The organism is Rhizobium sp. ZX09 (assembly GCF_017357485.1).
GTDB classification, from domain to species: Bacteria; Pseudomonadota; Alphaproteobacteria; order Rhizobiales; family Rhizobiaceae; genus Agrobacterium; species Agrobacterium pusense.
In genome coordinates this window covers 115,343-227,614 of the sequence record NZ_CP031365.1, presented here as the reverse complement: position 1 = coordinate 227,614, position 112,272 = coordinate 115,343, and the positions used below count along the sequence as shown (strand labels likewise).

General features: G+C 58.6%; 108 protein-coding genes and 18 pseudogenes (2 of these 126 only partly in view). 68 read left to right on the top strand and 58 right to left on the bottom strand.

From position 1 onward, the window contains the following. Both BTN45_RS25675 and BTN45_RS25670 read right to left on the bottom strand, forming a co-directional pair. A protein-coding gene (locus tag BTN45_RS25675; RefSeq protein ID WP_207591772.1) for a response regulator crosses the window boundary here: on the bottom strand, window positions 1-1,045 show its 5' portion. The gene continues 2,390 nt to the left of window position 1, outside the view; 1,045 of the gene's 3,435 nt are visible here — the first part of the coding sequence; it begins with the start codon at window positions 1,043-1,045; the stop codon falls past the left edge of the window. A gap of 339 nt (window positions 1,046-1,384) precedes the next feature. Then, window positions 1,385-2,127, bottom strand: a pseudogene (locus BTN45_RS25670) (IS5 family transposase). A gap of 304 nt (window positions 2,128-2,431) precedes the next feature. On the opposite strand from BTN45_RS25670, the pseudogene BTN45_RS26505 reads away from it, so the two are divergent. Then, a pseudogene (locus BTN45_RS26505) lies at window positions 2,432-2,534 on the top strand (IS6 family transposase); the annotation flags it as partial. Between the two features lie 20 nt (window positions 2,535-2,554). Here BTN45_RS26505 and BTN45_RS25665 read toward each other — a convergent pair. Both BTN45_RS25665 and BTN45_RS25660 read right to left on the bottom strand, forming a co-directional pair. Beyond that, window positions 2,555-3,892: an ATP-binding protein gene (locus tag BTN45_RS25665; RefSeq protein WP_052821407.1), complete on the bottom strand. Its 1,338-nt coding sequence runs from the start codon at window positions 3,890-3,892 to the stop codon at window positions 2,555-2,557. Next, on the bottom strand, window positions 3,889-4,620 hold the full coding sequence (locus tag BTN45_RS25660; RefSeq protein WP_197283370.1) for a response regulator transcription factor: 732 nt from the start codon (window positions 4,618-4,620) through the stop codon (window positions 3,889-3,891). The genes BTN45_RS25665 and BTN45_RS25660 overlap by 4 nt, the downstream gene beginning before the upstream one ends. Before the next feature lie 203 nt (window positions 4,621-4,823). Here BTN45_RS25660 and BTN45_RS26720 point away from each other — a divergent pair, with 203 nt between their 5' ends. From BTN45_RS26720 to BTN45_RS25640, 5 genes and pseudogenes are all read left to right on the top strand, one after another. Continuing rightward, complete coding sequence (locus BTN45_RS26720; protein ID WP_348649837.1) at window positions 4,824-5,129, top strand: hypothetical protein; 306 nt, start codon at window positions 4,824-4,826, stop codon at window positions 5,127-5,129. A 33-nt stretch (window positions 5,130-5,162) separates the two neighbouring features. Further along, on the top strand, window positions 5,163-5,474 hold the full coding sequence (locus tag BTN45_RS26715) for a hypothetical protein (protein WP_348649836.1): 312 nt from the start codon (window positions 5,163-5,165) through the stop codon (window positions 5,472-5,474). Window positions 5,475-5,600: 126 nt separating this feature from the next. After that, complete coding sequence (locus tag BTN45_RS25650) at window positions 5,601-5,897, top strand: hypothetical protein (protein ID WP_052821408.1); 297 nt, start codon at window positions 5,601-5,603, stop codon at window positions 5,895-5,897. Window positions 5,898-5,919: 22 nt separating this feature from the next. Then, the gene (locus BTN45_RS25645) at window positions 5,920-7,143 is read left to right on the top strand and encodes an efflux RND transporter periplasmic adaptor subunit (RefSeq protein WP_082186165.1); all 1,224 of its coding nucleotides are present in this window, start codon (window positions 5,920-5,922) and stop codon (window positions 7,141-7,143) included. Window positions 7,144-7,146: 3 nt separating this feature from the next. Next, window positions 7,147-8,984, top strand: a pseudogene (locus BTN45_RS25640) (MacB family efflux pump subunit). Between the two features lie 311 nt (window positions 8,985-9,295). On the opposite strand, the pseudogene BTN45_RS25635 reads toward BTN45_RS25640, so the two are convergent. The 3 pseudogenes from BTN45_RS25635 to BTN45_RS25625 form a co-directional block, all read right to left on the bottom strand. Next, window positions 9,296-9,986, bottom strand: a pseudogene (locus BTN45_RS25635) (IS6 family transposase). 746 nt (window positions 9,987-10,732) lie between these two features. Beyond that, a pseudogene (locus tag BTN45_RS25630) lies at window positions 10,733-11,796 on the bottom strand (transposase). A gap of 75 nt (window positions 11,797-11,871) precedes the next feature. Further along, window positions 11,872-13,218, bottom strand: a pseudogene (locus tag BTN45_RS25625) (IS3 family transposase). A gap of 93 nt (window positions 13,219-13,311) precedes the next feature. On the opposite strand from BTN45_RS25625, the gene BTN45_RS25620 reads away from it, so the two are divergent. Beyond that, window positions 13,312-13,524, top strand: a complete 213-nt coding sequence (locus BTN45_RS25620; RefSeq protein WP_052821400.1) for a hypothetical protein — start codon at window positions 13,312-13,314, stop codon at window positions 13,522-13,524. Between the two features lie 6 nt (window positions 13,525-13,530). Here the strand turns inward: BTN45_RS25620 and BTN45_RS25615 are convergent, their stop codons facing one another. Next, window positions 13,531-16,767: a PAS domain S-box protein gene (locus BTN45_RS25615; protein ID WP_082179115.1), complete on the bottom strand. Its 3,237-nt coding sequence runs from the start codon at window positions 16,765-16,767 to the stop codon at window positions 13,531-13,533. Window positions 16,768-17,019: 252 nt separating this feature from the next. On the opposite strand from BTN45_RS25615, the gene BTN45_RS25610 reads away from it, so the two are divergent. After that, a complete protein-coding gene (locus tag BTN45_RS25610; RefSeq protein ID WP_137067665.1) occupies window positions 17,020-17,310 on the top strand; it encodes a DUF3892 domain-containing protein in 291 nt (96 codons plus the stop codon). A 358-nt stretch (window positions 17,311-17,668) separates the two neighbouring features. Here BTN45_RS25610 and BTN45_RS25600 read toward each other — a convergent pair whose 3' ends face one another. The 3 genes and pseudogenes from BTN45_RS25600 to BTN45_RS25590 form a co-directional block, all read right to left on the bottom strand. After that, window positions 17,669-18,706 (bottom strand): HWE histidine kinase domain-containing protein, encoded by a 1,038-nt coding sequence (locus tag BTN45_RS25600; RefSeq protein WP_052821398.1) that lies wholly within the window; start codon window positions 18,704-18,706, stop codon window positions 17,669-17,671. Between the two features lie 92 nt (window positions 18,707-18,798). Next, window positions 18,799-19,806 carry a PAS domain S-box protein gene (locus tag BTN45_RS25595; protein ID WP_052821397.1) on the bottom strand — a complete coding sequence of 336 codons (1,008 nt, stop codon included), beginning with the start codon at window positions 19,804-19,806 and terminating at the stop codon, window positions 18,799-18,801. 299 nt (window positions 19,807-20,105) lie between these two features. Then, window positions 20,106-20,500: pseudogene (locus BTN45_RS25590) on the bottom strand (DUF1236 domain-containing protein). Window positions 20,501-20,602: 102 nt separating this feature from the next. Between BTN45_RS25590 and BTN45_RS26500 the strand changes: the two are divergent. After that, complete coding sequence (locus tag BTN45_RS26500) at window positions 20,603-21,004, top strand: hypothetical protein (protein WP_225246563.1); 402 nt, start codon at window positions 20,603-20,605, stop codon at window positions 21,002-21,004. On the opposite strand, the pseudogene BTN45_RS25580 reads toward BTN45_RS26500, so the two are convergent. The 5 genes and pseudogenes from BTN45_RS25580 to BTN45_RS25560 form a co-directional block, all read right to left on the bottom strand. Next, a pseudogene (locus tag BTN45_RS25580) lies at window positions 21,001-21,758 on the bottom strand (IS5 family transposase). The gene BTN45_RS26500 and the pseudogene BTN45_RS25580 sit on opposite strands and share 4 nt — an antisense overlap. A 226-nt stretch (window positions 21,759-21,984) precedes the next feature. Beyond that, complete coding sequence (locus tag BTN45_RS25575) at window positions 21,985-22,584, bottom strand: general stress protein (RefSeq protein ID WP_052821353.1); 600 nt, start codon at window positions 22,582-22,584, stop codon at window positions 21,985-21,987. Window positions 22,585-22,600: 16 nt separating this feature from the next. Continuing rightward, the gene (locus BTN45_RS25570; RefSeq protein ID WP_052821354.1) at window positions 22,601-22,918 is read right to left on the bottom strand and encodes a hypothetical protein; all 318 of its coding nucleotides are present in this window, start codon (window positions 22,916-22,918) and stop codon (window positions 22,601-22,603) included. 600 nt (window positions 22,919-23,518) lie between these two features. After that, entirely contained in the window at window positions 23,519-23,779 is a 261-nt protein-coding gene (locus BTN45_RS25565) for an AbrB/MazE/SpoVT family DNA-binding domain-containing protein (RefSeq protein ID WP_052821356.1), read from the bottom strand. A 139-nt stretch (window positions 23,780-23,918) separates the two neighbouring features. Beyond that, window positions 23,919-24,413: pseudogene (locus tag BTN45_RS25560) on the bottom strand (Crp/Fnr family transcriptional regulator); the annotation flags it as partial. Between the two features lie 25 nt (window positions 24,414-24,438). Here BTN45_RS25560 and BTN45_RS25555 point away from each other — a divergent pair. From BTN45_RS25555 to BTN45_RS25535, 5 genes and pseudogenes are all read left to right on the top strand, one after another. Next, window positions 24,439-24,609, top strand: a complete 171-nt coding sequence (locus BTN45_RS25555) for a hypothetical protein (protein WP_225246562.1) — start codon at window positions 24,439-24,441, stop codon at window positions 24,607-24,609. A 5-nt stretch (window positions 24,610-24,614) separates the two neighbouring features. Then, window positions 24,615-25,424: an ABC transporter permease gene (locus BTN45_RS25550; RefSeq protein ID WP_003504683.1), complete on the top strand. Its 810-nt coding sequence runs from the start codon at window positions 24,615-24,617 to the stop codon at window positions 25,422-25,424. Continuing rightward, the gene (locus tag BTN45_RS25545) at window positions 25,421-26,173 is read left to right on the top strand and encodes an ATP-binding cassette domain-containing protein (RefSeq protein ID WP_207591771.1); all 753 of its coding nucleotides are present in this window, start codon (window positions 25,421-25,423) and stop codon (window positions 26,171-26,173) included. The genes BTN45_RS25550 and BTN45_RS25545 overlap by 4 nt, the downstream gene beginning before the upstream one ends. Continuing rightward, window positions 26,170-26,423: pseudogene (locus BTN45_RS25540) on the top strand (hypothetical protein); the annotation flags it as partial. The gene BTN45_RS25545 and the pseudogene BTN45_RS25540, both read left to right, overlap by 4 nt. Next, window positions 26,418-26,606, top strand: a pseudogene (locus tag BTN45_RS25535) (NapC/NirT family cytochrome c); the annotation flags it as partial. The pseudogenes BTN45_RS25540 and BTN45_RS25535, both read left to right, overlap by 6 nt. A 221-nt stretch (window positions 26,607-26,827) precedes the next feature. Here BTN45_RS25535 and xth read toward each other — a convergent pair. After that, window positions 26,828-27,604: an exodeoxyribonuclease III gene (gene xth / locus BTN45_RS25530; RefSeq protein WP_052821359.1), complete on the bottom strand. Its 777-nt coding sequence runs from the start codon at window positions 27,602-27,604 to the stop codon at window positions 26,828-26,830. Between the two features lie 6 nt (window positions 27,605-27,610). After that, window positions 27,611-27,787, bottom strand: a complete 177-nt coding sequence (locus BTN45_RS25525; protein WP_052821360.1) for a hypothetical protein — start codon at window positions 27,785-27,787, stop codon at window positions 27,611-27,613. Window positions 27,788-27,987: 200 nt separating this feature from the next. Here BTN45_RS25525 and BTN45_RS25520 point away from each other — a divergent pair, with 200 nt between their 5' ends. The 6 genes and pseudogenes from BTN45_RS25520 to BTN45_RS25495 all read left to right on the top strand — a co-directional run bounded on the left by BTN45_RS25520 (window position 27,988) and on the right by BTN45_RS25495 (window position 31,994). Then, complete coding sequence (locus tag BTN45_RS25520; RefSeq protein ID WP_052821364.1) at window positions 27,988-28,887, top strand: Ku protein; 900 nt, start codon at window positions 27,988-27,990, stop codon at window positions 28,885-28,887. 12 nt (window positions 28,888-28,899) lie between these two features. Beyond that, a complete protein-coding gene (locus BTN45_RS25515; RefSeq protein ID WP_052821361.1) occupies window positions 28,900-29,712 on the top strand; it encodes a Ku protein in 813 nt (270 codons plus the stop codon). Next, window positions 29,709-30,727 (top strand): annotated as a pseudogene (gene ligD / locus BTN45_RS25510) (non-homologous end-joining DNA ligase). Before BTN45_RS25515 ends, ligD (BTN45_RS25510) begins: the two are co-directional and overlap by 4 nt. Window positions 30,728-30,896: 169 nt before the next feature. Continuing rightward, the gene (locus tag BTN45_RS25505; RefSeq protein ID WP_072495314.1) at window positions 30,897-31,373 is read left to right on the top strand and encodes an Hsp20 family protein; all 477 of its coding nucleotides are present in this window, start codon (window positions 30,897-30,899) and stop codon (window positions 31,371-31,373) included. Window positions 31,374-31,442: 69 nt separating this feature from the next. Further along, window positions 31,443-31,742: a DUF982 domain-containing protein gene (locus BTN45_RS25500; RefSeq protein WP_082186168.1), complete on the top strand. Its 300-nt coding sequence runs from the start codon at window positions 31,443-31,445 to the stop codon at window positions 31,740-31,742. 14 nt (window positions 31,743-31,756) lie between these two features. After that, window positions 31,757-31,994: pseudogene (locus tag BTN45_RS25495) on the top strand (hypothetical protein). Window positions 31,995-32,006: 12 nt separating this feature from the next. Here the strand turns inward: BTN45_RS25495 and ligD (BTN45_RS25490) are convergent. After that, window positions 32,007-34,658, bottom strand: a complete 2,652-nt coding sequence (gene ligD / locus BTN45_RS25490; RefSeq protein ID WP_207591766.1) for a DNA ligase D — start codon at window positions 34,656-34,658, stop codon at window positions 32,007-32,009. A gap of 279 nt (window positions 34,659-34,937) precedes the next feature. After that, entirely contained in the window at window positions 34,938-35,174 is a 237-nt protein-coding gene (locus BTN45_RS25485; protein ID WP_035208414.1) for a hypothetical protein, read from the bottom strand. Window positions 35,175-35,458: 284 nt separating this feature from the next. Here BTN45_RS25485 and BTN45_RS25480 point away from each other — a divergent pair, with 284 nt between their 5' ends. Further along, window positions 35,459-35,773 (top strand): histidine kinase, encoded by a 315-nt coding sequence (locus BTN45_RS25480; protein ID WP_052821212.1) that lies wholly within the window; start codon window positions 35,459-35,461, stop codon window positions 35,771-35,773. Between the two features lie 14 nt (window positions 35,774-35,787). After that, window positions 35,788-36,033: a hypothetical protein gene (locus BTN45_RS25475; RefSeq protein ID WP_052821208.1), complete on the top strand. Its 246-nt coding sequence runs from the start codon at window positions 35,788-35,790 to the stop codon at window positions 36,031-36,033. A gap of 447 nt (window positions 36,034-36,480) precedes the next feature. Here the strand turns inward: BTN45_RS25475 and BTN45_RS25470 are convergent, their stop codons facing one another. The 3 genes from BTN45_RS25470 to BTN45_RS25460 all read right to left on the bottom strand — a co-directional run bounded on the left by BTN45_RS25470 (window position 36,481) and on the right by BTN45_RS25460 (window position 38,411). Then, window positions 36,481-36,894 (bottom strand): hypothetical protein, encoded by a 414-nt coding sequence (locus BTN45_RS25470; protein ID WP_052821207.1) that lies wholly within the window; start codon window positions 36,892-36,894, stop codon window positions 36,481-36,483. A 78-nt stretch (window positions 36,895-36,972) separates the two neighbouring features. Continuing rightward, window positions 36,973-37,746: an SOS response-associated peptidase gene (locus tag BTN45_RS25465; RefSeq protein ID WP_052821206.1), complete on the bottom strand. Its 774-nt coding sequence runs from the start codon at window positions 37,744-37,746 to the stop codon at window positions 36,973-36,975. A 305-nt stretch (window positions 37,747-38,051) separates the two neighbouring features. Beyond that, window positions 38,052-38,411 (bottom strand): hypothetical protein, encoded by a 360-nt coding sequence (locus BTN45_RS25460; RefSeq protein ID WP_052821205.1) that lies wholly within the window; start codon window positions 38,409-38,411, stop codon window positions 38,052-38,054. 417 nt (window positions 38,412-38,828) lie between these two features. Between BTN45_RS25460 and BTN45_RS25455 the strand changes: the two genes are divergently transcribed. The 3 genes from BTN45_RS25455 to BTN45_RS25445 are packed head-to-tail and all read left to right on the top strand — an operon-like array spanning window position 38,829 to window position 44,279. After that, on the top strand, window positions 38,829-39,593 hold the full coding sequence (locus BTN45_RS25455) for an ImuA family protein (protein WP_052821204.1): 765 nt from the start codon (window positions 38,829-38,831) through the stop codon (window positions 39,591-39,593). Next, on the top strand, window positions 39,514-41,025 hold the full coding sequence (locus BTN45_RS25450) for a DNA polymerase Y family protein (RefSeq protein ID WP_052821203.1): 1,512 nt from the start codon (window positions 39,514-39,516) through the stop codon (window positions 41,023-41,025). Before BTN45_RS25455 ends, BTN45_RS25450 begins: the two co-directional genes overlap by 80 nt. Continuing rightward, complete coding sequence (locus BTN45_RS25445) at window positions 41,022-44,279, top strand: error-prone DNA polymerase (RefSeq protein ID WP_052821202.1); 3,258 nt, start codon at window positions 41,022-41,024, stop codon at window positions 44,277-44,279. The genes BTN45_RS25450 and BTN45_RS25445 overlap by 4 nt, the downstream gene beginning before the upstream one ends. Window positions 44,280-44,331: 52 nt before the next feature. On the opposite strand, the gene BTN45_RS25440 is transcribed toward BTN45_RS25445, so the two are convergent. Continuing rightward, complete coding sequence (locus BTN45_RS25440; RefSeq protein WP_082186170.1) at window positions 44,332-45,171, bottom strand: DUF3800 domain-containing protein; 840 nt, start codon at window positions 45,169-45,171, stop codon at window positions 44,332-44,334. A gap of 496 nt (window positions 45,172-45,667) precedes the next feature. Between BTN45_RS25440 and BTN45_RS25435 the strand changes: the two genes are divergently transcribed. From BTN45_RS25435 to BTN45_RS25420, 4 genes are all read left to right on the top strand, one after another. After that, complete coding sequence (locus BTN45_RS25435; RefSeq protein ID WP_052821201.1) at window positions 45,668-45,835, top strand: hypothetical protein; 168 nt, start codon at window positions 45,668-45,670, stop codon at window positions 45,833-45,835. A 153-nt stretch (window positions 45,836-45,988) separates the two neighbouring features. Further along, the gene (locus tag BTN45_RS25430; RefSeq protein WP_052821200.1) at window positions 45,989-47,227 is read left to right on the top strand and encodes a tyrosine-type recombinase/integrase; all 1,239 of its coding nucleotides are present in this window, start codon (window positions 45,989-45,991) and stop codon (window positions 47,225-47,227) included. Then, window positions 47,224-48,186, top strand: a complete 963-nt coding sequence (locus BTN45_RS25425) for a tyrosine-type recombinase/integrase (RefSeq protein ID WP_082179067.1) — start codon at window positions 47,224-47,226, stop codon at window positions 48,184-48,186. The genes BTN45_RS25430 and BTN45_RS25425 overlap by 4 nt, the downstream gene beginning before the upstream one ends. Then, window positions 48,179-49,183 (top strand): site-specific integrase, encoded by a 1,005-nt coding sequence (locus BTN45_RS25420; RefSeq protein ID WP_052821198.1) that lies wholly within the window; start codon window positions 48,179-48,181, stop codon window positions 49,181-49,183. The genes BTN45_RS25425 and BTN45_RS25420 overlap by 8 nt, the downstream gene beginning before the upstream one ends. 48 nt (window positions 49,184-49,231) lie before the next feature. On the opposite strand, the gene BTN45_RS25415 is transcribed toward BTN45_RS25420, so the two are convergent. Further along, window positions 49,232-49,747: a DUF6428 family protein gene (locus BTN45_RS25415; protein WP_052821197.1), complete on the bottom strand. Its 516-nt coding sequence runs from the start codon at window positions 49,745-49,747 to the stop codon at window positions 49,232-49,234. 42 nt (window positions 49,748-49,789) lie between these two features. Between BTN45_RS25415 and BTN45_RS25410 the strand changes: the two genes are divergently transcribed. Continuing rightward, on the top strand, window positions 49,790-50,149 hold the full coding sequence (locus tag BTN45_RS25410; RefSeq protein ID WP_052821196.1) for a metalloregulator ArsR/SmtB family transcription factor: 360 nt from the start codon (window positions 49,790-49,792) through the stop codon (window positions 50,147-50,149). Beyond that, window positions 50,133-51,353, top strand: a complete 1,221-nt coding sequence (gene arsK, locus BTN45_RS25405) for an arsenite efflux MFS transporter ArsK (protein WP_052821195.1) — start codon at window positions 50,133-50,135, stop codon at window positions 51,351-51,353. The genes BTN45_RS25410 and arsK overlap by 17 nt, the downstream gene beginning before the upstream one ends. Here the strand turns inward: arsK and arsH are convergent. The 8 genes from arsH to BTN45_RS25365 form a co-directional block, all read right to left on the bottom strand. Then, entirely contained in the window at window positions 51,350-52,078 is a 729-nt protein-coding gene (gene arsH, locus BTN45_RS25400) for an arsenical resistance protein ArsH (RefSeq protein WP_052821210.1), read from the bottom strand. The two genes, arsK and arsH, sit on opposite strands and share 4 nt — an antisense overlap. Then, on the bottom strand, window positions 52,053-52,478 hold the full coding sequence (gene arsC / locus BTN45_RS25395) for an arsenate reductase (glutaredoxin) (protein WP_052821194.1): 426 nt from the start codon (window positions 52,476-52,478) through the stop codon (window positions 52,053-52,055). The genes arsH and arsC overlap by 26 nt, the downstream gene beginning before the upstream one ends. Before the next feature lie 2 nt (window positions 52,479-52,480). Then, the gene (arsB, locus tag BTN45_RS25390; RefSeq protein WP_052821193.1) at window positions 52,481-53,539 is read right to left on the bottom strand and encodes an ACR3 family arsenite efflux transporter; all 1,059 of its coding nucleotides are present in this window, start codon (window positions 53,537-53,539) and stop codon (window positions 52,481-52,483) included. Continuing rightward, on the bottom strand, window positions 53,539-54,066 hold the full coding sequence (locus tag BTN45_RS25385) for an arsenate reductase ArsC (protein ID WP_052821192.1): 528 nt from the start codon (window positions 54,064-54,066) through the stop codon (window positions 53,539-53,541). Before BTN45_RS25385 ends, arsB begins: the two co-directional genes overlap by 1 nt. A gap of 15 nt (window positions 54,067-54,081) precedes the next feature. Beyond that, the gene (arsN2, locus tag BTN45_RS25380; protein ID WP_052821191.1) at window positions 54,082-54,525 is read right to left on the bottom strand and encodes an arsenic resistance N-acetyltransferase ArsN2; all 444 of its coding nucleotides are present in this window, start codon (window positions 54,523-54,525) and stop codon (window positions 54,082-54,084) included. After that, window positions 54,519-54,872: a metalloregulator ArsR/SmtB family transcription factor gene (locus BTN45_RS25375; RefSeq protein ID WP_052821190.1), complete on the bottom strand. Its 354-nt coding sequence runs from the start codon at window positions 54,870-54,872 to the stop codon at window positions 54,519-54,521. The genes arsN2 and BTN45_RS25375 overlap by 7 nt, the downstream gene beginning before the upstream one ends. Before the next feature lie 120 nt (window positions 54,873-54,992). Further along, window positions 54,993-55,160: a hypothetical protein gene (locus BTN45_RS25370; RefSeq protein ID WP_207591764.1), complete on the bottom strand. Its 168-nt coding sequence runs from the start codon at window positions 55,158-55,160 to the stop codon at window positions 54,993-54,995. A gap of 780 nt (window positions 55,161-55,940) precedes the next feature. Further along, window positions 55,941-56,719 (bottom strand): IS5 family transposase gene (locus BTN45_RS25365; RefSeq protein ID WP_246666603.1). Its coding sequence is split into 2 segments (ribosomal slippage): window positions 55,941-56,390 and window positions 56,393-56,719, totalling 777 coding nucleotides; the frame shifts between segments, so codons are not numbered across the junction. Window positions 56,720-56,928: 209 nt separating this feature from the next. Here BTN45_RS25365 and BTN45_RS25360 point away from each other — a divergent pair. Next, complete coding sequence (locus BTN45_RS25360; RefSeq protein ID WP_207591762.1) at window positions 56,929-58,914, top strand: heme lyase CcmF/NrfE family subunit; 1,986 nt, start codon at window positions 56,929-56,931, stop codon at window positions 58,912-58,914. Window positions 58,915-58,999: 85 nt separating this feature from the next. Here BTN45_RS25360 and BTN45_RS25355 read toward each other — a convergent pair whose 3' ends face one another. From BTN45_RS25355 to BTN45_RS25340, 4 genes are all read right to left on the bottom strand, one after another. Further along, complete coding sequence (locus tag BTN45_RS25355) at window positions 59,000-59,983, bottom strand: arsenic resistance protein (protein ID WP_207591760.1); 984 nt, start codon at window positions 59,981-59,983, stop codon at window positions 59,000-59,002. Between the two features lie 350 nt (window positions 59,984-60,333). Further along, window positions 60,334-60,930, bottom strand: a complete 597-nt coding sequence (locus tag BTN45_RS25350) for a DedA family protein (protein ID WP_207591758.1) — start codon at window positions 60,928-60,930, stop codon at window positions 60,334-60,336. A gap of 304 nt (window positions 60,931-61,234) precedes the next feature. Beyond that, a complete protein-coding gene (locus BTN45_RS25345) occupies window positions 61,235-61,936 on the bottom strand; it encodes a L,D-transpeptidase (RefSeq protein WP_207591757.1) in 702 nt (233 codons plus the stop codon). Between the two features lie 31 nt (window positions 61,937-61,967). Next, window positions 61,968-62,585 (bottom strand): SCO family protein, encoded by a 618-nt coding sequence (locus tag BTN45_RS25340; RefSeq protein WP_207591756.1) that lies wholly within the window; start codon window positions 62,583-62,585, stop codon window positions 61,968-61,970. Between the two features lie 79 nt (window positions 62,586-62,664). Here BTN45_RS25340 and BTN45_RS25335 point away from each other — a divergent pair, with 79 nt between their 5' ends. Genes BTN45_RS25335 through BTN45_RS25325 form a run of 3 tightly spaced genes read left to right on the top strand, consistent with a single transcriptional unit; the run spans window position 62,665 to window position 64,831 of the window. Next, on the top strand, window positions 62,665-63,225 hold the full coding sequence (locus BTN45_RS25335) for a disulfide bond formation protein B (RefSeq protein ID WP_244712779.1): 561 nt from the start codon (window positions 62,665-62,667) through the stop codon (window positions 63,223-63,225). Continuing rightward, window positions 63,222-63,884: a thioredoxin domain-containing protein gene (locus BTN45_RS25330; RefSeq protein ID WP_207591755.1), complete on the top strand. Its 663-nt coding sequence runs from the start codon at window positions 63,222-63,224 to the stop codon at window positions 63,882-63,884. Before BTN45_RS25335 ends, BTN45_RS25330 begins: the two co-directional genes overlap by 4 nt. Before the next feature lie 23 nt (window positions 63,885-63,907). After that, window positions 63,908-64,831: a cation diffusion facilitator family transporter gene (locus BTN45_RS25325; protein WP_207591754.1), complete on the top strand. Its 924-nt coding sequence runs from the start codon at window positions 63,908-63,910 to the stop codon at window positions 64,829-64,831. Window positions 64,832-64,833: 2 nt separating this feature from the next. On the opposite strand, the gene BTN45_RS25320 is transcribed toward BTN45_RS25325, so the two are convergent. From BTN45_RS25320 to BTN45_RS25305, 4 genes are all read right to left on the bottom strand, one after another. Further along, on the bottom strand, window positions 64,834-65,892 hold the full coding sequence (locus BTN45_RS25320; RefSeq protein WP_207591753.1) for an NAD(P)/FAD-dependent oxidoreductase: 1,059 nt from the start codon (window positions 65,890-65,892) through the stop codon (window positions 64,834-64,836). 26 nt (window positions 65,893-65,918) lie between these two features. Next, on the bottom strand, window positions 65,919-66,089 hold the full coding sequence (locus tag BTN45_RS25315; protein WP_157951666.1) for a hypothetical protein: 171 nt from the start codon (window positions 66,087-66,089) through the stop codon (window positions 65,919-65,921). A 3-nt stretch (window positions 66,090-66,092) separates the two neighbouring features. Beyond that, complete coding sequence (locus BTN45_RS25310; protein WP_169594716.1) at window positions 66,093-67,175, bottom strand: murein L,D-transpeptidase family protein; 1,083 nt, start codon at window positions 67,173-67,175, stop codon at window positions 66,093-66,095. A 214-nt stretch (window positions 67,176-67,389) separates the two neighbouring features. Further along, entirely contained in the window at window positions 67,390-67,923 is a 534-nt protein-coding gene (locus tag BTN45_RS25305) for a hypothetical protein (RefSeq protein ID WP_207591751.1), read from the bottom strand. Window positions 67,924-68,563: 640 nt separating this feature from the next. On the opposite strand from BTN45_RS25305, the gene BTN45_RS25300 reads away from it, so the two are divergent. The 3 genes from BTN45_RS25300 to lspA all read left to right on the top strand — a co-directional run bounded on the left by BTN45_RS25300 (window position 68,564) and on the right by lspA (window position 70,270). Further along, a complete protein-coding gene (locus BTN45_RS25300; RefSeq protein ID WP_037094252.1) occupies window positions 68,564-68,812 on the top strand; it encodes a hypothetical protein in 249 nt (82 codons plus the stop codon). A 163-nt stretch (window positions 68,813-68,975) separates the two neighbouring features. Next, complete coding sequence (locus BTN45_RS25295; RefSeq protein WP_207591910.1) at window positions 68,976-69,491, top strand: transglutaminase-like cysteine peptidase; 516 nt, start codon at window positions 68,976-68,978, stop codon at window positions 69,489-69,491. A 269-nt stretch (window positions 69,492-69,760) separates the two neighbouring features. Continuing rightward, window positions 69,761-70,270 (top strand): signal peptidase II, encoded by a 510-nt coding sequence (lspA, locus tag BTN45_RS25290; RefSeq protein ID WP_246751772.1) that lies wholly within the window; start codon window positions 69,761-69,763, stop codon window positions 70,268-70,270. A gap of 50 nt (window positions 70,271-70,320) precedes the next feature. Here lspA and BTN45_RS25285 read toward each other — a convergent pair whose 3' ends face one another. Then, window positions 70,321-70,830, bottom strand: a complete 510-nt coding sequence (locus tag BTN45_RS25285) for a hypothetical protein (RefSeq protein WP_035228721.1) — start codon at window positions 70,828-70,830, stop codon at window positions 70,321-70,323. Between the two features lie 123 nt (window positions 70,831-70,953). Here BTN45_RS25285 and BTN45_RS25280 point away from each other — a divergent pair, with 123 nt between their 5' ends. After that, complete coding sequence (locus BTN45_RS25280) at window positions 70,954-71,370, top strand: helix-turn-helix domain-containing protein (RefSeq protein WP_035228718.1); 417 nt, start codon at window positions 70,954-70,956, stop codon at window positions 71,368-71,370. Between the two features lie 229 nt (window positions 71,371-71,599). Here BTN45_RS25280 and BTN45_RS25275 read toward each other — a convergent pair. Beyond that, window positions 71,600-72,469: pseudogene (locus tag BTN45_RS25275) on the bottom strand (Nramp family divalent metal transporter); the annotation flags it as partial. Window positions 72,470-72,543: 74 nt separating this feature from the next. Further along, a protein-coding gene (locus tag BTN45_RS25270) for an IS3 family transposase (protein WP_111794956.1) occupies window positions 72,544-73,895 on the bottom strand; the annotation gives its coding sequence in 2 pieces (ribosomal slippage) (window positions 72,544-73,559 and window positions 73,559-73,895; 1,353 coding nt in all). A gap of 79 nt (window positions 73,896-73,974) precedes the next feature. Between BTN45_RS25270 and BTN45_RS25265 the strand changes: the two genes are divergently transcribed. Next, window positions 73,975-75,306, top strand: coding sequence for an ATP-binding protein (locus tag BTN45_RS25265; RefSeq protein WP_207591909.1), 1,332 nt, complete (start codon window positions 73,975-73,977; stop codon window positions 75,304-75,306). A gap of 362 nt (window positions 75,307-75,668) precedes the next feature. Further along, the gene (locus tag BTN45_RS25260; RefSeq protein WP_112828944.1) at window positions 75,669-76,139 is read left to right on the top strand and encodes a DUF305 domain-containing protein; all 471 of its coding nucleotides are present in this window, start codon (window positions 75,669-75,671) and stop codon (window positions 76,137-76,139) included. A gap of 90 nt (window positions 76,140-76,229) precedes the next feature. Here the strand turns inward: BTN45_RS25260 and BTN45_RS25255 are convergent, their stop codons facing one another. After that, on the bottom strand, window positions 76,230-76,943 hold the full coding sequence (locus BTN45_RS25255; protein ID WP_207591908.1) for an IS6 family transposase: 714 nt from the start codon (window positions 76,941-76,943) through the stop codon (window positions 76,230-76,232). Window positions 76,944-76,995: 52 nt separating this feature from the next. On the opposite strand from BTN45_RS25255, the pseudogene BTN45_RS25250 reads away from it, so the two are divergent. Beyond that, window positions 76,996-77,544 (top strand): annotated as a pseudogene (locus BTN45_RS25250) (phage Gp37/Gp68 family protein); the annotation flags it as partial. A gap of 22 nt (window positions 77,545-77,566) precedes the next feature. After that, window positions 77,567-78,157, top strand: a pseudogene (tcmP, locus tag BTN45_RS25245) (three-Cys-motif partner protein TcmP); the annotation flags it as partial. Window positions 78,158-78,310: 153 nt separating this feature from the next. On the opposite strand, the gene BTN45_RS25240 reads toward tcmP, so the two are convergent. After that, window positions 78,311-78,586, bottom strand: coding sequence for a metal-sensitive transcriptional regulator (locus BTN45_RS25240; RefSeq protein ID WP_097136800.1), 276 nt, complete (start codon window positions 78,584-78,586; stop codon window positions 78,311-78,313). Window positions 78,587-78,840: 254 nt separating this feature from the next. Here BTN45_RS25240 and BTN45_RS25235 point away from each other — a divergent pair, with 254 nt between their 5' ends. Together BTN45_RS25235 and BTN45_RS25230 are read left to right on the top strand one after the other, a co-directional pair. Next, the gene (locus BTN45_RS25235) at window positions 78,841-79,500 is read left to right on the top strand and encodes an isoprenylcysteine carboxylmethyltransferase family protein (RefSeq protein ID WP_207591907.1); all 660 of its coding nucleotides are present in this window, start codon (window positions 78,841-78,843) and stop codon (window positions 79,498-79,500) included. A 77-nt stretch (window positions 79,501-79,577) separates the two neighbouring features. After that, window positions 79,578-80,618 carry a type II glyceraldehyde-3-phosphate dehydrogenase gene (locus tag BTN45_RS25230; protein ID WP_080843337.1) on the top strand — a complete coding sequence of 347 codons (1,041 nt, stop codon included), beginning with the start codon at window positions 79,578-79,580 and terminating at the stop codon, window positions 80,616-80,618. Between the two features lie 31 nt (window positions 80,619-80,649). Here the strand turns inward: BTN45_RS25230 and cueR are convergent, their stop codons facing one another. Both cueR and BTN45_RS25220 read right to left on the bottom strand, forming a co-directional pair. Further along, window positions 80,650-81,099, bottom strand: a complete 450-nt coding sequence (cueR, locus tag BTN45_RS25225; protein WP_080843336.1) for a Cu(I)-responsive transcriptional regulator — start codon at window positions 81,097-81,099, stop codon at window positions 80,650-80,652. A 54-nt stretch (window positions 81,100-81,153) separates the two neighbouring features. Beyond that, on the bottom strand, window positions 81,154-83,658 hold the full coding sequence (locus tag BTN45_RS25220; RefSeq protein ID WP_142174936.1) for a heavy metal translocating P-type ATPase: 2,505 nt from the start codon (window positions 83,656-83,658) through the stop codon (window positions 81,154-81,156). 161 nt (window positions 83,659-83,819) lie between these two features. On the opposite strand from BTN45_RS25220, the gene BTN45_RS25215 reads away from it, so the two are divergent. Next, a complete protein-coding gene (locus BTN45_RS25215; RefSeq protein WP_080843334.1) occupies window positions 83,820-84,014 on the top strand; it encodes a heavy-metal-associated domain-containing protein in 195 nt (64 codons plus the stop codon). Window positions 84,015-84,027: 13 nt separating this feature from the next. Next, entirely contained in the window at window positions 84,028-84,435 is a 408-nt protein-coding gene (locus BTN45_RS25210; protein ID WP_112828959.1) for a DUF305 domain-containing protein, read from the top strand. Between the two features lie 70 nt (window positions 84,436-84,505). On the opposite strand, the gene BTN45_RS25205 is transcribed toward BTN45_RS25210, so the two are convergent. Together BTN45_RS25205 and BTN45_RS25200 are read right to left on the bottom strand one after the other, a co-directional pair. After that, the gene (locus BTN45_RS25205) at window positions 84,506-85,438 is read right to left on the bottom strand and encodes a LysR family transcriptional regulator (RefSeq protein WP_207591906.1); all 933 of its coding nucleotides are present in this window, start codon (window positions 85,436-85,438) and stop codon (window positions 84,506-84,508) included. A 243-nt stretch (window positions 85,439-85,681) separates the two neighbouring features. After that, the gene (locus tag BTN45_RS25200; protein ID WP_080843331.1) at window positions 85,682-85,936 is read right to left on the bottom strand and encodes a DUF2933 domain-containing protein; all 255 of its coding nucleotides are present in this window, start codon (window positions 85,934-85,936) and stop codon (window positions 85,682-85,684) included. A 961-nt stretch (window positions 85,937-86,897) separates the two neighbouring features. Here BTN45_RS25200 and BTN45_RS25195 point away from each other — a divergent pair. Then, a complete protein-coding gene (locus BTN45_RS25195) occupies window positions 86,898-87,227 on the top strand; it encodes a hypothetical protein (protein WP_142174938.1) in 330 nt (109 codons plus the stop codon). Between the two features lie 184 nt (window positions 87,228-87,411). Then, the gene (locus BTN45_RS25190; RefSeq protein WP_225246838.1) at window positions 87,412-88,344 is read left to right on the top strand and encodes a Crp/Fnr family transcriptional regulator; all 933 of its coding nucleotides are present in this window, start codon (window positions 87,412-87,414) and stop codon (window positions 88,342-88,344) included. 195 nt (window positions 88,345-88,539) lie between these two features. On the opposite strand, the gene BTN45_RS25185 is transcribed toward BTN45_RS25190, so the two are convergent. Together BTN45_RS25185 and BTN45_RS25180 are read right to left on the bottom strand one after the other, a co-directional pair. Then, window positions 88,540-89,574: a 2Fe-2S iron-sulfur cluster-binding protein gene (locus BTN45_RS25185; RefSeq protein ID WP_207591904.1), complete on the bottom strand. Its 1,035-nt coding sequence runs from the start codon at window positions 89,572-89,574 to the stop codon at window positions 88,540-88,542. 11 nt (window positions 89,575-89,585) lie between these two features. Beyond that, window positions 89,586-89,852, bottom strand: a complete 267-nt coding sequence (locus tag BTN45_RS25180) for a glutaredoxin family protein (protein WP_080843328.1) — start codon at window positions 89,850-89,852, stop codon at window positions 89,586-89,588. Between the two features lie 143 nt (window positions 89,853-89,995). On the opposite strand from BTN45_RS25180, the gene BTN45_RS25175 reads away from it, so the two are divergent. The 13 genes from BTN45_RS25175 to BTN45_RS25115 all read left to right on the top strand — a co-directional run bounded on the left by BTN45_RS25175 (window position 89,996) and on the right by BTN45_RS25115 (window position 105,051). Continuing rightward, window positions 89,996-90,205, top strand: a complete 210-nt coding sequence (locus tag BTN45_RS25175; protein WP_080843327.1) for a heavy-metal-associated domain-containing protein — start codon at window positions 89,996-89,998, stop codon at window positions 90,203-90,205. A 388-nt stretch (window positions 90,206-90,593) separates the two neighbouring features. Then, window positions 90,594-92,546, top strand: a complete 1,953-nt coding sequence (locus tag BTN45_RS25170) for a heavy metal translocating P-type ATPase (RefSeq protein ID WP_246751773.1) — start codon at window positions 90,594-90,596, stop codon at window positions 92,544-92,546. A gap of 5 nt (window positions 92,547-92,551) precedes the next feature. Next, complete coding sequence (locus BTN45_RS25165) at window positions 92,552-93,574, top strand: ribose-phosphate pyrophosphokinase (RefSeq protein WP_115672701.1); 1,023 nt, start codon at window positions 92,552-92,554, stop codon at window positions 93,572-93,574. Window positions 93,575-93,625: 51 nt separating this feature from the next. Next, window positions 93,626-95,995, top strand: coding sequence for a xylulose 5-phosphate 3-epimerase (locus tag BTN45_RS25160; protein WP_207591902.1), 2,370 nt, complete (start codon window positions 93,626-93,628; stop codon window positions 95,993-95,995). Window positions 95,996-96,002: 7 nt separating this feature from the next. Continuing rightward, window positions 96,003-97,361, top strand: a complete 1,359-nt coding sequence (locus BTN45_RS25155; RefSeq protein WP_112828973.1) for an MBL fold metallo-hydrolase — start codon at window positions 96,003-96,005, stop codon at window positions 97,359-97,361. Further along, entirely contained in the window at window positions 97,358-98,890 is a 1,533-nt protein-coding gene (locus tag BTN45_RS25150) for a thymidine phosphorylase family protein (protein ID WP_207591900.1), read from the top strand. Before BTN45_RS25155 ends, BTN45_RS25150 begins: the two co-directional genes overlap by 4 nt. After that, window positions 98,887-99,411: a cytochrome b/b6 domain-containing protein gene (locus tag BTN45_RS25145; protein WP_052114352.1), complete on the top strand. Its 525-nt coding sequence runs from the start codon at window positions 98,887-98,889 to the stop codon at window positions 99,409-99,411. The genes BTN45_RS25150 and BTN45_RS25145 overlap by 4 nt, the downstream gene beginning before the upstream one ends. Window positions 99,412-100,381: 970 nt before the next feature. Continuing rightward, window positions 100,382-101,521: a cytochrome D1 domain-containing protein gene (locus tag BTN45_RS25140; RefSeq protein WP_225246839.1), complete on the top strand. Its 1,140-nt coding sequence runs from the start codon at window positions 100,382-100,384 to the stop codon at window positions 101,519-101,521. Window positions 101,522-101,591: 70 nt separating this feature from the next. Further along, entirely contained in the window at window positions 101,592-101,993 is a 402-nt protein-coding gene (locus BTN45_RS25135; RefSeq protein WP_115672697.1) for a hypothetical protein, read from the top strand. A gap of 75 nt (window positions 101,994-102,068) precedes the next feature. Further along, complete coding sequence (locus BTN45_RS25130) at window positions 102,069-103,553, top strand: multicopper oxidase domain-containing protein (protein ID WP_037094843.1); 1,485 nt, start codon at window positions 102,069-102,071, stop codon at window positions 103,551-103,553. Continuing rightward, window positions 103,550-103,984 (top strand): cytochrome c, encoded by a 435-nt coding sequence (locus BTN45_RS25125; protein WP_077546207.1) that lies wholly within the window; start codon window positions 103,550-103,552, stop codon window positions 103,982-103,984. Before BTN45_RS25130 ends, BTN45_RS25125 begins: the two co-directional genes overlap by 4 nt. Before the next feature lie 141 nt (window positions 103,985-104,125). Then, on the top strand, window positions 104,126-104,557 hold the full coding sequence (locus BTN45_RS25120) for a cytochrome c (RefSeq protein ID WP_052821446.1): 432 nt from the start codon (window positions 104,126-104,128) through the stop codon (window positions 104,555-104,557). A gap of 125 nt (window positions 104,558-104,682) precedes the next feature. Continuing rightward, window positions 104,683-105,051: a hypothetical protein gene (locus tag BTN45_RS25115; protein ID WP_052821447.1), complete on the top strand. Its 369-nt coding sequence runs from the start codon at window positions 104,683-104,685 to the stop codon at window positions 105,049-105,051. Between the two features lie 38 nt (window positions 105,052-105,089). Here the strand turns inward: BTN45_RS25115 and BTN45_RS25110 are convergent, their stop codons facing one another. Together BTN45_RS25110 and BTN45_RS25105 are read right to left on the bottom strand one after the other, a co-directional pair. Then, window positions 105,090-105,341, bottom strand: a complete 252-nt coding sequence (locus BTN45_RS25110; protein WP_072492835.1) for a copper-binding protein — start codon at window positions 105,339-105,341, stop codon at window positions 105,090-105,092. A gap of 18 nt (window positions 105,342-105,359) precedes the next feature. Further along, window positions 105,360-105,503: pseudogene (locus tag BTN45_RS25105) on the bottom strand (sulfocyanin-like copper-binding protein); the annotation flags it as partial. Window positions 105,504-105,555: 52 nt separating this feature from the next. Here BTN45_RS25105 and BTN45_RS25100 point away from each other — a divergent pair. The 5 genes and pseudogenes from BTN45_RS25100 to BTN45_RS25085 all read left to right on the top strand — a co-directional run bounded on the left by BTN45_RS25100 (window position 105,556) and on the right by BTN45_RS25085 (window position 109,171). Beyond that, window positions 105,556-106,269 carry an IS6 family transposase gene (locus BTN45_RS25100; RefSeq protein WP_172873129.1) on the top strand — a complete coding sequence of 238 codons (714 nt, stop codon included), beginning with the start codon at window positions 105,556-105,558 and terminating at the stop codon, window positions 106,267-106,269. Window positions 106,270-106,293: 24 nt separating this feature from the next. Then, window positions 106,294-106,419: pseudogene (locus tag BTN45_RS26710) on the top strand (hypothetical protein); the annotation flags it as partial. 135 nt (window positions 106,420-106,554) lie between these two features. Further along, window positions 106,555-107,256: a type I DNA topoisomerase gene (locus BTN45_RS25095; RefSeq protein WP_225246791.1), complete on the top strand. Its 702-nt coding sequence runs from the start codon at window positions 106,555-106,557 to the stop codon at window positions 107,254-107,256. Window positions 107,257-107,412: 156 nt separating this feature from the next. Next, window positions 107,413-108,258: a type IV toxin-antitoxin system AbiEi family antitoxin domain-containing protein gene (locus BTN45_RS25090; RefSeq protein ID WP_052821373.1), complete on the top strand. Its 846-nt coding sequence runs from the start codon at window positions 107,413-107,415 to the stop codon at window positions 108,256-108,258. Beyond that, on the top strand, window positions 108,248-109,171 hold the full coding sequence (locus BTN45_RS25085) for a nucleotidyl transferase AbiEii/AbiGii toxin family protein (RefSeq protein ID WP_142174066.1): 924 nt from the start codon (window positions 108,248-108,250) through the stop codon (window positions 109,169-109,171). Before BTN45_RS25090 ends, BTN45_RS25085 begins: the two co-directional genes overlap by 11 nt. Before the next feature lie 146 nt (window positions 109,172-109,317). Here the strand turns inward: BTN45_RS25085 and BTN45_RS25080 are convergent, their stop codons facing one another. From BTN45_RS25080 to BTN45_RS25065, 4 genes are all read right to left on the bottom strand, one after another. Then, entirely contained in the window at window positions 109,318-110,001 is a 684-nt protein-coding gene (locus BTN45_RS25080) for a hypothetical protein (protein WP_207591899.1), read from the bottom strand. Further along, the gene (locus BTN45_RS25075) at window positions 109,980-110,951 is read right to left on the bottom strand and encodes a RimK-like protein (protein WP_052821370.1); all 972 of its coding nucleotides are present in this window, start codon (window positions 110,949-110,951) and stop codon (window positions 109,980-109,982) included. Before BTN45_RS25075 ends, BTN45_RS25080 begins: the two co-directional genes overlap by 22 nt. Then, entirely contained in the window at window positions 110,948-111,136 is a 189-nt protein-coding gene (locus BTN45_RS25070) for a hypothetical protein (RefSeq protein ID WP_052821369.1), read from the bottom strand. Before BTN45_RS25070 ends, BTN45_RS25075 begins: the two co-directional genes overlap by 4 nt. A gap of 242 nt (window positions 111,137-111,378) precedes the next feature. Then, the gene (locus BTN45_RS25065) at window positions 111,379-111,657 is read right to left on the bottom strand and encodes a hypothetical protein (protein WP_052821368.1); all 279 of its coding nucleotides are present in this window, start codon (window positions 111,655-111,657) and stop codon (window positions 111,379-111,381) included. A 183-nt stretch (window positions 111,658-111,840) separates the two neighbouring features. On the opposite strand from BTN45_RS25065, the gene BTN45_RS25060 reads away from it, so the two are divergent. After that, window positions 111,841-112,272 carry the start of an ABC-three component system protein gene (locus BTN45_RS25060; protein WP_207591898.1) on the top strand. The gene runs 1,938 nt beyond the window's last position, so 432 of the gene's 2,370 nt are visible here — the first part of the coding sequence; the start codon lies at window positions 111,841-111,843; its stop codon lies beyond the right edge, outside the window.

Genomic DNA, 112,272 nt, shown 5'->3' with positions numbered 1-112,272 from the left:
TCACAGTGTTCACGTTGTGGTCGATCGCCGCCGGGGCAAGAACCAGGTGCCGCGGCTTATCCCGGCCAAGCGCCGAGCCGAACTCCAGATAGTTTTCCGGCACGTCGTTGACGATGACGGGTTTGCCCTCGACCGCCACCTGTCCGAGCAGACCTTCACGGGGCCTGACCAAATCCGGAAGCTTTGCATCGGCGGGGACGCCGTAGGTCGATGAACGCTTGTAGGCATCTGACCCACCCACGAAGATTGCCCCGGCGACGGCCCCGACGTGGTTTGCTAGGTAAGTCAGAATGCTGCCGCCAAGTTGCTCGGTGCGCTGGTCGCCCATCATCGCGGATGCCAGTCCAAGATTACCCGCCTGCAGCCATTCTTCGCGGCGACGGGCGAGGGTAGAACGGCGGATCAAAACGCCGATGGCGATGGTCAGGAGAATGCCGAGGATGCCGGCAAGTACGCCGCTCAAAAGCGCAGTACCATAGGCATTGTTCATTTCCTCGAGGCGCTTTGCCCGCAATACCGCTTCTTCTCGGCTCATCGCCGAGAGCTGTCCGCGCACGGCATCCATAGCCACCTTGCCGCGATCGGAGTTGACGACTGCCAGTGCCGCGTCCAAACCTTGGCTGCGACGAAGATCGATCGTCTGCTTCAACTCCGCCAGCTTGGCATCGACATGCTGCTTGAGTATGGGCAGGCGCCGGACCTGGGCCGGATTATCGCTGGTGAGCTCGCCAATTTCCTGGATCTTGGCCGGGATCGTATCAAGGGCCGTGTTGTACGGATCGAGGTACCGTTCGTTGTTCGTGAGTAGGAAGCCGCGCTGGCCGGTTTCCGCGTCCTGCGTGCTCGACAGCAACTCGTCCAATGTGATGATCACCTCGTGCGAATGGACGATCGCCTCTGTATTCTCCCGCAGCGTCTTCAGGTTGATGTAGGCAAACGCGCCGCTGATCAGGAAGAAAACAATCGCGCCGGCGAGGCTGAGGGCGACGACGGGGTCGAGACCGAGACCACGGCGGGTCAGGTCTTGAGAAGCGGTCTGTGGCATGTGTCTGTTCCTGAACAAGGCGAGGCAAGGTCGTGGCGGAGTATATGGGCGAGCTACTTCTAGCTAGTGCAACAGCCGCCGTCATCAATATTCTGCTATTATTCCTCCGACGGGCTGTTGCCGACAGGCCCATAACAGGCGAACCATCACTTGCTTGTGTGCGGTCGGCTGAAGCCTGCGGACGACCCATGCGCGCCGGCGTTCCTGCCGAAGGCAAATGGCCTCGCGGAAAGAAGATCCGGAAATGGGTATCCAACGCAATGATGCAGAACTTGACCGGTACAAAACGCGTTTCGCACGTTGCGGGAAATCTTGCATGAGCGTCACTCATACAAAAGCCTAGGTCCTGTTGACAAAGTATGGCAGCCATATCTTTGCGGCTGCCAGGGCGAGGAATGCCGAGAAGGATTTTCGTGTCTTGTCGTATCGGGTCGCGACGCGCCGGAACTGCTTGAGACGGTTGAACATCCGCTCGATGCGGTTTCGATCTTTGTAAACCCGAAAGTCGCAGGCAGGCGGGTTCTTTCGGTTGGTTTTTGGCGGAATGACCGGCCTGATACCGTGGATCAGGAGTTCTTCACGCAGGAAGTCACCGTCGTAGCCTTTGTCGGCGAGGAACAACCTCGGCTTGCCGACCGGTATCGCCAGCAAGTCAGGAACGGCGTTGTAGTCCGAAGCCTCGCCGCCTGTCAGGACGAAGCCAAGAGGGCGGCCCTGACCGTCTGCTCGGGCGTGGATTTTCGTCGTAAAGCCGCCGCGTGATCGACCAAAAGCCTCCTGATAAGTCCCCCTTTTGCGCCCGCCGCCTGCGAATGGCCGCGAACAGTGGTGCTGTCGATCATGTGCTGCCAGTCATCCGTCAGCCCCAGTTCGACGAGGGTCTCAAGCAGGGCGTCCCAAACGCCTTGTTCGGCCCAACGGCGGAAGCGCACATAGACCGAATTCCACTTTCCGTATCGCTCATGCATGTCGCGCCACGGGCATCCGACCCGAAGGACATGCAGCATACCGTTCAGATATTGCCGATTATCCTTCCTGCCGCGTTCGGTGGGCAACAACCCCTCGATGATCCGCCATTCCATATCTGTCAGGTCGCCGCGAGCCAAAACTGCCTCCTAAAAAGCAGTCTTGAATCACGCTTCTGCTGATTTGGGAATCCACTTTGTCAACAGGACCTAACATTGCGCTGTCATTTCCTTTGATATCTAACCTTCGAATGAAGAAGGTAACGGCAACAGAACTGGCATCAGACGTTGGGAACATCGCGCGGACGATCACCTATCTCGCTCTCCCGGGAATGCGACCGACGGATCTCGTAGGCGCGGTCGGAAAGAAACATCCTGCCGTGGCATAGTAAAGTTAACGACCGAGAAGCAAAGGTGTGACGCCAACCTCTTCCACATCCCGCGCCACGACATCCCCTCCAACCATCATCGAAAACTGCGCACAGCGGCGATGAACCCTATGGGCGAAGATCGCTCGGGCATGAACGGTTTTATGCGGCTGGCGTCACACCTTTGCTTCTCGGTCGTTAACTTTACGATGCCGGTATCCACTATCTGATGAAGGTTGAGTCGACGATGCTCCCTGAAATCTGATAAGTCTTACAGTCTGGATCAAACCCGCCGGAAGGTCATTGACAAGTTCGATACTGCCGCCGAAGCGCTCGATGATTTCCTTGGCGATGGCAAGACCGAGCCCCACGCCCGGGGTTGACTTGCGCCGCGCGAGGTCGACCCGGAAGAAGGGTTCGAAAACCCGCCCGATCAGTTCCTGAGGAATGCCAGGGCCCTCGTCCCTGATCGTCACGACGATTTCGCTGTCGTCTCCGGTCAGATCGATATGCGCCTTCTTGCCATGGGTGACAGCGTTCAGGATGAGGTTGCGCAAGGCTCTCTTGAGTGCCAGCGGAGCCGCCTTGATAGTCATGGCGTCTTCCGGCTCGATGAAGTCGAGAGCACCCGCATGACCAAGATCGGAAACATCGCTGACGATCTCGCTGAGAAGCGTACCGATGTCGATCGTCTTGGCGCTGTCCTGGCTGACCTCTTCCCGCACCAGAACAATGGCGCTGTCCGCGATGGCGTCCAGCTCCTCAAGGTCCGCCAGCCATTTGGCCCGTTCCTCGTCGTTTTCGATGAATTCAGCCCTCAGGCGCATACGGGTCATCGGTGTTCGGAGATCGTGGCCGGCGGCGGCGACGAGGCGCATGCGGCTTTCCATAGCCGCTTTCAGACGGCAGGCGAGTTCGTTCAGCGCCCGCGCCGTGGCGCGGATTTCGCCCGGTCCGGTTTCCGGCAGGTGCGGCAGCGAACCGTCAGGCCCGATGTTGGCGGCGGCGTTTTCCAGCATGTCGAGCGGGCGGGTGATCTTGCTGGCCGCAAAGATCGAAACCGCGGCGCTACCAAGAATGATCAGCCCGATCCACATGCCGAAAATCTTCCAGCCGCCCGGCGGCGGACCCATATGCGGGATTTCCGCGACCAGCCAGCCGCCTTTTTCCAGCGCGATGGCCGCCATGGGCGCAGGATTTCCCGGCGAGCGGATGACCATCGCGGTGCGCGGCTCTCCGACGCGCACGAGCGCCTTTTCCAGAAATTCCGAGAGCATCCCGTCGAAATCACCTTTCGGCGGTTTTTGTTTGATGTCAAAATAACCCGGCTGCTGGAGCGTGGGGTCGCGCTCGACCATCGTCACGGCGAAGGAAAGGCTACGGGCCACCGGCTCGATGGTGGCATCAGGCGGTGGCGGCTGCAATGTCCGGTCGGCGACAATAGTCGCAAGCGCGATCACAGCAATGATGGAGACGATCATCAGCGCCGTGATGCGGCTTCTAAGAGAACTCATCGCTGCACCGGCAGGGTTCTGACCGGAACAGTCATCTGGTAACCGCCATTGCGCACGGTCTTGAAGATCGGCGTTTGAGTATCGGCGTCAAGTTTCTTGCGCAAGCGGCTCATCAGCACGTCGATTGAGCGGTCGAACGGTCCCCGGTCCCTGCCCTGCGTGAGGTCGAGAAGCTGATCGCGGGAAAGGAGCCGTCCCGGCCTGTCCAGAAATACTTTCAGCAGATCAAATTCCGCTCCCGTCAAATCAATATTTTCGCCGCTGGCGCGGACCACGGAGCGCTGCTCAGGATCGGCAGTGAAATCCGCAAAACCATAGGCGGCGGATGAGGGGTGGGGGGCTTCCTGCGGCGTCGCGCGGCGCAGCACTGCCTTGATGCGCGCCGTCAGTTCGCGTGGATTGAAGGGTTTGCCGAGATAGTCGTAGGCACCGATTTCCAGCCCGACGATGCGGTCGACATCCTCCTTCAGCGCAGTCAGGAGAATGACTGGCGTGCGCGGCCGGCGGCCCTGCAGATCGCGGCAGATATCGAGACCGGAACCATCTGGTAGCATGACGTCGAGCACGATCAGATCGGGGCCGGAACTGGCGATCCGCTCCTCGAACTCACGCCTGTCGGCGGCCATCGACACGCGGAACCCCTGCGAGCCGAGATATTTCGCGAGCAATGTGCGTATTTCCGGATCGTCATCGACGATCAATATATGTGTCACCGAAACCGTCGCCATATCGTCCAACCTTTTGATGCCACTATACATAAGCGACGCGAAGAAACGGCGGATTTTTGCAACGAAAGCTTGCTGCGGCCGCTCTGGCAACATTCGGTTAAAAATAGGCCGCGCGTGGAACAAGACCCGCAACATTGGGACCAAAGCCGGAAACGCTTAGCTCCTATCGTCTTCTCAGGTTGGAAAACGAAAAGGAAGGTAAGATGAGAAACGCTCTAATCGCCACCGCCGTGGTCGTGACAACTGTTCTTGGCGCTTCGGCCACCTCCCGAGCTGCGGAGCAGGGTGAACCATTGCCGCAGGCATCGGAACAGGCCGTGCCGCCGCTGGCCAGTCCTGACTTCGGCTCGAATAGTGCTCCGGAGCAAAGGCTGCCGCATGGCCGCAAGATGGCCGGGCCTGAGATGCTACGCCCGGATATGATGGGGCCGGATATATTGGGGTTGGCGACGAAACTTTCGGCAGCGGAAATCTATCTCGGCGTCACACCTGAACAGCTTGGTCCGTAGCGCGCCTATGCCACTGCGCTGATCGATCTTGTTTTGCCCACTTCAGAACTCAAGCCATTGCCGCCGAAGGGACCGGGTGCGACGCGGCTAGAGCCGCGTCTTGCCGGTGAGGAACTGGCCGGCATCGCAATGAAAAAGGCAGAACAGGCTAAAGCACTTCAGGACGCATCGGCTACGCTGAAACCGAAACTTTCTCCGCAGCAGGTGCAGAAGCTTGCTGAACTCGAACGCGCATTGATGCCGCCTCTGCCTCCCGTCCCGCATGATGGCCGTGCACGAGACGGTCGTATCGAGCCTCCGCATGGCGACAGGATGCCGCCGCTGCCTCAGGCAGAGCGGGGCTGACGCCACTCTTCAAAGTTTCCTCCTTTAATAGCCCCCCAGCAAAGGAGGAAATCAGCCGGAAACGGCTGAAGCCGGGGGATCGCTCGCCTGCGATCCCCCGCGTGATTTTCAAGCGAGAAGATGATGATGAGATATTTCTACCTGATGCTGGCGACGGTTTTTGGTTTGAGCTTCGTCTGGTCGGTCGCTGCGGCCAGTGACAGGCCGGTGCGAGATCCGGCGGCGAAATTCCGGCAGGACGAACAGTGGCACCAACCCGTCTGCGCCAAGGAACGGCGCGAAAATGCACACGGCAAGCGTCGTCACCACACCTGCCGCAAGGCATCCGCCAGAAAGTCTGTTGCCGCCTATGAATGGATCGAAGCAGACAACGGCTTCATCCTAGTGAAACACGACATGAGGTCGGTTTCTTCTTTTGAGTAGACCGGCCGGACAGGACAGGACGATGAAAATGGCTCGCAAAGCAGGTGTGGCGCTGACGGTTGTCGCGCTCGCCCTAGGTGGCTACTGGCTGTCCTCCCAATATACGCGGGCCGCAACGCCCGGTTATATCACCTCATCTGTGAAGCGCGGTGATATCGAGCAGACTGTTCTGGCGACTGGAACGCTCAAACCCGTTCGTCTGGTGGCCGTCGGCGCGCAGGCCTCCGGTCGCATCACCGCCGTCAAGGTCGCACTTGGAGATACGGTCAAGGCGGGCGATCTCATTGCCGAGATCGATTCCGTTACCCAGAATAACAGCCTTCGCACGGCGCTGGCAGCGCTTGCCAACGTGAAGGCGCAGCGGGTGGAAAAGCAGGCGACACTTGTTCTTAACCGCCAGAGCCTTGTCCGCCAACAGGAAATGGTGTCGAAAAATGCCGCCTCCCGTGCGGATTTCGAAAGCGCCACTGCAGCGCTCGCAGTCACCCAGGCGCAGATCGAAGCGATTGACGCCCAGATCGAGGAGGCACAGGTCGCTGTCGAAACGGCAAAGGCCAATCTCGGCTATACGAGGATCACCGCGCCCATCGAAGGCACTGTTCTGTCTATCGTCAGCCAGGAAGGGCAGACCGTCAACGCCACCCAATCCGCGCCTACCATCGTCATTCTCGGCCAGCTCGACCGGATGACGGTGCGCACGGAGATTTCCGAGGCGGATGTAACGCGGGTCAAGCCGGACCTGCCGGTCTATTTCACCGTGCTGGGTGAGCCGCAGCAGCGTTACGACGCGACGCTTGCTTCGATAGAGCCGGCACCGGAATCGGTGCGCAGCGATTCCAGCTTCAGTTCCTCGACCTCTTCATCCTCCAGCTCGTCCTCCTCCAGCACGTCGGCCTCCGAGGCGATCTATTATAATGGCGTGTTCGAAGTGCCGAACCCGGAAGGCAAGCTGCGCACCTATATGACGGCGGAGGTCCATATCGTTCTTGGCGAAGCGAAGGACGTGCTGACCGTCCCCTCGGCGGCCCTTGGCAGCATGGAAAGCGACGGCAGCTATGCCGTGCGTGTGACCGACGCCGATGGCACGGTTTCCGACCGCAAGGTCGAAATCGGTTTGAACAACAAGGTCACGGCGGAAGTTCGTTCCGGCCTTGCCGAGAATGAGCGCGTTGTGACAGGCGAGCGTTCCACCGCCACCACCGCAAACGCCATGCCGGGGCCGGGCGGCCCGCCGATGGGGCTCTGAACCATGGCTGAACCTTTGATTTCGCTTAATCCGTGCGGCGGGATTATCCCTCCGGCGAAGGCACGATCAGCGTGCTGAAGAACATCGACCTCACTATCGAGGCCGGTGAGATGGTGGCGATCGTCGGCGCGTCCGGGTCGGGCAAGTCGACGCTGATGAATATTCTCGGCTGCCTCGACCGCCCGACATCGGGTAGCTACAGCATCAGGGGCCGGGAAACGGGCAATCTCGATTCCGACGCGCTTTCGGCGCTCAGGCGTGAAAATCTCGGGTTCATCTTCCAGCGCTACCATCTGCTCGCCGAACTGACGGCGCTCGGCAATGTCGAAATTCCGGCTATCTATGCCGGCAAGACGCAGGGCGACCGTAGGCACAATGCCGCAAGGCTGCTTGGCCGCCTCGGCATGGCGGAACGCCTCGATCACCGTCCCGGCCAGCTTTCCGGCGGCCAGCAGCAGCGCGTTTCCATTGCCCGCGCCCTGATGAACGACGCCGAGATCATTCTTGCCGACGAGCCGACCGGCGCGCTCGACAGCACCAGCGGCGACGAGGTGCTGCGCATCCTCGGCGAGCTGCATGCCGAAGGCCGCACCGTCATCATCGTTACCCATGACATGTCGATTGCCAGACGCGCCGGGCGGATCATCGAAATCAGCGACGGCACGATCATTTCCGACCGCAGGACGGATGCAACGCCCGTACCGCAGGACGATGCCAAACCCGTTGCCGTTTCCGGCGGGTCTTCCGGTCTCGCGGGTCTCGTTTCGTCCCTGCGCGAAGCCTTGCGCATGGCGCTTCTGTCGATGCGGGCGCACAAGCTGCGCACCTTTCTCACCATGCTCGGCATCATCATCGGCATCGCCTCGGTCATCAGCGTCGTGGCGCTCGGGCAGGGGTCGCAGCAGCGGGTGCTGCAGAACATATCGAGCCTCGGCACCAACACGCTGGAAATCTTCGCGGGCAAGGATTTCGGCGACATAAGGTCGGGCAAGATCACCACGCTCGTCGTTTCCGATACCGAAGCGCTTGCCAAGCAATCCTATGTCGCGGCGGTGACGCCGACGGTCTCGACCTCCAGCACGGTGCGTTTCGGCGCGAAGGAGGCGAATGCGCTGGTGAACGGCGTCAGCGAGCGCTATTTCGTCGCCAAGGGCACCAAGCTGTCGCAGGGCCGCTTTTTCGATGGCGGAAGCGTCGCGCAGAAGGCGCAGGAAGTGGTGATCGACGAAAATACCCGCAAATCGCTGTTTGCGGATTTCGATGGCAGTCCTGTCGGCCAGGTCATTCTCATCGGCAAGGTGCCGGCCCGCATCGTCGGCGTCACGCAGGCGCAGCAGGGCGGTTTCGGCTCAAGCCAGAACCTGTCGCTTTACCTGCCCTATACCGCCGTCCAGTCACGCTTTCTCGGCAGCCTGTCGCTGCGCAGCATCACGGTGCAGGTGGCCGACGATGTCGATGCCTCAATCGCCGAGCAGGCTGTGACGACGTTTCTGACCCAGCGGCACGGCACACGGGATTTCTACATTCTCAACACCGACGACATTCGCCAGACCATCACCAGCACCACGCAGACGCTGACCCTCCTGATAGCCGCTATCGCTGTGATTTCGCTGCTGGTCGGCGGCATCGGGGTGATGAACATCATGCTGGTATCTGTGTCTGAACGCGTATCGGAAATCGGCGTGCGCATGGCAGTCGGCGCACGGCGCAGTGATATATTGCGCCAGTTCCTGATCGAGGCAGTGCTCGTCTGCTCGACGCTGATCGGCGTTGTCTTCGGTTATCTGCCGGCGCGCAACGCGTCGAAGCTCGATCCCGTCGCGGCGCTCTCGAGTGTATGAAGAATAAAATCATTGGGATCACGTTCAAAGCACTGAAAGGAGTGTAAAAGCCTTGTTCGAGGCACGCCGCAAGTTCGAACATCCAATCCCCGCTCTCGACATGGTCGCGCCACAACCGAACAACTGGCCGCTCTCAAAAGCTCACCGACGAGGGGAACACACCCCCACGGCGAAAAAAAATAGAAGACCGCCCTCTCTAGAAAGTCTCACATCGTGCTGGCCAGATCGGTGGCAATGCTACGGTGATGGAAATGGGCATCGTAAAGTTAACTTCAGCGAAGCAAACGCGTGACGCCCGCCACGTGCACTGCTCATGCGCGAGCGATCTTCGCCCATAGTTTCATTGCCGCTGTGCGCAGTTTTCGATGATGGTTGGAGGGGATGTCGTAGCGCGGGATGTGGAAGAGGGGCAATCGGATCATGGATCGAGACGAAGCGTTGCAATGCCGCTTTGACTTGAAGCGCTTCATGATCCGCTCTCGCCGTCGGACTGGTTGGTGGGAGTTCTCCGCCCGATTGTTCAGCCCTTTATGGGAGCAGTGCTCGACGCCGGCCTGTTTTGCTGCGCTGTAGGAGCGAAGCTTGTCGGTGATCACTACGCATGGCGATCGTCCCAGACCTTTCAAAAGCATGCGCATCAGGCGGTTGGCCGATTTGGCGTTGGCGCGGCTTTGCACCAAAACCTCCAGGACAAAACCGTCCTGATCCACGGCGCGCCATAGCCAATGCTTCTTGCCCCCGATCGAGATAACGACCTCATCGAGGTGCCACTTGTCACCCAGCCGGCCGGATGACCGAGGACGGATCTCGTTGGCAAAGGTCCTGCCAAATTTCTCCGCCCATACCCGCACGGTCTGATGCGAGACAATGATGCCACGGGGCCGGCAGCATGTCTTCAACCATCCGCAGGCTCAGAGGGAAGCGGAACTAGAGCCACACCGCGAGGGCAATGATTTCAGCGGGAAAGCGGTGGCGACGGTAGAGCGGATCACGGGTGGTCATGCCCCTTCATCGCCTATCAAACTCCAAGTTCCGTTAACCTTACGATGCCAGTTCTGTCTCATGGGCGCAGATGTCAAACATACTATGAACGTTTGGCTGGTGTGCACCGTCATACGGCTCTCCACATATCCCTGTTTATTTATTTTGATTCAAGTAAGCACTGAGCGTGGCATTGGTCAGTCAACTTTTTGTTACGTTCGTCGTTGTAAGGGCGCGAACGTGAGCGAAGCTGGATTGTCCCGGTAGCTCACTGGTTCTTCACCAAGGCCTAGTTGTAAGTGTATGTCTGCACGAGCCCCAGTGTGTTTTTTGAGAGTAGCCTGAGCCAGATAGCCAGCAGCGGCGGGACATTTGCTTTACCTCGGCTCATTGCCTCCACGACTGACAGATCGCATTGGAGGACTTCTGCCAAGTCTGGAAGTGACCACTGGAGATTGCGCAGGCAACGGCGAAACTCTTCGGGCGCCATGGTCTTGCCACTTTCCTTCGCTTCAAGCAAAGGAACCCACCATTCTCGGCGGGTTCCCTCACGATGCACTACCATACGTTGGAGCGCGGTCTTCTGGTCCCGCGCACGCTCATAGTGTGGCACTGCGGTTAATGATGGGTTAACGGACAAAAAGAAATCCGCCGGAGCAGGTCTCATGCAAAGACACCATCAGACAAGGCCGCTTGAACCACCAGGCCAAAGCGACGTCACGACACGAAAGTGTTGAATCTGTCCGACTTTTGAGAACGTATGGTGATCACGCTGCGAGGATGGATGTTTCGCGCCGTAGCGGCCTGAGATCGAGGCTTTCCGTCGAGGTCCAGATGTAATCGCCAGTGAGACTGATGTGTTGCCACCCGAGCGGGGTGATGTGTTTGACTAGGTCGGGCGGCGTGGCGATACCCTCCCGGTTGAGTTGGGCGAAGGCCGGTTCGAGATAGAGAGTGTTCCAGTAGACGATGGCATTGATCAGCAGGTTCAGCCCGGACGCCCGGTAGAATTGACTCTCGAAGGTCCTGTCTCGCAGTTCTCCGAGACGGTTGAAGAATAGCGCACGGGCCAAGGTGTTCTGGGATTCGCTCTTGTTGAGGCCGGCCGTCGCGTTCCTGCGCATTTCGGGGCTCTGCCACCACTGGGGCAGACAGATGGACCGATTGATGCGACCGAGAGCGCGTAGCGCCAACGTCAGTCCGTTCTGGCGTGGGAATGCGGACAGCTTTGCCAACAGGGTCGAAAGCCGAACCTGCCCAGACCGGATCGTCGTGACCAGCCGCAGGATGTCGTTCCAGTTTGCCTTGTTCCGCTCGACGTCGATGGGGTCGCCAACGAGCGATGCAAGGTTTTCGGGAGGTGTGTCGCCCGGAAGAGATAGAGCTTGCGATCCTTGAAACCGCGCAGCCTGGGCACAATCTGGAAACCAACGAGATGGCAAAGGGCGAAGCTCATATCGCTTACCCCGCCGGTATAGACATAGTGGGTTTCGATGGGGAGATCGCTGCCATGATAGAGCAAGCCGTCGAGGACATAGATGGCTTCGCTCGCATTGGCATTCATGGCGATGATGTAGAAAGCGCCGTACTGGTCAGAGGTGAACCGGTAGAACTTGGCGCCGGGGTTGGGACTATAGCGGGCGTTGAGGTCGCCGATCGCCTCGGCGTGTCCGCCCGCCGGAAAATATTGGCCATCGGAGGATGACGTTGTTCCATCGCCCCACAAGCTTGCCAGAGGCAATTGCCTCTTGGCGTTGACGAGAATGGCGTGCGCGGCCGTGTCCCCTTCCTCGCGAATATGCCAATCGTGCGCCCAGGCGAGTTGGCGCATCTGTCCGTCGTCGAATGATTTGAGACTTTTTGGGCTTTGGAAGAATGGAGTTTCCGGCTCGGGTAGCTGGTTAATTTAAGCCGCTTTGGCCTGGTGGTTCAAGCGGCGCTGTCTGATGGTTTCTCGTTTGATCCTTTCACGTTCGAGCAGGATTGTTTGGCCGCGCCCGAAGTAGACGTCGGCCGGAGTGAGATTGTCGAGGCTCTCGTGGTATCGGCGATGATTGTAATGCTCGACGAAAGCCGCGATCTGGGCTTCGAGGTCCTCCTGGAAGAAGTAGTTTTCCAGCAGGATGCGGTTCTTCAACGTCTGGTGCCAGCGCTCGATCTTGCCCTGCGTCTGCGGATGTCCGGAAGCGCCGTGGACCTGGCCGATCTTGTATTTGTCCAGCCATTCGCCGAGATCTGAGGCGACGTAACACGGGCCATTGTCCGATAGCAGGCGCGGCCGGTGTTCGACCTTGACCTTGCAGCCTGAGGCGGCCAGCGCCAGGTCGAGCGTGTCGGTGACATCGTCCACCTTCATGCTGGTGCACAGCTTCCAGGCGATGATGTAGCGGGAATAATCGTCGAGGATGGTCGAAAGATAGAACCATCCCCAACCGATGACCTTCAGGTAGGTGAAGTCGGTTTGCCACATCTCGTTCGGGCGCGTGGTCTTGTCCTTGAACTCGTCATTGGCCTTGATGACGATATAGGCTGGCGAGGTGATAAGGTCGTGGGCCTTGAGCAGGCGGTAGACCGAAGCCTCTGAGACGAAATAGCTTTCCATGTCGGTGAACTTCACCGCCAGCTCGCGTGGCGACAGACCGGCATGATCGAGCGCGAGTGTGATGATGCGATCCCTGATATCGTCGGGGATACGGTTCCACACCCGTGACGGCGCGGATGTCCGGTCTTCCAGCCCCTCGACACCGTGGGTCTGGAAGCGATCATACCAGCGATAGAAGGTTGGTCTTGGAATGCCGAGCTTGTCGAGCGTCTGCCTGGCTGGCAGATGAGACCCCTCGATAAGCCGGATGATCTCGAGCTTTTCGGTGGCGGGATATCTCATTCTTCGTCGCCCCCATCCGCGATCATGCTTTTTTAAGCAGGCGGTTTTCCAGGGTGAGGTCGGCCAGCGCCTCTTTCAGGTCGCGGCTTTCACGGCGTAGCGCCTTGACCTCATCGCTGGTGGCCGAGCGGGCAGTGTCTCCGGCAAGCCGCTTCTTGCCCGCTTCGAGGAATTCCTTCGACCAGCTATAATACAGGCTCTCGGCGATCCCTTCACGGCGGCAGATCGCGGCAATGCTGTCTTCGCCGCGCAGCCCCGCCAGCACGATGCGGATTTCTCCTCCGACGAATGGTGCTTGCGCGTGGCGCGACGGATATCCTTGATTGTCTTTTCGGCCGCCGATGTCTGCGGCCCGGTTTTCTGTCTCATCTTCGCTTCCTTTGATAGAGCTACGATGAGCCGAAAATCCTCTCTTCTCAATTAAACCAGTTCTGTCTCATAGGCGTTGATGGCGGACAACGCATGCCCGCATTGACCGTTCGAGAGCCGGTTCTGCCGGAAGACCTCAGCCTTATCCAGCACGTCTTCGACGACGCCTGCGACAGCCACCGAATTCTTAAATCGAGCGAAGACGCCGCAGCCCTGGCGCTGATCCTGGTGCGTCAGCTTCAAAAAGGCCACCGCGACAAGGCGACCTTGAGGCTGGTGATCGACAACATGGTCGAAGCGCGCTGAGGCCGTTCAGCTTGTATCGCCTGCCACCTCAGCAACTATAGCCTTCAGTTGCTCCGGATCGAATGGCTTCGACAGCAATCGTGCACCTTCCGGTATATTGTCTGGAAGGCCACTCTGGCCGCTTGCGACGACGATACCAAGCTCCGGATTGATCAACCTCGCGGCATTCGCAAGCTCAGCGCCGCTCATTCCGGGTAGGCCAAGGTCCGTGACAAGCACATCGAAGCGCTGTCGCGTGATCAGATCAAGAGCATCCTCACCGCTGCCAGCCTCCTCGATCTCATAGCCGGCCGATAACAGCATATCGACCATGTCCAGGCGGATGAGCGCGTCGTCCTCAACGACCAGAACCCTGATTGTCTCTGGCGTGACGTCTGGCGCCGGCTTCGTCGGCAGCATAGTCTGTGGCGAAGCGGCATCAGATCGCGACTGATTTCCGAGAACCTGACGAATTTTGCGTGCCATCGCCTCGCGCGTATATGGCTTCGATAGAAGCTCGACGCCGGCGTCCAGCCGGCCATGATGGACGATGGAATTCTCCGTATAGCCGGAGGTAAACAGCACCGCGAGACGCGGCAGGCGCTGCTTTGCCTTTCTCGCAAGCTCTGGGCTTGTCAGCGATCCGGGCATAACGACGTCGGTGAAGAGGAGATCGATCGCGATACCGCTTTCGACGATCGCCAGAGCGCTTTGGGCGTCCGAGGCTTTCAGAACGCGATAACCGAGGTCGGTCAACAGATCGATGGCGGTATCGCGAACATGATCGTCATCTTCGACCACGAGCACGGTTTCCGTGCCCCCGGCCACCGGTCCAAAATCCTGTCGGACTTCGGCATCCTCGGTTGCCAGGGCTCGTGGCAGGTAGAGCTTGACGGTCGTTCCCTGCCTGACTTCACTATAGATCTTCACGTGACCGTTCGACTGCTTGACGAAGCCGTAGACCATGGACAGACCGAGACCGCTGCCTTTTCCTTCTTCCTTGGTCGAGAAGAATGGCTCAAACACCTGTTCGAGGACGTCAGGCGCGATCCCTGCCCCCGTGTCCGTCACCGCCAGCATGACATACTGCCCCGCCTCGACCTCCAGGTGATTGCGCGCATAGGCTTCGTCGAGGAAGGCGTTGCCGACTTCTACGGTCAGCTTACCGGCGCCGGCCATCGCGTCACGGGCGTTGATCGCAAGATTGAGGACGGCGTTTTCGAGCTGGCTCGGATCGATGGAAGTATTCCACAAACCGCCGGAGACGATCGTTTCGACTTCAATCGCCTCGCCGATCGACCGGCGCAAAAGATCGTCCATTCCGGTAAGAAGCTTGCCGAGATGCACCACCTTCGGCTCAAGCGGCTGGCGGCGGCCAAACGCCAGCAGCTGGCTTGCGAGCTTAGCGCCGCGGCCGACACCCGCGAGCGCATTGGTGATCCTGCGCTCCGCCTTCTCGTTTCCTACGACATCTTTTGCCAGGAGATTGATGTTGCCGGAAACGACCTGCAGCAGGTTGTTGAAGTCGTGGGCGACACCGCCGGTCAGCTTGCCGATCGTCTCCATCTTCTGGGACTGTTGCAAAGCCTTCTGCATTTCGAAGAGCTGTGCGGTTCGCTCCTCGACGCGCGCCTCGAGATAGGCGGCGCTGTCGGCGAGAGCCACCTCCGCCTGTTTCTGATCGTCGATATCGGTATTGGTGCCGATCCAGTGCAGAACGCCGCCGTTTTGCGCCAGAACGGGAACGGCGCGAGCGATATGCCAGCGATAGGTGCCATCATTCCGGCGCAGCCGAAACTCGGTCTGATAGGTCTGGGCTGACGTTCTCGCAGCATTCCATGCTTCGGATGCAGCTTCGATATCGTCCGGATGGACCATCCCGGCCCAGCCGCTCCCACCGAGTTCCTCACTCGTCATCCCGCTATAGGCAAGGACCTGGTCGTTGAACCAGTCCAGCAACCCGTCGGCGCCAGCTGTCCAGACATGGTTGGGCATGGATTGCGACAACGTCCGGAACCGCTCCTCGCTCTGGCGCATGCGCTCTTCCGCTGCCTTGCGGATGGTGATGTCGAGAAAGAGGACGGCGAAACGGTCAGGGCCCACCTTTCGAGCATGCGCTTCATACCAGCGGTTCCCCAAGGCCGGGATATGAACCTCGAACTGCCGAGCTGTTCCTGTTTCGACGACTTCACCATAGGTGGCGATCAGGTCGCTCTGGATGCCGGGGATTGCCTGAGTAACCGGTTTCCCGACGGTTTCTGCAGCGACGAGGCCTGTCTGCCGTTCAAATGCCGGGTTGATATCGATGAACACGAAATCGATTATCTTGCCGGCATCGTCACGCATGATATCGGCGGTGAAGAAGCCCTCGTGCATCTGCTCGAACAGGCCGCGCCAGCGTTCTTCGCTCTGTTGAAGCGTGACCTCGGCTTGCTTGCGCGCGGTGATGTCGAAGGCGATGCCGACGAAGCGGCGCTTGCCGGTCCGCTCGCTCGATACCACCTGTCCGCGCCGTGTAATCCAGCGAACCTCTCCGGTAACCTGGTCGATCCGTCGATATTCGGCGTAGTCCAGCGGATTGCTGTTAGCGAGCCTCGAGGGGCCTGATATTGCCCGGTCGTCGGGATGAAGCAGGCTTACCAGCAAGGTGTCGGTCACCGTCGTATCGGCATCAAGCCCCCAGATTCTTCGATATTCGTCGGAAACATCTAGCTCGCCCGTTTCCGGATACCACTCCAAGGTGCCGACACCACCGGCCTGCTGGGCAATCGCCAGGCGCTGCTCGGTGCGGACGCGATGGGTTGTGTCCTTCAGGATCGCCAGCACGCCAAGGGGCACGCCGTCATGATCCCGGACCGGGCTGAAGTCGAGGTTCAGCCAGACATCCTGAAGCTCGCCATTGCGCTCGATGACAGCATGCCGGTCGCCAAACGACAGGGTGCGGCCGTCGAGCACGATCCTGACAACCCGGGAATTGAACGTCGCAAGCTCAGGCCATGCCTCGGAAATCGGACGACCCAGGAAATCCGGATGGCGTTGACCGGCGAAGGCGGCGTAGGCGTCATTGTAAAGCATGACGCCGTCGGTTCCCCAAAGTATCGCCATCGGCACGCCGGCGCTCATCACCAGACTGAGCGTCTGCTCCAGGACCGGTGGCCACGCGATCCGTGGCCCAAGGGGCGTGAAGCTCCAATCCAGATTGTCGATATGGGTCGCAAACCCACCGGATCGGTGGTGTTTTCGTTTTGAATTTTGTTCGTTCATGGTGCTCGGCAAACAGTTTCTGTCCCGAGCTCATATCAGACTGCGGCAAAAATGTGAATCACTCTCCACTGCCTGTCCGCGTGGCTGTAGAATACGCCGGGACAACCCCCTGTTGCCAAGCCATGCCCGCCAGAGCTTGAAGTCGAACAACGGAGGGGTCCTCCACTCGGACCGCTTGTCCCTGCACTTTTCCATCCGCCACCTACATTAGTATTAGCTGTTCAAACAACATACTTGTTCGAGGAGAAGCAGGTGGCTTATCGGGTCCGGGTTCAAACGGTCATGAGACGTGCGACCGACGACGTCTGCAGTCAGATCACTCACCTCGGCGGCGCCGGCGCGACGCATTGGAAATTGCCCGTGGAAGAGGTTATCCGGCAGATAGAGGCGGGAGAACGCGAGTTTTACGTCCAGCGGCCGATCGGCGACGAAGTCGATCTGTTTGTTGCAGTCGGCCCGGGGAAGAAAAAATACCTGATGACCCTCGCTGACTTCGACCAGCCCAAGACTCTTTTGAACCTGCCATCTTGCTTCGACAGTTAAGAACTCCGGGAACAATTTTCCGTGATTAGACTTCTTTACTTGAGACCTGCGTGATGCGAGACAGTTGGGAAACGCCTGTCAAAGTCATGTTCAACGGAGATACACGCGATAGCGCGAGCACCATGGATGCCGCCGACTGTGTCTTCAGTTGCTGCCCCGAAGAATCCGGGCCAGTCTATGACACCGCCATGCGATGCTTTGCCGAAGTCTTCGATGAACGGCAGTCACCGACTAAAGCAAGAGATGCGTTTGTCGAACTGATCGAAAGCAGTCCATCCATCGAGATCGTCGCAACACGGTGACAGCTATGATCAACGATTTGGTGCAAGCCCGCTGTTTCAGTCAACATGCTTGCACGTCAGGCGCTTGTTGCCGCGCCATCCGTCTCACCATGCTGCAGCTTTGAGAGTGGCGCCTGAAACCTCATCATCACCCCAGACGGCTGGTAGTCTAGGGAAACATCGCCGTAAGCCTTCAGGCTGGATACGACCAGCCGCGATCCGAACCCGGTCCGCGTTGGCTGCTCGACTTCAGGGCCGCCGGACTCCTCCCACCTGAACGTGAACTGCTGCGCACCGTCTTCATCGGCAACCGACCAGGTGACGGAAACCTGACCCTCAGCCCCGGACAGAGCACCATACTTCGTGGCATTGGTGCCGAGTTCATGCAGAACGAGAGACAGTGAGAGAGCGGCCTGCGGCCCGAGCAGCACCGGCGATCCCTCGAACCGCAACCTCGGGCTACCTTCCAGACCCAGGCTGACAGCGGAAGCTTCGACGACTGCGGCGACCGTGGTGCTCGTCCAGTTCTCATGCAGCAGGATGTCATGTGCCCTGGAATAGGCTGCGATACGCGATTGCAGGGCCGCACCGCCCTCCTCGATCGAGCCGGCGTTTCGAAGAGACTGCATGATGATCGACTGGACGACAGCAAGAGAGTTCTTCAGCCGATGATTGAGCTCATGCATCAGCAGCTTTTGCCGCTCGACGGCCTGCCGCTCCTCCGTGCGATCACGAAGGATTTTGAGAAAGCCTTCCGCCGATCCGTTTTCCGAGCGCAGAACCATCATCTCGCCAGAGGCCCAGAATTGCGTGCCGTCCTTGCGCAGGTGCCAACGCTCGTCGGCGCCGCGGCCCTGCTCAAGGGAAGACTTCATCTCAGCTTGCGGGATACCGGCCCGCCGATCCTCAGTGGTGAAGAAAATCGCCGCCGGCTTGCCGAGCATTTCTTCCTCGCTCCACCCCAGGATGCGGGATGCACCTTCGTTCCAGATCGTCACAAGTCCGTCGAGATCCATCGAGACGATGGCATAATCGATAGCGCTGTGCAGTACGGCCTCGAGGAAGCGTTCGCGCGCCGATGCCCTCTTGCCGTTTCGCTCGATTGGTTGATCCATCACTTTGCCCTAAGCCCCGTCCTTGCGTCCACCGCTCTATCACAGGTTAATACAGGTAAAATCAAGGCGTCAACGCCTTCTCAAGCAACAGCTTAACAAGACCATTCCGAGAACGGATCGCGCAAGCCAACCTGGATGCGTGACAGAGGTGCCGTCAGCCTCCAGACGACCCTGCCGTCTGCGAGGCTCCAGGCTGCGTGTCCCGAAAGAGCGGACGGCACCAGCCGACAAAGAACCAGCCTGCCAAACCCTTCGTCTTGCGCCAAGAGGTCAGCGTATTGCAGCGCTGGTTCGGACCAACTCAGCTCGAATTCGACCGGGTTACCGTCCTCAGCCGATGATAGCTTCCAGCTCACCGATATACCCTCGCTCTCTGTCAAACCGAAGTGCATCGCGTTCATGATCAATTCGTGGAGCGCCATGCCGATATTGAGGACGGCATTGGCATCAAGGGCGATCTCCGGTCCAAGTGCCTGGACAGGATAGACGTCTTTAAAGGGTTTGAGCTGATGCGCGATGAGGTCGGCGAGGCTGACGCCGGCCCAATCGACCTGGGAGAGGAGATCATGCGAGTGGGAGAGCGCCATGATGCGTTCGCGGATCCGCTTCTCGAAATCCTCGATCGATCCGGACCGTCCCGCCGTTTGGCGTATCACCGCAAGTATCACGGCATACTGGTTTTTGACGCGGTGATTGATCTCGCGCATCAGCAGGCGAAGCCGGCGCTCGCTCTCTCGCGTCTGCGTGACGTCGCGGGCGATGCTCGACGCCCCCATGAGCTGCCCGTCCCGGCTTTTGATCGGTGAAATCGTGATAGAAATCGGAACCAGTCGCCCGTTACGATGGCGCCGCGTGGTCTCGAACGTCTCGGGTCGCTCGCCGACTTTCAGGCGGCGAAGGATCTCTGCCTCCTCATCCCGCTTGTCGTCCGGGACGATCAAGTAGATCGATTGTTCAACAGCTTCCGCCTCGCAGTAGCCGAACATTCGCTCGGCGGCCTTATTCCAGCTGACGATCGTGCCGGAGAGATCCTTGCTGATGATCGTGTCGAACGACGACTCGACAATGACCCCAAGGCGTTCTTCGGTATGTTTTTCCATGTCCGATGAGTTTCACTGTTGAGGCTGCTGCCGGGACATTTAGGTGCCGGTCTCAGAGATCAAGTCATCGGCGAAGACAATTTTTTATCGCATTGAGGCAAGTCGGCGTGCCACAAGCGCAAAGCGCCTTCATCGACAAGACAATTCAACTCCTGATTCCTGGCGTCCCGCTTATGGGACAGGCATAAGGCTTGGGAGCCTGTACCCCGGCCATAAACGGCCGCGGGCTCATTGCAACAAAAAGCCGGAATGCTGCGTGGCAGCTTCCGGCTCGTTTGAAACGGGTGATTGGCCCGGGACTATCGGACGACCTGCACCACGGTATGGGTGCGAGGGTCAATGATCACACGCTGGTCATTAACCACCGCGTATGCTCGTTGCTCGGAACAGGCGTCAACACGACCGTTTCGGGAACGGGCTTACCCACGACGATCTCCTGGCTCACGGTCACCGGAGCCGGGGCGGGTTGCTCCTGAACATAGGTTACCACTTCCTGTGGCGGTGGATCGATTGCGGTCCCAACAATGGCGCCAGCTACGCCGCCGACTGCTGCCCCGACGGGACCACCAACAATGGCGCCTGTCACGGCGCCGCCAGCGGCACCTTTAACCGTTCCATCCTGGGCAAGCGCACCAGCGCTGCTTCCGAGTAGGACTGCGATTACCGCAGTAGAGGCGAGAATTGTTCGACGCATTGGTTTTCTCCTGTTCGGTTACCAACGACAAAAGAAGCCTTTTCGAGACTTTTGGTTCCCAACGTCACGTCACGAAATACAACAATTTGAAACAGTTACGGCGTGCAGGTCATCGAACAAGCTGGCAAAACGATCATTCTCAATTCCGGATTCAAGCTATCCTTTGAGCCGCTCACACAGCTCACAGAGGAGTGGAGAACGGTCGCTACATTAGGAGAAGAGCATGACGAACGCCTGCGAATCGTCCTACCGATCGATCAAAACATGCGTGGAGTAAACATGATTGATCCGCTCTCGGTTGAACCATTGTCCGTCTATTGGGCACGGAGAAAGACGCAAGATGCGGAAGGCGACGAATGCGAGGTCGTCCAGATCAGCACCGTGTTCGGGCACGCACGCGACTATTGGAGCGTCGCAGTGCTTGGTTCGGATCAGCATTATTCCCTGCACGACTTTGAGTTCGTAGCTCCCATCCGTGCTCCAGACGTGGACGCCGAGAACTAGGTCCTGTTGACAAAGTATGGCAGCCATATCTTTGCGGCTGCCCGGGCGAGGAATGCCGAGAAGGATTTTCGTGTCTTGTCGTATCGGGTCGCGACGCGCCGGAACTGCTTGAGACGGTTGAACATCCGCTCGATGCGGTTTCGATCTTTGTAAACCCGAAAGTCGCAGGCAGGCGGGTTCTTTCGGTTGGTTTTTGGCGGAATGACCGGCCTGATACTGTGGATCAGGAGTTCTTCACGCAGGAAGTCACCGTCGTAGCCTTTGTCGGCGAGGAACAACCTCGGCTTGCCGACCGGTATCGCCAGCAAGTCAGGAACGGCGTTGTAGTCCGAAGCCTCGCCGCCTGTCAGGACGAAGCCAAGAGGGCGGCCCTGACCGTCTGCTCGGGCGTGGATTTTCGTCGTAAAGCCGCCGCGTGATCGACCAAAAGCCTCCTGATAAGTCCCCCTTTTGCGCCCGCCGCCTGCGAATGGCCGCGAACAGTGGTGCTGTCGATCATGTGCTGCCAGTCATCCGTCAGCCCCAGTTCGACGAGGGTCTCAAGCAGGGCGTCCCAAACGCCTTGTTCGGCCCAACGGCGGAAGCGCACATAGACCGAATTCCACTTTCCGTATCGCTCATGCATGTCGCGCCACGGGCATCCGACCCGAAGGACATGCAGCATACCGTTCAGATATTGCCGATTATCGTGCGACGGTCGGGACTTCCTGCCGCGTTCGGTGGGCAACAACCCCTCGATGATCCGCCATTCCATATCTGTCAGGTCGCCGCGAGCCAAAACTGCCTCCTAAAAAGCAGTCTTGAATCACGCTTCTGCTGATTTGGGAATCCACTTTGTCAACAGGACCTAGTTAGAGCGGGTGGAATGAAATCTCTGTCGCAGACCGTTAAATTAATCGCGGCTTACAAACGAGATCTTTATCAAAGGCGGTATCGGGCGTCACTGAAGGGGCGCCACCGTGGCGCCCCTCCTGAAACTCTCACATACCATTGCGGCGATAGCGAAGCCGTTCCTGCTCGATCTGGTCGGCCTCGTAGGGCGAGAGCGTTTCGTCGAAATGCGTCCATCCTTGCTTTTCGTAGGCGGCGCGACGTTCTGTCGGATCGACCCAATTCGAGCGTTTGAGAATGGCTTCAGCCTCCGGCGCCAAGGCGTCATCCACCTTTGCGGTGACGAGGGTGCCACCCCTTCGGACGCCTTCGGCGTAGAAGTGGGCATCTCGTTCCGGGACGCCGGAGCTCGTCAGTGCGCCAATAATCCCGCCAGCGGCCCCTCCTGCAACCGCACCGGCTGCCGCGCCGGCCGCAGTCGCAGCAAGCCAGCCGGCTGCGACGACCGGACCGACGCCCGGAATGGCCATCAAGCCAAGGCCGGTGAGCAGGCCGCCCGCGCCGCCGACGACCGCACCGATCCCCGCACCAGTTCCGGCCCCTTCTGCGGCATTCGACTCTTCGTGTCGCCGATCGCTGTTATTGGAAACGATACTGATATCGCTGGATGGTACGCCCAGAGCTTCGAGTTCACTGACAGCGGAACTTGCGTCTGCGTAATCGTCAAAAAGTCCGGTAACAGTTCTCATAACATCCTCCTAGGGGTTACTTGGCAACAACATTGCCCTGATAATCGAGGGCGATCGAAACAGTTTTGCCGTCCTTCATGCCGGTGGCATTCCAAACGCCCCTGTCGTCTTTCTTGAGATCCTTCAACCCCGTATAACCCGCTTTTTCGATCCGATCCTTTGCCTGGTCCTCAGTAAAACTGTTGGCGCCCTCCACCGGGGCCGTCGGGTTTTTCATGTCGGGGGTCGCAATTGCCGGCGTGTTTCTGTCGCTGTTGGCCGCGGGCGCACCTTGAGCATGTGCTGCAAGGGCCGAGACACAAATGAAGGCGGCTGTGAGAATAGTGTTTTTCATAGTTTTCTCCCTAGCTCGGATCTGCGTAGATTGATCCGCCTGATTAACCCTCTGATGTTGTTTTGGTTCCAGCATCGGTCGACACGCGCCTTCTCGGCATCCCGTTACAAGATCCGATCGGTGCGGCAATGGACAACGGTGAGGATGTTTCCTCTCGTGCTGGGGGGCGTCCATCGTCGGCCGTCAGGCTTGCACGTCGCCTGGGTTCAAGGGCGACACGGAGTTCAGAAGTTTCCTTCAGTCGAGTTTAACGGATGGGGAGGGGATTTCGAAAGACCTGCAGCGCGCATGGCTGCGCAACCGGTGCGGCCCGAAGACAACAGCCTGCTCGCGTCGGTCCTGGACAGCGAGATCACGGTTCTTTAACAGGCCGCCATGCAATATCCGACGCGGATATGCCTGCGTTTTCCGCAAGCCTGCACGACAGCCGTCGGATTTTTGTCTTCGGATGCGGACATTTTGCGGCGCTCTCATCCCTTCCTGCGCTTCGCCTCAATCGTTCCGGTCACGAAGCGATCGATCTCGCGAGCGGGATGCACCTGCTTATCCCATCGGCGGCCAATCAATGAATGACCGCATTCGTGTCGAGAAGATGCGAGATCACGTAAACACCGAATAAATCTCCAGCCGGTCCTGTGGATCTGGCTCGTCGCGCCCGCCTCCCATAAAATCGTCGCTTACGCCGCGCGCAATCGCTGCTTTCAGGGACGGCCATGCCTCGCCACGCTCAACGTGCGGCCGCAGAACAAGCGCATCGCCCACTTGCGTTATGTCCACGCGATCGACGTCGAAACGCAATTCTTTCGGCAGGCGAATCGATTGGGAGTTACCGGACTGAAATACGCGGGCGACATGGGGCATGGTTCGCTCCCCTCAGTGTTTACCGCATTTATAAACATCATATGTCCCGCCACTTCAACTAGCAGCCTGCTTATAATCGACAGACAGTAAGAAATGCGCAAGAGCAGGCTGTCGCAATGAGCGAGGCCAAGGCTCCGCCCTAGACTTGACTGGTATCGCCGTCCGCTAGTTGAGCGAGGCCCGGCAGATCGCATACGAGAAGCTTCTGCCGGCCGCCCTGTACGAGGCCCTTGCTCTCCCAACTGGACAGGATGCGAGAAACGGTGTGGAGCGTGGTACCGGTCATTTCCACTATATCCTGCCGCGAGATCGGGAAGTCGATTCGAATACCGTCCACCTCCTTGCGCCCTGCCTGTTGCGAAAGGCGCAGTACGGCGTGCGCCACCCGACGCTCTACCTCCTGCGTCGACATTTCGCGGATGCGCGTATGGGCTTCCTCAAGACGTTGGCCAATGGTCTGCATGGCGGAGACGGCAAGGTGCGGGTTCTGCTCGACGAAGTGCGGCCAGAGGTCCGTCTGCCAGGAAAGGATCACGCTTTCGGCGGCCGTGGTCGCGGTACCGGGATAATCGGACCGCTGCAGCGCCCGGGCGAAACCGAAGAGATCACCGGGATGCACCACACGCACGATGACGGCGGCCGCTGCGGCCGCCGATGCCTTGGGTTTCCCGCCGGAAATCATCGCTGCCTCCTTCCCGACTAGCCATCTATGTGCGCTGAAGGCGAGTGCTGCGCGTACCGATCTTGAGGCGTTTTACGATGAACTCGCCAAGGCCGACCCCGCGATCATCGGCGGTCGGCGGCCGGATGACGGTTTTTATCTGGTGTAGCAGGCATGAACCGCATTCTCGAAAGTCTTGGCTGGATGGGCCGCTATCTCTGGGCGGGCTGGGCGGGGCTTTCGGGTATTTTCTGCTTTCTCGCCGCCTGGCAGGCCGGGCATGAAATTTATGGCTCCTTCATCCTGCCTTCGCCGGGTGAGACCTTCACGGCTATCGGAGTGCTTGCGGCGAGGCCGGATTTCTTCGCGATCCTGTCGCAGAGCGCCGTCAGGGCCCTGACTGGTTTCACCATTGCGGCGGGCATCGGCACCGTCGCCGGCGTGATGGCGGGTTACTCCTTCGCGGCCATGCGGCTGATGAAGCCTGTTGTCACCGTCCTGCTCGGCGTTCCGCCCATAGGCTGGATCGTGCTGGCGCTGATCTGGTTCGGTTCCTCCGGCGGCACTGCCGTCATGACCGTTGTCATCGCATCGGCTCCCGTTTCCTTTGCCGGTGCATTGGAAGGTGTCGCCAAGCGGGATCGTCAGCTGGAGGTGATGGCGCAGGCCTTCGGTGCTCCATGGTTTTACCGGTTGCGCACCGTCACCATGCCGCATGTGCTTTCCTATCTCTTTCCCGCCTGGACCACGACGGCCGGCAGTGCGTGGAAAGTCACTGTCATGGCCGAGCTTCTGTCGAATTCCGGCGGCATTGGCGGCGAACTGGCCACCGCACGCGCGCTGTTCGATATCGCGCAGGTCAGCGCCTGGCTCACCATCACCGTCGCGCTGGCGCTGCTCACCGATTACGGCCTGCTGCATCTGCTGCGCGAAGCGCTGGAACGCTGGCGCGCCGCCGGGCTGCCATGGGGTGTCAAACGATGAGCGATCATTCCAACCTGCGTTTTGAACATGTCGGCCACGCCTTTTTAGGTCGCAGCCTGTTCGAGAATTTCGACCTGAGCATAGCGCTGGGGGAAACCGTGGCGCTGCTTGGCCCTTCCGGCAGCGGCAAGACGACGATCCTGCAGATCGCGGCTGGCATCATCGATCCCGTTCGCGGCCGCGTGCATCGTCGATATCCCCGGCAGGGTCTGGTCTTTCAGGAACCGCGGCTGCTGCCATGGATGACGCTGATCGACAATATAGCCTACGGCCTTGCGGCCACCGGCATGCCGAAACGGGAACGCCGTGAAAGGGCTGGGTGTTTTGCGCTCGAAGTTGGGCTGGAAGAAGCGGATTTCGGCAAATATCCGGTCGAGCTTTCCGGCGGCATGCGCCAGCGCGCCGGTGTGGCGCGGGCGCTGGCGGTGGAGCCGGACATGCTGTTTCTGGACGAACCTTTCAGCGCCGTCGATGTCGGCCTGCGACGCCATTTGCAGGAGCTTCTGGTGGGTACCGCCCGCAGGCGCGGTTTCTCCACCCTTCTTGTCACCCATGATCTTCATGAAGCGCTGATGGTGGCCGACAGGCTGATCGTGCTTTCAGGCATGGACGGCCGCGTCATTGCCGCGCATAAGCCCGCCGGTTCGCCGGGCCGGCGCATGGCGCGGGCGGTTTTCGACGAAGCGGAACGCCTGTCTGAGAGTCCGGCCTTCGCCGAACTGTTTTCAGCAAAGGAGCGGGTGCGATGAGGCAGCCCCCCATCCTTTCGGAAGCCCTGCGGCTGTTTTTCCCGCTGGCCGCCCTGCATGGCGCGGGCTGGCCCTTCCTGTGGGTCGTCATCGGTGGTTATGCCCTGCCTTTTGCCGATGCGGTGCCTAGGCGCGGCGCACGATGAAACACTTGGCATTCCTTATCTGGTTTCTTTTGTTTACGGCGGCTGAAGCGGGTGTGCGTTATGCCTGGTGGAGCGGCGATCCTGAATTTGCATCCAAATATCTGTTGACGGGCAAGGCCACCTGCATCGATTGCCATAAAGGCATTGCTCATGAACTGCCGAACATGGAAGGCATCGATCCAGGTTGGAAAATGCCGCCGGCCCTCGACGGTCACCCAGGACAGACGGCATCTGCGATCGATGATTTGCGACGGGCGATGAGTGATGTGCACCGGAACGTTTTCTAGGAACCCCCCTCGTTCCAAAGACGAGCCTTCGATCGCCGCGGCGTCTGTGCGGGCGTCGAAGCCTATGGGTCCGTTCGGTCCAAAGGCGTCGACATATGCTCGATTATGGACAAAGACCTTTCCAGCCCGTCCGCCATAACAGCGCTCATGCGAAAGCGTCGGTCCGCCCTTCGCCGCCAGCAGGGAGGCGCGCGAAGCATCCTTATCCGCTCTATGGGTCTCTATCGGTCGTCCAGTACAATCCAGGCGGGGGCGTGATCACTGGTGTGCTCCCACGCACGCGCAAACTTGTCGACCCCGCACGCCTGCAATCGTTCCTGCACGGATGGGGTCAGCAGGAAATGATCAATGCGCAGACCCGCATCCCGCGCAAACGCGTTCCGAAAATACTTCCAGAACGTATAGATCCGCTCATCCGGATGCAGCAGTCTAATGGCATCCGTCCAGCCCATTGAAATTAGGTGGGCATAGGCTGCGCGAACCTCCGGCCGAAACAGGGCATCGTCTCGCCAGCGCTCCGGTTTATAGACATCGAGGTCGGTCGGCATGACATTGAAGTCTCCAACAAGGGCGCATGGCACGTCCAGCTCAATCAGTTGACCTGCGTAGAAACGCAGCCGCTCAAACCAGCGCAGCTTGTAGTCAAATTTCGGCCCGGGTGCCGGGTTGCCGTTTGGCAAGTAAAGGCAGCCGATGATCATGCCATCGATGGCAGCCTCGATATACCGGCTGTGGCTGTCGTCAGGGTCTCCGGGAAGCCCCCGGCGCGTCTCGAGAGGTTCGTGACCCCGGGCAAGGATTGCAACGCCATTCCATGATTTCTGCCCATGCCAGATGGCGCCGTAGCCTGCGCGCTCGATTTGGCGAAGCGGAAACTTCTCGTCCGGCGCCTTCAACTCCTGCAGGCAGACGACATCGGGTTTTGCCCGATCGAGCCAGCGGAGCAGGATCTCGAGCCGACCGTTAATGCCGTTGACGTTATACGTGGCGAGCTTCACCGGGGTTCAGTGTTTGCGATCACCCCGGTCACCCCGGCCCGGTTTCGCATCATGCTTCGCATCGTGGCGCGCGTCGGCAGAGAGCGATCGCGAGACGTCGACGCTTTCCTTGAACTTGCCGTCCTTATCGCGGCGCACATAACGCTTGTCGGTTCCGGTATCGATCAGTTCACGCTTGCTCATGACAGGCCTCCTCTTCGCGTTTCGTGAAGAGGAAACGTTCGTCGCCTCAAAAAGATGCACCGGAATCAAGCGTCTAGCGCAGACTCGCAACGCCAGTTCTGATCGTGGCCCTAAGTCCTTGAAAAATGATTCGTTTTGACTCGGAACAAATGCATGCTGAATCGCTTGAATCGCATTGGTTGTGGCAGGAGTTTTGCGTCATGGTTGCCCCGCGAGCGAACTGGAAGGGCTTTATCAAATTTGGAGAAGTCGCGTGTCCTGTGGCTCTCTATACTGCGGCATCATCATCTGAACGGATTGCTTTCAACACCCTCAATCGCCGAACCGGCAACCGGGTGAAACGCGAATTTATCGACAGCGAGACCGGCGATCCGGTGGAACGGGACGCCCAGGTCAAGGGCTATGAGATCGAGAACGGCCAGTATATCGTTCTCGAGCCGGACGAGGTGGCTGCCGCCGTGCCTCACAGCGACAAGACGCTGAAGATCGACGCCTTCATCCCCTGCAGCGAGATCGACAGCGTCTATTTCGACAAGCCCTATTATCTGGCGCCCGACAGGATGGGGACGGACGCTTTCGTACTTTTGCGCGATGGCATGAAAAGAGCCAAAGTTGCTGCGATCGCCCGCACCGTGCTCTTCCGACGCTTGCGTACGGTGCTGATCAGGCCACACGGGAAGGGCCTGATCGCCACGACGCTCAACTTTGACTATGAAGTCCGCTCGTCGGCGGAAGCCTTCGAGGAGTTGCCGGACCTCAAGATCGAAGGCGAGATGCTTGAGTTTGCCGAGCACATTATCGGCACAAAGAAGGGGACCTTCGATGCCAGCACGTTCGACGACCGATATGAAGCCGCCGTTGCCGAGCTGGTGAAGGCCAAGATCGAGGGCAGGGCCCTGCCGAAGAAGAAGGCCGCAGCCGTCCCCAGGCAAAACGACCTTTTGCAGGCGCTGCGTGAGAGTGCTGGCATGGGCACCAAATCCGGCCAGAAACGCGCCGTTTCTAACGCCAACAAGAGTGCCGGCCGTCAGAAGGCTTCGAAACCGGGTGCTGCTGCCAAATCAAATGCGGTCTCGTCACAGACGCGCCGCGCCGGCTGACGGAGGAAAATCGTGGCTGTCCGTCCCTATTGGAAAGGTTATCTGAAACTCTCGCTCGTCACCTGTCCCGTGCAGATGATGCCGGCAACGTCCGAAAGTGAGAAGGTCCGCTTCCACACCCTCAACCGCGATACCAAAAACCGGGTCGTCAGCCACTACGTCGATAGTGTTACCGGAAAAGAGGTGAGGGAGGAGGATGAGGTCAAGGGCTATGAGCGTGGCGAGAACGAATACGTCATCCTCGAAGACGAAGAACTGGAAAACGTTGCGCTCGACAGCACAAAGACCATCGACATCTCGACGTTTACCCCCCGTGACACCATTGAGTGGATATGGCTCGACACGCCCTATTATCTTTCACCCAACGATGCCGTCGGCCAGGAAGCATTCTCGGTCATCAGGGATGCGATGGAAGCGCAGAACATGGTGGGGATTTCACGTCTCGTAATTACCCGCCGCGAGCGCGCCGTCATGCTTGAGCCACGCGGCAAGGGTATCGTTCTGTGGACGCTGCGCTATGGGGATGAAGTCCGTGACGAGGATACTTACTTTGGCGGGATCGAAGAAGACGAAACGGGCGATAGTGAGATGATGCGTCTCGTGCAGCAACTGATCAAAAAGCAAACGCAGCACTGGGACCCCAAGATGGTCATCGATCCGGTTCAGGATCGGTTGCTTGACATCATTGCCGCCAAGAAGAAAGCGCTGAAGAAGTCTGCAAAACCGAGGACATCCACACCGGCGAAGTCGGCACCCAGCAATGTCATCAATATCATGGACGCGCTGAAGAAGTCGGTTGCAGCCGAGAATCGGGCGGGCAAATGAAACGTCCCGCCAAGCCGCTCCTGCAGAATGACAGTCTGACGGCAAAATCGCAGCCGCGCCGCAGGCGCGATCCGGCTCAGCCCAATCTGCCGTTCGACCCGATGCCAGATCGCGTCGAGCCATGTCTGGCGCTCCTGAAGACGGCCCCGAGTGGGTCTATGAAATGAAATGGGACGGCTATCGGCTCGCGGTCCACATCGAGCCGAAGGGTGTGCGGATCATTACCCGGGGCGGCCACGACTGGACGCACCGGTTTCCCACTATCGCCGCAGCGGCCAGGGACCTTGGAGTTGCAACAGCCATCCTTGACGGCGAAGCGGTGGTGCTGAACGGCGAGGGCCGCTCAGATTTCGGCGCTCTGCAACGCTCGCTCGGTGGGCGAGGCGGCAAACGGGCGTCGACAGAAGCCGTGCTCTTCGCCTTCGACCTTATGTATTTCGATGGTCACGATCTCACTCGTACCGAGCTGTCGGTCCGCCGGCACTTGCTGGGGGACCTGCTTGAAGACGCGACCGGCGCACTCCAGCTGTCCGAAGAAATAGACGCGGACGGCGCTGAATTATTGGCGAGCGCGTGTTCCCTCGGCATGGAAGGCATCATCGCAAAACATCGTGACAGCACTTATCGCTCGGGCCGGACCGGCGACTGGCTGAAGATCAAGTGTGTTCAAAGCGAGAGCTTCATGATTGTCGGCTACGAGCAGTCGGCGGCGGCGCGCGGCGGGATTGGCAGTTTGCTGCTGGCGGCGAGACGTGGCCATGACTGGGTCTATGTTGGCGCCGTTGGAACCGGGTTTAAGGAGAAAGATGCGGCGTATCTGAAGAAGACCCTGGATAGGCTGAAGACGAAGACACCGGTCGTTCCGCTCAAGGGCAGGAATTACGTCTTCGCGCAGCCGACGCTCATCGCCGAAATCGAGTTCCGTGGCTGGACCGACGATGGCAACCTGCGTCATGCGTCCTATAAAGGACTGCGCGAGGTACAGGACAATGCCGCGGTCCATGAACTCGACTGAGTTGGTCCTGGCGGGCGCCTGGACGTCAATTTTTTCTGACGGCACCCTTGAATCGTAAATTTCCGAAAACCAAATCGATTGCCGCCAGCTGCTGAGACAGGGCTGGACTTGCTGGAAGCGCCGCGTTTCGGCGCTTCTGTACCCATGTTGCTTCAAGGAGGATATGGCTATGGCAACATCTTATGACTACGCACCCCTGTTCCGCTCGACCGTCGGCTTCGACCGGATCTTCAATCTTCTTGAAAATGCCCAGCGCGCCCGCTCGATCAGCGACTGGCCGCCCTATGACATCGTCAAGACCGGCGATGACAGCTACCGGATTTCGGTCGCGGTCGCAGGGTTTGCCGAGGACGAGCTAGACATCACCTTTCAGTCCAACCTTCTCACCGTTACCGGCAAGAAGCAGGACGCTTCCGCCGATGAATACCTTCATCGCGGTATAGCCGGCCGGCCTTTTGAACACCGTTTCGAACTTGCCGACCATGTCAGGGTGAATGGCGCCGATCTCCGCAACGGTCTTCTGTCGATCGATCTCGTTCGTGAGATTCCTGAGGCCTTGAAACCGCGCAAGATCGATATCCAGACCAGCCCGGCCCTTCAGCATAAGGTTGCCTCGGCGCAGATCGAAGCGCAAAAGGCGGCCTGATCGAATTTTAAAAAAACGGGCGCCGTTGCAGCGGCGCCCGTCAACATCGGGGGTAGGAAGGAGAGCGCGATGAAACCCGATGTGTTCAACGAGCCCGTCACCATCCTTATCGGCCTTGGTTTCCCGACCGAGGTTCGCAGCGTCATCGACGCTTACCGGCATCTGGCGGAATGGCCGGCATCAATGCGCGATACGGCGCATTCAATGGCGCTGAAGGCCTGCAGGGCGGCATTGCGCGGTGAGATCGAAGCGGACACCGCCCGGGGTCTGTTTGCAGCCTTTGCCGCCAAACACGATCTGCTGGCCCCGGACGTTGATGTCATCTCCGCGTCCCGTCACTCGCACGACAAGGATCCGCACGTTCGCTGAGGAAGCCTCCATGCATGAGAATCCGCAGCTTGCCGCTCAAGGGTATGGAAATTGCGCGGCCGATCGATGTGGTGGACGCAACCTCGCTCAAGGTCGACGAAAAACGGACGATATTGGCCGCTTGGGCTTCGGACCTCTACACGACCGACTCAAGGCCGGCGTACCGCCAGATGCCTGGAACACCGGGCCCTGTCCTCAATCGATGAGGTTCAGGCTGCGCTGAGCGACCTTGACCTGAGCTACGGGTCTTGATCCAGGCCGCTCTCAGGCGGCCTGTTTCATCGATTTCGTCAGCCGCTTGATGGCCTGCTCCAGCGAACGCTGCCCGTCGCAGTAATCCTCCCAGGCGGTTGTCTTCGACAAAAGCGCCGGTACGGTGCGAATGGTGAAGCGTTTCGGATCGAGATCCGCTTTTACCTGCTTCCAGGTCAGTGGCATCGAAACTGGTGCGCCTGGCCGGGCGCGCGGTGACAGCGGCGCGACAGCAGTCGCCATTCGGTCATTGCGCAGGTAGTCGAGGAAGATCCGACCGTTGCGCTGGTTCTTCGCCATCTTGATCAGGTAAAGGTCAGGGTTGTCACGTGCCATCTGCAGGCAGACATCGTGTGCGAAGCCTTTCGCCTCCGGCCAGCTCAGCTTCTTTCCCTTCGGTACCGCAAGCGGGGTGACGACGTGAAGGCCCTTGCCGCCGGTGGTCTTGCAGAAGCTGACGAGGCCAAGTTCCTCCAGCCGGTCGCGCATTTCCCGGGCGGCTTCGACCACGGTGGAGAAGGGTAAGTCCGGACCTGGATCGAGGTCGAAGACAAGACGACCGGGCACCTCCGGTTCGTTGGGCTCGCAATTCCAGGGATGCAGTTCGACGCCGCCGATCTGGGCGATGGCGGCAAGGCCCTCAACGCGATCAATCTGCAGATAGGGTTTCTTGTCGCCGAACACCTTGACCAGTTCGAGCAGGTTCGACGTTCCCGGCATCGCGTGTCTCTGGAAGAACTGCTCACCACCGATGCCGTCAGGCGTCCGGATGATGGAGCATGGCCGTCCCTTGATATGGTCGATCAGCCATGGACCAACGGCCTCATGATAGTGCGCGAGATCCTCCTTGGTGACCGGCTCACCGTCATTTGCATCGGGCCAGAGCGGCTTGTCAGGGCTGGAGATCATCACGCCCATAACTTCTGCCTTGGTGTTCTTGCCGCGTGCCGGTCGCGACGGCTTTGGCCGGGCCGGCGTTGGCGTTTCAGTTTTCCCTGGCGATGCCGGCGTTTCGGCCTCGACCTCCTTCGCCGGCTTGTCTTCGCGCAAACCCTTGAAGGCTGCCTGACGGACCAGTCCGTCCGCGGTCCAGCCGGCGAACTGGATCTCGGCCACCAGTTCGGGCTTGACCCAGACGATGTTGGGTTCTTTTTTCGGAGCGCCTATCCCGGTAAAGGGCGATTTTGAGGTTTCCAGTTCCCGGAGCTTCGGCAGGATTGTATCCACCGTTTTGGCACCATAGGCGGTCCCGACCCGCCCGACATAGACGAAGTGATTGTCCCTGAAGACGCCGACAAGAAGTGAACGAAACTTGCCGTTGGTTTTGGCGTAAGCGCCAATGACAACCTCATGTCCGGCGCGGCATTTGGATTTCGCCCAGGTATCGGTACGCCCCGACTGATAGGGGGCATCCGCCTGCTTCGAGACAATGCCCTCCAGCGAGAGCTTGCACGCCGATTTCAATACTGCATCGCCGCCGGTCTCAAAGTGTTCGACGAACCGCAGGCGCGGATCTTCCCCCGCCTTACTCAGCAGCGCTTCGAGCCTTTTCTTGCGTTCCGTAAGCGGTAGTTGCCTCAGATCCTCACTCCCCTCGAACAGCAGGTCGAAAGCAAAATAGACGAGCGCATCCGTTTTACCTTCTGACAGCGCCGCCTGAAGTGCGGCGAAGTCCGGGGCACCGTTTTCATCGAGTGCACAGATCTCACCGTCGATGATGGCATCAGGCAAGCTTGCGGCCGATGTCGCAATCGCCGGATACTTGGCCGTCCAGTCCAGCCCCTTGCGCGTCTTCAGCGTTACTTCGCCGTTTTCAATGCGCGCCTGAATACGGTATCCGTCGAATTTGATCTCGTGGATCCAGCCATCGGCCGACGGTGGGCGTTCGAGCGTTTCGCAAAGCTGCGGAGGTATGAAGTCGGGCATCGCGGACTTCGCTGCTTTCCGCGATGCCGGGCGCTTTTTCTTTGTATCCGCCGCACGTTTGTCTGCCGCCAGTCCATGATTGCTGTCCCAGACGGCGTCGGCCTGCACATCGCCGCTCTGCACCATGAACGGTTTTGGTTTGTTTCCTTTACCGGCAGCGATGGCGGCCATGGTTCTGCCCGAGGCAACCGACGTGTTGTTTTCGTCAAGGATGGCGGCGCCGTTTTCATCGACCGAGAAGTCGTCGCGATGCTTGATCAGCAGCCAGTTCGTCCGTTTGCCCCCGTCACGGTCGTTGCGCATCCGCACCAGTACGAAGCTGCCACGCAGCCGCTCCCCTTCAAGGGTAAACTTGAAGTCGCCCTTGGCGAGAGCCTGCTCGGGCGTCCTGTTACCTTCCGGCTCCCAGTAGCCGCGGTCCCAGAGCATGACCGTGCCGCCGCCATACTGGCCTTTGGGAATCGTGCCTTCGAAGTCACCATAGTCCAACGGGTGGTCTTCCACCTCCACGGCCAGGCGCTTGTCCTGGGGATCGAGAGACGGTCCCTTGGTCACAGCCCAGGACTTGAAGACGCCGTCGAGTTCGAGGCGCAGGTCATAATGGAGCCGCGTGGCGTCATGTTTCTGGATGACAAAGCGCCTGCGGTTTGAAGCTTTCAGCTTCGTTTTTCCGCTTGGCTCCTGCGTCTTCTGAAAATCGCGTTTCTGCCTGTAGGTCGAAAGCTTGTCGTTGGCCATGGGTATCCCCGAAAAAATCCACCTCCCGCTTCGAAGGAATACGGGATGAGGCACGGGCCGGACAGGTGGACGCGTAATCGCCTTTTCGTTGTGCGGGATGAGAAACGGGTTCGCATTCATCACCCCGTTGCGTCCGGTGCACACAGCCCGCGAACTCAACGGTGAAAAGGCAACGGGTTATGCTTTGGTTCCATACAGAGGCCACCAAGGCGGAATGGCAGTTCAAGCGGACGACCAAGTCGAAGTGGGTGTTGTCTCGTCATCGCCAGGCAGGAAGGTTCATTCAAACCGGACGACAGATTTCAGGGGGATTTTTGCGACGAGCACGCCGTCGCCCCTGACAACCTCAAACTCTGCACCATCCACGATTTCATCCTTGAGGATTTTTTCCGCCAGCATTTCCCTTGCAGCCTGCGCGGCCTCGATGTACGCGCGCTCGTCACTTGCCAGCATGGTTCCCTCAGTGTCTTCGGAAAGGCCGTCAGCGTCCCGAACGTGGAAGTAATACCGCTGCATGTCTTAGCTACCTGTTTTGTCTCGCAGATTTTTCAACCGCCTTCAAAGAACATGGTTCCATCGGACCCTTTGAAAAGGTATCGTCTCAGCGGGAACCCTCATCGCTATGCGCGGTTTGGCATGAATGCCATGACAGCAGTCGCGAATTGCCGAGCTGCAAGCCGTGGATAACACGAGAACCGACCGCGTCTTCCGCTCGCAGGTGGTTCATTGCGCAAACAGAGGATATCTCTATGTTGCGAGCGTTTCGTGGGAAAAAGCTGATCATCGTAGAGCAGCGCCTCATGCTGACATTTGCGTGCCGTCAGCGGCTGCGGGCAGCAGGGGCCACCGTTCTGGGATCGGTTCGATCGACACGACGCCTGCTCGATGCGTTACTGGAGTGGGATGTTGACGCCGCAATCGTTGACGTGGAGATCGACGATCAGACGTTGCTGAATGTTTCGATTGCACTGGAGAGCGCCAATGTGCCATTCGTTTTCGCGAACCGGGCCAAATCGAACGACCGCGGTTACTCTGTGAGTGGCGATAGCGCGGAGCTTCGGGAAATAGCCGATGCACTTTTCGGTCCGCCCGGAACGTCAACCACTCTTCACTGACCGTCGCTCGACGGTTGATCGTTCCCGGAACGACGCTCAACGCCTGCGCCAGGACGAGCACTGAATTCCTGGAGAGCGACACGCCGCAAAGTCGCGAGAAGCTCTACATCAATCCTGGAGTCGTGATCGGCGGCTGGAAAATCCCGGATGATCTCGCCAATCGTTTTTTCAACAAGCCGGCTCTGCACTCGCTCGTCAGCGGTAAAGCGCGCGGCCCAGCGGAAAAGGAGGCGTCGAAGCGGACATTCGTGAAAATTTGATGGTTTGGGCACGCAGCCGTCCTCCACACGATATAGGCGGGAGCACGTAGTAACCCTCAGCTGCCACCGCCTATGAATTCGGTTGGTGGCGATGGAAGGAGTGTAACACGTCTGGTGGATGAGTCGAGCGATTAGAGTTCAAGGGTAGAGAGTTGTAGCCCGGCAGCAGGCTGTCGCAGCCGGTCTGAATGGTTTTTGAAGGCATAATTTGCGTGCGATGTGAGCAAAAAGAAACCCTCCAGTGCGGAGGGTTCCAAGCTGTGCAACCGTGACCGGCTGCAAGAGCAGTGGACGGGGGAAAGACCATCCGCCTGCCTAACCGTCGCCGTGATAGTCTGTTCCGAAAAATTCGATCCTCAATTGAGGTTATTGCGGCGCTCGCAGCCAGCATGCTTGCAACAGTGCTTCTCGCATGAATGGCCTCGCCAGCCTTACTGCTCTCAACGCTCACTGATGTGCACCTCCGATTATATCGACTGGTCCTCTCGATGTTTCCATCAGCGGCCAGCGGACCTTCCTCTTCCATTCGGTCAAGGCATCGGCAGGTGAGGTGCAGAAAACCCACTCAATGAAAGCATCGGATATGTTAGGATGGTCGTAGAGGAGGGCGGCGATGCCTTTCCGCTCGCTAAACAATATCTCGATCTTCGCTCCCGTCGGGATGTCGTCATCATCAGCCCAGAGTTCCATGGCAACGTATCCGGAATAGGCAGTCAGGTCGGATTCCCGATCGACTTCGGCGACCAGCCGCTGGTCGAGATTATCGTGAATGGATTGCCGCATGCCGAAGAATTGACCATCCTCCAGAAATCTCTTTGGATAGACACCATGATTCTCGAGAATGTAAGGGTGGATATGCATCTTCCTTCTCCTCTCTCCGAACAGTTCAGCGGGTTTAGTCTCCTCATCAATTGGCATCCATCTGGCGATGGCCGCCAGTTATAAAAGGCTGCCTTGCTCCACCGGTTCGCCAGATTTCGAAATGATCGATGATCCATAAGGTTCACGCGACAGGATGATCAGCGCGTCGTTTGGTAGTGGGCGGGCGAGGTGCCTTGCCTCATCCCAAGGCGCCCGCATCCAGACGTCGGTTTCTTCCTTCGTCAGCAGTAGAACAGGCATTGCCTTCTCGTGGATCGGCTTCACGAGATCATTCGGATCGGTCGTCAGGAAACCGTATAGGTCGTCGGTTGTGAGCCCGTCCTTGACTTTGCGAACGCTCTTCCATTGCGGCACGTGGATGCCCGCAAAGAACATCAGCGATTTTGCCTCATCACGTGCAAACCAGGCATTTGGCACATTGCCACCCTCCTGTTTGCTCATCGGGTCCGGTTCGGCAAAGCTTGTGACCGGGACGAGACACCTGTGCTCGACGCCGAACCATCGCGTCCAGTGAGGCAGGTTGAGCTTACGCACATTGGTCACGCCACGATCCGGTTCCATGCGGATGAGCTCATCCATATCGACGGCCTTGCCCTTGGCCCTCAGTTTATCCGCCCTTGCTTCGGCGGCTTTCTTTTGGACGAAGATAGGCGAGGGCAGGCCCCATCGTGCATGAACCAGCTGCTTCTTGCCGTCCGCCGTGTTTCGGATGATCGGCCCCATCTGGTCGGGGTTCATCTGATAGGCCGGCATGAGGTTGATCAGGCTTTCGGCGTCCTGGGCCCACTTTGAGACCCAGTCCCTGTCTTCCATCCGATAAAGGTTGCACATGGCAGCAATTCCTCCGTTGCGACCGAATGCAGTTTTTCCGGTGACTTCCGCCTGCGTATCTAGTCGAGCTTATAAACGTCGGCATTGTCCTACCGTTCCCGCAGGCCGTTGTAGGAAGCGTGGCGGAGTTTATCGTCGCCCGTCCTGCCCTGAACTCGATCTCGGCGATCAGGCAAACGCCTATCCTCTGGTCTCCATCGGCTGCGGATGCGATTGCCCGCTGCGGCTAGCGCCGTGGAGGAACGCCGCATGTCAAGGCGCAGGCGCTATTCCGCAGCCCGTTTAGGTCGCTTGATGCCACCGCATTAGCCGGTCAGTCCCGACATTCTCAACAGAGCTATTCCGATTGCAGCGGAAATCACGGTCAGTGATATACATGCAAACAACCGGTAAACTCTCTCCTTTGACGTCAAGAGGAGATAGACCGAAGCGATTCCCAGAAAGCAAATCGTCGCGAGGGCGCCATAAGCTCGATACTCGCCCGAATAAAGCCATGTCCCCAAAGCCACAAAACCACAAATAACAAAAACAAGTTCGAGCTTTTGCAACGTAACACCCCAAGAAGATCTGAGCGGGATTTTAGGGAATTGATCTCGCAGGTCAACTTTGCCATCGGGCTGCATGCGGCGGGGCTTGATGCATCCGCCTACACGTCCGATGTTCATATGGCCTCAAGCTTAAAAGCTCCCGTATAGGTCGAACGCTGCGGACAGCCATTGATGCAATCAACCGCAGCGACGCGGCATTAAATAGAGCTGGGCTTCGGTATTACGATCGAGCTTTGTCTCGGTGGCTTCGTCATGCAGGCGAGTTCAGCACGAAACCTTAAGAAGATTGTGACGCCGCTCATCTATCCCCGCTATCGCGATCTGGAGCCCGACAAGAGTGGAGTGCGGCAAAAATTCTTGTTATCCCTACAGCCTTGAATCCTTTTCGAATCTTCGGTTTTGCTAATGTTGTGATAATGTTGCTCAACTTTCTGGTGCTTGACTCTTTTATAGCGTCGGAACAAACAATGAACAAATAGCCTGTACGGCATAATGTCGATCCTTTGAACACCACCTTGAAGGGAGCCGTGAACGATGACCGCTGCGCGCCCGAAGGGGTTGTCGGATGTGATCTGTGATTTGCGTGGCCGCATCGCCTCGATGGAGGGCACAGCAGCGAAACGGGCCGGAACGCTCTCTTTCGGTGTGCCCGAGATTGATGCGGTCTTGCCTGGCGGGGGTCTTGCCTATGGAGCCCTGCATGAGTTCGCAGGCGGAGGATCCGGTACGGTCGATGGTGCAGCAGCCGCGCTTTTTGTCGCCGGCATTGCCGCCCGGACCAAAGGCCCCGTCATCTGGTGTCTGACGAGACCGGATCTGTTCTTTCCGGCGCTTGCCCAGGTCGGCCTCCATCCCGACCGCGTCATCTTCGTCGAGTCCGACAAGGAGGAAGACGTGCTGGCCAACATGGAGGAGGGCTTGTCCTTCGGTGGGCTCGGCGCTGTCGTCGGCGAGCTCGTTCGCCTGCCGATGGTCAGCTCCCGCCGCCTGCAACTGGCCGCGGAGCGAACCGGGACCATGGCGCTCGGCGTTCGGCGATGGCGGCGGCAGACGGAGGCGAATGATTTTGGCCAGCCGACGGCGTCAACAACCAGATGGCGGGTCAGTGTGATGCCATCGGAAGAGCTGCCGGTACCGGGGGTGGGCAGGCCTCAATGGTTTCTTGAATTGATGCGCGTGAAAGCGGGTGAGTGTGCTGAGTTTCTCGTGAGGGCGTGTGATGACAAGGGTCGTCTCGATCTATCTTCCGGATCTGCCGACGGATCGTATTCGGCGGGCGGATCCCTCCATTTCGCCTGAACAGCCAATTGCCGTGATCGCAAGAAGCGGGTCGAAGCGATGGGTTTCGGCTGCCGACCTGGCTGCCAGGGCGGCAGGCGTGCATGTCGGCATGCCGGCGGCAAAGGCGCAGTCGCTGTTTCATGGCCTGATGATGGTCGACGCCGATATCGAAGCCGATCGGGTAGCTCTCGAACGCATCACACTGTGGGCACTAACCATCTATTCGCCGATCGTCGCGATTGACGGGATCGACGGCATCGTTATGGACACCGAAGGCGCCGACCACCTGCAGGGCGGCGAGCTGCCAATGGTGACAAAGATCGCCAACCAGTTTCTGGGCAGGAAGCTGACTGCCCGCGTGGCGGTCGCCGACAGCTGGGGTGCATCCCATGCCTGTGCCCGCGCCATCAACCGCGAGACGATCGTCATTCCGCCGGGTGAGACAGTGCGGGCCGTTGAAAAGCTGCCGATATCGCTCCTGCGTCTGCCGGCAAAGATTGTCAGCGATCTCCGCATTCTCGGATTTCAGACGATCGGGGAGCTTGCCAATACCCCGCGCGCGCCGCTGACGTTGCGCTTTGGACCGGAGGTTGGGCGCCGTCTCGATCAGATGCTCTGTCGCATCGCCGAGCCTATCGAGCCGATCCGCACGCCTGAGCTGGTCGAGGTTTCGAAAGCCTTCGCTGAACCGATTGGCGCAGCGGAGACCATCAACAAATATGTCGGCCGCCTTGTCGTGCAATTGGTCGATGAACTCCAAAAGCGGGGGCTCGGCGTGCGTCGGGCTGACCTGATTGTCGAGAAGGTCGATGGCACCAGACAGGCAATCCGCGCCGGAACAGCCAAGCCCGCCCGCGACGTAGCCTGGCTGACGAAACTGTTTCGGGACCGGACGGAAAAGATCGAGCCGGGTTTCGGGATCGAGAGGCTCACCCTTGTTGCGGTTCTGGCCGAGCCATTGGAAGAGGCGCAGAAAGTCTCTGCTCTGGTCGAGGATGACGTCACCGATGTGACGCCACTGATCGACATCTATGGAAACCGCGGCCAGCGGGTCTATCGCGTCGCACCGGTTGCATCCGATGTGCCGGAACGTTCCGTCCGGCGGATCAGTCCCGTTGCTGAACCGATCCCTGTTGCCTGGGTGAGCCATTGGCGCCGTCCAGTCCGGCTTTTGCCACGGCCCGAACTGATCGAGGCGATTGCGCTGATGCCGGACCGCCCGCCGGTCTCGATCGTCTGGCGCGGCAAGCGCCGTAAGGTCAAACGCGCCGACGGCCCGGAACGCATCTTCGGGGAGTGGTGGCAGCGCGACGCCGAAATGGACGCGGTGCGGGACTACTTTGTCATCGAGGACGAGGCAGGCGAGCGCCTGTGGGTGTTCCGCTCCGGCGACGGAGTGGATCCCGAGACCGGGTCCCATCGCTGGTTCTGCCACGGGATCTTCGCATGAGCTACGCCGAGCTCCAGGTCACGACCCACTTTTCCTTTCTGCGCGGCGCCTCCTCTGCACAGGAGTTGTTTGAGACCGCGAAACAGCTCGGTATCGACGCAATCGGCGTCGTCGATCGCAATTCGCTTGCCGGAATTGTTCGGGCGCTTGAGGCGTCGCGCGCCACCGGGTTGCGCCTGGTCGTTGGCTGTCGTCTCGATCTGGCGGATGGCATGTCTGTGCTGGTCTATCCGATGGATCGCGCTGCCTATTCGCGCCTGACGCGCCTCATCACGCTGGGAAAATCGCGTGGCGGCAAGAACAACTGTATCCTGCATTGGGACGATATCGTCGCTTACGCCGAGGGCATGATCGGCATTCTGGTACCTGATCTGCCGGATGCCACCTGCGCCTCGCAGCTTCGCAAGATGGCTGAGCTGTTTGGTGATCGCGCTTACGTCTCTCTCTGTTTGCGTCGGCGACCGAACGACCAGTTGCGGCTGCATGAGATTTCCAACATGGCGGCGCGGTTCAAGGTCAGAACCGTCGTCACCAATGATGTGCTGTTTCATGAGCCGGGCCGGCGGCAATTGCAGGACATCGTCACCTGTATCAGGCACAACACCACGATCGACGATGTCGGCTTTGAGCGCGAACGCCACGCCGACCGCTACCTCAAGCCACCGGAGGAAATGGCACGCCTGTTTCCGCGCTACGCGCAAGCACTCGCGCGAACCCTGGAAATCGTGCGTCGCTGCAAATTCTCGCTCGAGGAACTGACCTACCAGTACCCGGAGGAAGCCATCGTGCCGGGCAAGGATGCTCAAGGATCGCTCGAGCATTATGTCTGGGAATGTGCGCCCGATCGTTATCCGGAAGGCCTGCCACCGGATGTTTTAAAGACCGTTCGGCACGAGCTCGATCTCATCCGCACCATGAAATACGCGCCTTACTTCCTGACGGTGTTTTCGATCGTCCGTTTTGCCCGAAGTCAGGGCATTCTCTGCCAGGGCAGGGGATCTGCGGCCAACAGCGCTGTCTGCTATATCCTTGGCATCACCTCGATCGATCCCTCGACCAATGATCTCCTCTTCGAGCGCTTCGTCAGTCAGGAACGCGACGAGCCGCCGGATATCGATGTCGACTTCGAGCATGAACGGCGCGAGGAGGTCATCCAGTGGATCTACAAGACCTATACCAAGGATAAGGCGGCACTCTGCGCAACCGTCACCCGCTACCGGGCCAAGGGCGCAATCCGCGATGTCGGTAAGGCGCTTGGCCTGCCTGAAGATGTCATCAAGGCGCTGTCATCGGGCATGTGGTCCTGGTCGGAAGAAGTTCCCGACCGAAACATCAGGGAACTCAATCTCAACCCCAATGACCGGCGTCTGGCGCTCACCCTGAAACTCGCGCAGCAGTTGATGGGCGCGCCTCGGCATCTGGGTCAGCACCCCGGCGGCTTTGTCCTCACCCATGACCGGCTAGACGATCTCGTGCCGATCGAACCGGCGACGATGAAAGACCGGCAGATCATCGAATGGGACAAGGACGACGTTGAGGCACTGAAGTTCATGAAGGTGGATGTCTTGGCGCTCGGGATGCTCACCTGCATGGCCAAGGCTTTTGATCTCATCCGCGAGCACAAAGGGCAGGATCTTGATCTCTCGAAAATCAGCCAAGAGGATGCGGCGACCTATGCAATGATCCGCAAGGCTGACACGCTCGGCACCTTCCAGATCGAAAGCCGTGCGCAGATGGCGATGCTGCCGCGGTTAAAACCGCGCACGTTCTACGATCTCGTCGTGCAGGTGGCCATCGTGCGGCCGGGCCCAATCCAGGGTGACATGGTGCATCCCTATCTCCGTCGTCGCGAAGGCAAGGAGCCCGTCGAGTATCCGACACCCGAGTTGGAGGCGGTGCTCGGCAAGACGCTGGGCGTGCCGCTGTTTCAAGAGTCAGCGATGCGCGTCGCCATGGTCTGTGCCGGCTTTACCGGTGGTGAGGCCGACCAGCTGCGCAAATCCATGGCGACCTTCAAGTTCACCGGCGGCGTCTCGCGCTTCAAGGACAAGCTGGTGTCAGGCATGGTCAAGAACGGATATTCGTCCGAGTTCGCCGAAAAGACCTTTTCGCAGTTGGAAGGCTTTGGCTCATACGGCTTTCCGGAAAGTCACGCGGCCTCCTTTGCGTTGATTGCCTACGCTTCGAACTACATCAAGTGCCATCATCCCGACGTCTTTTGTGCAGCCCTTCTCAACAGCCAGCCCATGGGATTTTATGCTCCGGCCCAGATCGTCGGAGACGCGATCAAGCATGGCGTCGAGGTGCGGCCGGTCTGCGTCAACCGCTCGCGATGGGACTGCACGCTGGAAAGGATTGGAGGCGGCGATCGTCATGCTGTGCGCCTCGGGTTTCGGCAGGTGAAAGGGCTGGCTGTCGCGGACGCCGCACGTATCGTTGCAGCGCGCATGAACAACCCGTTCGCCTCAGTCGATGACATGTGGCGCCGGTCCAGCGTGCCGACCGAAGCGCTTGTTCAACTGGCAGAGGCCGACGCCTTTCTGCCATCGCTGAAACTCGAACGACGCGATGCGCTCTGGGCGATCAAGGCGCTGCGCGACGAGCCCTTGCCGTTGTTTGCAGCCGCAGCCGAACGCGAGGCGACGGCGATTGCCGAGCAGCAGGAGCCAGAGGTGGCGCTTCGGCAAATGACGGACGGCCATAACGTCATCGAGGACTACAGCCACATCGGGCTCACTTTGCGCCAGCATCCTGTCGCCTTTCTGCGCAAGGACCTGTCGGCACGCAATATCATTTCCTGTGCCGAGGCGATGAATGCCCGTGATGGGCGGTGGGTTTATACCGCTGGACTCGTGCTGGTGCGGCAGAAGCCGGGATCGGCCAAGGGTGTGATGTTCATCACCATCGAGGACGAGACCGGACCGGCCAACGTCGTTGTCTGGCCCACCCTGTTCGAGAAACGCAGGCGCATCGTGCTGGGATCTTCGATGATGGCGATCAACGGACGGATTCAGCGGGAAGGGGAGGTCGTCCATCTCGTCGCCCAGCAACTCTTCGATCTCTCAGGCGATCTGGTTGGACTTGCCGATCGCGATACGGAGTTCAGGTTGCCGGCTGGTCGCGGCGATGAGTTTGCCCACGGGGGCGGCGGGCCGGATTCACGCGATCGGCCGAAACCCGTTGTCCCGCGCGACATATTCACACCGGACCTTCATATCGATACGCTGAAAGTGAAGAGCCGGAATTTTCACTGAAAAATGCTCAAACCGAGCGTGTCGAGGGAGCGCATGCACTGCCAAAACCGCTTCAATCCTCAGGCGTGGCGACTTGGGATGCGGCGGTCATAGCTTTCGGCGTTGCTTTCGGAAAAGGGTGAGCTGGAACTGGAAGTGAAGCGAGGCGCGCTTCTGTCTCCGGCGAGACATGACACCGCAGACCTGACACTGGCCCGATGCCGTACCGGGCAAAGTACGGCCTTATGAGGTCGAAGCCACGCTGGTCGCCTGACTGAAAGTGACGGAAAATCCAGTAGGCGATCAAATCCGCCATCTGAATCAGGCGCGATGCCTTCGAATCCAGAAAAAGCGGGACTTCGGCAAAGTTGCGAAGTTGGCCGCTGGCATGCCCGACGTGCTTGAACACATGAGAGAGGGTTTGGATTTTCTCCTCATAATTGCTTTTGTCGAGGATGACCAAGCCGCGCTGGGGGTTCTTTTTCTTGTAAAGCGTCTTCAGATAGCCATCAAAACACGAAGCCACCTCCTCGAAGCTCCGAGCCAGAATATCGTTCGCAGAGAAGAGCTTCTTTTCGATGACGCAGGCGTAGACCTTCAACTGCAATTGCTTGTCTGACAGTAGCGACGAGATATCGACGACGGCTTGAACTCTGTCGTTGGGAGGCACACCTTTCCAGGTACCGTTGCCCGAGCGCATTGGGTTTCCATGGAACTCGATTTCTCGAGGATTGGTTGAGCTAAAGCGCGCCGCTACAGGATCTATCTGGGCTTCCAGCCAATGCGTTTGGCGCTCGAATATACTAAAGCCTGCAAGGACAAAGAAGTCGGAGCTTGGATCATGCGAGTGACCAGACTCGTCGAGATATAGTAGATGCAACGAATCCCCCTGAAACGAAAAAGCGGACCGCATGCGGTCCGCTCCAATTCGGTAAGCCGAGTGAAACAATCGTTCAACGCACCGACGGATCAGCGCTCTCGACTATGCTCAATATATATCGGTTGCGTGTCGGCTTTTCAAGAGGCGGCTCCCTATGGCCCACAATCGCGAACGTCCAGCGTTCGCGGCTTCACGTCGTCTGTGATCCGCCTCCAGCAGTCATAGGCATCGACCGTGACCTGATGACCGGAGCGAAAAGAAGGTAGCATCAGGTAATCGAGGGCTACAACAAGATCCGCATCAGCACGATCGTTGTTTGTCGGAGGCTGGTCCATTGAGGCGTCCCAATCCCGCTCTTGATGGATGGCTTCCTATTCCAGCCCCGGATCTCCGTCGATCAACCCACTGACGGGGTCCGCTAGCAAGCTGCGGCCGCTTCGGCTTAAGCCTTCGCGGTGATCGCGACCGGTTCCGGACACTGACGGGAGCCATCGAGCGGGAATGGCCCGCTCGAAAGATGGAGCCTCAGATGAACACCGATCTTTCGCTTGCGCAGACCCACGCCTTCCAGCTCGCCCGCACCCTGATGGTTCCAGTCACGCTGTTCAGGTCCGGCGACGAGTTCGGCGTTCTGCCGAGCGACGAACTCGATGACGAAGACGATCTGGAGATCGTGCATGAATATGAGCCGTTGTGACTTATGGTCATCTCAGGCTCGATCGCGCCGCTTTACAGGGCACCCCCGCTTTCCAACTGCACATAATCAGCTCTTTGAGCCTTCAATCCCCAGCGTAGGGCATCCGAATGAAGGCAACCTGCAATCGCAACTCAGCGAAAAAGGAGAACGCGATTGCCGACCACACTCCACCTCCGTCTTCGAACCGAAGACCCGGACAATATTCTTTCGCCGCTCGCTCGAATGGTCCATGACCAATGCGAGCGCCGAAATTTGGACGTTAGGCGCAAGCGCCAATATACCGCTGTCGTCCTTCACTTTGGCTATTGGCTATTCGAGCGTGGTGTCGCCACGGAAAGCTTCACCACTGAACACATGGAAAGCTTCCTGACGGCTCACGCGAATGGTTGCTCCTGCTCGTGCTTTTGGAAAATGCGTACGGAGGTGGAGGCTATGCGTCGAGCTTTGAACCTCGCCGTCAAAATGAGGGCACTTCGCGAGATCCCGCCGATGAACCTCGCGGCGATAGATCGTGAAGTCCTGGCGTTCGATAAAATGCTCGAAGAAGTTTGGGGCTTGTCTGCGGGTTCACGCCGCAAGCATCGCAATGTTGTTCTGAGGCTTCTGGTCGGCTGTGTGAAAGATGGCCGTGTCGATATAGCCAACCTCAACCACTCGCACATTCGTCAGTTCGTGCTCGGCGAGCAGGGACGGAAACCAGCAACCATCCGTAGCTACTCTGTCTCGATCAGGTGCTATCTTCGATATCGAGCACTCTTAGGCGACGATGTCCGTCGGCTAGTAAAGGCCATACCAGCACCCGCAGTGAAAACGCCGGCCAGACTGCAAACGGGCTTCAGCCCGGCGGAGCTGGAGCGATTGCTGGAAGTCTCTGCAGAAATCGGCCGAACCCGGAAGAGAGTTCATGCCATTATCAGGTGCCTAGCAGACCTCGGGATGCGGTCGATCGAGGTAACCAGCCTGACACTCGACGATATCGATTGGGAAAAAGGTATGATCCGGGTGCGCTCGACCAAGTCGCGCCGGTCCGATCCTATGCCGCTTCCATATGCTACAGGCGAAGCTATCGCCGACTATATCGTGCATGAAAGGCAAGCCACGCAACACAGGGAGGTCTTCGTCCGGCATGTTGCGCCCCTTGGAGAGCCGATCACTCCGCGCTCGGTACAGCGAGCAGTCTATGCGGTCTACGACCGATTGGGCTGGGATTGCACCCGTATCCATATCTTCCGCCATACGATTGCCAGTCGACTGGTCAACGATGCCGTGCCCCTGAAGCAGGTTGCGGACATCATGCGGCATAGGAGCGTGGTGACAACTGCGGGCTACGCCCGCGTCGATCAAAACAGGCTGGCGGCCGTAGCCCTGCCTTGGCCGGGAGCGAGCGCATGACCGGGTCAGCCACTATGCTATCTCGTGCCGAGGCCTACCTCGCACATCGCCGAAGCCTCGGCTTCAAGATGAAAACTTCAGCAAGGCAGATCACCTCCTTTGCACGATATGCCGACGACAGAGGACACGAAGGGGCGCTCTCGTCCGATATCGCGCTCCGCTGGGCGAAGGCCGAAGCGACAATTGCCGACCCCTTCACCTGGGCAAAACGACTGGAGGTGTTGAGGCCATTCGCGGCCTTTCTCGCGGCAGAGGATCGTGAAACCACCTTCCCGGCGACCAATCCTTTTGGGCGGACGAAGCGTCGGCTTGCTCCACATATCTTCGCGAACGAGGAAATCGTGGGCATCATCGCCGAAGCGCATCACATTCGCCGCGTTCAGGCTGCCGGGACGCTCATGATGCCTGCCCTGATCGGCCTGCTGGCCTCGACTGGGCTGCGCATATCGGAAGCGCTCGGCCTACAGATCCGAGATCTGGATCTCGAAGCTGCGCAGATCGTGGTGCGGGAAGCGAAATATGGCCGCCAGCGACTGGTCTCCCTCCATCCAACCGCTGTTGCCGCGCTCGAGATCTTCCTCGATCGACGAAACGCGCTATTCCCATCGAAGCCGGCCGATCCTGTCTTCATGAGCGAGCTGTCCAGCAAGAAGCTGAGCTACATGAACGCCTGGCACGCCTGGTTCCGGATCACCCAGAGATTGGGAATCCGGCCGCGCGGTGGCCATCCCTTCGTGCGTATCCATGACCTTCGGCACAGCTTCATATGCCGTCGGCTTATCCTCTGGCAGGAAAGTGGAACGGAGATCGATGCGGCAATGATGATGCTGTCTACGTATGTCGGCCATGCCAATCTGCTCGATACCTACTGGTATATTGAGGGCGTGCCCGAGCTCATGGCAATTGCAGGCAATCGCTTCGAAGGTGCAGCTATGGTTGGAGGCGACGTTGATGAGTGATACCACACCTTCCTTTCCGACCCTGCTGCAGCGCTTCTTCGTTGATCATCTGCGCCAGCAACGAGCGGTGAGCCCATGCACGGTCGCGGCATATCGCGACACGTTCAAACTGCTGCTGGCCTTCGCTGAGAAGCGGATCGGGAAATCCCCGACGAACCTGACCCTGCCCGACCTCAATGCCGATCTGATCCTGGCCTTTCTGGATCACCTCGAGCGTGATCGGGCCAATAGCGTCAGAAGCCGAAATGCACGGCTGTCCGCAATCCGGGTCTTCCTCAAATATGCCGCGCATGAGGATCTGACTGCGCTGGCGGTGATCGAGCGCAGCCTCGCCGTCCCGCAGAAGCGGCATGACAAGGCAGTTCTCGGCTACCTGGCGCGCGCCGAGGTCGAGGCGATCATCAACGCGCCCGATCCCAAAACATGGGCCGGCAGGCGCGACCGGGCACTGTTTACATTCCTCTATAATACTGGCGCGCGTGTGTCCGAGGCTATCGACCTTCGGATTGGTAGTGTCATTCTGGAGACTGCACCGGTCGTGCACCTGCATGGGAAGGGGCGCAAGCGCCGGAGCGTGCCACTCTGGAATGAGACCGCACGAACGCTGAAGCGATGGATTCAGGATCTTCATGATTGTGGACCGGATGCCTACATCTTTCCCAACAGTTCGGGGACGCGCCTATCCCGCTCCAGTGTGAGGCAGCGCCTCGACCTCGCCGTCGGCGCTGCCGGCGGAGGTGTTCCATCGATCCGCGCAAAGGCGATATCGCCGCATACCTTCCGGCACACCACGGCGATGCACCTGCTGCAGTCCGGCGTCGACCTGACCGTGATCGCGCTTTGGCTCGGACACGAGGACATCAGCACGACGCATATCTACATGGAGGCTGACCTTGCGATGAAGGAAAACGCGCTCAGCCGGCTTCAGCCGGTCAGCCCTACAGGTGTTCGCTACCGGCCGCCCGACAAGTTGATGGCATTCCTTCAAGCGCTTTAAGCTCGTTGCTCCCGGAGTGACGCCCGGGAGCGCATCCTAGCCGGGCGGCTAGGCGCAGCACTTCGACGTCGTGCTAGCTGGCCCGCAGCAGGACGATTTGGCCTGCTCCTCCGCCAGCCAGCGATCCCGTGGCTTGCAGCTTGCTGGTCGAGCGACAAGAGACACCTCGAAGGTGCCGGCGACGAGCCGCGGTGCTGACGCGCAGTAGAGGGCCATCGGCCGCTCTCCGTCGCTGATCTCGAACGTGAGTTTTGCAGTCGGCTCAAGCTGCACATGGTCAGAGACTTTGCGGATGATCGCCGCAAACTTGCCGGCCGGCATATGCGTCCGTTCATCTTCGTCGATATCCCAGAGCTGCACGAAGATCTCTGCCCAGGCTTCCGGGTTGGCGCCGCAATCGAGCGCCGAAAACATCCCGGCCTTGACTTCGGTGACGTGGTAGCCCGCACGGACGGGATTGCCGTCATAGCTGAAAACCAGCGGCGCATCTGGAGCCACGGCGAGGACATCGAGGAGATGGGCGAGACTGATGTCTGTCGAAATTGTCTTGTCGATCGCGTTCATGTGCGTTATCCCTCTATCCAATAGTTCAAGGATTGTTGAAATATGGATGAACGTCAAGCTCTTTCGTCATTCGCGGCGCTGTCCCAGGAGACCCGCCTTGCGATCGTCCGTGCTCTGGTCATTGCGGGCCCGGAGGGATTGGCCGCAGGTGTGATCGCCGAACGCATGGGCGTCTCCGCGACGAACGTCTCCTTCCATTTGAAGGAACTGGAGCGGTCAGGATTGATCTCCCAGCGAAGGGAGTCCCGCTCAATCATCTACAACGCGAGTTACGACGCGCTTGCCGATCTCGTCAAATTCCTGATGGAGGACTGTTGCGCTGGTCATCAGGTGATCAGAGAGAGTGTCGAGCGTGGCGGCGACTGCTGTAGCCCAGCCGGCAAGGATGACGTCGTTGCGTAGTTCCACAATCCCTGCAGGCATTGTCTCGGCTCTCGGCCTGACGCAGATCATCGGTTACGGCACGCTCTACTACAGCTTCAGCATCCTCGCCCCCGGCATGGCGGAGGATCTCGGCTTATCGCTGGCAGAGGTATTCGGTGTGTTCTCCGTGTCCCTGTTTATCGGCGGTCTGTCGGCCACCTATATCGGCAAGCAGATGGACCGGATCGGTGCCGCGACGATCATGACGGCAGGGTCAGCGCTCGCGGCATTGACACTTGCCCTTTGCGCCTGGTCGCCCTCAGTCGCAATCTTCGCCATCGCCATCATCCTGCTCGAGGTGTCATCGGGAATGGTGCAGTATCAGGCTGCATTCGCAGCTCTGGTTGAAAGCGATCCCCGCAGCGCTTCCCGCAGCATTACCTATCTTACGCTGATTGGTGGATTAGCCTCGACAATCTTCTGGCCGATCTCGTCAGCACTTACGGGATATCTCTCGTGGCGGGAAATCTATCTCGTCTTTGCGGCGCTGAACCTCTTCCTTTGCATGCCGCTGCACTTCTGGATCCGGAGTCTCGGACAGAATGCTGGCGAAACGACCATCCGGACACGCGAAACGGTGATCGGCGCGATCGCACCTCATGCAAGGCGCCGCGCCATGGTCATCGTCTCGTTTGCCTTCGCGCTCCTCGGCTTTACGCTCGCAGCCATCCTTGCCCATATGGTGCCGATGCTCGGCTCGATCGGGTTGGGGGCAGCCGCCGTCGTTATCGGCTCACTGTTCGGTCCTGCGCAGGTTCTGAGCCGCCTGATCAACATGGTCTTCGGGAAGAACCTGTCGCCGCCGGGACTTGCCGTACTTGCCGCCGTGCTGATCGTCTTCGGCGTCCTGATCCTGCTGGTGACGGGGAACTGGCTGCCGGGTGCGGTCGCCTTCGCCATCTGCCTGGGGCTTGGCTCCGGAATCAACAGCATCGCGCAGGGGAGTTTGCCGCTCTATCTATTCGGATCGGACGGATATGGAGCGATCACAGGCAAGATGGCGGCGGCTCGACTGGCGCTCGGAGCCGGAGCACCTTTCGCGTTCGCGGCGGCCATGGAGAACCTGGGCCTGAGCTTGTCGCTCATTGGAAACGCGTGTCTCGGCGCGGTCAGCATAGCGGCATTCGTTGCGGTGGCAGTATCCTGTCGGCGACCAGCCACCGCAACTGTCCAGAATTACTAGATCGACTTCAGCGAAACCCGCTTCTCCAGCTCGGCTGCGTCTTCCTTCCGCTCGCTGTAGCGATCGGTGAGATAGGACGAAACATCGCGGGTGAGGATAGTGAACTTCACCAGCTCTTCGCAGACGTCCACGACGCGGTCGTAATAGGACGACGGCTTCATTCGTCCTTCGGCATCGAATTCCTGAAACGCCTTGGCGACGGACGACTGGTTGGGGATGGTGATCATTCGCATCCAGCGGCCAAGAATGCGTAATTGATTGACGGCGTTGAAGGACTGACTGCCACCGGATACTTCCATCACCGCCAGCGTCTTGCCTTGCGTCGGCCGGACGGAACCGACCGAGAGCGGGATCCAGTCGATTTGGGACTTCATTATCCCGGTCATGGCACCGTGGCGTTCCGGGCTGATCCAGATGTGGCCTTCAGACCACTGGGTCAGTTCGCGGAGCTCCTGCACCTTGGGGTGGCTCACCGGAGATTCGTCCGGAAGCGGCAACCCGGCGGGATCGAACACGCGAACCTCGCATCCCAGCCGTTCGAGAAGCCGACGAACTTCGAAGGCAAGCAGACGGCTATAGGAAATCTCCCGCAGGGAACCGTAGAGAATCAAGATCCTGGGCTTATGTGTCGAGAACATCGGCCGGAGCGATTCCGGCTCGATGGGCTGAAGAAGCTGGTCGTGCAGTGCGGGGAAGGTATCAGACAATACGCTTTCCTTCCTGATCCAGAACCTGTTCGCCGTCTTCTTTGGTGAACGAACCTTTGAAGGCATCGGTCGGCAGGATGTCGAGTACTACCTCTGACGGGCGGGCAAGCTTGGTGCCGAGCGCCGTGACGACAAATGGTCGATTGATCAGGATCGGGGTCGCGAGCATCGCGTCCAGCAACTGGTCTTCGGTCAGGTCCGGATTGTCGAGACCGAGTTCGGCATAAGGAGTGCCCTTCTCGCGGATCGCGTCACGAACAGTCAGACCGGCGTCCCTAATCATCTTCAAGAGCTGCTCGCGCGACGGCGGGTTCTGAAGGTATTCGATGACAGTAGGCTCGATCCCGGCTGCGCGGATCAGTGCCAACGTGTTGCGAGACGTCCCGCAGGCCGGATTGTGATAGATGGTGGCGTCCATAGTCAGGTCCTTTCGGTGATGGTGTTGCGGGAAACGGCGGGCGATGCCTCGTACCAGCCCTTCGAGCGGTTCACGATCCAGACGACGGAAAGCATCACCGGTACCTCGATCAGCACACCGACCACTGTGGCAAGTGCCGCGCCCGACTGAAACCCGAAGAGGCTGATGGCGGCGGCGACTGCTAGTTCGAAGAAGTTAGAGGCCCCGATAAGTGCCGAGGGACCAGCCACACAATGCTGCTCACCTGAAATCCGATTGAGGATGTAAGCGAGGCCGGAATTGAAATAGACCTGGATCAGGATCGGCACTGCCAGAAGTGCGATGATCGTAGGCTGCGCAATGATCTGCTCGCCCTGGAAGCCAAACAGCAACACCAGCGTCGCCAGTAATGCGACAAGCGACAGCGGCTGAAGCTTGGACAACAGCCGGTCCAACCCGGCGGTGCTCCCGCCGGCCAGCAGGGCACGCCTTAGACCCTGGGAGATCGCGACCGGAATCAGGATGTAGAGGGCCACTGAGATCATGAGGGTGTCCCACGGCACTGTGATCGCAGACAGACCCAGAAGCAGACCCACGATCGGTGCGAAGGCGACAATCATGATAGCGTCGTTGAGTGCGACCTGGGACAGGGTGAAATGAGGTTCGCCCTTCGTCAGGTTGCTCCAGACGAACACCATAGCCGTGCAGGGCGCCGCCGCGAGAATGATCAGGCCCGCAATGTAGGAGTCGATTTGGTCCGCTGGCAGGTATGGCCGGAACAGCCAGCCCACGAACAGCCAGCCCAACAGCGCCATCGAGAACGGCTTGACGGCCCAGTTGATGAACAGCGTCACGCCGATGCCGCGCCAATAGCTACCGACCTTCGACAGTGAGCCGAAGTCGATCTTGAGAAGCATGGGGATGACCATCAGCCAGATCAGCACGGCGACGGGAATGTTCACCTTGGCGATCTCGGCTGCGCCGATCGTCTGGAAAACGCTCGGCATCAGATGGCCAAGCGCGATGCCGACGAGAATGCAGAGGAAAACCCAGACAGTGAGATAGCGTTCAAATACGGACATCAGGCGCTCTTTTCCTGGCTGCTGGTCGACCCTTCCATCTGGCCGATCTGCTTTAGCTTCTGTTCAAGCGCAAGCTTGTCGATCGAAGACAGCGGAAGGCTTAGGAAGGCGCCAATGCGGTTCTTCAGAAAACGGGCGGCCTGTGCGAAAGCTCTCTGGACTTCGATATCCGTTCCCACGACGGCGGCCGGATCCTCGACACCCCAGTGCGCTGTCATCGGATACCCCAACCAGACTGGACACGCTTCGCCAGCCGCGCTGTCGCAGACCGTGAAGATGAAATCCATCTGCGGCGCGCCCGGCTCCGCGAACACATCCCAGTTCTTCGAGGAGAAACCGGTAGACGGATAGCCGAGCGCTTCCAACTCCTTGATCGCATGGGGGTTCACCTCGCCCTTCGGATGGCTCCCCGCGGAGTAGGCTCGAAAGCGACCTTTCCCCTCATGATTCAGGATGGATTCGCCGAGAATAGAACGTGCGGAATTGCCCGTGCACAGGAAGAGCACGTTGTAGATCTTGTCGGTCATGGTCTTGTTCCGTTGTTAGGTCGGGGACCTGTTGAGCTTCATGATGGTCGCAGTCGATGGGCAGATGAAAGAAAGTTGGCGGGTCATGAGCACAGCCGCAGGTACAATGGCCCGCGGCACCTCAGAGAAACCGATGGACGAAAAAAATGGCGCGGCACTCGTCGTCGCGAGATAGATGCCGCCGCTTCCATCGAGACCTCGCAACGTTGCCTCTACGATCGCTCGGCCAAACCCAAGACCGCGATGCGCCGGAAGTACAACAACGGACCGCAGCAGGTAATCGCCTCTGCACCGTTCGAGGCCGGCATAGCCGACAATCTCATCGCCACCCGAAACAGCTTCAAAGAAGGTGCGGCCTCCATCTTCGATATCATCGGTCGGAAGATCTGCGGCCTGCAGCGCTTCGCGGAGACGGGCGTTGCTACCGGGCACTTCGCGTAATGTGATCGCGCTCAACATGGCTTCGCATCCGGAGCGCAGCAGAGCGTCAGCTCCGCGATGAGGGGTGCGCAGAGCTGTGTCGATCCGCCGCAGCAATCCTTCAGCAGAAAAAGTGTCAGGTCGCGCAGACCGTCGAGGTCGGCCCGATAGATGATTGATCGGCTTTGGCGCTCGCTCTTGACCAAACCAGCACGGAAAAGTGTCGCGAGATGTGCCGACATCGTGTTCTGCGGGACATCGAGCAGCCGCGCGAGTTCGCCTGCTGGGATGCCGTCTGGTTCGTGCCGCACGAGTAGACGAAACGTCTCGAGGCGGGTGTTCTGGGCCAAGGCCGAAAGGGCCGCTATTGCGTTGTTGCTTTCCATATATCCAGAATAACGGATGCATTGATAAAGTCAACGCCTTTGGTCGGAGGTGGATTATGCGCAGGTGAGAAGGGGAGATACCCTGCAAAGCAGGACGATCGCGTCTAAGGTGACCATAAGTCACCACGACTCATATTCATGCACGATCTCAAGATCGTCTTCGTCATCGAGTTCGTCGGACGGAAGGACGCCGAATTCGTCGCCGGATTTGAACAGGGTGATCGGGACCATGAGGATGCGCGAAAGAGAAAATGCGTGGGCTTGTGCGAGTGCAAGATCCTGTGCCATGCGAGAAACCTCCGTCCGGAGCGGGCCGATCCCGCTCGATGGCTCCTCGAAAGGACTAGGACAGGTCGCGATCACCGCGCAGGCGAAGACAAGCGGCGGCAGCTTGCTAGCCGACCCCGATAGTGGGTTGATCGACGGAGATCCGGACATGGTCCAGGACGCCATCCATAAAAAGCGGGATTGGTTTGCTTCGGCGGGAATTGAGGTATACGGCACAGATCAGTTACGGAAGCCAGTTCAGCATTTGTTGCCGAGCACCACTCTGGCCAACCCACCAGTCAGCCCCGGCTAGCATTCTCCTGATCGGACAAGGCTTTGAGAACAGCGAAATCCATCTCAGCGTGTGGCTTAATCCGGAATACTTCGCTTGCGATCCTCGCCCAGTGCTAGAACTCGTCGAGATCACCATCGGCCCGGCTAGGGAACACACGGCGTTGCGCTTCATAACAGGATCCCAGTGAATCTAAATTTGCGAGAAGCCTGGCATCTATCCGCCATCGCTGCCTTGTTGCACGGCAATGTATGATCCATCGTGGGAGGAGGCGGATCATCTTTCTCCCGAGAGCGGTGGCGACGCAGGCAACACACCACATATCACGCTTGAAGGAGGGCAATATCTACGAACGTTTTCAATAGGTTATAAAAAATTGCATAAGCATATTTATGGAACTTCATTGGGACATCGAGACGGTTACGAGCCCTGTCGCACTATCCGAGCTGGGTGATACCATGACGCCGCCGGGAATGAACACTGCTGTTGCTCGCACGGCAAGTCTTAGGTTAGGGCGCGGACTCGTTAAATGATGCAATCCATATCCTTATTGCTGCGAGCTTGAGTGCTGCCAGATAGTTGTCGGCCCGGCGGTCATATCTTGTGGCAAGTCCGCGCATCTGTTTGATACGATTGAAAAAACGCTCGACGTGGTTGCGCTGACGATAGACCCAGCGGCTGAAGCTGAAGGTCTGTTTGCGGTTGGCCTTGGCGGGAATGTTTGCCCAGCATTTCCGTTGCTTGGCAAAGCGACGGATCGCGTCGGTGTCATAAGCCTTGTCCGCAAGAAGCGTCGCACCGGGCCGCAATCCGCTCAGCAACTTTTCCGCCATGGGAGCGTCGGCAGCCTGACCTGCGGTCAGCTCCATACGAACAGGCCGCCCATCGGCATCCACGAGCGCATGGATTTTTGTGGTCAGGCCGCCACGGGAACGTCCCATGCAAGGATCGGCAGAGCCCCCTTTTTAGCGTTGGCACCGTGCTGGTGAACGCGAACGCACGAGCTGTCGATCATCACGATGTCACCCGCATAACGCTTTGACACGGCATCAAGAAGTTGATCCCAGACACCTGCCTTTCGCCAGCGAGAGAAGCGATTGTAGAGCGTCGTTCGCGGGCCATAGCGCTCGGGCACATCGCGCCAGGACGAACCCGTCCTAAACCGCCAAAGGATACCATTGATCACCCGGCGGTCATCAACGCGTTTCACTCCACGGCTCTTGGTGGGAAGCAGCGGCTCGATGACGGCCCATTCTTCGTCGCTCAGTTCGTGACGGCGCATGACGATCTCCCTTCAAGGGGAGTGAATCATAATCCGCTCGCCACATGAACCCCGTTTATGGGGACGCGTCCTAGGCTAGTGGCTGATCTTGGATCGTGGTTTAAACCCTTGTCCCGATACAGTGCCTGCCAGCATGACGAGACTTAAATGCCAAGGGACGCGACCGCTCGTCTGGAGGCGCAAGGGGTGGTACCCAGCGGCATGGAAGAGATCCAATGATCATCGAGCTTGGCCACTATGCCCTCGTGCTGGCACTCGCGACCAGCCTGATCATCTCCGTCTTGCCGGTGATCGGCGCACGGCGTGGCGACGCAGCGATGATGGCGGTCGCGACGACCGGCACCTATGCGATGTTCCTGCTGATCGCGTTTTCCTTCGCGGTCCTGACCTATGGCTATGTGGTTTCCGACTTCTCGGTGCAGAACGTCTATCAGAACTCCCATTCGCTCAAGCCGATGATCTACAAGATCTCCGGCGTCTGGGGGAACCACGAGGGATCGATGCTGCTCTGGGTGCTGATCCTGGCCTTCTTCAGCGCCATGGTCGCCTTCTTCGGCACCAATCTGCCCGATCGCCTGAAGTCCAATGTGCTCTCGGTCCAGGCCTGGATCACAACCGCCTTCACGCTCTTCATTCTTCTGACTTCCAACCCCTTTATCCGCCTGTCACCGATCCCGGCGGAGGGTCGGGACCTGAATCCGGTCCTTCAAGATATTGGTCTCGCGATCCATCCGCCGCTGCTCTATCTCGGCTATGTCGGCTTCTCGGTTTGCTTCTCGTTTGCGATCGCAGCATTGATGGACGGACGCATCGATGCCGCCTGGGCTCGCTGGGTTAGGCCCTGGACGCTGGCTGCCTGGGTGTTCCTGACGGCCGGCATCGCCATGGGCTCCTACTGGGCCTATTACGAGCTTGGCTGGGGTGGCTGGTGGTTCTGGGATCCGGTCGAGAACGCCTCCTTCATGCCCTGGCTGGCGGGCACGGCCCTTCTGCATTCGGCGCTCGTGATGGAGAAGCGCGATGCCCTGAAGATCTGGACGGTGCTGCTCGCCATCATCGCTTTTTCGCTGTCGCTGCTCGGCACCTTTCTGGTGCGCTCGGGCGTGCTGACCTCGGTGCACGCCTTTGCAAACGACCCGACCCGCGGCGTCTTTATTCTCGGCATCCTTGTGATCTTCATCGGCGGAGCGTTTACGCTCTTTGCGCTGCGTGCGCCGATGCTCAAGGCCGGCGGCCTATTCCAGCCGATCTCGCGGGAAGGGACACTTGTCGTTAACAACCTGATCCTCACCGTTTCCATGGCGTCCGTTCTGATCGGGACGCTCTATCCGCTGCTGCTGGAAACGCTGACGGGTGAAAAGATCTCGGTCGGCCCGCCCTTCTTCAACATCACCTTCGGGCTCTTGATGATCCCGCTTCTGCTGGCGGTGCCCTTCGGCCCCTTCCTTGCGTGGAAGCGCGGCGATGTGCTCGGTGCCCTGCAGCGCCTGTACGTGGCGGCAGCGCTCTCGCTCGTTCTCGGTCTTGGCCTCTGGTACATGCAGAACGGCGGGCCGGTCATGGCCGTCGCTGGTCTCGCGCTGGCCTTCTTCGTCATGGGCGGAGCGATCGCCGACCTCTGGTATCGCGCAGGCTTCGGCAAGCATCCGCTGTCGACCGCCTGGAGCCGCCTGAAGGGTCTACCGCGTTCGTCCTTCGGCACGGCGCTCGCCCATTTCGGGCTGGGCGTGACCGTGCTCGGCGTCCTGGCCGTCACCACCTTCGAGACGGAGACCGTGGTCGAGATGAAACCGGGCATGACGGCTGAGGCAGGCGGTTATGTCGTGACCTTCGATGGCATCCGTGCAGCGACCGGACCGAACTACACCGAGGACCAGGGGCACTTCACGATCCGCGAGGGCGGTGTCGAGGTAGCCGATGTCTGGTCGTCGAAGCGGCTCTACACGGCCCGCCAGATGCCGACGACGGAAGCCGGCATCGTCACCTTCGGATTCAGCCAGCTCTACATCTCGCTGGGCGACCCGATGGCGGATGGCGGCATCGTCGTTCGCATCTGGTGGAAGCCTTGGATCCTCTGTATCTGGTCCGGTGCCATCGTGATGATGGCTGGTGGCATCGTCTCGCTCTCTGATCGCCGTTTGCGAGTCGGCGCGCCAAAGCGAAACAAGGCCTCGGTACGGCCGTCGTTAGGGGTCAGCTGAGTGCACGAACATACGGGCCCCTCCGCTTCCTGCGCGAATTAGACGGAGGCGCCATCCCGGACCGGCACGAGGCGGCTTACATTCTTCAGGCAGCCCTGCTCGGCCCAAATTTCGGTGCCAGACGAATGTAAGCCAACTGGCTCAGCAGTTCGATCAGTGTCTGCGTAACAATTATTGCCGGAAGGACCGGTACAGCACCTGGGACAGCGAAAGCCAGCGGTAGGACGACCAGAGAATTGCGCGTGGCAGCACTGAATGCGACGGCACGGCCCGCTGACGCATCAAGCCGGAACAACTTACTCACACCCCACCCCGACAAGGGCGCAGCAACCGCGTATGCCACGTATATTGGCACGACACGGAAAGTGGCATCGAGTGCGTGGCCGAGTTGCGGTACGACGGCAGCAACCACGACGAGGAGTACGAACGCTGTCGCAGGAACCGGAAACAGCCGCAAAACCGCCGACGTATGCTCCCCGACCACACTTCGGCCGGCCCAGAACTGGATAAGGACGGCGAAGACAAGCGGGACTGCGATCAGCCAGACGAACGCGTGGAAAAATGGTCCTGCTTTGATGAGGGACCCTTCCTCGGGACCGAGGAAAACGCTCAAATAGACTGGCAACAGTAGCATTTGGGCGATCAGGAGCGCGGGTGTTGCTGCCAGCAGGAGACGGGCGTCGGCGCGGCCAAGATGGGAGAACGTAACGACATAGTCGATGCATGGGGCGAGAAGGACCAGCAATACGCCAAGCCGTATCATAGGATCGGGCGGAAGAAACGGGACGAGCACTCCCACCAGCACAGGCATGACGACAAAGTTCACCAGTAGCAGGACGCCAAGGAAGCGGAACCGCGCACGGGTCATCCGAAGTTCCGCAAGCGGAACCTGAAGGAAGGTCACAAACAACATGAACGCCAGCGACGGATTTATGCCGATCTCAAGTGCGGCTGTTCCGGAGATCGAGAGAGCCGCCAGAGCGCCAAGGACAACCGCGCCAAAGTAGATCTGGACCTGATTATTTTCGAGGGTGTCACGGAGGGTCAACGGAGCGCTTTCAGTTTTCATTTCAGGCCGGACAAAGCTAGCCAGGTCTGAGGACTATGGCCACCCTCACTACCCGGTGGTTTAGTCTTCGAACACTTCTGAGGCCAGCTCATTGCAGACAGCAAAAGCGCTGCGGGCCTGGAAAACTGGACAGCGAGTCGGACAGAAAATTCCGATTTCCAGCAGCATCTGAAGTCTACCCCTATATGCCGCCAGTCGCTGGACTTGAGTAAGTCGACCTGCGCCATAGATCAGCGTGACAGTTTGAAAGAGCTGGGGATAGGCCGATCCAGGTGCGTGTCAGGCTTTGCTGTATTCATGCGCTGTCCTCTGCCTTTCCATAGTAAACAGGCACGAAACTGCTGATGACTTCACTTGGATTGTTCTCCAATTTTCGGGATCCGGACAGTTAACCGATTTATACGCCACCAGGCGAAGACCGACAGGAGGAGCATTGCGGCAAGTAAAACAATACTTGCAGAGCCCCAGCCGGTTTTTACCGCGTCCTCCACCTGTGCGCCGAAAACAAAGCCCGTTGAAACCAGGCAGACGGTCCAAATTATTGCTGATCCTGCATTCAGAACCGTAAACTTTGCCCATGACATTGATCCGAGACCAACCGGAAGCGCGCCGATGGTCCGCATACCCTTGGGATATCTGTAAAGAAAAATGTAGGCCCAACCGTACTTTGCAACTAGGATTTTCGCGCCCGCATAGGCCTTTTCAGCAAAAGGCCACCTCGTTAACCACGCATTCCCGTATCGTCTGGCGATAAAGAACCTTGCTTCGTCCCCGAGATAGCCGCCGGCAAAGGTCACGGCTAAAACAAGCGACAAGTCCAAAGCTTGTGTTTGAGCCGCATAACCCGCGAACAATGGAAGACTACCGCTTTTCAGCATGCAATATGCAAAAAGCAGGATGTAGATCCATGTCCCGTATTCTTGTATTAGATCAGACAAACCGTCCATATCGCTTCACCAAGTCAAATCGCAGGGTACAAACAGAAACTCTTTTGTGTACGATCTACACGATCTATCGGATGTTTTCCTTCGCATGGCTTGCCTGGTGAGTGCACGACCATCGGACATCTGGTTGAGTTTGGCAGAGCCCGCGCACGAACTGAGGCTGCCGGTGTTTTCCAACAGCCTCTACATGACAGCGCCAGAAGAATGCGGATTACCGGAGTCAGCTCCTACATGGCCAGGCCTCGCATGCCTGACCCGACGACTTCAGACAGCTGAACTGTCGGTGGGGCTTCACGGTTTTTTCCGCCTAAGCCTCAGAGAAGCGAGGCAGGCCGGTAACGACGATGGGGGTTTTGCCTGGCACTCGACCATACAAGTCGACCACGTCCTGATTGATCATACGGACACACCCTGAGGATACCGACTTGCCGATCGTCCACCATTCTGGCGATCCATGGATGCGGTAAAGCGTGTCTTCGCCATTCTGGAAAATGTAAAGCGCACGCGCACCCAGAGGATTCTTGAGGCCAGGTGGCATACCGCCATTTGCAATGCTGTAGGGCGCAAGTTCCGGCTGTCGAGCGACCATCTCGTCAGGTGGCGTCCAGCGCGGCCACTGACGTTTGTACTGGATGATCCCCTTGCCCGACCATTCGAACCCCTGCCGGCCGAGACCGACCCCGTATCGCATCGCCTGTCCGCCTTCATAAGTCAGGTAGAGAAAGTAATTGGCCGTATCCACGACCAATGTGCCTGGCCGCTCCCCGGTCGGATCACTCACCATCTGACGGTAGTAGCGCTTGTCGATCTTCTGATAAGGTATAGCAGGCAGCGGGAACTGTTCGTTTGGAATCGGCCCATAGGTTGTCTCCAGGACCGGATGTCCGATGGGCACGATTTCAGACTGTGTTGTCTCTAGGGTCGTTGTCGCGCAGCCAGTCAATACAGCCGCCGCTGCCCCAGCGCCCCCGATAACCAAGCCTCGTCGTGTCAATTTCCCAGACTGCAATGTATTTCCTCGCGAAGGTTGAAGTTCTGGCTTACGAGCCGGTCATCAGATTGCGGATTTTCTTCATGCGAACCTCGCGGGATTCATGCATGTCGAGCGTGCCTTTGAAGCTACCATTGGCGTCCATCATGTATACGCCAGCCGTATGGTCCATTGTGTAGCTTCCATCTTCGGTCGGAACCTTGCGTGCGTAGGCGGAGAAAGCTTTGACAGCCGTCGCTGTTTGCTCCAGCGTTCCCCGAAGGGCAAGGATTCGACGGTCGAAGGATGACATGTACTCGTTCAGCAACTGCTGAGTATCTCTCTCGGGGTCAACGCTGATGAATACAACATTGAAACCGCTCGCAGCGGGCCCGAGTTCATTCATCAGGTCACTCAACTCGAACAACGTTGTGGGGCAGATGTCTGGGCAGTGCGTAAAGCCAAAAAACGCCAAATACGGCTTTCCCTTGAGGACAGCGTTATCGATCACTTGGCCCCGGTGCGAAACTAACTCAAATGGGCGACCGATCGCAGGGGTAGAAGACGCGTCCGGCTCACCAACACGTTTGCCGCCACCCGACTGCAGCAAATAACCTATAATCAGTAGCAATGTGAAGATCGCAACCACACACCACGCCACAACTCGAAACGCTCTGAGAGCTTTCATCTAATTCCCTGCCGACATTCACCCTGAAGAACCTCTTAGAGTAGTCCTAATCCCTCTAGTAGCTTGAGGTTCAAGGCAAGTGGCGAAGAAAATCGCAATTCTCCTCAGTCATGTCGCTGTCATCCACATCGGACAGAAAGCGCCCTTGACCCTCAAGCTACTAGAGGTTTCATACTGGCAAGCATCAATGAACGACGGGAATGGCAGAGCAGTGGTGAAATCTAACGACGGGGCATGGCTTGCGATCTTTAGCGCGTGGATGATTGCCATGAGTTCGACGCTCGGCGCATTGTTCATCGGTGAGGTCATGGGACAAATGCCATGCGATCTCTGTTGGCACCAACGAGCCTTCATGTTTCCACTGGCAGTCCTGCTCGCCGTCGCCGCCTTCCGCTCTGATGCCCGTGCCTGGATCTATGCAGTTCCGCTGGCAGCGGTGGGATGGTTGATCGCGGCATTTCACAACCTGCTCTACTTCAATATCATCCCCACGGCCATCAAGCCTTGCGGCCAAGGGCCATCCTGCTCGGGCGCGGGTATGCTCCTCTTCGGAACCCTCCCCATTCCGCTCCTGTCGCTTGGCGCGTTTACCGTCATCATCGCCCTACTTCTAATCGTGCGCCGGAGAACACCAGCATGAACAGACGCACTTTCGTCATCGCTTCGGCTTCAGCTGCGATCGCAGTTTTCGCAGGAGGTGCCGCCCTCTATAGTGGGCTCACTCCAGAAGCTGAGCCAGCGCCCTCCCCAATGCCGGGGAACAATACCCTTGTCAGAATGCACTCGCCGGTCATGGGGCCGGTTTCGGCGCCTGTGACAATTGTCGAATTTTTTGATCCGTCATGTGAGGCGTGCCGGGCATTTTATCCGCTCGTAAAGCAGATGATGGCGCAGACCGGAACCGACGTGCGGCTCGTCCTGCGATACACCGTATTCCACGAGGGTTCCGACGATGCCGTGCGCATATTGGAGGCCGCGCGCAAACAGAACCTGTTTGAACCGGTCCTAGAAGCGATACTGGAACAGCAGCCGGTCTGGGCCGACCATGGCAAGCCAGATCTGCAAAAGGCATGGCAGATTGCGGCAATGGCCGGACTTGATGTCGAGCAGGGCAAGAAAGATGCGGTGTCCCCCGCGATCGACAATATTCTTGCCCAGGATATGGCGGACGTTCAGGCCAACAATGTGAAACAGACCCCGACATTTTTCGTGAACGAAAAGCCTCTCACAGAGTTCAGCCCGCAAGGTCTTTTCACTATGCTGAAAGCTGAAATCGATGCCAGCAAGGCAGGATCCTGACTTCGGAGACCGGACCGGAATTCATGAGCGGACATCACCACGATCATGAAGCAGATGCAGGAGACAAGCGTATAGGGGGAGCAATTCTCGTCAACGTGCTCCTTACTTTTGCGCAGATTGTCGGCGGCATCTTCTCCGGCAGTCTTTCCCTGATCGCGGATGCGCTCCACAACTTCAGTGACGCTGCATCACTTGTGATTGCGTATGGTGCACGTCGGATCGCGCGCCGTCCTTCTGACGAAAAGATGACGTTCGGCTATGTTCGCGCCGAAATCGTCGCATCGCTGATCAACTACACGACTTTGATCGTCATTGGTCTCTATCTCGTGTATGAAGCGGTCATGCGGTTCATCACACCTGCGCCGATCGAAGGGTGGACGGTCGTGATCGTCGCAGGCATCGCGCTCGTCATCGATTTGACCACAGCCATGCTCACCTACACCCTTTCAAAAACCAGCATGAATGTCCGGGCCGCTTTCTTGCACAATGTGTCGGACGCCCTTGGATCGGTGGGTGTTATCATCGCCGGCACGCTTGTGCTGATATACGGCTGGACATGGATTGACCCAGCGGTCACCCTCATGATCGCAGGCTACATACTCTGGCAGGCCTTCGCTGAGATCGGAGGATCGATCCGGATCCTGATGATGGCGGCGCCTGAGGACGTAAATGTGAACGAACTTGTTTCAGACATGCGTTCCGTCGAAGGCGTCCAGGAGGTGCACCATGTCCATGTGTGGCGGATCGATGAAGATCACAAGGCATTGCAAGCGCATCTCGTTGTGACGGATTTATCTCTGCGCAGTGCTGCTGAAGTGAAAGCCGCAGTGCGAAAAATCCTGCGGGACAGGCACGGTATCGACCACAGCACTCTGGAGATCGAAACGCCAGAGGACGGTTGCGAAGACGGCCTGCAGGTCATCGGTCATAATGTTGTAGAAACCTGAGACTAGAGGCTTCGCAGGCACCGTTGACGGATATGCTCAACGATGAAGGCCGCATCGTCAGCCACACCCGCGATCAGGCCAGAGGCACGGTTCCGCTGCCATGGACGTCCTACATAGTAGAGACCGTCAACAGGCGAAATCCCGTTGGAGTGAATTGGGGCAGCCCGAGCATCCACCGCACCTTCGACTTCAATCCAAGGGAGCTCATCGGCATAGCCTGTCGCCCAAACTATGGATCTGATGTTCTCGCTCGATCCGTCGGCGAAACTTACCCTGCGATCATGGATCGCAGCCAGTCTCGGCTTCAGGATTACCCCCGACCGCCTGAGTGAAGCATCGTCATTGCCGCGAGCAGGAAATGGATCCTCACGCCTCATCCTTCGTCCGATGATCCCCTGCGCGGATGCCTGGAGAAGGCCGAGCTGCCCCAGCCATACCCACAAACTGCGTCCGAGGACCTTCTCCGGTAAAAGTCTGCGCTTTCGCCCGCGTGCAAGCAGCACCTTTTGAAACCCAGCCATCGCGATTGCCACGTCCCTGCCACTCGCGCCATCTCCTACTACAAGAACAGGGCCTTCCGCCACCGAGCCCGGATTGCGGAACTCGGTTACGTGCATCTGCTGAATGTCAGCAGGTAGCAATTTCGACAATCCAGGAATTCGCGGTGTTGAAAATGCCCCCGTGGCAACGATGACAATATGACTTGTGAGACGATTGCCGTCTTGCGTTGACGCCACAAAGAGACTGCCTGCCTTCTCAAGTCGGACGACCTTCTTCGAACTGCTGACCGGAATTTTATGGAAGGAAGCATACCGCCGCAGATAGTCAGCAAACTCATCCTTTCCAGCATAGCCATTTGCATCACCAACCAGGGGCATACCCGAGAGCGCGCTGATGCAGCGAGGTGTAAAAAGTGTGAGGCTGTCATATCTGTTGCGCCAGCTGTCGCCGATTTTTGTGCCAGCATCAACAATCAAGAAGCTCAGGCCCTGCCTCTTCAAGGCGTATGCCGCAGCGAGCCCGGCTTGCCCCGCCCCTATAATCAGGATGTTGGTCCGCATTGTATTCTCCTCAAGCAAGATCGTCGTTACCCATCAACGGCTGGGGAGGTTACGGTTCCGTTGGGTTCAGGCCTTGCCTCTCGACCAATATGCGAGAAGCTCAAGAAAAACACCGCCACAACAAAAATCGTGAGCACTGCCAACACAATCCAGTTATTGCGTCGTATCTTCTTAATCCGCTCATCGGGCTGGGCCATAATTCAATCTCCCGCACTTGGGGTAGTCACCCCGTCGCCGGACCTGGCCTTCTTTTTCTCGAAGGGGTCAGCCAGCGCCGCATCTGGTCTGCTAACCGGATATTTTGTGCCCGAGATGCGAGCCGCAAGTCGGGCCGGACCCTCTTTCTTAAGGAGTGCGCGGAAACTTGGATGCATCCCGCCATCCACATAGGACGACACCGTGGAGCCGCCGGCCTGTTGAAGCGCAGCCTCAAGCCTTTGGGTTTCTTCGGCCATGCGGGCTATCAGAGCAGGATCAGGAGAAGCGGCGCTTGCGGGGCAAGCCTCCAGTGGGTCAAGGGGCTCTCCGCCCACGAACTCTTTGTTGAACATGTAGCGGCGACCACACACCGAGACTTTTGGTTGCTGACGGGTCAGTTCGAAATAGTCGTATCCCTCCTTCAGAGTCCGCCAGAACGACAGGTTTTGATTGTCTTTGTGCAGCGCCATGTTTTCCGTCGTCATCCGGAAAGGATAGGCCTGAACCTGGAACCGCTCCTGTCCCGATGAAAGTGCCTTGGCGACGATTGCATATATCTCACCAACGCCCTGGTCTGTCAGCGCAAAGCAACCGGAAGAGGAGCAAGCACCGTGGACCATCAGCGCCTCGCCGGTATAGCCGAGTGCCGTCTCAAGCCTGTTTGGATAGCCCAGGTTGAAAGATACATAGTACTGCGATTTAGGATTCAGCATGCCTTTTGAAACGTGGTAAAATCCCTCTGGCGCTTGGCGGTCACCTTCCTTGACCTTGGGACCTAGCTTCCCGGACCACCTGCACATCGGATATGTCTTGAGCAACGCGTAGCGCCCACTTCGGTCGATCTTCCAGACCTCGAGCTCGCTTTCCTGCTTGAAGATCCTGATCAGGACGGGGCTTTCTGCTGCCATCCCCTTCTTTGACATCTCTGCCAGCATCTTGCTCGACAGTTCGGGGGCCATGCTGGACAGGTCGTCTAGCCCCATGTCTGAAACACATCCGGATAGGGGGATAGCTATAAGGGCTCCAAGGCAGGCATTCCGCGCGATCAGAAGTGCTCGCCGATTCAAATTCTGAAACCAATTCATTTCGTCACTCTTCGCGCTTTCAATGAAACCGTGCCGACATCACCAATAAGGTGCCGAGCGCACCACGGCAGCCGGCAATACAGGAAGGGGGGCACGACCGCACGACGCCGCATCGAACAAACCCTTAGCCACCGGTACAAATATAGGACCTCAAGTAACTAGAGCTACAAGGGGCAGCCCCAGGAAAGGCTAAACGCTCCTCCCACCCAACCATCTACTCATCTTTGGGCACGGGACCAGGCACAACATCGAGCAGAGATTTATCAACCAGCGGGGTTACCTTCATTGGGTTTGCTCCGGAGGTGCGCATCCGCTCCAGATCTGCTGCAGTGAGGTAATCGAGCTTGGTGATCAGAGTTTTATAGTAGGCTTGCAGACCAATCCGCTTGTTCATCCGCGCCACCAGATCTAACCTTAAGGCATCGGCGGCGAATTCGGGGTCTGTGAGCACCGGTCCAGACAACAGTGTCGCGATCAATTCGTCCGTCAGTTCTGCCTCCGGGCTGGGACTAGCACGCAGTGCCTCGGCATTTGCGGTCAACGTCACTTCTGCAACGACGTAACCGTCGACCTTTCTCTCCCGAATAATCGGGACGGTCACCATCGCCGATTTGACCACCTCATGTTCGGTTAGCCCGGGAGACTGCGTCTCAACCTGTTTGGGCGCTGGGGCCCACTGGAAACCAGCGTAGACAGCAACCAAGCACACCAAGACACACCACGCTCCGGAGCATGCAATCTTCCACATTTACTAATCTCCATGAGGATCAACCGGAGCTACGCCGGGAGCCTCCACCGATCGCTGTGCTGCCATCGCATTCAGGCGTGATTGGACAGTGCTCGATCCCTTAGTCGATGAGAGCCGCTTTCAAGCCGCGTGTTGGACATAGTCCAACGCAGCAGACACCTGGTTACGATCTCCGGGCGGTATTAACGGTAAGATCAGGCTCGGGGAGGAGGATCAAGGGGATCAATGCCTGCAAAGACACGGAACCGATTTGGTGAAACTCTGTAGGCAGAGAGCATTCGTTCCGAAATTGCAGCGCTTTCCTGCAGGCAAGCCAGAAGCTCGTGAGAATGCTCGACCAGATGCTGGCATTTCGCGTGGGTACCAGCAGACGCAGTCCCTTGATGGACGGTTCTGGATATCGTCGCCCCGGAGATGAGATCCCGTGCGACTGATCCATGCGGACTCACAATAGCGACTGCCAACAGCAGTGCCATACACAAAATCCGAATCGATTTTCCAAGCCGCGACATCATCACACGTCACAATTAACCTGTCTGAGATTGCCTGAAGCTGGTGCACAGGCACCGCCGCACAATGGAGGACGCAGACAATAAGAATTGATTTCCCCGTATGTGACCATAGCCTCTAGAGTCGAGATATGATCGGTTCAGTCGCACATATCTCGAAAAAACTTGGCATGATCGCTGCGTTTTCGCTGGTGGGATTTGTGTTCGTCAAGGCTGTTTTTGCCGTCGTTTGCTGGGGCATAGGACATGACTCCTTCGAGGCCATCGCGGGCATCGTCTCATCCATCGGCCTTGGGGGCTGGATCGGCATAGAGGCCTATCTGTCGTTCACAAGCTGGCGATCTCATAAAAAAGTGCCTGAATTCGACACAGGCCGATAAAATTGCACTGAATTTCTTTGCGTGATGATCGTGTTCGATCCGCATAACTCGTCCCAACACATAGGGACGAGTTATGACCTTCAGATTCCTGCTCGCAATTTTCGCCATAACGTTCATTTCGACAGGCGCCGCTTGGAAACCGGAAGCGGCAACATGGGATTCCATGCCTGTCGCCGGGGCGACGTCGCAACCGATCGGCCACTTCGAATTTTGTAAAAGATATCCCGAAGAATGCCAGCCTAACGCTGCAGATCGCGCAAGCCTGAAGCTCACAGAGGAAATCTGGAATAGCCTCGTTGAGGTCAACCAGGTCGTCAATACAATTCCGGCTATCGAGGATATCGAGATCTATGGCGTCGAGGAATTTTGGAATTATCCTACCACCGCAGCCGACTGCGAGGACTTTGCTCTGCTGAAGCGCAAGCTTTTGATGAGGCGCGGGATCGCGGTCTCCAATCTGCTGATCACAGTTGTACTTCAACCGGACGGATCCGGGCATGCTGTTTTGACGGTGCGGTCGGAAATAGGCGATTTCATTCTCGACAACTTGCGTGGTGAAATCAGAAATTGGTCGGAAACAGAATATACATATCTCAAGCGTCAGGATTCCCGCAATCCTGGCAAATGGGTGAAGATCAGGGACGGTCGAGACACAACAGCGGTCAGCGGCATTCGCTAATCGAGGTGACAAATTAGACCGGCCGATCCTGCAGCAGTCAGCCGGGTGCCTGACGAGGTGAAACCTCGCAATGATTGGCGCCCTAGCTCAGATGATGAGCCCCGGCCGCCACTACACTTTTCCTTGATGCAGCAACTGGCACAAAATTTTGCACTTGAAGCTCTAGTTCCTAGAGGCCGCATGGCAAACCAAGTGAGCGTGAAATCCCGCTCGCGGCAAATCTGCCAAATCGTAGCGAATGTAAGAGCGTGCTCAGTCTGGAACCGAAAATGCTGTTCTCGAAAAAAGCCATGTTCAGGCTTACCGTCATCGTCCTCGGGGTTACCGCAATCTGCGGTATCGATCTGTCCGTCAAATTCGTCATGGCGGAGCTTCTGGCAACCCCGACTGGAACAATCGAGTTGACCTCTTTTTTCAACCTCAAACTCACCTATAACACGGGCGTTAGCTTCGGGTTATTTTCGGACACCATCGTGTCAGCGCCCCGTTTGTTCGCCACACTTCAAGGGGGCATCGTAGTCGGAATCGTCATTTGGGCAGTATTCGCCAACAGTGTCCTGGAGGGAATGGCCATAACGGCCATGGCTGGGGGTGCGAGCGGAAATGTGGTTGATCGTTTGATGAACTTGAGGGTTACCGACTATTTGGATTTCCACGCCTCCGGGTGGTCATGGCCTGCCTTCAATATTGCAGATGTGTTCATCGTTTGCGGTGCCATTGTATTTGTGGCGGCGTCGGTAGTTCAGACGAAAAACGAGCATGCGTCCACGAACTCCTGACGGGGTGCGGCGCAAGGAAAAGGCGTCAACTCTCGGTTTTGTAGTAGCCTTTATTCGCGATTTGGTTCTCCATGGTGATGATTAGTTTCCGCGGCATCTGGAGCAAGAATATCAAGCGGGACAGCACGCAAGGTACCGTCATCGAATTTTAGCGTCATCGTTGCGGCTTTCGGAGGACCCGAATTTCGCATCAGTGAAATGAAAACCGTATCCTGTCCCATGTCCAGTTCCGCTTTTCGGGGGATCACGACGTAGGTGTCCGACAGCGGCACTTGTTCGAAGCCCTTGGATTTGGCCATCGGGCTCACGAGTGTTGCAGTCGAGTACCCTGTGACGTTGACAGAGACAATCGCCATGTCATCGGGCGTACCATTGTAGACAGTGACATATGCTTTATCCGTGACCCCGTCCGGCGCTAAGACCAGTTCGGCATGTTCGATAGTCAAGGCGTCGTAGTCGATTTGATGAGGTTCATTTGTCACGTTAGCCCAGGCGCCGCTCTGACCGGCGAAAAGAAATGCAGTGGCTGCCACACACCAACGTTTTGCTTGATTTGCCATTTATAAATCCTCACATGTTCCGAGCCATTGCTTACATACCTCTCGGTTGTTCGAGGGTTCAGGTTCGCGTGATGGGCTAATTTGTCGCGGCCTGCACCTGCCGCATTTGGAGAGGGAGGTAGCATGCTCACCATTGGAGATCTGTCCAGGACCACGGGTGTCAAGGTACCAACGATCAGATATTATGAACAGATGGGGCTGCTCTCACCGCCGGAACGTTCTGAGGGCAATCAGCGACGTTACTCGAAGACCGAGCAGGAACGCCTCTCATTCATTCGACATGCCCGCGACCTTGGATTGACGATCGAAGCTATTCGCGAGCTTATAGAGCTGAGCCAACATCCCGAAAAGCCGTGTGCAGAGGCCGACAAGATAGCTGCCGAACAGCTTGTGACAATCCGACAGAAGATCGAGAGATTGAAGAAGCTGGAAGCCGAGCTGGAACGGATCTCAACACACTGCCATTCGAATCAAGTGCGCGATTGCTATGTGATCAGGGCCTTGGCAAACCACGATATGTGCACCACCGAGCACGACTGACTACAGCATTTCACTGCCCAAATACTGAGTACACGGCGATCCCACTTGGTACCGATCTGAATGATCGGGGCGATTGGTGGCGAGCTCCAAGTCGCACAGATCGTCCAGACCAAGAGACTGCATCAGGGGTCGCAATCGCCAAGTTCGTGAGGGTCACATCAGGCTGCCCGCCAGCTCGCGGAGTGCGTGAAAGTCCTCCGGAAGTGATGGGCAGCTCGGTGCGAACGCATCAGGAAACGAAATCGACCAACAGCTTCAGGTTCAGCAAAGCGATCACGATTGCGATGATCCAGGCCAAAGCCGAAAGCCATAGAGGTGCCTTCATCTCTCCCATCTTATCTGCGTCGGCTGTGAACATCACCAGTGGGAAAACCGCAAAGGATAGTTGGAGGCTAAGCACGACCTGGGTCAAGATCAGAAGCTGGGCAGTGCCGCTGTCTCCGAAAGCTATCGTGACCCCTGCTGCGGGTATGATGGCGATCCCCCGGGTGATCAGACGGCGGAGCCAAGGTGCAAGCTGGATCTTCAGGAACCCTTCCATCACGATCTGACCCGCAAGCGTTGCCGTCACCGTTGAATTGATACCGCAGCACAAAAGGGCGATTCCGAACAATGTCGGTGCGACGGCCAAACCGAGCAACGGGGCTAGCAGACTATGAGCCTCACCCAGTTCTGCGACCGAAGTCCGCCCGGTTTCGTGGAACGTAGCGGCCGCCAGAATGAGGATCGAAGCATTGACGAGCAGAGCGAACATCAATGCGACGGTAGAGTCGATCGTCGCGAATTTCAGAGCCTCGCGCTTTTCAGGCAACGTATCGCCAAAGTCCCGCGTCTGCACGATACCGGAGTGGAGGTAGAGATTGTGCGGCATAACGGTCGCACCGAGTATGCCAAGCGCCAGATAGAGCATGTCGGGATTGGTGATAATCTCTGTCGTTGGAGCAAAGCCGAGGATCACCTGACCCCAATCCGGATCGGCAAGAGCGATCTGAACCGCAAAGCAGACGGCGATAACGCCGAGCAAAGTTATGACCAGCGCTTCGACCCAACGGAAGCCAAGCTTTTGCAGGTAAAGGATCAAGAATACGTCCAGAGCAGTTGTCCGTCGTCGAATGATTTGAGACTTTTTGGGCTTTGGAAGAATGGAGTTTCGGGCTCGGTTAGCTGGTTAATTTAAGCCGCTTTGGCCTGGTGGTTCAAGCGGCGCTGTCTGATGGTTTCTCGTTTGATCCTTTCACGTTCGAGCAGGATTGTTTGGCCGCGTCCGAAGTAGACGTCGGCGGGCGTGAGATTGTCGAGGCTCTCGTGGTATCGGCGATGGTTGTAATGCTCGACGAAAGCCGCGATCTCAGCTTCGAGGTCTTCCCGGAAGAAGTAGTTTTCCAATAGGATGCGGTTCTTCAGCGTCTGATGCCAGCGTTCGATCTTGCCCTGTGTTTGCGGATGGCCGGGAGCGCCATGGACCTGGTCAATCTTGTATTTCTCAAGCCATTCACCGAGATCGGAAGCGACGTAACACGGACCGTTGTCGGACAGCAGGCGCGGCCTATGTTCGACCTTGACCTTGTCGCAGCCTGAGGCGGCCAGTGCCAGGTCGAGCGTGTCGGTGACATCATCGACTTTCATGCTGGTGCACAGCTTCCACGCAATGATGTAGCGGGAATAATCGTCGAGGATGGTCGACAGGTAAAACCAGCCCCAGCCGATGACCTTCAGGTAGGTGAAGTCGGTTTGCCACATCTCGTTCGGCCGCGTGGTCTTGTCCTTGAACTCGTTGTTGGCCTTGATGACGATATAGGCTGGCGAGGTGACCAGGTCATGGGCCTTGAGTAGGCGGTAGACCGAAGCCTCTGAGACGAAATAGCTTTCCATGTCGGTGAACTTCACCGCCAGCTCGCGTGGCGACAGATCGGCATGATCGAGCGCGAGTGTGATGATGCGATCCCTGATATCGTCGGGGATACGGTTCCACACCCGTGACGGCGCGGATGTCCGGTCTTCCAACCCCTCAACACCGTGGGTCTGGAAGCGATCATACCAGCGATAGAAGGTTGGTCTTGGAATGCCGAGCTTGTCGAGGGTTTGCCTGGCTGGCAGATGAGACCCCTCGACAAGCCGGATGATCTCGAGCTTTTCGGTGGCGGGATATCTCATTCTTCGTCGCCCCCATCCGCGATCATGCTTTTTTTAAGCAGGCGGTTTTCCAGGGTGAGGTCGGCCAGCGCCTCTTTCAGGTCGCGGCTTTCACGGCGCAGCGCCTTGACCTCGTCACTGGTGGCCGAACGGGCGGTGTCACCAGCAAGCCGCTTCTTGCCAGCTTCGAGGAATTCCTTCGACCAGCTATAATACAGGCTCTCGGCGATCCCTTCGCGGCGGCAGATCGCGGCAATACTGTCTTCACCGCGCAGACCTTCCAGCACAATGCGAATTTTCTCCTCCGACGAATGCAGCTTGCGCGTCGCGCGGCGAATATCCTTGATCGTCTTCTCGGCCGACGATGTCTGCGGCCCGGTTTTCTGTCTCATCTTCGCTTCCTTTGAATGAGCTACGATGAGCCGAAAATCCTCTCTTCTCAATTAAACCAGTTCTGTCTCATAGGCGTTGATGGCGGACAGGCTTGCTGCCATTTACATCGGTCTCTTCGCAGCTGCTTATCTGGTCGCCAACACCATAGCGTACCAGATGGTGATGGGCTTTCTTGATGATCGGCTGAACGCGAACGTAATGGAACGGTATCGGGAAATTTCTTCCGCCTATGAGGCAAAAGGAATTGCCGGCGCCATCGAAATGATTGAGAGCCATGGGCCCGCCATCAGAGGTGAAGAAACAGTTTACACCCTCCGCGACCCCTCTGGCTCATCAATTGCTGGTAACGCTGAGTTAGCGAATGTTCCTCAAGGCTTTTCAGTTCAGCCCCCTGGTGGGCTACTTGCGGCCACTTCCCATTATAAATTGTTCCGCGGATCGTTGGGAGAATATGACCTAACGGTCGGTATCAGTTACGGCGATACGGATCACTTGTCCGGGATCGTCATGACAAGCTTTGGCTGGGCAACTGCGATGATCGTCGCAGTGGGCATTCCTGGCGCTGCTCTGCTGGCTTATATTAATCGCAAAAGAATTTCCACACTTTGCCGCACAGCTCACGAAATAGGGCATGGCGAGCTCTCCAAGCGGCTTCCTGTCTCGACCCGGATGGACGACATTGATGTGCTGTCGACAGAAGTGAACGTGGCACTGGCTCGTCTCGAGGCAAGCGTTCTCGCCATGAAGCAGGTCACCACAGATGTCGCGCACGATCTGAGAACCCCCATCGCTCGTACCTTTCTAGTTCTTAACGATGCCCTGCAGCTCACCAACACTCAAGAGATAAAGGCAGGTATTGACCTGGCACTCTCTGAGCTACAGTCTATTGCCAACACTTTCGACGCGCTTCTTCGAATAGCGCAGATCGAAGCTCGCAATCGCACTACAAATTTTATCTACTTCGATCTTAAAGCCCTGGCGCTTGAACTCTACGAGGCCTACGAGGCTGTTGCTATCGAATCTGGCTACAGCCTTTCAATTATCGTCGAGGAAGCTGACTGCTTTATACTCGGTGATCCGGCGCTTATACGGCAATTGCTAGCAAATCTACTGACAAATTCGCTGAGACACACCCCAGCTGGTACCACGATCTCGTTGGAAGTTCAGCGTGAAGCGGATACAATCCGCCTAACCGTCTCCGATGATGGCCCGGGTATACCCGAGGAAGAGCATGAAAAGGTCTTTGAGCGATTTTATCGTCTTGAGAAAAGCAGGACCACATCCGGCTCTGGGCTGGGTCTCAGTATGGTCAAAGCAATCGCAGAGCTTCATGGCGCGCGACCACAAATTGTTCACTGCCCACACGGACTAAAAGTAGGTATCACTTTCACAAGCGTTGATACAGATTGAAAGAACTGACGCGTCCGAGAGGAAACCTATTTCTTAGGGTTATGCTTATGAATTCTTATAGCAGACGCATGAGACGCAGTCTTCGACCGATAGTCGTTCGGCGAGCAAGACGGTCTCTGACCTTTATTGCAGTCTTGCTATTCCTCTTTTTCGGGCTCATTCTGGTAATTCGTACATTATCTATGCACTAATCGAATGGGGTATCCGCCCGTACCATTACAATTCCTATTCATCGGCCGCCTCTCATGCCACCAAGAACCTGCCTCTTAACCTGATGATCGACTTTTTTTTCTTGCAGCAGGAACCTTCCCCCATGGGAGAGTTGTTTCTCAGGTATCGTGTCGTATCCAAGAGGTTGATGAATGTCCTACAAGCGATTCTTTGCAATGATCACCGTCTCGACGGTGGTCATGTTTGGCCTGATGTATCTTAACACATTCTCTGCAGACCACCTATTTTTCAGCGAAACAAGGTCGTTTGCGGCTCTCTACATGGGAGCAAGCATGGCGGTCATCATGTTGTTATTCATGCTCGGAATGTATAGTAATCGGCGCGCCAACATAGCAATTTTCGCCGTAAGCGCCGTGGTTTTTGCGGGGTCGCTGTACCTCCTTCGCAGCCAGGTGACGGTTGACGATGTGGATTACATGAAGGCGATGATACCACACCACTCCATCGCAATCTTGACTTCTGACCGAGCAAAGATTGTGGATCCAAGAGTCCGAAAACTTGCCGACGGCATCATTGAGGCTCAAAAGCGAGAAATTGCTGAGATGAAGGCTCTTATCCAAGAGCTTGAAGGCGGCCCGGGGGCTGCGCCGAACGTCGACTGACCAGTGCCGTTTAGCTGCCCGACGAATAAGCTCCAGGGGTGGCGTCGCCTTAACCGAGTTTGGGATGCGGTAGTCTCTTCGACCTGAACTTCACGCATCAATCGACAAAGCGATTTCCCGCCAGGTCGAGATGGCGTGAGTGCGAAGCTGGCGATGGTCTGCGGCGGTCAAGTCTTTGCGGTGAAGAAGGAAGAGATTGGCGATCTGGCCGTGAGTGGAGACGAAACGCTGACATTGCCGCGCGGACTTGAAGCGCATCATGCGCCGCTCTCGTCGTCGCACAGCAAGATGGGAATTTTCAGCCTGGTTGTTCAATCCCTTGTGCGAGCGATGTTCGACCTTCGGCATCAAATCCGCCTTCGCAGCCGAATAGGAACGCAGCTTGTCGGTCAGCATCTCGCGCGGGGCGATACCTTGACCCTTGAGCAGTTTGCGCATCAGACGCAAGGCTGCTGCCTTGTTCCTTCGGCTTTGCAAGAGGGCGTCGAGAACGTAGCCGTTGGCATCGACGGCGCGCCACAGCCAGTATTTCTTTCCCTTGATCGTCACCACCATCTCATCGAGCTGCCACTTGTCGGCAAACTGGCCTCGTGAGCGGCGTCGGAGCTGATTGGCGAACTTCAAGCCAAATTTCGCCGCCCATTCCGAGACGGTCTGGAATGAGACGTTGATGCCGCGCTCGGCCAACAGATCTTCGACGTCGCGTAAACTGAGCGGAAATCGGAAATACAGCCAGACCGCATGGGTGATGATCTCGGCAGGAAAGCGGTGGCGTCTGAAGTGGGCGGCAGGGAATTCGGTCATGACAATCCGAATATCAAGTCGGCTAAAACAGGCGGTTAAGGCGACGCCACCCCCGCGCAAGATCTTCGTCAATTCCATGAGCGATCTGTTCCACGAACAGGTCAGCGACGACTTCATTCTCGATGTATGGCAAATCATGCGCGAGACGCCGCACCACAACTATCAGATACTCACGAAACGGCCAGAGAGAATGGCCGATCTGGTGGCCAGCAAGATAGGCGAGGTTCTGCCCAACGTGTGGCTTGGGACCAGCATCGAAAACGCTGCTGTAGCCGAACGGATCGAGCATCTGCGGAAAGCGCCTGCTGCGATCCGCTTCATATCATTCGAGCCTCTGATCGACGCCGTCGGCACCATCGACCTCAGTGAAATCCATTGGGCAATCGTGGGCGGTGAAAGTGGGAAATCCGCTCGTCCCATCCGTGAAGAATGGATCGATGAAATCTACACCAATTGCCAAACGGCAGGGACGGCGTTCTTCTTCAAGCAGTGGGGTACATGGGGCAAGGACAACAAAAAGCGGTCAAAAAAGGCAAACGGACGCGAGTATCGAGGCCGAACTTGGGATGAGATGCCGATAGCGCCTCAGCCGGCCGCATAAGAACAGGGGACTTGGGGGCGAAATGACGAGGAAACAGTACGAAGGGCCGGATGGCGCAAAACTTGAAGACCACTCCAAACGCAAGCATAAGATCCTGCGTGAATACGTCTTCGACTATCTGACTGTTCGCTGCAAGCTTCCCCAGCGCGAACGCTTTCGGCTTGCTATCGTCGACGGTTTCGCAGGCGGTGGCCGCTACCAATGCGGCTCCCCTGGCTCGCCGTTGATCTTCATCGAAGAATTGAAGCGCGCAGTGGAAGCAGTAAACACTCATCGCACGGTGCAGGGCCTGGGCATGATTGAGGTCGAATGCCTGCTGATCTTCAACGACGCCAGCCTTGATGCCGTCGAGCTTCTGAAGGGGCATGTCGCGCCGATGCAGGCTGACATCGCCGCAACGTGCCCGAGGCTGCATCTGCGCGTCGAATACCTCAACGAGTTCTTTGAAGTCGCCTATCCCCGGATCAAGGGCCTTCTTGAACAGGGCCGATATAAAAATGTCCTGTTTAATCTCGACCAGTGCGGTGACAGTCACGTCAATCGCGAAACGATTATTGACATCATGCGCTCGTATGCATCGGCGGAGATTTTCTACACCTTCATGATCAGCTCTTTGTTGGCCTTCCTCAAGAAGGACCAGCCGGACCAGCTAACGAAGCGGCTTGATTACCTTGGTATCAAGGGCACCGACATCACGTCCCGGAACGACGTTGTCATGCGATATGGCCCGGCGTGCTTACTCCGAACCCGTACATCGCTTGCACGCCTAGAGCTTGGCCTTCGCGAAAACGTCGACCAATTCATCAAACTTTCGTCGCTGAACCTCCGCATTGCCCGAGATGATCGCTTCTTCAACGCAACAAGCCGCATGGGCCTTCAGCACTTGAGTTTCGACCTTCGAGAGAGCGGCTTTTACTGCATGAAGCTGATGAAGGATTTCGATGCAATAACGCTCATCCTCCACCATCTGACCGACGCCGCGGACCTGTCCGGCAATTCGGTTAAGAGAGGTCAGAATACTGCTCCTGTCTTTGTCGCACATGCCAATACCCCTACATGGTATGGGTACTGAACTCTCGAAACGCTGGTCGGTTCCGAAGGGCGTGCAACTTCTGTCTCGAACTCTTGACCACCAGCAGCGCGTGCCCACGCATACGAGATCACGGACGGGAGCTTTGGGGCCGAGCCAGAACTTAATCCACATCAAAGATTCACGGTGCTCGGCAGCGCATGCTGGGATCAACAGCAAATCGCCTGGACGCCACATCTATACGCATCACCCCCGGAGACTGCACCATGGATAGCGAGGTTCCTGCATACGGCCTTTGGTCATTGGTAATTCTCAACTCAGCGGTCTTCATTTTCTTCGCATTTTCATTCTTCAAACCCTCGACAACCCGCGATTGGCGATCGTTCGGGGCCTTTAGCGCCTTCATCGTCGCGCTATTCGCCGAGATGTACGGGTTTCCCTTGACGATATTTCTCATCTCGGGCTGGCTGCAGTCGCGCTATCCCGGCATCGATTGGTTCTCGCACGATGCCGGGCATCTTCTGGAAGAACTTTTTGGCTGGCGCTCCAATCCACATTTCGGACCGTTCCACATAGCGAGCTTTGTCTTCATCGGCGGGGGATTCGTTCTCATCTCGGCCGCCTGGAAGGTGCTGTATGAAGCTCAGCGCACTCGGATACTTGCCACGAGCGGGCCATATGCTTGGATTCGTCATCCGCAGTACGCCGGCTTCGTGCTCGTCCTGTTCGGCTTTCTCCTGCAATGGCCCACACTGCTGACCCTGGGAATGTTTCCTTTCCTGGTCGTCATGTACTGGCGCCTCGCTCGTTTTGAGGAGCGGCAGGCAATTGCGGAGCATGGCGGCGAATATGAGCGGTACATGCGGGATGTCCCCGGCTTCATCCCTCGCTTTCTTGGCCCGCCGGCCGATAAAGCACGCCCCTAATTGCCGGCCTGACCTATCCACCTTCCGCCATTGCTGAAGGACGCGACGGCGCTAGATCACGAAAAAGGTAGAGCAAAATGACACATAGAACTTCTGTTCGCGTCGCGGTGAACGGTTTCGGCGTTATTGGCAAACGTGTCGTGGACGCGGTGCTTCGACAAGAGGACATGGAGCTCGCAGGTGTGTGCGATGTCGTCGGCGACTGGCGTTTGCGAACCCTCAGCCAAAAGGACGTCACCCTGTACGGTGCCTCGGAAGAAGCTGTTCTCAGCCTGAAGGACGCGGGGTTTGAGGTTTCTGGCACGCTCGATCATCTCCTTGACAAAGCCGACATCGTTGTCGATTGCACTCCGAAGCACGTCGCCGCAGCAAACGTCGAGCGTTACAAATCTCGCCGCATCAAGTTCATTGTCCATGGCGGCGAAAAGCATTCGGTCACAGGCCATTCCTTTGTCGCCGAAAGCTCCTTCGCCAGTGCGGTCGGACGTGATGCGACCCGCGTCGTGTCGTGCAACACCACGTCTATCGTCCGAACGCTGACCGCTCTGAAGCAGGCAGGTCTGCTGAAGCGCGCTCGCGGCACCTTGCTGAGACGGGCAACGGACCCTTGGGAAAGCCACCTTGGCGGCATAATGAATACGCTCGTTCCCGAGCCCGAGATACCTAGCCATCAGGGTCCAGATGCCCAGAAAGTCGACCCGGATCTGGATGTCGTGACCATGGCCGTGAAGGTGCCGGAGACAATTGCACATCTGCACTACTGGTCGGTGCAGCTCACGCGAAATGCGGAGAAGGAGGAAGTCCTTGACGCATTCCGCGCGTCGTCCCGGATAGCTCTGGTACGAACGGCCGACGGCCTCACCGCTATCAACACGATCAAGGAACTGATGGCTGACCTCCATAGGCCGTTCGGCAACCTATATGAAGTCGCGCTATGGGAGGACATGCTGCGCACCGAGCGGGATGAGCTCTTCTACGCCTACATGGTGGACAATCAAGCGATCGTTATTCCTGATACGATCGACGCCATTCGCGCATTGTCTGGCCTGACACAGAATGCCGAGTTTTCCATTGCACGGACCAACACCGCCCTCGGCGTCAGGCAACGGTTCTATTAACCCGCAAGCGAGTGCCGCCCAAAAGCGGCACTCATTCGGAAATGCCAGCGACTGCGCCTTTGCGCGGTCTAATCGACACATCCTCGTCCTCCTCATCGGTCTCCAGGCGCATAAGAATTGGACAGTGAGGGCGATGGTCGCCACGGCAGGCGTTAACCAACATCTTCAGTGTTTGTGCCATTTCCTGCAGGGCTTGGATCTTTCTCTCAAGTTCCGCGATATGACCCTCGGCCAACCGCTTGACCTCCGCACTCTGGCGCGACTCGTCCCGCCACAGTTCCAGAAGTCCGTTGATCTCAGCGACGGAGAAGCCAAGGTCGCGTGCGCGACGGATGAAACGCAGCATATGCACGTCTGTATCTGAGTAGTCCCGATAGCCGGACCCTGTACGATCTGCCCGTGGTATCAAGCCGGTCTGCTCGTAGTAGCGGATCATCTTGGCCGAAACGCCGGATGCTCTGGATGCTTGTCCAATGTTCATGAGCGATTTCCCTTCGTAGTGGACACCGTCCTTGGCAGGCGGCGTCACCCTTTATTAATGAGCAGCCCGAAAGCGACGAAGCCGCAGGGCATTGCCCAGCACGAACACACTCGACAAGGCCATCGCGCCCGCCGCGAACACGGGCGAGAGAAGGATACCGAATCCGGGGAAAAGCGCGCCCGCCGCCACAGGGATGAGCGCCGTATTGTAAGCGAATGCCCAGAATAGGTTCTGTCGAATGTTGCCGATTGTCGCCTTCGACAACGCTATCGCGTTGGGCACGCCTTGCAGGCTGCCTGACATCAGTACGACGTCGGCGGCTTCGATTGCTATGTCCGTGCCCGTCCCAATGGCGAGACCTACATCCGCCTCCGCCAAGGCCGGGGCGTCGTTGATTCCGTCGCCGACGAAGGCCACCTTGCCATATTGTTCCTTGAGACGGCGAACCGCATCAACCTTGCCGTCCGGCAACACCTCCGCCGCCACGTCATCGATCCCGAGTTGAGCGGCGATGGCCTTGGCGGTGCGCATGTTGTCCCCGGTGATCATCGCAACCTTCAGGCCAAGACCGTGCAACGCCTTGATTGCGGCGGGCGTGGTCTCCTTGATCGGGTCGGCCACTGCGATGATCGCCGCGATCTTTCCCTCTATCGCAGCATAGAGCGGCGACTTACCCTCGTTACCGAGACGTTCGGCCGTCTCGCTAAACTGCGCAACGTCATGACCGAGCTCGACCATGTATCGATCAGCGCCGATTTCGACGCGCCGACCCTCGACCAAAGCTTTCACACCGAAGCCTGTTACCGATTCAAAGTCAGACACCGCCGGCATCCGAACGCCTTCCGCAGCGGCCGCATCCACGATCGCCCGCGCGATTGGATGTTCCGATTTCGCCTCGACAGCAGCCACCGTACCCAGAACCTCGGGTCGGTCGAAGCCTGCGGCAAGTTCCAGATCGGTCAAGGCCGGCTTTCCTTCGGTTAGCGTACCCGTCTTGTCCACGGCGACCACACTGGCGTCTTTCAGCAACTGGAGCGCCTCGCCTTTGCGAAAGAGGACCCCCAGCTCCGCACCGCGACCTGTGCCGACCATAATGGACGTCGGCGTAGCCAGACCCATGGCGCAGGGGCAGGCGATGATCAGGACGGCGACAGCGTTGACCAGCGCGAAGGTGAGGGCGGGCGACGGCCCGAAATACAGCCAGGAAGCAAAAGTGAACGCCGCTACCACAAAGACCGCTGGCACAAACCACATGGTTACCTTGTCGACCAGCGCCTGGATGGGAAGTTTGGAACCCTGTGCCTCCTCCACCATACGGATGATCTGCGACAGAACCGTATCCCCGCCGACCGCCGTCGCCCGGAAAGCGAAGGCGCCCTTCTGGTTGACAGTGCCGCCCACGACCACGCTACCGATCGCCTTCGAGACCGGAACAGGTTCTCCGGTAATCATCGACTCATCGACATAGCTATCACCTTCGACCACTTCACCATCGACGGGAATGCGTTCGCCGGGGCGAACCTCAACGATGTCGTCGGAAGTCACCGAACCGATCGGCAAGTCGACCGTCTTGCCATCCCTGCGAACCCGCGCAGTCTTTGCCTGAAGGCCGACCAGCCGCTTGATCGCCTCGGACGTGCGCCCTTTGGCACGGGCTTCCAGCAAGCGGCCAAGCAGGATGAGAGTGACTATGACTGCCGCAGCTTCGAAATAAACGTTGATCGTTCCAGGCGGGAGGAAGCCCGGTGCGAAGGTTGCAACCAAGGAGTAGCCGTAGGCAGCAAGCGAACCGACCGCCACCAGTGAATTCATGTCGGGCGCCATCCGCCAGAGGGCTGGAATTCCCTTGTCATAGAAGCGAATGCCCGGAACGAAGAGCACGAGGGTCGTCAGCACGAACTGGATGTACCAGCTCCACTGCATGCCGATTGTCGATTCGATCAATGCACGACCGCCTGGGATGACATGGGATCCCATTTCCATGAGAAAGACTGGAGCTGTAAGCACCGCAGCCATCGTGAAATCACGGGCCAGTTCGCGCCGCTCCGCTTCCTTTCTCTCCGCTTGCTCGGCATTTGCATCCTCGTGGTCAGGGCCGGCATTTGCGCGCACTACCTCGGCTTCGTAGCCAGCATCTGCGATGGCGGCGATCAACTCAGCCGTGTTGGCGCCGCCGCGCACCGTGGCCCGTTCCGTGGCCAGATTGACCACTGCCTCGGTAACCCCTGAAACAGCCTTCAAGGCGCGCTCGACCCGCCCGACACACGACGCGCATGTCATGCCTTGGATCGACAGCTCTACGAGGCCGGTCGGCCCTGCGGCTTGGGACGGTACCGAATAGCCGACCTTCTCGATCGCCTCGATCAGAATTGCCTTGTCAACATATGATCTGGTGGTGACATTCGCGCGTTCCGTAGCCAGATTGACCGATGCGGCCTCGACACCGGGAACAGCCTTCAGGGCTCGTTCGACTCGGCCAACGCACGACGCGCAGGTCATGCCCTCTATCGGCAGCGATATAGCTTCAGACATCTCATTGGTGCGGACGGGGGCATTCATCGCCTCTTCCTTTCTTATTCGAAGAATCAAATTCTGGAGGAGGATCAGGCTTCCAACGATAGGAAGGTCAATAGAATAAATCCTTGCATGTGACCCTTGACCTTACCATCGTTGGAAGGCCCATCTTGTTCAGCATGAGAGCCGAACAAAGGAGATTTCTCATGCTGCTCAAGATCGAAAACATGACCTGCGGCGGCTGCGCCAAGTCGGTGACAAAGGCGATCCAGTCCGTCGACCCGAACGCTACGGTCAAGCCGGACCCCGCCGCTCGCACGGTCAAGGTCGAGACGGCGGCGACCATCGCCGATATCGAACGCGTTCTGGAAGAAGCCGGCTATCCTGCGGCCGCGACCTGATGAGGATGAAACGATGAACAGGCTAACCCCGATTTTCATAGGTGGCGCAATCGCCATCAGCGTGGGCCTGGCACTTGCTCAAACCCAGATGGATAACAATGGCGCTATGCAGGGACACAATATGCCCGGCATGAACATGCAGGGCATGGACATGTCCGCCGCGGACGAACTCTCGACCAAGGCTTACATGGCCGTCATGGAAAGCATGCAGAAGAACATGGTGATGGACTATTCAGGCGATGCCGATGTTGACTTCATGCGCGGCATGATTCCCCATCATCAGGGCGCTATCGACATGGCAAAGGTCGTTCTCGAGTACGGTCGCGACCCTGAGGTCCGCAAGCTCGCAGAAGACGTGATCAAAGCCCAGGAAGGCGAGATCGCGATGATGAAGAAATGGCTCGCCGATCGTGGCAAGTAACGCCTGTCGGGCGGCTTCTTGAGCCGCCCGACCAATCCCTGCATCTTACACAGGCTCGGGAGAGGGCGCGCTATTCCGCGTTTGACCCTGTCGAGCCCGGAGACCACGACGTTGCCATAGAACGCGCCATGCTAAGCAACCTTCGGAAGGCCGGGTTGTCATTACGTGGAGACCATACGCCGCTAAATGGCAAGATTTCCCCGAGAATTGCCCGATAGCACACGCCGGGGAACTGAGCCGCAGTCATCGCCTCGCTAACGACCGTCAATCCGCGGCCCAGAGCCACGAGTGGGAGCAGGTTCTCTCGTCCGACAAAATGGACGGTAATCTCGGGGTGCTGCCCCAGACCAGCCAAGCGCTGAACCAGGTAGTCATGAATTTCTCGGCCGGGCGCCACGTCATTCACGATGAAAGTTTCATCAACGAGGTCGGTCCAATCTACCTCGTCGCGCGCGGCTAACGAGTGATCCTCCGGTAGAACCGCAAAGACGCGCTCAGACCAAAAGTACGAGGTGTCGCAATCAGACCAGAGGCGGGTGCCGGTAAGGAAGGCGACGTCAAGAGAAAACTGGCGAATCGCCGCCACATGCTCTGAAGGATTGCCATCGATGAGTTCAACCTGAACCCTCGGATGCGCGCGATGATATGCACGCAATAGTTCTGCGAGAAACCCCGAGGCAATCGATGAGAATATTCCGATCCTCACGAAGCCGCTTTCAGAACGCCCTATGGCAGCAATATCTTCGGCTCCGTCGTCAACGTTTTTGAGAATTTGTCTTGCCCGTCCAAGGAACCGTTGCCCTGCATGGGTCAGCGAGATCCCCCAGGTGTGCCGGTGAAACAGCGAGGCGCCGAATTGATCCTCAAGGTCAGCAATACATCGACTGACCGCTGATTGCGATAGCCCGATGGCCGCCCCAGCTTTGCGGAAGCTGCCATGCTCGGCCACGACCACAAAGGTGTTAAGGTGACGCAGCTCTATTGCAGGTGGTCGCCTAGCCATGTCAGCAGCCTCCTACGAGGCGCGAGGCCGTTTAATTCAGGAGATGCCAAATCCAACGGCTCGCGCCACTGTTCGGGTCCAAGCTGTCTGATACCCGCGTCGATCACCGTCGCCCCTCGTTCGCTCGTATCCGTGCAACGACGAGTCGCGCAGCGAGTAAAGGGTTTCGGATCTGGCATGTCGCGATTCGAAGTGCCGTTGGTCATGCTGCGCTCTCGCTATCTGAAGCTGATTCATTGGAGGTCAGCGGCTATCTTGGTCGGCACGCCTTTCGTGATGATTATGTCCATGTGCGCCATGCTTCCGATGCATGAAGATATGGAGTACCGGACAAGCCAGAATGAGAAGCCAAGGCAACCAGCCCAGAGTGTGAGCACGATGCTCCGTGATGAGGTAAAAGGCGGCGATTGCGAGAAAGCCATAGAAGGCGACGCTGCTCGCTGTAAGCTTGGATCGTTGAGCGTTACCGCCCGTTTGCCTATCAGAGTTCTGGTCCATATTGCTCCTCCAGTATCGCGCGTGGCCTCGGCAGGTGCATGTGTGCCGCGACACCGCCTGTAAGCCGACCGCGAGGCAACTGCTGTTGAGATAGCAATGGCCGTCTGGGGGAGTCTTTAATCTCGATTAAGGTGTCGGGAACGACGAGGCTACCCTGCGCGGTTCGCCAAAAGGCCAACCTGGACGGATCCGGTTCGACTTCTCGCACATCAATGTGGAGGGCTTCGGTGGCCAGAGGAGCTACGCCATCACTGCTTTGATCGGGAACGGACACGCCGCTCCCCGTCGACACAATTCGGCGCGCTATTGAGGAGAGCTTGGCAGATCCCTTGTGGCCCATGGACTAGGCATGTGGCAGCGCCTCGAATCCGCAAACCAGATCGTCGACCGGACACGAGCAGGAACCGATCCTCACATCTACTCCGCATAGCACGAGCCGATCGCGGTCCGCGTCTGCGATGAAGCCGCACACGAGTCTAGTTGCGCTGCTGATCGCGATCATCGCGCATGTCGCCTCACTGGTGCGGTCGGCATTCGGCATATAGTCGCGGCAGCGAGTGACCGGATCGACCAGCAGGATTCCGTCGCATTTTGCGAAGAATGGGCTCAGCATCGTCCGTCGTCGAGTGCGAGCGACGAGAACCGCAACCCAGGTCTTCCGATCTGCCCGCAACAGCGCCATCGATGACATGCGTGACCCGCTGGAACAAGTTTCTGGATGTGACGAAATCATCACCTTGCGCGCCGCACTTTAACCTCGATCAAGCACATCGACCCTCGTCCCGGCGGGTTGGTCGCGTTCCCGACACGAATTGACACCCTGCCGCGAACCTCCGCCCTGGACCTTGATCTGAATCAATTTGAGGTGGCTGTACATATAGTATGTGTTCCGGATCGGGGTATTCGCTCTATGTTGAAAGGGCGAGCCGTTCGATTGCGGAATCGAGGAATGCTCAGGTATTTGGCAGCACTGATGGTCTGCATGCTCGTTCTGGCGATCCAGGCCGGGCCAGCCATGGCGCATAACGGTGATTTCACGCCGTCCGGCACCGAAATCCGGCTTGCGAACGCCGAGTTCAGGGCCTCTGCAGCGGCCCAGGAAGACTGCCCGACCGACGCCAGTTGCTGCAAAGCCATCTGCGCTCCGTGCTTTGCACCGCTATGCACTTACCAAGGCGGACTCACCATCATCGGTTCCTGGACCACCAAATCATTTGCGCCAAGGCAAACCTGCCTGCGGTCGTTCATTCTTGGCCGCGACCCTCCCGTACCCCGAAATCAAATCCTCTAGGCGGCGTTCCGCGGCTAAAACCCTGTCGCCAGATTGGATCAACACTCTGGTTCCTGGAGATTTGTCGTGTTCGCGCCCACCTGATCCCCGGCGCAAAGCTGCGTCGGCGCACAGGTCCTCACGTCAGGATTGATTGCCTGTTCGGATAGCCACCGAGACGGGCTCCGCGCCCCGGAGGTGCAACATGAACTTGGATCGCTCTTTTTTCTCCCCCGAGCCCGCCCGATCATTTCAAAGCGCCAATTTGGCCATGATCAACGGCGCTTGGAGCAGCTTGCTGCCAAACAACCCCCCAGCAGACGGCGCTTCAAACGCCGAAAATGCCATTGTTCCTCAATCATCGAAGGCTTTGACGCTCTCAAGTCACGGCACCCATACGTCTGCTTCGCTTGGCGCCGTGTCTCCTCCGATCGATGCAAACCGCCTCATTCGGGGGTTCAGGACCGGCGACCGAAAATTCGACGCAGGCAACGAAATCCTCGGTATTGGGTCCACTACCGGTTCTTTGTTCAACCTTCTTGACGGTTGGATAGCGGTATATTCCTTGCTTCCCGATGGCCGGCGACAGATCGTGCATTTCGCATTGCCAGGCGCAGTGCTGGGGGTGCTCTCGTCCGGTCACATGCCCTCAAACGTCGGCGCGCAGGCCCTGACGGACGTAGTCGTTTCCGTCGTTCCGATGTCCGTTCTGAAATCGCGCCTGCGGGAAGACCCGGAAATCGGCTTGAGACTCGCGCAATCTGTAGCGCGCGAACGCGATCTTGCCTTCGATCACCTGACGAGTATCGGGCGTCGCTCGGCACGCGAGCGCGTCGCCCATCTCCTGCTGGAGCTGTTCACGCGATATCGGGCGCAATGGCCCGGCAACCGCATCGAAGAGATGGCGCTTCCCCTAACTCAAGAACAGATCGGCGATGCGACGGGCCTGACATTCGTTCATGTCAACCGTGTCCTCAGTTCCCTGCGGAAGGAGGGAATCGTTCAATTTCAATACCGGCGTCTTCGAATCCTCAATCCGGATAAGTTGATCGAGGTCGCGGGAGTGGATGTGGAGATCGCGAAGGCGTGGCTCGATCAAAACTCTTCGCGATCAGATGATCGAAGGCGGACCACATAGGCCGGTCCGCCATGCGACAGCCGGATGCGCGTTATCGCGGTGACCAATCCCGACCGACAGGTGAATACTGGAGCAAGGGCCGATGGTCCGGCATTGGTTACCGCCTGAAGGCGGGCGTCTTCCGCTCGATCTCATGCGCACAAGCCGCCGGTCCGCCGGAAATCGTCTGTAGCGATCCCGAACGCCGGTCGTTCTTCACCCTGCCGCAGCGCTTGCGAGCGGCTCATCGGGCGTGAAGAATACGTCGGCGTGCATATCCTCGACGCGGAGCCTCCGGTTGGTGGCAACCACCATGACGGCCTCCACCATCGGTGGCGGCCCGGCGATATATGCCTTCCAGCCGTCGAGATCTGGCAGATCCTTTGCGACCACAGCATCGACATAACCGGCTCGCAAAGCCGTGCCCGACGCCTGGTCGGACAGAACAGGGGTAAATGCCAGATTTCCGTGGATGGACGCGAGACCCTCAAAGTGGTCGACGAGATACAGATCGTTTTCCGTCCGCACCCCGAAATAGACGTGAATGGGTTGTCTCATCCCCCGTGCCAGCGCGGTTTCAACGATCGACTTGATCGGGGCGAGGCCCGATCCGCCCGCCACACAGAGAATTGGGCCGGCATGCTTCTCGCGCAGAAAGGACGAGCCGAAAGGCCCCTCGACCATGACCGGGTCCCCGAGATCGAGCACTGGATGAATGAGGTTAGAGGCCACGCCATCCGGCACGCGACGAATGTGAAATTCCAGCTCGTCGGCGCCCGGCGGGTTCGCCATCGAATAATCTCGTGTCGGCGTGGCCGGAAATGTCACGCGCGCGAACTGGCCGGCCGTAAAGGAGGCAGGCCGACCGTCTTTCGGGCGAACCCGGACAATTTTGATATCGTGGGTGACATCCTCAATGCCAACAACGCTACACTGGAGGCGTCGACGTGGATGGTCGGCCAGCTCGTCCGCACCACCCAGCCATGTAACGGTGGCGTCGGTTTTGGGGATTGCCCGGCAGGCGAGTATCAGCCCCTCAGCTTTCTCCTCGACGGAGAGCGCGAAACGCGAATGCTCCCGAAGGTCGACCTCGCCGGAGTTGAGGCGGGATTTACATGACCCGCAGCGTCCGGATCGGCAGCCGTGCGGATAGGCGAAGCCGCTTGCAAGCGCGGCCTCGAGTATCGTCTGGCCTAGCGCGACTTCGATGCTGGCTCCAGCCTGCGGCAGGTCCACTCGTTTGCTGTTCATGACCATATCACTCATGCGGGCGTCGACAAGTCGAGGGCGGCCATGAGGCCGGGCTTCTGGCTCGCAAACGTCCCGTAGAAGATCTGCGACCCGACGATGGTTATCGGTGCGACCCGCACCCCGGTTCGCGCTTTCGCTTCCTCCATCACTGATGGATCGGTCAGATCGCGCTCCTGGAACGTGATGTCTTGTTCTTTGAGCCAGGTCTTGAGCGCCCGGCAGTCCGGGCAAGTGGGTGTCGTATAGATGATGACGCTGTTTGTGCTGGAATGCTTCATCTGTCGTCTCCTTTCGATTTGACAGTTCTTCATCCAGCTTGCGGTTTCCAACGATGGCAGGGTCAAGAAGATTTATTAAGGGTTGACCTTACCATCGTTGGAAGCCCCAATCTCCTTGGACGCGAACAACAGAGGAGGTCCCTATGCTTCGCTTCCAGGTCCCGAACATGACATGCGGCGGCTGCGCAAAATCAGTGACCAAGGCGCTTTTGAGCGTCGACGGGATGGCCCGGATCGAGACTGATCCTGACAAACGCGAGGTCCTGATCGAGACGAGCGCCGACAGGGCAGCCCTTGTCGCCGTTCTCGAAGAAGCAGGTTACCCGGCAGACACTCCTGAATCATCGGGGTGAGAGGCGTTTCGCCACAGCGCCCTGTTTCCGAACAAGCGGGAAGAACGGTCGGCGGCGCGGCCCCATCGCCTCAGCCGAGCCGCAAGAACTTAATCTGGATCAAAGATTCGGAACGTCGGACCGAAGACCTTTGCACCGAAGATTCTGCCCTGCCGAGAACTGGCCAGTGTCACGGAACAAGAATGGCCTGCATTCCGAGTTATCGCCAATGGCCAGTGAAGGACAACATCGAATGAGCTCATCGCATAGCCAACACGGCAACCACCACGCACATCATCGGACGGCTGCCAACGGTCCGCACCACGACCACGCGGCCGCAAGCATCGTCTCGGCAGCCGGCTCAACCCATGCCGAACATACCGGGCACGGCGGACACGATCATGCGGAGATGGTCGCCGACTTTCGCCGCCGCTTCTGGGTTTCGCTCATTCTCACGCCGCCCGTCCTGCTTCTGTCTCCGATGATCCGCCATTGGCTCGGCCTGACCGAGCTATTGTCGTTTCCGGGCGACGGTCTCGTGCTCTTCGTCCTCTCGACCATCGCCTACGTCTATGGCGGCTGGCCGTTCCTGACCGGCTTCACCTCGGAGCTGCGCAAGGGCCAGCCCGGCATGATGACGCTGATCGCGCTCGCGATCTCGGCCGCCTATTTCTTCTCGGCGGCGGTCACCTTCGGGTTCCCCGGCGAAGCCTTCTATTGGGAATTGGTGACGCTCATCGCCATCATGCTGCTCGGCCACTGGGTGGAGATGCGTTCCGTCATGGGGGCTTCCCGCGCGCTGGAGGAACTGGTGCGCCTGCTTCCAGACAGCGCGACGCGGATCGATGCGGACGGCTCGACGCATGAAGTAGCGATCTCCGCCCTCCAGCCCGGCGACCGCGTCATCGTCCGGCCGGGCGCGAAGGTGCCGGTCGATGGCGAGATCATCGAGGGATCGTCCGCCTTCAACGAGGCGATGCTGACAGGCGAATCGCGGCCTGTTTCCAAGACCGTCGGCGCGCCAGCCATCGGCGGGGCGATCAACGGCGCCAATGCCGTGACGATCAAGGTGACGGCGACAGGGGACGCGACCTATCTGTCTCAGGTCATCGACCTCGTAAAGAAGGCGCAGGCGACCCGTTCCAAGACCCAGGACCTCGCCAACCGGGCAGCCGCCTGGCTCACCTATATCGCCCTCGTCGTCGGCTTCGGGACGCTTTTCGTCTGGTGGATCGTTCTCGGATCGCCCCTGGAGTTCGCCCTGGAGCGCATGGTGACGGTCATGGTCGTGGCCTGCCCGCATGCACTCGGCCTCGCCGTGCCCCTGGTGGTGGCCGTCAGCACATCGCTGAGCGCGAGCAACGGTCTGTTGATCCGCGACCGGGCCGCTTTCGAGCGCGCGCGCAATCTTGATGCAACGGTTTTCGACAAGACAGGGACGCTGACGGAAGGACGTTTCGGCGTCAGCGATATTGTCCTTCTGTCCGCTGGCGACGAAAGCCAGGAATTGGCGTTCGCCGCCGCAGCGGAGAGTCAGTCGGAACACCCAATTGCACATGGCATCGTCGCTGAAGCCAAGAAGCGCGGCATCGCGATCCCCAAGGCCACCGAGGTCAGCAATATCACCGGCGAAGGCATTACCGCCAAGGTTGACGGCGAGGAGCTTCGGATCGTCAGCCCCGGCCATCTCGCTCGGCAAGGCAGCCCGATCGATCATCCGAAGCTCAAGGAGCTGGAAGCAGACGGCAAGACGGTGGTTGTACTTGTCCGCGATGGCGCGCCGCGCGCGCTCTTCGCGCTTGCCGACATCGTGCGTAGCGAATCGAGAGAAGCCATCGCCGAACTGAATCGCCTTGGCATAAAGTCGGTGATGCTGACGGGCGATGCGACGGGCGTTGCGGAATCGGTATCCAGGGAACTCGGCATCTCCGAATATTTCGCCGAGGTGCTTCCCGATCAGAAGTCGGACAAGATCAAGGAATTGCAATCGCGTGGCCTTTCGGTGGCGATGGTGGGCGATGGCGTCAACGATGCGCCAGCTCTTGTCCAGGCCGATCTCGGCGTCGCCATCGGCGCTGGTACGGATGTCGCCGTGGAATCCGCCGATGTGGTCCTCGTCAAAAGCGATCCGCGCGATGTGGCGGCCATTCTCGGTCTCTCGCGCGCGACCTACCGTAAGATGGTCCAGAATCTGATCTGGGCGACTGCCTACAATACCGTGGCGATCCCCATGGCCGCCGGCATCACCTTCGGGACCGGCTTCCTGATGACGCCGGCCGTAGCTGCGGTCTTCATGTCGGCCAGCACCATCATCGTCGCCATCAACGCGCAGTTCCTGCGCCGCTACCGCAGGAACGGATGACCCACATGGATACGACGAACCACGCTTCGAGCCATGTGATCCTTCCCCTTCCGGGAAACGACGCCTTTGCCCAGCGCCTCGCCAGCGAGGGCGGTTGGCCGCTCGGCAACCTCGAAACCCGGAATTTCCCCGACGGCGAAAGCTATCTCCGCATCCTGTGCGACGTGACCGACAAAGCGGTCATTTTGGTCAGCACCCTGTCTCACCCCGATGAAGGCTTTCTGCGGCTGGTCTTCGCCGCCGACGCCGTACGATCACTGGGCGCCAGAGAGGTAACGCTGATCGCCCCGTACCTCGCCTATATGCGGCAAGATCGGCGCTTTCGACCGGGCGAGGCGGTCACGTCCCGCACATTCGCAAGACTCGTATCGGCAACCTTCGATCGCCTGATTACCGTCGACCCGCACTTGCATCGCCATCCAACACTTTCGGCGATCTATTCCATTCCGACAGCGACGCTTCATGCGGCCCCGCTCCTTGCCGACTGGATAGGGTCGGAGGTCAAGGCCTCACTGCTTATCGGCCCTGATGAGGAAAGCGAGCAGTGGGTCTCGGCCATCGCGAAGCGCATCGATGCGCCACATGCGGTCCTGAGGAAAGTCCGACACGGCGATCGCGACGTCGAAATCGAACTTCCCGATCTCTCCGCCTGGCACGATCGTCAGCCTGTACTCGTGGATGACATCGCCTCATCAGGCCATACTCTTATCGAAGCGGCGAGGAAGTTGCGACTGCAAGGTCTGGCTCCGCCTGACGTCGCTGTCGTGCATGGCATCTTCGCGGGCGATTCGTATCAACAGCTTGCCCCGCTCTGCGGTCGCATCGTTTCGACCGACTCCGTTGTCCACGCCAGCAACCGTATTGAGCTTGCGCCGCTTATTGCCGCGCATCTCCGGACGGACACGGCGGCAGGGTCGGATCAGATCCGCCACCGCCGTCCTCCGGAGCCGCTCGATGCGGTGGAGCGCGCGGGCATCGACTCATTCCCCGCCAGCGATCCACCGCCATGGTTGGGGGGACATCGGTAGCGCTGTCGATAGATCGCACTCAACAAGCAGTCAAAAAAGGATCCCGAAAGCATGGCCGCAGCGACTCCCGAACTCTTCAAGGCATGGCGCGACGGCTATGGCCAGATCCGACATAGCGACGAAACCATCGAGCGCATTCAAACGCTGGCCATGTCGGGACGGATCGAACCTGATCGGCTCTACCGACTGCTCGCAGCGGCCGACCGCCTGACCTCGGCTGCCATGTGGACCATCGTCCACATGACCTATGCGAGGCGTGTCGATTTGTCCGGCGCTCCTCTGCCAGCCGACGCCTTCAAAACCGTTCCGGAGGGCCATACCGGCGGTTCGCTCAACATGGCCCCGGCTTTCGTCGGCTATCTGGTTGCCAACGCGATTTCGGCAACAACCCGATCGTGGCTTATGGGTCAGGGGCATTGCGTGGCGGCGATCGATGCAGTCAACGCGCTGACAGGCGACGTTTCGCAAGCTCAGCTCGGGCGCTATGATCGCAGCGAGAAAGGGCTGTCTCAACTCGCAGCCGATTTCTACTCCTACGCTATCGACGCGAGCGGCCGGCCGGGCGTGCCGATCGGCAGCCACGCCGGCCCAACCACCGCCGGTGCGATCTCGGAGGGCGGCTATCTCGGGTTCTCGGAAGTGCAGTACGTCCATGCGCCACTGACAGGCGAAAGCCTCGTCGCCTTTCTCAGCGATGGCGCGTTTGAGGAACAGCGCGGATCGGACTGGACGCCGCGCTGGTGGCGCTCGGAGGATTCCGGCTTCGTTGTTCCAGTGATGATCATGAACGGCCGCCGTATCGAGGAACGCGTCCAGATCGCGCAGCAAGGCGGGGCAGATTGGTTTGCCGATCATCTCAGCCTCAACGGATTCGCGCCGATGAGGATCGATGGCCGGGACCCCGCCGCCTTCGCTTGGGCCATCCTCTCAGCGGAAGAGCAGCTCACGCGCTTCGCGACCGATCCCAGCCGCCGCTATCCCGCACCCATTCCCTATGTCATCGCCGAGACTGTCAAAGGATTCGGCTTCCCCGGAGCGGGCACAAATGCCGCGCACAATCTTCCTCTGACGGGCAACCCGTCGCGAGACGAAGAGGCGCGTCAAGCCTTCAACGACGCTGCAAGGGCTCTATTCGTGCCGCCGGGCGACATTGATGACGCCGTGTCCGAGATTGCCATTTATGAGAGGCAGGGCCGCGTTCCCGAAAGCAAGCATCCTCTGGCATCCCGTAATCCCGCAGCGCCGCACCTGCCCGAACCTGACTGGTCCCAGGAAGGTTACCCCTCCGACTGCGCCATGCATGCAATAGATCGCTGGTTTGTCCGGGTCGTCGATGCCAATCCCGGCCTTCGTCCGCGGGTCGGCAATCCCGATGAACTCCGCTCGAACCATATGGGCGCAACGCTCGACAGGCTTCGCCACCGCGTAAACCAGTCGGAGCCTGGCGTTGCCGATGCCGTCGACGGCGCGGTTATCACGGCCCTGAATGAGGAAGCCGTGGCCGGTGCGGCGCTCGCCAACAAGGGCGGCATCAATCTGATTGTCAGTTACGAAGCCTTCGCGATGAAGATGCTAGGCGGCCTGCGCCAGGAGATCATCTTCTCCCGCCACCAACGGGAAGCGGGCAAAACGCCGGGCTGGATCTCCGTGCCGCTCGTCGTCACATCGCACACCTGGGAGAACGCAAAGAACGAACAGTCACACCAGGATCCGACGATTGGCGAGGCCCTGTTGGGCGAGATGTCGGATACGTCCCGCGTGCTGTTTCCCGTCGATGCGAACAGCGCTGCCGCGGCGCTGCGGTCGGTCTATCGCGGGCGCGGCCAAGTAGCTTGCCTTATCGTGTCCAAGCGCGACATGCCTCACCGTCTCGACGCCGAGGCGGCCGAGCGCTTCGTCAACATAGGTGCGGCTCATATCGACGGCGACCCGGATGGAGCGGCACTCCAGCTCGTCACGATCGGCGCCTATCAACTCGAAGAAGCTCTCAAGGCCGCCCACCGGCTGAAAGCGCATGGTCGACGGGTCGTCGTCACGGCGATTTCGGAGCCTGGACGCTTTCGGGCGCCGCGCGATCCGCTCGAGGCCGAATTCACAGCGCGCGATGACCAGCTTGCAAGCCTTTTCCCACCCGATCTGCCCCGCCTTATCGTCACTCACACCCGCCCAGAACCGATGGTCGGCCTGCTTCGACGGCTAGACGGCGGCCCGAAACGGACCGCGGCGCATGGATATATCAGTCGTGGCGGCACGCTGGATGTTTCCGGCATGCTTTTCGCCAACCGCTGCTCATGGGCGCACCTTGTCGACGCATCCGCACGGCTCTCGGACTGGTCGCGCGATGAACTGCTCACCCTGGCCGAACGCAACGCAATCGATGGATGTGGCGCTCCTGCCGATCTGTCCAAAGCACAAGATTGAGGGCAACATGCTGACACTAACTTCGCTTGGCGGTGCGGGAACCGTCACCGGCTCGAAACATCTCCTCACCAATGGCGACAAGCGCATCCTGATCGATTGCGGCCTGTTCCAGGGCCTGAAGAACCTGCGCGAACTCAACTGGGCAGCACTTCCGGTTACGCCATCGAGCATCGACGCCGTCGTCCTGACGCATGCCCACCTCGACCATTCCGGCTATTTGCCCAAGCTCGTTCGAGATGGCTTCCGCGGCCGAATCTACTCTACCGAGGCGACGCGCGACGTTGCCGAGCTGATCCTGAAGGACAGCGGCCACCTCCAGGAAAAGGATGCCGAATACGCCAATCGAAAGGGCTTTTCGAAGCACAAGCCTGCGCTTGCGCTCTACGGCATCCGCGACGCCGAGCACTCCCTCGAATTCTTCTCGCCCGAACCTTTCGACAAGCCCATTCACCTTCCAGGCAATGCGACACTGACCTTCCGCCATGCCGGGCATGTCTTGGGCGCGGCTATCGCGGAAATCGAATGGGCAGGGCGTCGAGTCGCTTTCTCGGGCGATCTCGGCCGCTACGATGACCCCGTTCTTCCCGACCCCACGGCTGTCGAAAACGCCGACTACGTCGTAATCGAGTCGACCTACGGAAATCGCATCCACGATCAGGTCGATCCCACAGAGGCTTTGGGAAGCGTCATTGAGCGCACGACCGCCAGGGGCGGAACCGTTGTGATCCCCGCCTTCGCGGTTGGGCGAGCCCAATCACTTCTCTACCATCTCTGGAAGCTGAGAATGAATGGCCGTCTCGGAAAGATTCCCATCTATCTCGACAGCCCCATGGCGATCGACGCAACGGATTTGCTGCATGCGCATCGTTCCGATCACCGGCTGAGCCCGCAGGAATGCTATGCGATTTGCTCGATCGCCACCTACACGCGCGACGTTGAGGGTTCCAAGGCGATCACCGCAAGCGCCTACCCGAAGATCGTTATTTCGGCGAGCGGCATGGCCACCGGTGGACGGGTCCTGCACCATCTCAAGGCGTTTGCCCCCGACAGCCGCAACACCATTCTCTTCTCGGGTTTTCAGGCAGCCGGAACGCGGGGCCGCGCTATGATGCAGGGCTCCCGCGAGATCAAAATCCATGGCCAGTGGATCCCGGTTCGGGCAGAGGTCGCGGACCTGTCCATGCTGTCGGCGCATGCCGACGCAAACGAGCTGATGCGCTGGCTGTCCGGCTTCCGTCGGCCGCCGTCCCGCGTGTTCATCGTGCATGGTGAAGACGATGCCTCCGAAGCGCTGCGCGTGCGGATCGACCGCGAGCTTGGATGGAACGCAGTCGTCTCACGCCAGAATCAGGCTTTCGACCTATGACGATCAACAACGTCGAACCCGAGGTTCCTTCTCAGCCGACGCTACGCGTGCGGCGCCTGCGGCTGCACACTCAGCACCAGGCCGTGGTGGTGATGCGCACCGATTGCCATGTCTGCCGCTCGGAGGGTCTGTCCGCGCGCACCCAGGTCCTCGTCTCGATCGGCGCGAGACAGGTACAGGCAATGCTCTTTCAGGTCGAAGGAGATGCATTGCTCGCTCAGGATAAAGTCGGTCTTTCTGAAACAGCCTGGCAGATCCTCGGCGTTAGCGAGAGTGACAATGTGACGGTGACCCATCCTCCGGCCGTGGAGTCTCTGACGAGCGTGCGCCGTCGCATATATGGCAATCGCCTCGACGCGCACGCCTTTGCCGAAATCGTGAGCGACGTGGTCGCAGGCCGCTATACCGAGGTCCATCTCGCCGCCTTTCTGACCGCCAGTGCCGCGCTTCCTCTCGACGAGAGCGAGACTGTTGACCTCACGCGCGCCATGGTCGATGTCGGCGACCGGATGAGCTGGAATGCTCCGATCGTTGTGGACAAGCACTGTGTCGGCGGGTTGCCGGGCAATCGAACCACGCCGATCGTCGTCGCGATCGTGGCCGCCAATGGCCTTGTCATGCCGAAGACGTCTTCGCGCGCGATTACCTCGCCAGCCGGCACCGCCGACACAATGGAAACGCTTGCCCCTGTCGACCTCAGCATCGAAACCCTTCGACGCGTCGTGGAAGCAGAAGGCGGATGCATCGCCTGGGGCGGGGCGGTGCATCTCAGCCCCGCCGACGACATTTTCGTCCGGATCGAACGCGAACTCGACGTGGATACCGAGGGACAGCTTGTCGCTTCCGTCCTTTCAAAAAAAATCGCCGCTGGCTCGACGCATGTGGTTATCGACATCCCGGTTGGGGCAACCGCCAAGGTGCGCAGCGAAGCGGCCGCCGATCAGCTCGCCAGTCGCCTCAGCGCCGTCGCTGCCCGTTTCGATCTGGCCCTGACCTGCGTCCAGACCGACGGTTCGCAACCCGTCGGGCGCGGCATCGGCCCAGGTCTAGAAGCCTTCGACGTCCTGGCGGTTCTTCAAAACGCGCCGGATGCGCCGGACGATCTGCGACGCCGCGCGATCCTGTTGGCGGGCGCCGCGCTTGAGATCGGTGGAAAGGCCGCAAAGGGGAAAGGTGAAGCGCTTGCGTTGGCGACCTTGGTCGACGGTCGTGCCTGGTCGAAGTTCATGGCGATCTGCGAGGCGCAAGGCGGACTTCGTGAGCCACCGAAGGCCGCACAGGTTCATCCGTTGATCGCGTCGCGCGCCGGCCGCGTCGTCCATATCAACAATCGCAAAATCGCCCGACTCGCCAAGCTCGCCGGAGCGCCGGAGTCGAAGGCGGCAGGCGTCCAAATGGCCGTCCGCCTCGGCGACGAGATCGCCAGCGGCCAGCCGCTTTTGCACGTTCACGCCGAGACGGCTGGTGAACTTGGCTACGCACTGGACTATGCCGCGCATGCAGGCGACCTTTTCGAGGTCGAAAGTTGACGTGGCGGCTGTCCATTTGGATACGCCGGCACCGTTCGGCCGGCGCATTCTCGATCTACCAGCGCTTGATGCACTGGATGGTCCTTATCCTGTGTATCATCCAGGTCCCCACGGCCTGGGCGATCCAACGCACGCACATGGCGCACCTTTTCTTGAAACCTAAACCCTTCGACCTTTTCCTGCATCAGGTTCACGCCTGGAGCGGATGGCTGATTATGGCGCTGGCGCTCAGTCAACTTATTCTGCGCTTCACATATGGCCGACCACCTCCGATCCAGGGCATGTCGGTGCTTGAGCGCATGATCGCAGGGGTCACTCATGCGGTGCTCTACGGCCTATTGCTCGCACTGCCGATCACAGGCACGATCGCTATGTACGTGACGTTCCGCATCGCTTCCCTGCACAGCCTGCTGAGCTGGATGCTTCTGGTCGTTGCGACCACTCACGCCCTCGCTGCTCTGTGGCATCACTTCTGGCGTCGCGACGACGTGCTGCGGCGAATGATCAGGAACACGAAATAGCGCGCCGGACAGTCAGCCCACGGGTAAATTCTATCTAGTCGAGCGCGCTTCTCCGCGCGAGCAGCACACTCATTTGCGGAGATTGGCGCGCAGGTCGTTTCGGTGAGCGGCCTCGCAAGCATTGATCCCTACGTGTTTGATGCAGCGCAAAGTGATCATTCTGGATCTGCGCTAGATTTGCCCCCAGTTTCTACATTCAAGCAAACCGAAGGATGAGCCGTGGTGGCCGCCGGCGTGACAATGGTCAAGGCGTTCAGAAGGTCGCATAATTGTGCGACCGCCTTGCGGCGCGGGTTTATCCTTTTCCTCGCCATCGCGTTCGGGCTTACGGCGTTTCTCACAGATGGCGGGCATCAAGCGCGTGCTGCTTCAAGGGAGGGCATCCCGGCGCTCATGACTCAAGCTGGGGATTGTGCCGACCTCCTTGTGCGCATGCCCTGCGACAACGATACCCAACGCGGCGCCGAGCACCCGTGCGACAGCGGTCACTGCCTGTCGAGCCTCGGGTGCTTCCTCTGCGCTCCGCTGAACACGGCCTGGAGCTGGCGCACGTTGAACGGCGAGACAGTCTCGCCGGCTGCATCGCCCGTGCCCTCATCCGCGGAGTTGCGTCGTCAGAAGCGACCTCCGCGATCCATCTTGGTCATCTGAGCACCTTCGGCCTGTTCTGTCCGTGTGCTCCAGCCGACCCGAGGACTGGCACAATGCCTTAGTCTTCCGACCGTGCGCGTCCCAGGCCGCCCAACGATACGGCCGAGGAGACGAGCCGTTCTGCGTGACGCCGACGTGACATAGCCTCCAATCGTCGGCTGCCGGCGAGCCAGAAAGGGCCATGCACGGACCTTGCCGAAATCGGTAGGCAGCGGCACGCGAGGAAGTCTTCGGTATCCGCACGCCGGGCCACTTTTCAAACTCACCTCAAGATGTGCTCGAGCAGCCCGCAAGGCTGCGAGCCGAGGAGCTGAATACCATGTTAAAGACCCACTCGACCCGTTCGATTTCCATCACCGCGGCAGTCCTGACAGCAACCGCGATTCGCAGACGTGCGGCCATGCTGGCCTTCGCGACGGCATCGGCCCTGGTGCTTGCTATTCCGTTCGCCGCCACCGTCCGAGCGGAGCCTGCTGCAACCGGCTTCGTCTATACGGCCGATGAATTTGGCAACACCGTTAGCCGCATCGACCTTACCACGGAAAAGATCGACATCGTTCCGGTCCCGATCACGCCCCACAACGTGCAGTTCGTATCGGGAAAAGATTTGGTGCTGGCGGTGGGCCTGCCGGTCGCCGGCAAAGCTGAAGACGCTCATGCGTCCAATGGGGCTGGCCATGGCGGCGACGGACATGGTGATGCCGCTGTCGCAGGCCAATTGATCGTCCTCGACGCGGCCGATATTTCCTCCGGCGTGAAGGCGTCGATCCCCGTGGGTGGGCATCCTGCGCATGTGATCGCAGACGCGCAAGGCAATCGCGCCTACGTCTCGAATTCCGAAGACGACAGCTTGTCGGTCGTTGATCTTGCCAAGGGCGAGGTCGTCGCCACGGTCGGCACCGGCGACTACCCCCACGGCCTGCGGATGAGCCCGGATGGAAGCGCCATCTATGTCGCGAATGTCCAGGACGGTACTGTTTCGGTTATCGACACAACGGCGCTTTCGGAAGTTGCCAGGATCAAGGTAGGCGTTGCGCCCGTCCAGGTCGGCTTCACACCTGACGGAAAGCGGGTCTATGTCTCGCTGCGCGATGAAAACAAGGTCGCCGTTATCGACACGCAGTCGCGCGAGGTGATCGCACGCATCAATGTCGGCCGTTCGCCCATCCAGGTTTACGCCACGCCTGATGGCCGGCTGGTTTACGTCGCGAACCAGGGAACCGAAACGGAGCCGGATGAGACGGTCTCGGTTATCGATGTCGTAGGCGGGAATGTCGTGAAGACCATCCAGACGGACAAGGGCGCTCACGGCGTGACGGTCGTTGCCGACGGAGCCTTTGTCTTCGTCACCAACATCGTGGCCGGGACCGTTTCCCAGATCGACGTCGGCAGCCAGTCCGTGGTCAAGACATATGCTGTCGGCAAGGGACCGAACGGCGTCACCTATCAGGCGCAGTGATGCAACGTCGGGGCGGCGCTTCGCCGCCCCGCACGACCTAAGCCTCAAACCTATGAGCAGGACGGCCGGCATGCAGGCTTCATCAATGGACAAAGGGTCGGCGAGGCTCTATTCTTTGCCCATGCTTCGCGCGTTGCTTATCATTGTTACAACCATCTCGCTTGCCGCTGCTTCTTTTGCCGTTCAAGCACACGAGACCCGCATGTCCGGGATGTTGGAACGCGCCGCGCTGACGCAGCACATGGAGCAAGCCTCTTCTTCGATGGCCGCTTGCAGCGAAGGGAAATCCTGCAAAGCAGATGCCGGATTGTGCGCCTTCGCCTGCGCCGGAATATCGGCCTGGCTTCCGGTTGTGCGTACTTCGGCAAAGCAAATCAGCTCGCGGCAAAAATATCCCTTCCCGCCGGATGCCGTCTTCGTTGCGGCAGCTCCCGGCCGGAATGATCGCCCTCCTATATCGCGCCTCCTCTGAGCCTGCGGCGGGGCTGATCCCGCTGCGATCCATTTGGACCTTTCAGGCGGGACAGATCGTCCCGAGGTGACGAATATGACGACCTTTTCACGACGCGGCTTCCTCGCCGCCAGCGCAGCCATGCTTGCTGCATCCCATTTCCCCATCAGGGCCTACGGCCAGGACGCGGCTGCGATCCGCCTGGCCGCCACCAGCCGCACGCTCGATATAGACAATCGACCGGCCACCGTTTTCGGACTTGCTGGTCCCAACGGGCAGGGGCTGCTCCTCGATCCGGGCGAGCGATTTCGGGTGGATCTGACCAACGATCTCGCCGAGTCCACGATCATTCATTGGCACGGCCAGATTCCCCCGAACGCTCAGGACGGCGTCCCGGATATGCCGCAGCCGCTTCTTCAGCCCAGTGAAACGCGCAGCTTCGATTTCGCGCCCCAGCCCGGAACGCACTGGATGCACAGCCATGTGCCGATCCAGGAAATGCGATTGCTCGCCGCGCCGCTGATCGTCCGGAGGGCAGAAGACCTATCCGCCGATCGGCAGGAAGTCGTCCTGTTCCTGCACGACTTCGCGTTCAAGACACCGGAAGAAGTGCTGGAAGAGATCACCAGCGCAAGCGCTGATGGACATGGCGCTGCCGGCATGTCACGCGCGATGCAAGGCATGAACCATGGCGGCATGCCTGGAATGAACCAGGGCGAGGCCGGGGGAATGGGCTCGATGGCCATGGATATGGGTAACATGGCGATGGATCTCAACGACTACGACTGGGATGCCTATCTCGCCAATGACCGAACCCTGTCCGATCCCGATGTCGTTCAGGTCGAACGCGGCGGCCGGGTTCGCCTCCGTGTCATCAACGCAGCCGCAGCCACCGTTTTCTGGATCGACACGGGCGAAGCACAAGCCCGGCTCGTCGCCGTCGACGGGCATGAGGTCCAGCCGGTCGCGGGTTCGCGGTTCGGGCTGGCCATGGGGCAGCGTCTCGACCTGGAGATCGACCTTCCAAATGAGACCCGCGCATGGCCGATTCTGGCGCTCAGGGAGGGCGAACGTGAAAGGACCGGCATTATTCTCGCCCCCGCGGGCGCCACGATCGACAGGATCGATTCCCTTTCAGCGAATGACGCCCCGGCCTTCGACACGGACTTGTCTCAGGAGTCACGGCTGGTCGCTGTCGACACGCTTGCCGCCCGTCCGGTGGATCGAAGCCACATGATCATGCTCGGCGGCTCGATGCAGCCCTATGTCTGGACCATCGACGGAGCAACATGGGGCAAGCATCGGCCGGTTGCCGCAACGAGCGGCGATCGGGTGGAACTGATGTTCCACAATATGTCGATGATGGGGCACCCGATGCATCTGCATGGGCATGCATTCCAGGTTGTTGGCATCAACAGGCGACGCTTCGAAGGTGCGCGCCGCGATACCGTGTACATACCGCCGATGTCGATGGTCACTGTTGCCCTTGATGCCGGCGAGGCCGCGAGCTGGATGTTGCATTGCCATCATATGCCGCATCTGGCCACCGGGATGATGACCGAGTTCAGGATCGCTGCATGAAACCGCTCTGGATCGCGGTCGCCGCAACTCTCCTGGCGGCGGCCGGTGCGATCTTGGTCGGAAAGGGACGATCCGGTCAGGAGGCGAGCGATCGCATCGCCCTTGGCCGGGCAGTCTATCTAGCGAACTGTGCGAGCTGTCACGGCACGAAACTCGAAGGCCAGCCCGACTGGCGCAGCCCGGGCACGAGCGGCCGCCTTCCGGCGCCGCCGCATGACGAGACCGGTCACACCTGGCATCATTCGGACAGGCAGCTCCTCGCAATCATCACCGATGGGACCGCCGCGGTGGTTGGCGGTGGCTACGAGAGTGACATGCCCGGCTTTCGGGAGGCTCTGACATCCGCCGAGATCGAGGCTGTCCTCGACTACATCAAGAGTACCTGGCCGCAGCGAGAGGCAGACTACCAACGCCGCATCTCGAACGGCTGACACGCCGGAGGCCACGAAAACAATTTCGTGGCCCCACATCGCCATCGCGCGCCGCCCCACCACCACATTCATGCCGACGGGTTCGGCAGTTGATGGCGGCAGAGAGGGTGTTCGGCGGCCTAAAGACATAAGGATTCACAAATGAACAAGAGAAACGTCTTCGCTCTGCTCGTCGCCGCGGCAGCGGTTGCGGGCTTTGCGCTTTGGAATCGAACCGGATCGGAAGACGAAGCCAGAAGAGGAGTATCGGGCCAGGGGACGGCATTGTCGGTTGTCGTGCCTTCGTCATTGTCCGACACCGCAAAGATGGGAGAACGAGCTTTCAACGCCGTCTGTGCAGCGTGCCACGGCAAGAACGCGGCCGGAACCGATGCCGGCCCGCCGCTCATCCATCGGATATACGAACCTTCTCACCACGGAGACTACGCCTTTGAAATGGCCGTCGCCAACGGCGTGCGCGCGCATCACTGGAAATTCGGAAACATGCCTCCTCAGCCGGGTCTGACGAAGGCCGACGTCGCTACGATCGTGGCCTATGTGCGCGAGCTTCAGCGGGCGAACGGCATCAATTGAGGAGCATTGGCGGCGAGATACCCTGCCAGACCTGTCGAGGCGGGTTTGAGGAAATCGGGCGGCTGCGAGTGGAGTTGTGGTGTGATAGGATGAGGCGGCCAAGTCGCCTATGGGAGGGGTGTGCAATGCGAACTGGCATAACATGCGCATTTGTCGTTCTGGCTTTGCTGGTGTCGGCGTCAAATGCCCAAGAGGATCAGCCGTTTCATACGTCTTATTTCGCGGATGAAACGACCATCAGCCTGTCCGTGACCGTCGCGGCAACCTCTCTTGACCCGGAATATAATTTCGATGTGCAAGTCGCGCTCACGGAGCGCGGACCCGAGGGTCAGATCAGATTCATCGACCACAGCGCCCACCTTGCAAAGGTACGATGCGCCGCGCCGAAGGCCGTCATGATCGGCCAATCAGAGTTTATGCTGTCGGATTCGCCCGAGCCGGGGGATTGGAAGCAGGATCTCTGGCGCACCTTCTGCCTCCTGCCGGTCTCATGAGGAACGGGGCCGCGCTGCATCCAGCGCGGCCCTGTGCTTCACTTGACCGCAACGAACTGGACCTTTGCGCCGACCTTGAGCTTTTCCAGCATCGCGTCATCAGCGACCTGGAACACCATCGTCATGGCCGGCATCTCGAGGTTCTTCAGCTCTTCATGGATGAGCGTGACCTTCTTCGCCTTCTCGTCCAGCTTCTTGACCGTGCCGCTGGTGAATTCCTGCGCGAAGGCGGCGGTGCCGAAGGCGAAGGCGACGGCGCCGGCGAGTGTGATTCTTGTGATAGCTTTCATCGTCATTTCTGTTGCTCCTTATTTCTTCGCGACCGTGACGTCGCCGTGCATGCCGGAATCGTAGTGACCGGGAACGAGGCAGGCGATCTTGAACACGCCGTCGTTGGTGAACTTCCAGACGATCTCGCCGGATTTTCCGGGCGCGAGGCGAATGGCGTTCGGAGGTGGCGTCGCCTTAACCGCCTGTTTTAGCCGACTTGATATTCGGATTGTCATGACCGAATTCCCTGCCGCCCACTTCAGACGCCACCGCTTTCCTGCCGAGATCATCACCCATGCGGTCTGGCTGTATTTCCGATTTCCGCTCAGTTTACGCGACGTCGAAGATCAGTTGGCCGAGCGCGGCATCAACGTCTCATTCCAGACCGTCTCGGAATGGGCGGCGAAATTTGGCTTGAAGTTCGCCAATCAGCTCCGACGCCGCTCACGAGGCCAGTTTGCCGACAAGTGGCAGCTCGATGAGATGGTGGTGACGATCAAGGGAAAGAAATACTGGCTGTGGCGCGCCGTCGATGCCAACGGCTACGTTCTCGACGCCCTCTTGCAAAGCCGAAGGAACAAGGCAGCAGCCTTGCGTCTGATGCGCAAACTGCTCAAGGGTCAAGGTATCGCCCCGCGCGTGATGCTGACCGACAAGCTGCGTTCCTATTCGGCTGCGAAGGCGGATTTGATGCCGAAGGTCGAACATCGCTCGCACAAGGGATTGAACAACCAGGCTGAAAATTCCCATCTTGCTGTGCGACGACGAGAGCGGCGCATGATGCGCTTCAAGTCCGCGCGGCAATGTCAGCGTTTCGTCTCCACTCACGGCCAGATCGCCAATCTCTTCCTTCTTCACCGCAAAGACTTGACCGCCGCAGACCATCGCCAGCTTCGCACTCACGCCATCTCGACCTGGCGGGAAATCGCTTTGTCGATTGATGCGTGAAGTTCAGGTCGAAGAGACTACCGCATCCCAAACTCGGTTAAGGCGACGCCACCGTTCCAGGATATATCGGAGCCGCGCGCGAATCTGATCAAGGCGCTCAAACACCAGAAGCCGTTCACCAAAATCTTTGCCGTCGGTGACGACTGGCAGTCAATCTATCGCTTTGCCGGTTCGGACATCACCATCTTCACGCAGTTCGAGGCGAATTTTGGCGCAAGCTGGCAAGGGCGCCTGGAGCAAACGTACCGTTGCAATCAGCTAATCGCCGAGACGGCCGCCGGCTTCGTGCAGCGGAACGCCGCTCAGCTGAAGAAGTCGGTACGCTCGGCGCGACCGGCCATTCCACGATCGATCCGGGTCATTCCGATCAGTGGTGAAGGGAGCAAGCCGGAATTCGGCAAGGCGTGTCACCAGCTCTTGCAACGGCTAAATTCGTTCCTGGATGGGATTTCGGGGCAATGGCGGACAGAGGGGCGCGAAAAGCTCAAGGTAATGGTGCTGTGGCGCTACAATCAACTCGATCCGTTTAGGGGTAAACCGCCAAAATTCGAAAATATCGAGGTTTCGGGACTGTCGTTCCATCGCGCGAAGGGGCTCGAGGCCGACTACACAATCCTGCTCGATATCAGCGAAGGCGATTACGGTGTGCCGAGCCGGATCGAGGACGACGAACTTCTCAATCTGGTCATGCCACGACCAGAAACCTTCGAGTTTGCCGAAGAGCGTCGCCTTTTCTATGTCGCATTGACTCGGGCAAGCCGCGGCGTGTTCTTGCTTACAAATAGCCGGGAGCCTTCACGATATATCCGCGAACTTTCCGACATTGCCGGCGACGATCTGCGATTTGAATCAATCGATGGCGATCCCCTGCATCAATGTCCAAAATGCCGGGTTGGCCAGTTGGTCGAAAGGAATGGTCGCGGTAACAGTCGGTTTCTGGGGTGCAATCAGTATCCAGAATGCGAGCACACTGCACAGTTGCGCTGAACCGTTTAAGGCGATGCGAGTCCATTACGCCGAGGGAGCATCAAACCGCGCACGTCACTTTTCAGTTGGCGCAGATAGTCAATTCAGAATTGACAAATTGACCTGTTTATAAAGTTTCATTCGCGCCTGCTTTAATTTTGTGGCATAAGGTCAAACATGAATGGACAATCAGAGACAAAGTTAAAGCAGCTTCTCCAGCAAGTCCCGCCCGGCTTCCTGGTGGACTCGAGATGGATGGCCCGCCATGCCATCTCGCGACAATCCGTGTCAGGCTATCTCAAGCGGGGCTGGCTCGAGCCGGTCATGTCTGGTGTGTACCGCCGCCCATTCTCCTCCGATACCAATCCAGAAGCTGTCCGGGGCTGGAAGATACCCCTGCTCTCAGCCGTCTGGCTCATGCGGCATGAGTTCCATGTCGGCGGGGCGAGCTCCCTCACATTGCGGGGACATGCTCATTACCTCTCGTTCGGCAGCGAATTTGTCCTCTATCTCTACGGATCCGATATTCCGACATGGCTATCGAAGCTGCGGACGGACGCTGATGTGAAGACCAGGAGTAACGTTCTGTTCGGCGAAGGGGCGACCGGCATCGATGACGCGGATTTTGACCTTTCCAACGACGATGATCCCGAGCTGGCACAAAGCCCATGGCGCTGGCCAATGCCGATGTCCTCACCCGAGCGCGCGATCCTCGAAATGATAGACGAAGTTCCGAAGGGCGAAAGCTTCCACAAGGTGGACGTGGCGTTCGAGAGCCTTGCCAATCTGCGCCCGAGATTATTGACGACGCTCCTTACCCTGTGCCGGAGCGTCAAAACCAAGCGCCTTTTCTTCGCGTTTGCTGACAAGCACAATCATGCTTGGCGCCGGCACATCGACGTCTCCTCCGTCGATCTCGGCAAGGGCGACCGAGCGCTGACACCGGGCGGCCGGCTGCACCCCATCTATCGCATCACAGTCCCGAATGACTTGATGCCAAAGGAGCCCCCCTATGGCCCGTGACCAATACATGCGCCAGGTCGACCTCCTGGTGCGGACCCTTCCATTCATCGCCCGCCACGGCGCCTTCGCCTTAAAGGGCGGAACGGCGATCAACCTCTTCTATCGCGACATGCCGCGGCTCTCGGTCGATATCGATTTGACCTATCTGCCGATCGAGGATCGCGAAACGACGCTGAAAAATATCGACACGACGCTGGAGCACATCCGCGAAGACTTGATGGGCAACCTGCGGGGCGTAAACGTCCAAAGGATCGCCGGCGGTGGCAACAACGACACCCGCCTCCTCGTCCGGCAGGGCATTGCCGAAATCAAGGTCGAGACATCTCCCGTTGCACGCGGAACTGTCTATCCACCCGAGCGCCGACGCGTGAGCGCGGCCGTAGAGGACAAATTCGGCTTCGCCGAGATGCAAGTCGTCTCGTTCGAGGATCTATTCGCCGGGAAGCTGCATGCAGCAGTTGACCGTCAGCATCCGCGTGATCTGTTCGACGTAAAGCTGCTTTATGAAAACGAGGGACTGACCGACGCGTTGTTTCGAACATTCCTGATTTACGTTGCCAGTTCCGGCCGCCCGCCGCACGAGTTGGTCAGGCCTTCGCTCGCAACGCTCGACGAGGCCTTCGTCAAGGAGTTCGAGGGGATGACGATCGAGCCGGTCGGCCTCGACGATCTCAAGGCAGCGAGGAACCGGATGATGGCGGATATCCTCGCAAAGCTTGACGACAACGCGATGCGCTTCCTGCTGTCACTCCACGACGGCGAACCGGATTTCGAAGCCATCGGGTTGCCACAAGCGGCTGATCTGCCGGCCGTTCGTTGGAAGGTTCTTAACCTCAAGAAACTGAGGGAACAGAACCCCGAAAAACATGCCGAGCAACGGCGAGAGATTGAGGGGCTTCAGTCAAAAGAATGAGCACGGGGCACGCGGCGGCTGTCCTGACGAGCGCGCGTCCCGCGCGCTGCATTTTCAGCTCTTGGTAGCCGTCTGCGCTGTGATGTTTCACCGTGTTGCTCGCCATCAATGATATACCTTTGACCACCAGGCCGATCCAGAAAAGCTCAAGAAGCATCGTCGCGAGGATTACAGGCTTCGAATCCGACAATACGGCTCTGTACCACGACCAACTCGAATTTTGGCAAAGCTGGAGCTGGTTCCTGAGCTTTCGAGGGACTGATGAAACTGACAGCCATTGCGATGGCAAAGGCAAAGACGCCGTTGCGGATCAGGCCGATTGCCAAAGATGCTTCGTTTGCGCGTACCAGGTTAACTGTCTCAAACCCGCAAGCGGCATTCTCCATTGCTTGACGGCCATCCGCTCCGCCTTCAGCAATTATTGCGAGATATTTTGATCCATAGCCATATCGAGGTTTTGGTCTTAAACCCTGGAAGCCGACAAGCGCGCCCCAAAGAAAGAACAGCATCGATACAAACAGCAATGCCAAAACGATGTACTTTATCGTCGATGGCGCCAAACCATCGACAACAGTCTTCGCCACTGCGCCGCCAACAGTCAGAGCAATCGATAGTGTCGCAGTCAATTTTGAAAGTTTATCATCGAGTTCCTTGGCTCTCACCCACTCGCTCTCGATATACTTTTTGAGATCGTCATCACCGAGCTTTCGGATATCAGCAAAAGCCTCGTGCGTTTGCCAAACCTCCATCCTTTTCAGAAGCTTCCGATTAACAGGGTATATCCGGAAGAAATCCGGCAAGAGCGGATTCAGGAAGGTTGACCACGACAAGCGAGTGCCTCCGCAATAGCATTTGAAATCCCTCGACCTCCTCGGTCGAGCCAGCCCCACTCCCCAGTCGGATTTATCTCAATGAACCAATACTGATCGTTCGAAAGAGCCAGATCGATAGCTGCGTATTCCAACCCGAACTGCTCCACCAACTTCAGACAACGGTCGGCGATTTCTGGGGGAAGAGAATAATCGTGATACTCCAACACCGCCTTCGGCCGAAGCCTCCAGTCGCCTTCGATTGCCGCGCCACTGTCTGTCACAGCAATACACCACAACCGCTTTCCGACAATCGTAACTCGAAGATCCGTTTTGGGAGAAAGGACAGCCTGAAATGTTGCAGGGGCTGCTCGCAAGCTTTCGTCGGCGCACTCGCTCCAATCAATGATCGTCGTGTACCCAAAGTGCTGTACGTCACCCTCGAACAAAAGAACGGTATCAATGCTCTTTAATGCAACCTTGCCCCCAATGACGACCGGAATGTCCGCCAGCGGGTCGTTGGTTATTCTCGTCTCCGGCACCGCGAATCCAAGCGTGGCCGCCTTGCGCAACTGCAGTGGCTTGATTTCGGCGTTATAGGTCTCTGTCGGCCGATTGACCCACACCGCCTGATCGAAAAGCATCATCCCGCGCATCAAGGCAGCCCATTGCGACCGTTCCAATTGCTCTGACGGAGACAGCCCTCGCCCAGGCGTATTTCTGAGAAAGGTGGGCTGCCGCCACCAGACCGACCGAAGTCCCAAGCCGACATGCCATTCCCTCTGGCCATGGCAACAAATCATACTTGCCGCCACAGGATCAATCGTAATCCCCCACTCGGAAAGCTGCTCGCGGTTAATCCGAAGAAAGGATACCTTCATGTCCGCCAAATGATGGCATATACGATCGGTGGATAGATCGGCCAAACTGGAAAGGATCAGCACCTCCACGTTTTCCACCAGCAAAGTCATTCGCCTTTTTGATCTTCACCGGTCTCGAGATCGTTCTTTTTGGTCGTCATCTCGCTTTCCGGATCAAAGGCGATCAATCCCTCCTGACCGCGCCAGACGCCAGCCACAATGTCATAATCGGCGTTGGAGGGTACGCCACTGCCATTTACCTTGGTTGTCTTAGCTATGCGTTGAAGAATATGCATTCGGAATCCTCAAGATCGGTGTCGGTGATACTCGTGAAAGTATGCGTCATAGGAAAGAGACGCAACCATGCGACCTGCTTTCAACCAATTAAACATGTAGCCCTTCAGCAATCTGTAGAGAATTGGCCTAAAGGCTGGTCCAAGCCAAAATACTGGCGCCCTGACCTTCCCGGACGCAACATCGAGCATCATTGATCCGAATCATCTCTGGGCGCGGAGCAGCGCTTTGGTTGATCCCGCCGCTATGCAGAATGCGCAGGTTCAAAATCAGTAGCTGGCGCGTACATCGAGAGAACGATTGCCGGATTTTCCTCGATCCGCGAGTTTCGCTCATAACCTCGTGCCGCGTTCACGGTCTGCATGGAGACGTTCAGATAGGCATTATACGAATCGTCGGCGACGCGTTTCACTGAAAATCCTGCAGCAAAGGCAGCGGCAAGAAGCATTCCGTTGGAGACATAATTCCCCAAATATGTGAACAGTCCGAACGCCCGCGACAGGTCTTCTGCACGATGTTTCAAGCCGTAACTCCCAACTTGGCGATTGAACGATTTCGTCCTTGATGATGCCGCGCTCGCAGGTTGCATTCATCCCACTTTGCTGCCAAAAATCGACCTGATACTTCGAGTTGCTTCGAGGGTGAGCGGGGGAGCGACGTCTGCGACGTGCGGTACGCTTTAAGTTGACATAGACGATGTGTGCGCATGAAGTTGGCAGAAGATAATCTCGAACACTGGCTCTCCTCGGCAACTGTACCAGGTGCAGACGGGCTTTACTTTGTCGGTACATTTGATCGCAGGATAACATTTTACTCGCAGCAGGTTCGTGCATTGCGATTGGCCAGAGCCATGCGCGAGGCAGGCAAGATCGAGGCAAACGACTCTGTTGCAGTCGTCGGAGCGGGTGCAGCTGGCGTAACCATGGCTTTGGCCCTGGCCCTATTGGATTGCCGTGTGACTTTGTTTGATCCCGCCGACGAGGTTCTTCAGCTGCAAAGCGATTCACCGCGGCTCCTGCACCCTCACATTTACGAATGGCCATCTCTTGGTTCGCTCGAAAACGATGCTGGCCTACCCTTCCTCAACTGGGATCTGGACACTGGGGGCGTTGTTGCGGCCAAGCTTGTCGAGGAATTC

Bases quoted from the DNA above. Each gene is read 5' to 3' on its own strand.
- BTN45_RS25260 (WP_112828944.1), top strand. From the start codon at position 75,669: ATGTCCTACAAGCGATTCTTTGCAATGATCACCGTCTCGACGGTGGTC.
- BTN45_RS25295 (WP_207591910.1), top strand. From the start codon at position 68,976: ATGCCTGTCGCCGGGGCGACGTCGCAACCGATCGGCCACTTCGAATTT.
- BTN45_RS25575 (WP_052821353.1), bottom strand. From the start codon at position 22,584: ATGAGAACTGTTACCGGACTTTTTGACGATTACGCAGACGCAAGTTCC.
- BTN45_RS25455 (WP_052821204.1), top strand. From the start codon at position 38,829: ATGACCGCTGCGCGCCCGAAGGGGTTGTCGGATGTGATCTGTGATTTG.
- BTN45_RS25660 (WP_197283370.1), bottom strand. From the start codon at position 4,620: ATGGCGACGGTTTCGGTGACACATATATTGATCGTCGATGACGATCCG.
- BTN45_RS25085 (WP_142174066.1), top strand. From the start codon at position 108,248: ATGGCCCGTGACCAATACATGCGCCAGGTCGACCTCCTGGTGCGGACC.
- BTN45_RS25315 (WP_157951666.1), bottom strand. From the start codon at position 66,089: ATGGCCCAGCCCGATGAGCGGATTAAGAAGATACGACGCAATAACTGG.
- BTN45_RS25215 (WP_080843334.1), top strand. From the start codon at position 83,820: ATGCTGCTCAAGATCGAAAACATGACCTGCGGCGGCTGCGCCAAGTCG.
- BTN45_RS25370 (WP_207591764.1), bottom strand. From the start codon at position 55,160: ATGGCACAGGATCTTGCACTCGCACAAGCCCACGCATTTTCTCTTTCG.
- arsK (WP_052821195.1), top strand. From the start codon at position 50,133: ATGACGTCGTTGCGTAGTTCCACAATCCCTGCAGGCATTGTCTCGGCT.
- BTN45_RS25120 (WP_052821446.1), top strand. From the start codon at position 104,126: ATGAACAAGAGAAACGTCTTCGCTCTGCTCGTCGCCGCGGCAGCGGTT.
- BTN45_RS25310 (WP_169594716.1), bottom strand. From the start codon at position 67,175: ATGAATTGGTTTCAGAATTTGAATCGGCGAGCACTTCTGATCGCGCGG.
- arsB (WP_052821193.1), bottom strand. From the start codon at position 53,539: ATGTCCGTATTTGAACGCTATCTCACTGTCTGGGTTTTCCTCTGCATT.
- BTN45_RS25125 (WP_077546207.1), top strand. From the start codon at position 103,550: ATGAAACCGCTCTGGATCGCGGTCGCCGCAACTCTCCTGGCGGCGGCC.
- BTN45_RS25340 (WP_207591756.1), bottom strand. From the start codon at position 62,585: ATGAAAGCTCTCAGAGCGTTTCGAGTTGTGGCGTGGTGTGTGGTTGCG.
- BTN45_RS25135 (WP_115672697.1), top strand. From the start codon at position 101,592: ATGCAGGCTTCATCAATGGACAAAGGGTCGGCGAGGCTCTATTCTTTG.
- BTN45_RS25325 (WP_207591754.1), top strand. From the start codon at position 63,908: ATGAGCGGACATCACCACGATCATGAAGCAGATGCAGGAGACAAGCGT.
- BTN45_RS25205 (WP_207591906.1), bottom strand. From the start codon at position 85,438: ATGGCTAGGCGACCACCTGCAATAGAGCTGCGTCACCTTAACACCTTT.
- BTN45_RS25115 (WP_052821447.1), top strand. From the start codon at position 104,683: ATGCGAACTGGCATAACATGCGCATTTGTCGTTCTGGCTTTGCTGGTG.
- BTN45_RS25645 (WP_082186165.1), top strand. From the start codon at position 5,920: ATGAAAATGGCTCGCAAAGCAGGTGTGGCGCTGACGGTTGTCGCGCTC.
- BTN45_RS25190 (WP_225246838.1), top strand. From the start codon at position 87,412: ATGAACTTGGATCGCTCTTTTTTCTCCCCCGAGCCCGCCCGATCATTT.
- BTN45_RS25465 (WP_052821206.1), bottom strand. From the start codon at position 37,746: ATGTGCAACCTTTATCGGATGGAAGACAGGGACTGGGTCTCAAAGTGG.
- BTN45_RS25230 (WP_080843337.1), top strand. From the start codon at position 79,578: ATGACACATAGAACTTCTGTTCGCGTCGCGGTGAACGGTTTCGGCGTT.
- BTN45_RS25280 (WP_035228718.1), top strand. From the start codon at position 70,954: ATGCTCACCATTGGAGATCTGTCCAGGACCACGGGTGTCAAGGTACCA.
- BTN45_RS25615 (WP_082179115.1), bottom strand. From the start codon at position 16,767: ATGAACGAACAAAATTCAAAACGAAAACACCACCGATCCGGTGGGTTT.
- BTN45_RS25255 (WP_207591908.1), bottom strand. From the start codon at position 76,943: ATGACCGAATTCCCTGCCGCCCACTTCAGACGCCACCGCTTTCCTGCC.
- BTN45_RS25385 (WP_052821192.1), bottom strand. From the start codon at position 54,066: ATGACCGACAAGATCTACAACGTGCTCTTCCTGTGCACGGGCAATTCC.
- BTN45_RS25460 (WP_052821205.1), bottom strand. From the start codon at position 38,411: ATGAACATCGGACGTGTAGGCGGATGCATCAAGCCCCGCCGCATGCAG.
- BTN45_RS25100 (WP_172873129.1), top strand. From the start codon at position 105,556: ATGACCGAATTCCCTGCCGCCCACTTCAGACGCCACCGCTTTCCTGCC.
- BTN45_RS25565 (WP_052821356.1), bottom strand. From the start codon at position 23,779: ATGCCCCATGTCGCCCGCGTATTTCAGTCCGGTAACTCCCAATCGATT.
- BTN45_RS25550 (WP_003504683.1), top strand. From the start codon at position 24,615: ATGAACCGCATTCTCGAAAGTCTTGGCTGGATGGGCCGCTATCTCTGG.
- BTN45_RS25480 (WP_052821212.1), top strand. From the start codon at position 35,459: ATGCTGACATTTGCGTGCCGTCAGCGGCTGCGGGCAGCAGGGGCCACC.
- BTN45_RS25505 (WP_072495314.1), top strand. From the start codon at position 30,897: ATGGCAACATCTTATGACTACGCACCCCTGTTCCGCTCGACCGTCGGC.
- BTN45_RS25320 (WP_207591753.1), bottom strand. From the start codon at position 65,892: ATGCGGACCAACATCCTGATTATAGGGGCGGGGCAAGCCGGGCTCGCT.
- BTN45_RS25180 (WP_080843328.1), bottom strand. From the start codon at position 89,852: ATGAAGCATTCCAGCACAAACAGCGTCATCATCTATACGACACCCACT.
- BTN45_RS25420 (WP_052821198.1), top strand. From the start codon at position 48,179: ATGAGTGATACCACACCTTCCTTTCCGACCCTGCTGCAGCGCTTCTTC.
- BTN45_RS25410 (WP_052821196.1), top strand. From the start codon at position 49,790: ATGGATGAACGTCAAGCTCTTTCGTCATTCGCGGCGCTGTCCCAGGAG.
- BTN45_RS25075 (WP_052821370.1), bottom strand. From the start codon at position 110,951: ATGACTTTGCTGGTGGAAAACGTGGAGGTGCTGATCCTTTCCAGTTTG.
- BTN45_RS25175 (WP_080843327.1), top strand. From the start codon at position 89,996: ATGCTTCGCTTCCAGGTCCCGAACATGACATGCGGCGGCTGCGCAAAA.
- BTN45_RS25090 (WP_052821373.1), top strand. From the start codon at position 107,413: ATGAATGGACAATCAGAGACAAAGTTAAAGCAGCTTCTCCAGCAAGTC.
- BTN45_RS25350 (WP_207591758.1), bottom strand. From the start codon at position 60,930: ATGGACGGTTTGTCTGATCTAATACAAGAATACGGGACATGGATCTAC.
- BTN45_RS25305 (WP_207591751.1), bottom strand. From the start codon at position 67,923: ATGTGGAAGATTGCATGCTCCGGAGCGTGGTGTGTCTTGGTGTGCTTG.
- BTN45_RS25545 (WP_207591771.1), top strand. From the start codon at position 25,421: ATGAGCGATCATTCCAACCTGCGTTTTGAACATGTCGGCCACGCCTTT.
- BTN45_RS25220 (WP_142174936.1), bottom strand. From the start codon at position 83,658: ATGAATGCCCCCGTCCGCACCAATGAGATGTCTGAAGCTATATCGCTG.
- BTN45_RS25285 (WP_035228721.1), bottom strand. From the start codon at position 70,830: ATGGCAAATCAAGCAAAACGTTGGTGTGTGGCAGCCACTGCATTTCTT.
- BTN45_RS25330 (WP_207591755.1), top strand. From the start codon at position 63,222: ATGAACAGACGCACTTTCGTCATCGCTTCGGCTTCAGCTGCGATCGCA.
- BTN45_RS25520 (WP_052821364.1), top strand. From the start codon at position 27,988: ATGGTTGCCCCGCGAGCGAACTGGAAGGGCTTTATCAAATTTGGAGAA.
- BTN45_RS25375 (WP_052821190.1), bottom strand. From the start codon at position 54,872: ATGGAAAGCAACAACGCAATAGCGGCCCTTTCGGCCTTGGCCCAGAAC.
- BTN45_RS25170 (WP_246751773.1), top strand. From the start codon at position 90,594: ATGGTCGCCGACTTTCGCCGCCGCTTCTGGGTTTCGCTCATTCTCACG.
- BTN45_RS25155 (WP_112828973.1), top strand. From the start codon at position 96,003: ATGCTGACACTAACTTCGCTTGGCGGTGCGGGAACCGTCACCGGCTCG.
- arsC (WP_052821194.1), bottom strand. From the start codon at position 52,478: ATGGACGCCACCATCTATCACAATCCGGCCTGCGGGACGTCTCGCAAC.
- BTN45_RS25200 (WP_080843331.1), bottom strand. From the start codon at position 85,936: ATGGACCAGAACTCTGATAGGCAAACGGGCGGTAACGCTCAACGATCC.
- BTN45_RS25450 (WP_052821203.1), top strand. From the start codon at position 39,514: ATGACAAGGGTCGTCTCGATCTATCTTCCGGATCTGCCGACGGATCGT.
- BTN45_RS25620 (WP_052821400.1), top strand. From the start codon at position 13,312: ATGCCCGCATTGACCGTTCGAGAGCCGGTTCTGCCGGAAGACCTCAGC.
- cueR (WP_080843336.1), bottom strand. From the start codon at position 81,099: ATGAACATTGGACAAGCATCCAGAGCATCCGGCGTTTCGGCCAAGATG.
- BTN45_RS25525 (WP_052821360.1), bottom strand. From the start codon at position 27,787: ATGAGCAAGCGTGAACTGATCGATACCGGAACCGACAAGCGTTATGTG.
- BTN45_RS25360 (WP_207591762.1), top strand. From the start codon at position 56,929: ATGATCATCGAGCTTGGCCACTATGCCCTCGTGCTGGCACTCGCGACC.
- BTN45_RS25600 (WP_052821398.1), bottom strand. From the start codon at position 18,706: ATGGATCAACCAATCGAGCGAAACGGCAAGAGGGCATCGGCGCGCGAA.
- BTN45_RS25070 (WP_052821369.1), bottom strand. From the start codon at position 111,136: ATGCATATTCTTCAACGCATAGCTAAGACAACCAAGGTAAATGGCAGT.
- BTN45_RS25160 (WP_207591902.1), top strand. From the start codon at position 93,626: ATGGCCGCAGCGACTCCCGAACTCTTCAAGGCATGGCGCGACGGCTAT.
- BTN45_RS25265 (WP_207591909.1), top strand. From the start codon at position 73,975: ATGGCGGACAGGCTTGCTGCCATTTACATCGGTCTCTTCGCAGCTGCT.
- BTN45_RS25300 (WP_037094252.1), top strand. From the start codon at position 68,564: ATGATCGGTTCAGTCGCACATATCTCGAAAAAACTTGGCATGATCGCT.
- BTN45_RS25665 (WP_052821407.1), bottom strand. From the start codon at position 3,892: ATGAGTTCTCTTAGAAGCCGCATCACGGCGCTGATGATCGTCTCCATC.
- BTN45_RS25235 (WP_207591907.1), top strand. From the start codon at position 78,841: ATGGATAGCGAGGTTCCTGCATACGGCCTTTGGTCATTGGTAATTCTC.
- BTN45_RS25425 (WP_082179067.1), top strand. From the start codon at position 47,224: ATGACCGGGTCAGCCACTATGCTATCTCGTGCCGAGGCCTACCTCGCA.
- ligD (WP_207591766.1), bottom strand. From the start codon at position 34,658: ATGGCCAACGACAAGCTTTCGACCTACAGGCAGAAACGCGATTTTCAG.
- BTN45_RS25440 (WP_082186170.1), bottom strand. From the start codon at position 45,171: ATGCGGTCCGCTTTTTCGTTTCAGGGGGATTCGTTGCATCTACTATAT.
- BTN45_RS25210 (WP_112828959.1), top strand. From the start codon at position 84,028: ATGAACAGGCTAACCCCGATTTTCATAGGTGGCGCAATCGCCATCAGC.
- BTN45_RS25445 (WP_052821202.1), top strand. From the start codon at position 41,022: ATGAGCTACGCCGAGCTCCAGGTCACGACCCACTTTTCCTTTCTGCGC.
- BTN45_RS25595 (WP_052821397.1), bottom strand. From the start codon at position 19,806: ATGGAAAAACATACCGAAGAACGCCTTGGGGTCATTGTCGAGTCGTCG.
- BTN45_RS26720 (WP_348649837.1), top strand. From the start codon at position 4,824: ATGAGAAACGCTCTAATCGCCACCGCCGTGGTCGTGACAACTGTTCTT.
- BTN45_RS25110 (WP_072492835.1), bottom strand. From the start codon at position 105,341: ATGAAAGCTATCACAAGAATCACACTCGCCGGCGCCGTCGCCTTCGCC.
- lspA (WP_246751772.1), top strand. From the start codon at position 69,761: ATGCTGTTCTCGAAAAAAGCCATGTTCAGGCTTACCGTCATCGTCCTC.
- BTN45_RS25435 (WP_052821201.1), top strand. From the start codon at position 45,668: ATGAACACCGATCTTTCGCTTGCGCAGACCCACGCCTTCCAGCTCGCC.
- BTN45_RS25470 (WP_052821207.1), bottom strand. From the start codon at position 36,894: ATGCATATCCACCCTTACATTCTCGAGAATCATGGTGTCTATCCAAAG.
- BTN45_RS25130 (WP_037094843.1), top strand. From the start codon at position 102,069: ATGACGACCTTTTCACGACGCGGCTTCCTCGCCGCCAGCGCAGCCATG.
- BTN45_RS25570 (WP_052821354.1), bottom strand. From the start codon at position 22,918: ATGAAAAACACTATTCTCACAGCCGCCTTCATTTGTGTCTCGGCCCTT.
- BTN45_RS25185 (WP_207591904.1), bottom strand. From the start codon at position 89,574: ATGAACAGCAAACGAGTGGACCTGCCGCAGGCTGGAGCCAGCATCGAA.
- BTN45_RS25650 (WP_052821408.1), top strand. From the start codon at position 5,601: ATGAGATATTTCTACCTGATGCTGGCGACGGTTTTTGGTTTGAGCTTC.
- BTN45_RS25500 (WP_082186168.1), top strand. From the start codon at position 31,443: ATGAAACCCGATGTGTTCAACGAGCCCGTCACCATCCTTATCGGCCTT.
- BTN45_RS25355 (WP_207591760.1), bottom strand. From the start codon at position 59,983: ATGAAAACTGAAAGCGCTCCGTTGACCCTCCGTGACACCCTCGAAAAT.
- BTN45_RS25165 (WP_115672701.1), top strand. From the start codon at position 92,552: ATGGATACGACGAACCACGCTTCGAGCCATGTGATCCTTCCCCTTCCG.
- arsN2 (WP_052821191.1), bottom strand. From the start codon at position 54,525: ATGTTGAGCGCGATCACATTACGCGAAGTGCCCGGTAGCAACGCCCGT.
- BTN45_RS25415 (WP_052821197.1), bottom strand. From the start codon at position 49,747: ATGAACGCGATCGACAAGACAATTTCGACAGACATCAGTCTCGCCCAT.
- BTN45_RS25150 (WP_207591900.1), top strand. From the start codon at position 97,358: ATGACGATCAACAACGTCGAACCCGAGGTTCCTTCTCAGCCGACGCTA.
- BTN45_RS25240 (WP_097136800.1), bottom strand. From the start codon at position 78,586: ATGTGCGACAAAGACAGGAGCAGTATTCTGACCTCTCTTAACCGAATT.
- BTN45_RS25140 (WP_225246839.1), top strand. From the start codon at position 100,382: ATGTTAAAGACCCACTCGACCCGTTCGATTTCCATCACCGCGGCAGTC.
- BTN45_RS25485 (WP_035208414.1), bottom strand. From the start codon at position 35,174: ATGCAGCGGTATTACTTCCACGTTCGGGACGCTGACGGCCTTTCCGAA.